This is a genomic window from Paraburkholderia jirisanensis, from assembly GCF_054782355.1.
Genome location: NZ_BAAGSQ010000033.1, coordinates 893,478 through 1,008,182 on the forward strand (window position 1 = coordinate 893,478; position 114,705 = coordinate 1,008,182).

The 114,705-nt window shown below is 64.7% G+C and carries 96 protein-coding genes (2 of these 96 running past the window's edge); 31 read left to right on the top strand and 65 right to left on the bottom strand.

Translation table 11 applies throughout. From position 1 onward, the window contains the following. Positions 1-407 carry the beginning of an MFS transporter gene (locus ACYVNQ_RS36020; protein ID WP_460910250.1) on the bottom strand. 880 nt of this gene lie to the left of the window's left edge, so only the first 407 of its 1,287 coding nucleotides appear in the window; it begins with the start codon at positions 405-407; its stop codon lies off the left edge, out of view. Positions 408-552: 145 nt separating this feature from the next. Here ACYVNQ_RS36020 and ACYVNQ_RS36025 point away from each other — a divergent pair, with 145 nt between their 5' ends. Both ACYVNQ_RS36025 and ACYVNQ_RS36030 read left to right on the top strand, forming a co-directional pair. After that, positions 553-1,425 carry a LysR substrate-binding domain-containing protein gene (locus ACYVNQ_RS36025; protein ID WP_460910252.1) on the top strand — a complete coding sequence of 291 codons (873 nt, stop codon included), beginning with the start codon at positions 553-555 and terminating at the stop codon, positions 1,423-1,425. 227 nt (positions 1,426-1,652) lie between these two features. Next, entirely contained in the window at positions 1,653-2,135 is a 483-nt protein-coding gene (locus ACYVNQ_RS36030; RefSeq protein WP_460910255.1) for a winged helix-turn-helix transcriptional regulator, read from the top strand. 69 nt (positions 2,136-2,204) lie between these two features. On the opposite strand, the gene ACYVNQ_RS36035 is transcribed toward ACYVNQ_RS36030, so the two are convergent. From ACYVNQ_RS36035 to ACYVNQ_RS36065, 7 genes are read right to left on the bottom strand one after another with little or no spacing between them, the layout of a single operon-like run. Further along, positions 2,205-3,311 (bottom strand): diguanylate cyclase, encoded by a 1,107-nt coding sequence (locus ACYVNQ_RS36035; RefSeq protein WP_460910257.1) that lies wholly within the window; start codon positions 3,309-3,311, stop codon positions 2,205-2,207. Between the two features lie 28 nt (positions 3,312-3,339). Next, positions 3,340-4,353: a chemotaxis-specific protein-glutamate methyltransferase CheB gene (gene cheB / locus ACYVNQ_RS36040; RefSeq protein WP_460910259.1), complete on the bottom strand. Its 1,014-nt coding sequence runs from the start codon at positions 4,351-4,353 to the stop codon at positions 3,340-3,342. Continuing rightward, positions 4,350-6,950 (bottom strand): hybrid sensor histidine kinase/response regulator, encoded by a 2,601-nt coding sequence (locus tag ACYVNQ_RS36045; RefSeq protein ID WP_460910261.1) that lies wholly within the window; start codon positions 6,948-6,950, stop codon positions 4,350-4,352. The genes cheB and ACYVNQ_RS36045 overlap by 4 nt, the downstream gene beginning before the upstream one ends. Beyond that, on the bottom strand, positions 6,947-7,684 hold the full coding sequence (locus ACYVNQ_RS36050) for a chemotaxis protein CheW (RefSeq protein ID WP_460910263.1): 738 nt from the start codon (positions 7,682-7,684) through the stop codon (positions 6,947-6,949). Before ACYVNQ_RS36050 ends, ACYVNQ_RS36045 begins: the two co-directional genes overlap by 4 nt. Continuing rightward, positions 7,677-9,362 (bottom strand): CheR family methyltransferase, encoded by a 1,686-nt coding sequence (locus tag ACYVNQ_RS36055; protein WP_460910265.1) that lies wholly within the window; start codon positions 9,360-9,362, stop codon positions 7,677-7,679. The genes ACYVNQ_RS36050 and ACYVNQ_RS36055 overlap by 8 nt, the downstream gene beginning before the upstream one ends. After that, positions 9,359-9,964, bottom strand: a complete 606-nt coding sequence (locus ACYVNQ_RS36060) for a chemotaxis protein CheW (protein WP_460910267.1) — start codon at positions 9,962-9,964, stop codon at positions 9,359-9,361. The genes ACYVNQ_RS36055 and ACYVNQ_RS36060 overlap by 4 nt, the downstream gene beginning before the upstream one ends. Positions 9,965-9,992: 28 nt before the next feature. Continuing rightward, positions 9,993-11,669: a methyl-accepting chemotaxis protein gene (locus tag ACYVNQ_RS36065; protein WP_460910269.1), complete on the bottom strand. Its 1,677-nt coding sequence runs from the start codon at positions 11,667-11,669 to the stop codon at positions 9,993-9,995. A 312-nt stretch (positions 11,670-11,981) separates the two neighbouring features. Between ACYVNQ_RS36065 and ACYVNQ_RS36070 the strand changes: the two genes are divergently transcribed. Beyond that, the gene (locus ACYVNQ_RS36070) at positions 11,982-12,299 is read left to right on the top strand and encodes a hypothetical protein (RefSeq protein WP_460910271.1); all 318 of its coding nucleotides are present in this window, start codon (positions 11,982-11,984) and stop codon (positions 12,297-12,299) included. A gap of 123 nt (positions 12,300-12,422) precedes the next feature. On the opposite strand, the gene ACYVNQ_RS36075 is transcribed toward ACYVNQ_RS36070, so the two are convergent. The 6 genes from ACYVNQ_RS36075 to ACYVNQ_RS36100 all read right to left on the bottom strand — a co-directional run bounded on the left by ACYVNQ_RS36075 (position 12,423) and on the right by ACYVNQ_RS36100 (position 17,716). Further along, positions 12,423-13,490: an LLM class flavin-dependent oxidoreductase gene (locus tag ACYVNQ_RS36075; RefSeq protein ID WP_460910273.1), complete on the bottom strand. Its 1,068-nt coding sequence runs from the start codon at positions 13,488-13,490 to the stop codon at positions 12,423-12,425. Positions 13,491-13,825: 335 nt separating this feature from the next. Continuing rightward, on the bottom strand, positions 13,826-14,416 hold the full coding sequence (locus ACYVNQ_RS36080; RefSeq protein WP_460911241.1) for a superoxide dismutase: 591 nt from the start codon (positions 14,414-14,416) through the stop codon (positions 13,826-13,828). Between the two features lie 607 nt (positions 14,417-15,023). Next, complete coding sequence (locus ACYVNQ_RS36085) at positions 15,024-15,209, bottom strand: hypothetical protein (protein ID WP_460910275.1); 186 nt, start codon at positions 15,207-15,209, stop codon at positions 15,024-15,026. 169 nt (positions 15,210-15,378) lie between these two features. After that, positions 15,379-15,741, bottom strand: coding sequence for a response regulator (locus ACYVNQ_RS36090; protein ID WP_460910277.1), 363 nt, complete (start codon positions 15,739-15,741; stop codon positions 15,379-15,381). Positions 15,742-15,808: 67 nt separating this feature from the next. Beyond that, entirely contained in the window at positions 15,809-16,216 is a 408-nt protein-coding gene (locus ACYVNQ_RS36095; protein WP_460910279.1) for a response regulator, read from the bottom strand. 69 nt (positions 16,217-16,285) lie between these two features. Then, positions 16,286-17,716: an RAD55 family ATPase gene (locus ACYVNQ_RS36100; protein ID WP_460910281.1), complete on the bottom strand. Its 1,431-nt coding sequence runs from the start codon at positions 17,714-17,716 to the stop codon at positions 16,286-16,288. A gap of 515 nt (positions 17,717-18,231) precedes the next feature. Here ACYVNQ_RS36100 and ACYVNQ_RS36105 point away from each other — a divergent pair. Beyond that, a complete protein-coding gene (locus ACYVNQ_RS36105; RefSeq protein ID WP_460910283.1) occupies positions 18,232-19,977 on the top strand; it encodes a phospholipase C in 1,746 nt (581 codons plus the stop codon). 233 nt (positions 19,978-20,210) lie between these two features. Next, on the top strand, positions 20,211-21,650 hold the full coding sequence (locus ACYVNQ_RS36110; RefSeq protein WP_460910285.1) for a cytochrome-c peroxidase: 1,440 nt from the start codon (positions 20,211-20,213) through the stop codon (positions 21,648-21,650). Positions 21,651-21,925: 275 nt separating this feature from the next. On the opposite strand, the gene ACYVNQ_RS36115 is transcribed toward ACYVNQ_RS36110, so the two are convergent. Next, a complete protein-coding gene (locus ACYVNQ_RS36115; protein ID WP_460910287.1) occupies positions 21,926-22,987 on the bottom strand; it encodes an alpha/beta hydrolase in 1,062 nt (353 codons plus the stop codon). 438 nt (positions 22,988-23,425) lie between these two features. On the opposite strand from ACYVNQ_RS36115, the gene ACYVNQ_RS36120 reads away from it, so the two are divergent. Continuing rightward, the gene (locus ACYVNQ_RS36120; protein ID WP_460910289.1) at positions 23,426-24,547 is read left to right on the top strand and encodes a lactonase family protein; all 1,122 of its coding nucleotides are present in this window, start codon (positions 23,426-23,428) and stop codon (positions 24,545-24,547) included. A gap of 61 nt (positions 24,548-24,608) precedes the next feature. Here the strand turns inward: ACYVNQ_RS36120 and ACYVNQ_RS36125 are convergent, their stop codons facing one another. After that, positions 24,609-25,082, bottom strand: coding sequence for a hypothetical protein (locus tag ACYVNQ_RS36125; RefSeq protein WP_460910291.1), 474 nt, complete (start codon positions 25,080-25,082; stop codon positions 24,609-24,611). A gap of 343 nt (positions 25,083-25,425) precedes the next feature. Here ACYVNQ_RS36125 and ACYVNQ_RS36130 point away from each other — a divergent pair, with 343 nt between their 5' ends. After that, positions 25,426-26,025 carry a LysE family translocator gene (locus ACYVNQ_RS36130; RefSeq protein WP_460910293.1) on the top strand — a complete coding sequence of 200 codons (600 nt, stop codon included), beginning with the start codon at positions 25,426-25,428 and terminating at the stop codon, positions 26,023-26,025. A gap of 72 nt (positions 26,026-26,097) precedes the next feature. On the opposite strand, the gene ACYVNQ_RS36135 is transcribed toward ACYVNQ_RS36130, so the two are convergent. Both ACYVNQ_RS36135 and ACYVNQ_RS36140 read right to left on the bottom strand, forming a co-directional pair. Continuing rightward, entirely contained in the window at positions 26,098-27,576 is a 1,479-nt protein-coding gene (locus tag ACYVNQ_RS36135) for a helix-turn-helix transcriptional regulator (protein ID WP_460910295.1), read from the bottom strand. 312 nt (positions 27,577-27,888) lie between these two features. After that, a complete protein-coding gene (locus ACYVNQ_RS36140; protein ID WP_460910297.1) occupies positions 27,889-29,100 on the bottom strand; it encodes a LysR family transcriptional regulator in 1,212 nt (403 codons plus the stop codon). Between the two features lie 167 nt (positions 29,101-29,267). On the opposite strand from ACYVNQ_RS36140, the gene ACYVNQ_RS36145 reads away from it, so the two are divergent. The 4 genes from ACYVNQ_RS36145 (at position 29,268) to ACYVNQ_RS36160 (ending at position 33,903) form a co-directional block, all read left to right on the top strand. Further along, positions 29,268-30,119: an amidohydrolase family protein gene (locus ACYVNQ_RS36145; RefSeq protein WP_460910299.1), complete on the top strand. Its 852-nt coding sequence runs from the start codon at positions 29,268-29,270 to the stop codon at positions 30,117-30,119. 54 nt (positions 30,120-30,173) lie between these two features. Then, positions 30,174-31,091, top strand: coding sequence for a substrate-binding domain-containing protein (locus ACYVNQ_RS36150; RefSeq protein ID WP_460910302.1), 918 nt, complete (start codon positions 30,174-30,176; stop codon positions 31,089-31,091). A 93-nt stretch (positions 31,092-31,184) separates the two neighbouring features. Further along, positions 31,185-32,540, top strand: a complete 1,356-nt coding sequence (dctA, locus tag ACYVNQ_RS36155; protein WP_460910304.1) for a C4-dicarboxylate transporter DctA — start codon at positions 31,185-31,187, stop codon at positions 32,538-32,540. Positions 32,541-32,862: 322 nt separating this feature from the next. Further along, positions 32,863-33,903: a porin gene (locus ACYVNQ_RS36160; RefSeq protein WP_460910306.1), complete on the top strand. Its 1,041-nt coding sequence runs from the start codon at positions 32,863-32,865 to the stop codon at positions 33,901-33,903. Between the two features lie 84 nt (positions 33,904-33,987). Here ACYVNQ_RS36160 and ACYVNQ_RS36165 read toward each other — a convergent pair whose 3' ends face one another. The 7 genes from ACYVNQ_RS36165 to ACYVNQ_RS36195 all read right to left on the bottom strand — a co-directional run bounded on the left by ACYVNQ_RS36165 (position 33,988) and on the right by ACYVNQ_RS36195 (position 40,816). Next, on the bottom strand, positions 33,988-35,394 hold the full coding sequence (locus ACYVNQ_RS36165; protein WP_460910308.1) for an MFS transporter: 1,407 nt from the start codon (positions 35,392-35,394) through the stop codon (positions 33,988-33,990). Then, positions 35,391-36,458 (bottom strand): amidohydrolase family protein, encoded by a 1,068-nt coding sequence (locus ACYVNQ_RS36170; RefSeq protein ID WP_460910310.1) that lies wholly within the window; start codon positions 36,456-36,458, stop codon positions 35,391-35,393. Before ACYVNQ_RS36170 ends, ACYVNQ_RS36165 begins: the two co-directional genes overlap by 4 nt. Before the next feature lie 103 nt (positions 36,459-36,561). After that, positions 36,562-36,927: a non-heme iron oxygenase ferredoxin subunit gene (locus tag ACYVNQ_RS36175; RefSeq protein WP_460910312.1), complete on the bottom strand. Its 366-nt coding sequence runs from the start codon at positions 36,925-36,927 to the stop codon at positions 36,562-36,564. A 121-nt stretch (positions 36,928-37,048) separates the two neighbouring features. Continuing rightward, a complete protein-coding gene (locus ACYVNQ_RS36180) occupies positions 37,049-38,086 on the bottom strand; it encodes a 2Fe-2S iron-sulfur cluster-binding protein (protein ID WP_460910314.1) in 1,038 nt (345 codons plus the stop codon). Positions 38,087-38,260: 174 nt separating this feature from the next. After that, positions 38,261-38,995 carry a class II aldolase/adducin family protein gene (locus ACYVNQ_RS36185; protein WP_460910316.1) on the bottom strand — a complete coding sequence of 245 codons (735 nt, stop codon included), beginning with the start codon at positions 38,993-38,995 and terminating at the stop codon, positions 38,261-38,263. Positions 38,996-39,011: 16 nt separating this feature from the next. Next, positions 39,012-39,527: an aromatic-ring-hydroxylating dioxygenase subunit beta gene (locus tag ACYVNQ_RS36190; RefSeq protein ID WP_460910318.1), complete on the bottom strand. Its 516-nt coding sequence runs from the start codon at positions 39,525-39,527 to the stop codon at positions 39,012-39,014. Further along, on the bottom strand, positions 39,527-40,816 hold the full coding sequence (locus ACYVNQ_RS36195; RefSeq protein WP_460910320.1) for an aromatic ring-hydroxylating oxygenase subunit alpha: 1,290 nt from the start codon (positions 40,814-40,816) through the stop codon (positions 39,527-39,529). Before ACYVNQ_RS36195 ends, ACYVNQ_RS36190 begins: the two co-directional genes overlap by 1 nt. 389 nt (positions 40,817-41,205) lie before the next feature. Between ACYVNQ_RS36195 and ACYVNQ_RS36200 the strand changes: the two genes are divergently transcribed. Beyond that, entirely contained in the window at positions 41,206-41,976 is a 771-nt protein-coding gene (locus tag ACYVNQ_RS36200) for an IclR family transcriptional regulator (protein ID WP_460910322.1), read from the top strand. A gap of 156 nt (positions 41,977-42,132) precedes the next feature. On the opposite strand, the gene ACYVNQ_RS36205 is transcribed toward ACYVNQ_RS36200, so the two are convergent. The 5 genes from ACYVNQ_RS36205 to ACYVNQ_RS36225 form a co-directional block, all read right to left on the bottom strand. Beyond that, positions 42,133-42,399 carry a fucose-binding lectin gene (locus ACYVNQ_RS36205; RefSeq protein WP_460910324.1) on the bottom strand — a complete coding sequence of 89 codons (267 nt, stop codon included), beginning with the start codon at positions 42,397-42,399 and terminating at the stop codon, positions 42,133-42,135. Positions 42,400-42,635: 236 nt separating this feature from the next. Next, positions 42,636-44,039 carry an MFS transporter gene (locus ACYVNQ_RS36210; protein ID WP_460910326.1) on the bottom strand — a complete coding sequence of 468 codons (1,404 nt, stop codon included), beginning with the start codon at positions 44,037-44,039 and terminating at the stop codon, positions 42,636-42,638. After that, positions 44,040-44,807, bottom strand: coding sequence for a class II aldolase/adducin family protein (locus tag ACYVNQ_RS36215; RefSeq protein WP_460910328.1), 768 nt, complete (start codon positions 44,805-44,807; stop codon positions 44,040-44,042). Between the two features lie 183 nt (positions 44,808-44,990). After that, on the bottom strand, positions 44,991-46,157 hold the full coding sequence (locus ACYVNQ_RS36220) for a porin (protein WP_460910330.1): 1,167 nt from the start codon (positions 46,155-46,157) through the stop codon (positions 44,991-44,993). A gap of 168 nt (positions 46,158-46,325) precedes the next feature. Continuing rightward, the gene (locus ACYVNQ_RS36225; protein WP_460910332.1) at positions 46,326-47,759 is read right to left on the bottom strand and encodes an MFS transporter; all 1,434 of its coding nucleotides are present in this window, start codon (positions 47,757-47,759) and stop codon (positions 46,326-46,328) included. 487 nt (positions 47,760-48,246) lie between these two features. Here ACYVNQ_RS36225 and ACYVNQ_RS36230 point away from each other — a divergent pair, with 487 nt between their 5' ends. Next, positions 48,247-49,173, top strand: a complete 927-nt coding sequence (locus ACYVNQ_RS36230) for a LysR family transcriptional regulator (protein WP_460910334.1) — start codon at positions 48,247-48,249, stop codon at positions 49,171-49,173. A gap of 142 nt (positions 49,174-49,315) precedes the next feature. Here the strand turns inward: ACYVNQ_RS36230 and ACYVNQ_RS36235 are convergent, their stop codons facing one another. The 7 genes from ACYVNQ_RS36235 to ACYVNQ_RS36265 form a co-directional block, all read right to left on the bottom strand. Then, positions 49,316-50,707 carry an MFS transporter gene (locus ACYVNQ_RS36235; RefSeq protein WP_460910336.1) on the bottom strand — a complete coding sequence of 464 codons (1,392 nt, stop codon included), beginning with the start codon at positions 50,705-50,707 and terminating at the stop codon, positions 49,316-49,318. A 131-nt stretch (positions 50,708-50,838) separates the two neighbouring features. Then, positions 50,839-52,206 carry an MmgE/PrpD family protein gene (locus tag ACYVNQ_RS36240; protein WP_460910338.1) on the bottom strand — a complete coding sequence of 456 codons (1,368 nt, stop codon included), beginning with the start codon at positions 52,204-52,206 and terminating at the stop codon, positions 50,839-50,841. Continuing rightward, positions 52,203-53,111, bottom strand: coding sequence for an NAD(P)-dependent oxidoreductase (locus tag ACYVNQ_RS36245; RefSeq protein WP_460910340.1), 909 nt, complete (start codon positions 53,109-53,111; stop codon positions 52,203-52,205). The genes ACYVNQ_RS36240 and ACYVNQ_RS36245 overlap by 4 nt, the downstream gene beginning before the upstream one ends. Before the next feature lie 341 nt (positions 53,112-53,452). Next, a complete protein-coding gene (locus ACYVNQ_RS36250) occupies positions 53,453-54,526 on the bottom strand; it encodes an esterase (protein WP_460910342.1) in 1,074 nt (357 codons plus the stop codon). Positions 54,527-54,638: 112 nt separating this feature from the next. Then, a complete protein-coding gene (locus ACYVNQ_RS36255; RefSeq protein WP_460910344.1) occupies positions 54,639-55,373 on the bottom strand; it encodes an SDR family NAD(P)-dependent oxidoreductase in 735 nt (244 codons plus the stop codon). 40 nt (positions 55,374-55,413) lie between these two features. Then, positions 55,414-56,724 carry an MFS transporter gene (locus ACYVNQ_RS36260; protein ID WP_460910347.1) on the bottom strand — a complete coding sequence of 437 codons (1,311 nt, stop codon included), beginning with the start codon at positions 56,722-56,724 and terminating at the stop codon, positions 55,414-55,416. Between the two features lie 96 nt (positions 56,725-56,820). After that, complete coding sequence (locus ACYVNQ_RS36265) at positions 56,821-57,318, bottom strand: 2,4'-dihydroxyacetophenone dioxygenase family protein (protein ID WP_460911243.1); 498 nt, start codon at positions 57,316-57,318, stop codon at positions 56,821-56,823. 544 nt (positions 57,319-57,862) lie between these two features. Between ACYVNQ_RS36265 and ACYVNQ_RS36270 the strand changes: the two genes are divergently transcribed. Continuing rightward, positions 57,863-59,821 carry an NHL repeat-containing protein gene (locus ACYVNQ_RS36270; RefSeq protein WP_460910349.1) on the top strand — a complete coding sequence of 653 codons (1,959 nt, stop codon included), beginning with the start codon at positions 57,863-57,865 and terminating at the stop codon, positions 59,819-59,821. 72 nt (positions 59,822-59,893) lie between these two features. Here ACYVNQ_RS36270 and ACYVNQ_RS36275 read toward each other — a convergent pair whose 3' ends face one another. From ACYVNQ_RS36275 to ACYVNQ_RS36285, 3 genes are all read right to left on the bottom strand, one after another. Next, positions 59,894-61,432 carry a methyl-accepting chemotaxis protein gene (locus ACYVNQ_RS36275; RefSeq protein WP_460911245.1) on the bottom strand — a complete coding sequence of 513 codons (1,539 nt, stop codon included), beginning with the start codon at positions 61,430-61,432 and terminating at the stop codon, positions 59,894-59,896. Positions 61,433-61,735: 303 nt separating this feature from the next. Further along, complete coding sequence (locus tag ACYVNQ_RS36280; RefSeq protein ID WP_460910351.1) at positions 61,736-62,368, bottom strand: response regulator; 633 nt, start codon at positions 62,366-62,368, stop codon at positions 61,736-61,738. Beyond that, positions 62,365-64,257 carry a PAS domain S-box protein gene (locus ACYVNQ_RS36285; RefSeq protein ID WP_460910353.1) on the bottom strand — a complete coding sequence of 631 codons (1,893 nt, stop codon included), beginning with the start codon at positions 64,255-64,257 and terminating at the stop codon, positions 62,365-62,367. The genes ACYVNQ_RS36280 and ACYVNQ_RS36285 overlap by 4 nt, the downstream gene beginning before the upstream one ends. 426 nt (positions 64,258-64,683) lie before the next feature. On the opposite strand from ACYVNQ_RS36285, the gene ACYVNQ_RS36290 reads away from it, so the two are divergent. Continuing rightward, on the top strand, positions 64,684-65,550 hold the full coding sequence (locus ACYVNQ_RS36290; RefSeq protein ID WP_460910356.1) for a GNAT family N-acetyltransferase: 867 nt from the start codon (positions 64,684-64,686) through the stop codon (positions 65,548-65,550). A gap of 120 nt (positions 65,551-65,670) precedes the next feature. Here ACYVNQ_RS36290 and ACYVNQ_RS36295 read toward each other — a convergent pair whose 3' ends face one another. The 5 genes from ACYVNQ_RS36295 to ACYVNQ_RS36315 form a co-directional block, all read right to left on the bottom strand. Next, positions 65,671-66,093, bottom strand: coding sequence for a DUF3224 domain-containing protein (locus ACYVNQ_RS36295; protein WP_460910358.1), 423 nt, complete (start codon positions 66,091-66,093; stop codon positions 65,671-65,673). Between the two features lie 158 nt (positions 66,094-66,251). Then, positions 66,252-67,121, bottom strand: a complete 870-nt coding sequence (locus tag ACYVNQ_RS36300; RefSeq protein ID WP_460910360.1) for a cytochrome c oxidase assembly protein — start codon at positions 67,119-67,121, stop codon at positions 66,252-66,254. A 352-nt stretch (positions 67,122-67,473) separates the two neighbouring features. Then, complete coding sequence (locus tag ACYVNQ_RS36305) at positions 67,474-69,735, bottom strand: sensor domain-containing protein (RefSeq protein WP_460910362.1); 2,262 nt, start codon at positions 69,733-69,735, stop codon at positions 67,474-67,476. Positions 69,736-70,083: 348 nt separating this feature from the next. Further along, the gene (locus ACYVNQ_RS36310; RefSeq protein WP_460910364.1) at positions 70,084-70,761 is read right to left on the bottom strand and encodes a Vgb family protein; all 678 of its coding nucleotides are present in this window, start codon (positions 70,759-70,761) and stop codon (positions 70,084-70,086) included. Positions 70,762-70,841: 80 nt separating this feature from the next. Then, a complete protein-coding gene (locus tag ACYVNQ_RS36315) occupies positions 70,842-72,062 on the bottom strand; it encodes a helix-turn-helix domain-containing protein (protein ID WP_460910366.1) in 1,221 nt (406 codons plus the stop codon). A gap of 350 nt (positions 72,063-72,412) precedes the next feature. Here ACYVNQ_RS36315 and ACYVNQ_RS36320 point away from each other — a divergent pair, with 350 nt between their 5' ends. Beyond that, the gene (locus tag ACYVNQ_RS36320; RefSeq protein WP_460910368.1) at positions 72,413-73,441 is read left to right on the top strand and encodes an aldo/keto reductase; all 1,029 of its coding nucleotides are present in this window, start codon (positions 72,413-72,415) and stop codon (positions 73,439-73,441) included. A gap of 94 nt (positions 73,442-73,535) precedes the next feature. Here ACYVNQ_RS36320 and ACYVNQ_RS36325 read toward each other — a convergent pair whose 3' ends face one another. After that, a complete protein-coding gene (locus ACYVNQ_RS36325; RefSeq protein WP_460910370.1) occupies positions 73,536-75,221 on the bottom strand; it encodes a purple acid phosphatase family protein in 1,686 nt (561 codons plus the stop codon). Between the two features lie 392 nt (positions 75,222-75,613). On the opposite strand from ACYVNQ_RS36325, the gene ACYVNQ_RS36330 reads away from it, so the two are divergent. Further along, positions 75,614-76,966 carry an MFS transporter gene (locus ACYVNQ_RS36330; RefSeq protein ID WP_460910372.1) on the top strand — a complete coding sequence of 451 codons (1,353 nt, stop codon included), beginning with the start codon at positions 75,614-75,616 and terminating at the stop codon, positions 76,964-76,966. Positions 76,967-77,220: 254 nt separating this feature from the next. Continuing rightward, the gene (locus ACYVNQ_RS36335) at positions 77,221-78,162 is read left to right on the top strand and encodes a histone deacetylase family protein (protein WP_460910374.1); all 942 of its coding nucleotides are present in this window, start codon (positions 77,221-77,223) and stop codon (positions 78,160-78,162) included. Positions 78,163-78,308: 146 nt separating this feature from the next. On the opposite strand, the gene ACYVNQ_RS36340 is transcribed toward ACYVNQ_RS36335, so the two are convergent. Together ACYVNQ_RS36340 and ACYVNQ_RS36345 are read right to left on the bottom strand one after the other, a co-directional pair. After that, on the bottom strand, positions 78,309-79,421 hold the full coding sequence (locus ACYVNQ_RS36340) for a malate/lactate/ureidoglycolate dehydrogenase (RefSeq protein WP_460910377.1): 1,113 nt from the start codon (positions 79,419-79,421) through the stop codon (positions 78,309-78,311). Between the two features lie 53 nt (positions 79,422-79,474). Then, complete coding sequence (locus tag ACYVNQ_RS36345) at positions 79,475-80,764, bottom strand: MFS transporter (RefSeq protein ID WP_460910379.1); 1,290 nt, start codon at positions 80,762-80,764, stop codon at positions 79,475-79,477. A gap of 321 nt (positions 80,765-81,085) precedes the next feature. On the opposite strand from ACYVNQ_RS36345, the gene ACYVNQ_RS36350 reads away from it, so the two are divergent. From ACYVNQ_RS36350 to ACYVNQ_RS36380, 7 genes are all read left to right on the top strand, one after another. Beyond that, on the top strand, positions 81,086-82,165 hold the full coding sequence (locus ACYVNQ_RS36350) for an alpha/beta fold hydrolase (RefSeq protein WP_460910381.1): 1,080 nt from the start codon (positions 81,086-81,088) through the stop codon (positions 82,163-82,165). Positions 82,166-82,384: 219 nt separating this feature from the next. After that, a complete protein-coding gene (locus tag ACYVNQ_RS36355; RefSeq protein ID WP_460910383.1) occupies positions 82,385-83,410 on the top strand; it encodes a substrate-binding domain-containing protein in 1,026 nt (341 codons plus the stop codon). 120 nt (positions 83,411-83,530) lie between these two features. Beyond that, entirely contained in the window at positions 83,531-85,075 is a 1,545-nt protein-coding gene (locus ACYVNQ_RS36360; RefSeq protein ID WP_460910385.1) for an ATP-binding cassette domain-containing protein, read from the top strand. Further along, on the top strand, positions 85,072-86,043 hold the full coding sequence (locus ACYVNQ_RS36365) for an ABC transporter permease (RefSeq protein WP_460910387.1): 972 nt from the start codon (positions 85,072-85,074) through the stop codon (positions 86,041-86,043). The genes ACYVNQ_RS36360 and ACYVNQ_RS36365 overlap by 4 nt, the downstream gene beginning before the upstream one ends. Continuing rightward, positions 86,040-87,044, top strand: coding sequence for an ABC transporter permease (locus tag ACYVNQ_RS36370; RefSeq protein WP_460910389.1), 1,005 nt, complete (start codon positions 86,040-86,042; stop codon positions 87,042-87,044). Before ACYVNQ_RS36365 ends, ACYVNQ_RS36370 begins: the two co-directional genes overlap by 4 nt. Positions 87,045-87,187: 143 nt before the next feature. Continuing rightward, positions 87,188-88,417 carry an AAA family ATPase gene (locus ACYVNQ_RS36375; protein WP_460910391.1) on the top strand — a complete coding sequence of 410 codons (1,230 nt, stop codon included), beginning with the start codon at positions 87,188-87,190 and terminating at the stop codon, positions 88,415-88,417. 8 nt (positions 88,418-88,425) lie between these two features. Next, the gene (locus ACYVNQ_RS36380) at positions 88,426-88,992 is read left to right on the top strand and encodes an RloB domain-containing protein (protein WP_460910393.1); all 567 of its coding nucleotides are present in this window, start codon (positions 88,426-88,428) and stop codon (positions 88,990-88,992) included. A 33-nt stretch (positions 88,993-89,025) separates the two neighbouring features. On the opposite strand, the gene ACYVNQ_RS36385 is transcribed toward ACYVNQ_RS36380, so the two are convergent. The 8 genes from ACYVNQ_RS36385 to ACYVNQ_RS36420 all read right to left on the bottom strand — a co-directional run bounded on the left by ACYVNQ_RS36385 (position 89,026) and on the right by ACYVNQ_RS36420 (position 96,072). Next, the gene (locus ACYVNQ_RS36385) at positions 89,026-89,490 is read right to left on the bottom strand and encodes a hypothetical protein (protein ID WP_460910395.1); all 465 of its coding nucleotides are present in this window, start codon (positions 89,488-89,490) and stop codon (positions 89,026-89,028) included. A 230-nt stretch (positions 89,491-89,720) separates the two neighbouring features. Continuing rightward, entirely contained in the window at positions 89,721-91,094 is a 1,374-nt protein-coding gene (locus ACYVNQ_RS36390; protein WP_460910397.1) for a DUF1996 domain-containing protein, read from the bottom strand. A 206-nt stretch (positions 91,095-91,300) separates the two neighbouring features. Then, positions 91,301-91,708, bottom strand: coding sequence for a DUF3331 domain-containing protein (locus ACYVNQ_RS36395; RefSeq protein ID WP_460910399.1), 408 nt, complete (start codon positions 91,706-91,708; stop codon positions 91,301-91,303). Positions 91,709-91,748: 40 nt separating this feature from the next. Continuing rightward, on the bottom strand, positions 91,749-92,264 hold the full coding sequence (locus ACYVNQ_RS36400; protein WP_460910401.1) for an Ohr family peroxiredoxin: 516 nt from the start codon (positions 92,262-92,264) through the stop codon (positions 91,749-91,751). 25 nt (positions 92,265-92,289) lie between these two features. After that, positions 92,290-93,078 carry an SDR family oxidoreductase gene (locus tag ACYVNQ_RS36405; protein ID WP_460910403.1) on the bottom strand — a complete coding sequence of 263 codons (789 nt, stop codon included), beginning with the start codon at positions 93,076-93,078 and terminating at the stop codon, positions 92,290-92,292. Positions 93,079-93,276: 198 nt separating this feature from the next. Further along, on the bottom strand, positions 93,277-94,299 hold the full coding sequence (locus ACYVNQ_RS36410; RefSeq protein ID WP_460910405.1) for a LysR family transcriptional regulator: 1,023 nt from the start codon (positions 94,297-94,299) through the stop codon (positions 93,277-93,279). A 109-nt stretch (positions 94,300-94,408) separates the two neighbouring features. Further along, positions 94,409-94,816 (bottom strand): cupin domain-containing protein, encoded by a 408-nt coding sequence (locus ACYVNQ_RS36415; protein ID WP_460910407.1) that lies wholly within the window; start codon positions 94,814-94,816, stop codon positions 94,409-94,411. 350 nt (positions 94,817-95,166) lie between these two features. Further along, positions 95,167-96,072 (bottom strand): RNA polymerase sigma-70 factor, encoded by a 906-nt coding sequence (locus tag ACYVNQ_RS36420; protein WP_460910410.1) that lies wholly within the window; start codon positions 96,070-96,072, stop codon positions 95,167-95,169. A 272-nt stretch (positions 96,073-96,344) separates the two neighbouring features. Between ACYVNQ_RS36420 and ACYVNQ_RS36425 the strand changes: the two genes are divergently transcribed. Both ACYVNQ_RS36425 and ACYVNQ_RS36430 read left to right on the top strand, forming a co-directional pair. Next, complete coding sequence (locus ACYVNQ_RS36425; protein WP_460910412.1) at positions 96,345-97,211, top strand: MarR family winged helix-turn-helix transcriptional regulator; 867 nt, start codon at positions 96,345-96,347, stop codon at positions 97,209-97,211. A 406-nt stretch (positions 97,212-97,617) separates the two neighbouring features. Continuing rightward, positions 97,618-99,804 (top strand): FUSC family protein, encoded by a 2,187-nt coding sequence (locus ACYVNQ_RS36430; protein ID WP_460910414.1) that lies wholly within the window; start codon positions 97,618-97,620, stop codon positions 99,802-99,804. A gap of 71 nt (positions 99,805-99,875) precedes the next feature. Here ACYVNQ_RS36430 and ACYVNQ_RS36435 read toward each other — a convergent pair whose 3' ends face one another. Beyond that, positions 99,876-101,021, bottom strand: a complete 1,146-nt coding sequence (locus ACYVNQ_RS36435) for a branched-chain amino acid ABC transporter substrate-binding protein (protein ID WP_460911247.1) — start codon at positions 101,019-101,021, stop codon at positions 99,876-99,878. A 107-nt stretch (positions 101,022-101,128) separates the two neighbouring features. After that, on the bottom strand, positions 101,129-102,361 hold the full coding sequence (locus tag ACYVNQ_RS36440) for an NAD(P)/FAD-dependent oxidoreductase (protein ID WP_460910416.1): 1,233 nt from the start codon (positions 102,359-102,361) through the stop codon (positions 101,129-101,131). A gap of 398 nt (positions 102,362-102,759) precedes the next feature. Here ACYVNQ_RS36440 and ACYVNQ_RS36445 point away from each other — a divergent pair, with 398 nt between their 5' ends. Continuing rightward, complete coding sequence (locus ACYVNQ_RS36445; RefSeq protein WP_460911249.1) at positions 102,760-104,175, top strand: aminotransferase-like domain-containing protein; 1,416 nt, start codon at positions 102,760-102,762, stop codon at positions 104,173-104,175. A gap of 43 nt (positions 104,176-104,218) precedes the next feature. On the opposite strand, the gene ACYVNQ_RS36450 is transcribed toward ACYVNQ_RS36445, so the two are convergent. Next, on the bottom strand, positions 104,219-105,703 hold the full coding sequence (locus ACYVNQ_RS36450; protein ID WP_460910418.1) for a M81 family metallopeptidase: 1,485 nt from the start codon (positions 105,701-105,703) through the stop codon (positions 104,219-104,221). Positions 105,704-105,797: 94 nt separating this feature from the next. Here ACYVNQ_RS36450 and ACYVNQ_RS36455 point away from each other — a divergent pair, with 94 nt between their 5' ends. Next, positions 105,798-106,193, top strand: a complete 396-nt coding sequence (locus tag ACYVNQ_RS36455; RefSeq protein WP_460910420.1) for a hypothetical protein — start codon at positions 105,798-105,800, stop codon at positions 106,191-106,193. Positions 106,194-106,330: 137 nt separating this feature from the next. On the opposite strand, the gene ACYVNQ_RS36460 is transcribed toward ACYVNQ_RS36455, so the two are convergent. Next, on the bottom strand, positions 106,331-107,233 hold the full coding sequence (locus ACYVNQ_RS36460; protein WP_460910422.1) for an SDR family NAD(P)-dependent oxidoreductase: 903 nt from the start codon (positions 107,231-107,233) through the stop codon (positions 106,331-106,333). A 119-nt stretch (positions 107,234-107,352) separates the two neighbouring features. After that, positions 107,353-108,090: an SDR family oxidoreductase gene (locus tag ACYVNQ_RS36465; RefSeq protein ID WP_460910424.1), complete on the bottom strand. Its 738-nt coding sequence runs from the start codon at positions 108,088-108,090 to the stop codon at positions 107,353-107,355. 181 nt (positions 108,091-108,271) lie between these two features. Between ACYVNQ_RS36465 and ACYVNQ_RS36470 the strand changes: the two genes are divergently transcribed. Beyond that, positions 108,272-109,240: a LysR family transcriptional regulator gene (locus tag ACYVNQ_RS36470; RefSeq protein ID WP_460910426.1), complete on the top strand. Its 969-nt coding sequence runs from the start codon at positions 108,272-108,274 to the stop codon at positions 109,238-109,240. On the opposite strand, the gene tssF is transcribed toward ACYVNQ_RS36470, so the two are convergent. From tssF to ACYVNQ_RS36490, 4 genes are all read right to left on the bottom strand, one after another. After that, the gene (tssF, locus tag ACYVNQ_RS36475) at positions 109,197-111,023 is read right to left on the bottom strand and encodes a type VI secretion system baseplate subunit TssF (RefSeq protein ID WP_460910428.1); all 1,827 of its coding nucleotides are present in this window, start codon (positions 111,021-111,023) and stop codon (positions 109,197-109,199) included. The genes ACYVNQ_RS36470 and tssF overlap by 44 nt on opposite strands. 143 nt (positions 111,024-111,166) lie before the next feature. Further along, a complete protein-coding gene (locus tag ACYVNQ_RS36480; protein WP_460910430.1) occupies positions 111,167-111,868 on the bottom strand; it encodes a DsbA family oxidoreductase in 702 nt (233 codons plus the stop codon). A 152-nt stretch (positions 111,869-112,020) separates the two neighbouring features. Further along, positions 112,021-112,752 carry a hypothetical protein gene (locus ACYVNQ_RS36485; protein ID WP_460910432.1) on the bottom strand — a complete coding sequence of 244 codons (732 nt, stop codon included), beginning with the start codon at positions 112,750-112,752 and terminating at the stop codon, positions 112,021-112,023. Between the two features lie 190 nt (positions 112,753-112,942). Continuing rightward, positions 112,943-113,560 (bottom strand): DJ-1/PfpI family protein, encoded by a 618-nt coding sequence (locus ACYVNQ_RS36490; RefSeq protein ID WP_460910434.1) that lies wholly within the window; start codon positions 113,558-113,560, stop codon positions 112,943-112,945. An 88-nt stretch (positions 113,561-113,648) separates the two neighbouring features. Here ACYVNQ_RS36490 and ACYVNQ_RS36495 point away from each other — a divergent pair, with 88 nt between their 5' ends. After that, positions 113,649-114,705, top strand: partial view of an aminotransferase-like domain-containing protein gene (locus tag ACYVNQ_RS36495; RefSeq protein ID WP_460910436.1) — the 5' portion only. The gene runs 278 nt beyond the window's last position; only the first 1,057 of its 1,335 coding nucleotides appear in the window; it begins with the start codon at positions 113,649-113,651; the stop codon falls past the right edge of the window.

Genomic DNA, 114,705 nt, shown 5'->3' on the forward strand with positions numbered 1-114,705 from the left:
GCGCGGGCCAGCAGGATGCCGTGCCAGCCCGGCGCGAGCGCGGCGCCGACATTGAACAGCGCGGCAAGCGCCATCGAAGCGAAGATCATTTCGCGCCGCCCAAGCCGCTCCGACAACGCACCGGCGCACAAAATCGAGAACGCGAGCAAACCGGTCGACAACGACAGCGCCAGCGAACTCTGCGCCGCGCCGATGTGGAACTCTTCGGCGAACAACGGCAGCAACGGCTGCACGCAATACAGCAGCGAAAAGGTCGAAAAGCCCGCGAGAAACAGCGCAAAACTGATGCGTAGATACGCAGAGGAGCCGCGCGTCACACCCTGCGCCGCAGGGGGCACTGCAGCAGCCGCATGACCGTTAGCCACCGCTGGGCGGCGCAACGCAGCCGCGGAAGAACTGGAATTCACGATTGACAGCAAAGCCAAAGATGCGGGTTAACCGCGACCGATCCATTGTGCTGCGCCGCAGCTATACTGTCCAATATATGGATCTGCATAGCGCCATACTTTTTAGCACTAGCCAATCAACCCAGCACACCCCACTCCGCTCGCCATGGAACTGCGTCATTTACGCTATTTCGTCGCGGTCGCGCTCGAAGGCAACTTCACGCGCGCGGCCGAAAAGCTCGGCATCGGCCAGCCGCCGCTTAGCCAGCAGATCAAGAGTCTCGAACGCGAACTCGGCGTCGAACTGCTGCACCGCACGTCGCAAGGCGCGGAACTCACCCCTGCCGGCGCCGCGTTCCTGACCGAAGCGCAGCGCGTTCTCGATGCCGCGCAAGGTGCAATACGCGCCGCACAGCGGGCCGCGCGCGGCGAAACCGGGCGTCTGCGAATCGGCTTCACCGGTTCGGCCACCTTCAATCCGTTGGTGCCCTCGTTGATCCGGCGCTTCAAGCTGCGTTATCCATCGGTGGAATTGACGTTGCAGGAGGCGAACTCCACCGTACTGCTCGACGCGCTGCGCGACGAACAGCTCGACGCGGTGTTTTTCCGTCCCGGCCGCATCCCGCTGGCCGGCATCCAGATGCATCGCTTCGCCGACGAGCGCATGAAGATCGTGCTGCCCGCCACCCATCCGCTTGCTTCGAAGAAGCGCCTGCCGCTCGCCGCGCTCGCGGATCAGGCCTTCGTGCTGGTGCCGGGCCCTGCTGGCGTCACGCTGTACGACGAGATCGTGCGCGCCTGCGGCGAAGCGGGCTTCAGCCCGCTGCTCGCTCAGCCTGCGCCGCAACTGGCCTCGGTGGTGAACCTGGTCGCAGCGGGGCTCGGCGTATCGATCGTGCCGGCCGACATCGCCCAGGTGCAGGTAAAAGGCGTGCGCTATCTCGACGTGCAGGGCACCCAGCTCAGCGCGCGGCTCGCGCTCGGCTGGCGCGAAGGCGAACCGGAAGCCGCGCTGGCGAACCTGATCGCAATGCTGTGAGCGTCACGCGATCGACCACACGCCGCTATCGCGTCAAAAGCGCACGTCTGCGCGAACCGCGGACACCGAAGCTTCGCCGCATCCACTTCAGATTCGGCAATAGCGCAGTGCGGTTACGCAAGTAATGAAAAAATCCGCACTCTGAAGCCGCCCACCGCGCACTCCGTGCGCGCCGTCCGTTTTGCAGCTGGCGGGTTCAGTCATGCAACCGTTGTGCCGGAGAGCCTATGCGACGCAAGTCCCTCAGCAACACTAGCTGCCCGATCGGGCGCGCGCTCGATGAGATCGGCGACTGGTGGACGCTGCTGATCGTGCGGGAAGCCTTCCACGGCGCACGACGCTTCAGGGATTTCGAGCAGCGTCTCGCGATTTCGAAGAACATCCTGACGATCCGGCTCAATCTGCTGCTGGAGGCGCGCATCTTCGAGGCGCGGCCCAGTGCGGAGGGCCGCACGCACAAGGAATATCACCTGACCCATAAAGGCACGCGGTTGTGGCTGGTGCTGGTGGCGCTGCGTCAATGGGGCGAAGACCATCTGTTCGAAGATGGCGAAACCTGGGGCGTGCTGCGCGATCACAGCGGCCGACCGGTGCAGCGGCTGCAGGTGCTGTCGGCGGACGGCGCGGCGCTGGCGCAGCCCGATACCGAAGTCAGATTCGAAGTGCGTGGCGACGCGGCGGCGCCGTCTTCTTCAAGCACAGCGGTGTAGCGGCAGCGACGCCGCTGCGTCGCTGCATCGCCAGCGGCCTACAGCGGCACAAAGCGGCCTACCCGCGCATTACCGCCCCGCGCCCGCTTCCGCTTCGGTGCGCACCACCACGCAATTGCGCCCGCGCCGCTTCGCTTCGTAAAGCGCGCCGTCGGCGGCCTCGATCAGCGACGTCATCACCGCACCCGGCGCCGGCACCGCGGCCGCGCCGCCGATACTGACCGTCACGTGTTGCCCGGCCGACGAACTGCGATGCTCGATACGCAGCGCCGCAACCTCGAGGCGAATTTTCTCGGCCAACAGACGCGCGCCACCCACCGCGGTACCCGGCAGCACCACGATGAATTCCTCGCCGCCGTAACGCGCCGCGATATCGCCGGCACGCCCGAGGCAACGCTCGACGGTCACCGCAATCTTCTTCAGCACCTCGTCGCCGGCCACGTGGCCATAGGTGTCGTTGTACTGCTTGAAGTTGTCGACGTCGATCATCAGCATCGACATCACGCTCTGTTCGCGCGCGCTGCGCCGCCATTCGGCGCTCAGGTATTCGTCCAGATAACGCCGGTTCGACAGCCCGGTCAGGCCGTCCGAATGCGTGAGACGCCGCAGTTCCAGATTCGCTTCGAGCAGTTGCTGCTGCGACTGCCGCAGCGCACGGTACGCCTCGTCGCGCTGCAGCAGGTTGATGTACGAACGCGAGTGGTAACGGATCCGCGCCACCAGTTCGATGCTGTCCGGCAGCTTCACGAGGTAGTCGTTGGCGCCGGCCGCGAACGCCGCGCTCTTGATCGCGGGCTCTTCCTTCGTGGACAGCACGATGATCGGCACGTCGCGCGTTTCCGGCGCGTTGCGGTATGCGCGCACCAGCGTCAGACCGTCGACGCCCGGCATCACCAGATCCTGCAGGATCACCGTCGGCCGGGTCTGGATGATCGCGTTGAGCGCCTCTTCAGGCTTCGCGCAGTAGTGGAAGTCGATCCCGTGTTCGCTGGCCAGCGCCTGACGCACCGCATGCGCGACGATCGCCTGATCGTCGACCAGCACGACCATCGCAGGTACGTCGGCGGCGGGTGGCGTGGCGAGCGCGGCGCGCGCCGCTTCGAGCGCAGCATCGGCTTCGGCCGCTGCGTGATCCGCGACGTCCGTTTCAAGTGAGCCGGATTGATTGATTCCCATAGGTGCACCCGTTTTGCTGAATATTCCCTTACTGGCGGCCGACCACTGCGCTCAGGTCGCCGGCGATCCGCTCGAGCGGCAAGATGCGCCGCGCGGCGTTCAATGCGGCCGCCGCCTTCGGCATGCCGTATACGGCGCTCGTTGCCTGATCCTGTGCGATCGTGTCGTACCCTTTGGCGCGCATCGCTTTCAGGCCGATCGCGCCGTCGCGGCCCATACCCGTCAGCAGCACGCCGACGGCGTCGCCGCGCCAATGCTCGACCACGCTATGAAAAAATACGTCGACCGACGGCCGGTATGGCGTCTCGGCCGGCTCGCGCGTATAGCAAAGCGAACCGTTGCGTGCGAGGCGCAGATGATCGTTGGTCGACGCGAGCAGCACCTCGCCCGCTTGCGGACGATCGTCGGCGCACGCCACGCGCACGCACAACGGGGTCTGCCCGTCGAGCCACTCCGCCATGCCTGGCGCAAACGCCTTGTCGACGTGCTGCACGATCACGATCGGTGCGCCGAAATTGAGCGGCAAGCCGCCCAGCACCGCGGCGAGCGCGGTCGGCCCACCTGCCGACGCGCCGATCGCAATCAGCGGCGCACTGCGCTCGGTTACCGCATCGGTCGGCGGCGGCGGCGTTGCTGCGTTGCGGTTCACCAGCAGCTTGCCGATCTGGTCGATCTTCGCGAGCAGCGCTCCGGAGGCGTCCGCGAGGCCGTTGCCGTTCACCAGCGTCGGCGTATCGACCGCATCGAGTGCGCCCGCGCCCATCGCTTCATAAACACGCGATGCGTTGGCGCCGACGCTGCTCGTCACGACCAGAATCGGACACGGCGCGCGCGCCATGATGCGCCGCGTCGCTTCGACACCGTCGAGCTTCGGCATGATCAGGTCCATCAGCACCACGTCGGGCGGCTGCGCGATGCAGAAGTCGACGGCCTGCGCGCCGTCCGTGGCGACCCATAGCACGCGATGCTCGTCGCGCCGCGCGATCGCGCGGCGCAGCGCTTCGACGGCAAGCGGCAAATCGTTGGCAATGCCGATATTCATCTGCGAGCGTCTCCTATCAGGTCGTGCACTGCGTCGAGCAACGTCTCATCGTGGAAACTGCCTTTGGCCAGGTAGTAATCGGCACCGGCATCGAGGCCGCGGCGGCGGTCTTCGTCGCGATCCTTGTACGACACGATCATCACCGGAATCGCCTTCAGCTGCGCGTCGCGCTTGATCATCGTGACGAGCTCGATGCCGTCCATGCGCGGCATGTCGATATCGGTCACCACCAGATCGAATTCGGCGCTGCGCAGCGCGTTCCAGCCTTCCATGCCGTCTACCGCTACCGTGACCGCGTAACCGCGTTTTTCGAGCAGCTTGCGTTCGAGTTCGCGCACCGTCAGCGAATCTTCGACCACCAGCACGTGCTTGCGCTGCGCCGTGCCGCTGCCGGCGGTCGCGCGTACCTTGGCAAGCTGGCCGTCGCGCACCAGCTTGTCGACCGAGCGCAGCAAATCGTCGATATCGACGATCAGCACCGGCGCGCCGTTGTCGAGCAGCGCGCCGGCTGCGATGTCCTTGATCTTGCCCAGGCGCGTATCGAGCGGCTGCACCACCAGCATGCGCTCGCCGAGAAAACGCTCGACCGCGACGCCGTAGGTGCCGCGCTCGTCGCCGATCACGACCACCGCGACGTGCGTCGATGCGTCTTCCGGGGCGCTCGCGCCCAGCAGCTGATGCGCGGACACGAGACCCACGCGCCGCCCGTCGAACGAAAAATGCTGCTGGCCTTCGAGCATGTCGATGTCGGCCCGCGCGAGCGCCAGCGTGCGCTGCACGTGCGCGAGCGGGAATGCATACGCTTCGCCGCCCACCTGCACCAGCAGGCTGCGGATCACCGACAGCGTCAGCGGCAACTGCAGCACGAAGCGCATGCCGCGGCCCGGCTCGTTGACGACCCGCACCATGCCGCGTACCGCCTTGACCATCTCGTGCACCGCGTCGAGCCCGACGCCGCGGCCCGATACGTCGGTGACTTCTGCGCGCATCGAAAAGCCCGGCAACAGCAGGAAGTCGAGCAGTTCGAGCTCGGACAGGCGCGCGACGGTCGCCTCGTCGGCCAGACGCCGGCGCACCACCGCGGCACGCAGGTCGGCGAGTTCGATGCCGCGCCCGTCGTCGCTGACGCTGATCAGCAGCTTGCCGGCGCTGTGGCGCGCTTCGAGCGTCAGCGTCGCTTCGGCCGGCTTGCCGCGCGCGACGCGTTGTTCCGGCGTTTCGATGCCGTGGTCGAGTGCATTGCGCAGCAGGTGGCCGAGCGGCGCGTCGAGCATGTCGAGGATGTCGCGGTCCACCTGGGTCGCTTCGCCGACGATCGAGAAACGCACCTGTTTGCCGAGCGAACGCGCGAGGTCGCGCACGATGCGCGGGTACACGTGGGTCGCGTCGCCGAACGCGCGCATCCGGCACTGCAGCGCCTCGTCGTACAGCTGTTGCGCGAGGTTGGTGCTGCGCCGGTCGAAGCGGTCGAGTTCGTCGATCTGCGTGCTGAGCTGCTGCTGCACGTCGACCAGCGAGCGGCGCACGCTGTCGAGCGCGGCGGCGGCGCGCGGGTCGAGCGCATCGGTTAGCGTGTCGTGCAGCGTGTCGAGCGCGCGCGCGGCGTCGCGCTGCGCGCGTTTGACACGCAGCATCGACGCGGCGAACGGTTTTAGCCAGCGCGATTCGACCAGCGATTCGCCGGACAGACTCAGCAGCCGGTCGAGGTTGTCGGCACGCACGCGCAGGATGCGGTCGGCGTTGCGTTCGCTACGTTCGCTACGTTCGTTGCGTTCGTTGCGTTCGTTGCGTTCGTTGCGTTCGTTGCGGGCGGCTTCGGCGTTGCGCGGCGTGGCCGGGTTCGGGTCGGCGGGACGCGCGCCTGATATGTCCTGCTGCGGCTCGGCGCGATGTGTGTTTGATGCTTCCGGCAGCTCGGCGACCGCTTGCACTGCTGCCGCTGCGGGCGCGATTTGCCGATCCGTTGCGGGCGCAACGTGTGCAGCGAGCGTGCCCTGTGTGGTCGTCGCTCGAGCAGATGCGGATGCAGCTTCTGCATTCAGCAGCGCGATGGCTGCCTGCAGTTCCTCGTCCGGCGTGCGCGGCGCTACGGTCGGCGCAGGCTCTGCCGGCGGCGTTGCGTGCAGTCCGTCCGCTGACTGCGCGGCCGCCGCACCATGCGCGGGCGCCTCGCCGCCAGCCGCCGGTTGGCCGCCTGACGCCACCAGCGCCGTAAGGCGCGCAACGTATGCGTCGATCGGGTCCTTGTTCGCGGCCGCTGTCGCCGCCGGATCGGCATCCGCAATATGCAACAGCATATCGACGCCCTTCAGCAGTTCGTCGATATGCGCGGCCGACAGCCGTACTTCGCCACGCTGCGCGCCGACGAAGCACTCCTCCATCACATGCGCAATCGCGACGCCATCCGGCACCCCGACGATCCGCGCGGCGCCCTTCAGCGAATGCGCGGCGCGCATGCAGGCTTCGAGTGCGGCCGCATCGGTCGCCGAGCGCTCCAGCGTCAGCAGGCCGTCGGACAGCTCGCGCGTCTGCGCCGCCGCTTCTTCGCGGAATAGCTCGAGCAGCGAGAGCCGGCTCAGGTCGTCGTCGGCGCTCATCGCAAGCTCTGGTTCAGTGAAGCGAAGACCCGCTCGATATCGAGCAGGCCGACTGTCGTGTCGCGCCACGCGAAGATGCCCTGCGCGTGCGCCGCGCTCGCGCGCGTCAGCGTATCGGGCACGGGCTTCAACTGCGCGGCCGCGTAACGCAGCACGCCATGTACTTCGTCGACCGGCAAGGCCACCGGTTCGTCGCGATGCGTCAGCACCAGCATGCGGGCATAGGTGCCGTTACGGGCCGGCTGTTGCTGCACGGTGCTGCTGCCCGCTTCGAGGCGCAGCAGCTCGCGCAGCGACACGGCCACCGTCAGCGCGCCACGCACGTTGACGACGCCGAGCACCACGCGGTTGCGCCGGTGCGGTAACGAATGGATCGGGCGCAGGTCTTCGATGTGACGCAGCGCGGCGGTGGGCAGCGCGAGCCATTCGTCGGCCACGCGGAACACCAGCGCGGAATGAGTCAGCGCGGCCACGCCGGAATCGTGCGTGGCGGCTTCGGCCTGGTACGCGGCGGCTTGAACGGCAGACGTGCCGCGCTCCGGCAGCGCAGCTGCCTCGTTCATCGGCGGCCGATCGAGCAATTGCGCGGCGGCCCGCTCGAATACCGGGCAATTCAGGCAGCGAAACCAGCGCTGCAACTCCGGGCACGACTGGTCGCCGCGCGTGCCGATGCGCTTCCAGCAATCGTCCACGCGCGCGGCTGCGTCCGCCTGATCGACCACGCGTTCAGTCATGGAATCCTCGCGTCCGGCCGGTCGGTGTCAGCGTCTCGCGTTGCTGCGCGGCGGCCCGTTGTGCGCGGCGCGTGAATCGCTCGGCACCGGCGCTGTCGCCGTTCATCTCCAGCAGCGCTGCGAGATGCGTCAGCGCTTCGTAGTGGTCGGGCTGCAAATAGAGCGCCTTGCGATAGTAGTCGCCCGCGTCGGCACCGCGGCCGCGTGCGTCCATGATCAGGCCGAGCAGATAGAACACGGCGGCGTCCGGGCCGTGCACGATCACGCAATCGCTGGCGGCGCGAAACGCTTCGTCGAGGCGGCCGGCGTCGGCCAGACGCTGCGCGTGATCGAGCGCGGCAGCACGCTTCGCGCGAGCATCGGCGGGGCGTGCTGAGGCTTGTGCGTCGCTGCGTGTGGGCGATGTGGGCGTCGTGGGCGTCGTGGGCGATGTGCGCGGCGTAAGCGCCGTAAGCGGCGCAGCCAAAGTGCCCGACGACAACGCGCTGCCCGGCGAGCGCGCGCCGCCTGCCGGCCTCGCCGCAAAGGGGGTGGCCTGCGCTGCACGCCGCGCCTGCAGTGGCGACCCGGCCGTCTTTGCAAGTGGTCCGGTTTGCATCGGTGCTGCAGATACGACGCCTGACGCAAGCGTGTGCAGCCCCGCTGCATGCGCTTGAGCACCGACATGCGTCGGTGCCCCGTGCGTCTGCACGACAAACGGCCGCGTCGCATTCGGCTGTGCCGGGTTCGACCTCGACGCGTACGTGTCACCCACTCCGGCACGCGTCGCGGCTTCATCGCGCGGCGTGCGCTGAAACGCGAACGCCAGCGGAATGCGCGCCGAACTGAACGCATGCCGCATCATCAGGCCGGTTTCAGCCGGCCCGACGAACAGCGAGCCGTGCTGCGCGAGCCGTGCATCGAGCAGGCGAATCGCGCGATCCTGTGCGTCGCGGTCGAAATAGATCAGCACGTTGCGGCAGAAAATAAAATCGAAGCGGGCGTCCGGCATCTGTGTCGCGTCGAACAGGTTCGCCTGCGCGAAGCGCACCGCATGCCGCGCGCGCTCGTTCAGGCGATAACCGCCCTCGTCCGCGTAGAAATGCCGGTCGCGAAACTCGAGCGCGCGGCCGCGGAACGAATTGCGTCCGTACAGCGCGCCACGCGCGAATTCGAGCGCGCGCGCGCTGATGTCGACTGCCTCCACTGTGAAGCGGTCGGGCCCAATGCCCGCATCGAGCAGCGCCATCGCCATCGTGTACGGCTCCTCGCCAGTCGAGCATGGCGCGCTCAACAGGCGCAGCACATGCGAAGGCTCGCGCACCAGCCGCTCGTTGGCAAGCCGCGCCAGCGCCGCGAACGCCTCGCGGTCGCGAAAGAACCACGTCTCCGGCACGACGATCAGTTCGACCAGCACCTGGCGTTCTTCAGGCGACGCCGTGAGCAATTGCCAGTACGCGTCCAGCGCGCCCTGCGGCAACGGTGCTTCGCCTTGCGCGTCGCCCGATGCGTCGCCGTGCACGTCGCGGGCCGTGGTTGCGTCCGCCGGATGTGACGCCGCACCGCCCGCCTGCGTCGCGCGCGCGCGTTGCCGCACCGCACGCTCGAACGCATGCACGCCAAGCGTGGACGCACTGATACCGGTCTCGCGCAGGAGCCAGTCTTCGAAACGTGCTTCGATGCTGCCGGGCGCGTTCATGGCGTCGATGTCGGTGTCGGTTCGTGCGTCGGCGCCGCTTGCGGAAACAGCAGCGTTTTGACGTCTTCGTTGAGCATCTGCTGGACCTGCACCCACTGCACCAGCCGGCCGCCATCGTTGGCTACCGGCCCGAGCCAGCGCGCGTGCGGCGTCGCGAGACCGGTGTCGGCGAATTGCGCGCGCTCGATGCGGCGCGTCTGGGTCGCGCTTTCGACGATCAGGCCGAGCAACTGCGCCGGCGCCGGGTTGCCGTGCGGGCCATCGTTCGGTTCTGCGCGCAAGTCTGCGCGTTCGCTCGCCCGCGCGTCTCCTTGCGGTTCGTCATGCAGCTGCACGAGCTCGCGCGCCGTCGCGTCGCTCGCGCCGCTTTCGTAGCGCACGATCACCAGACGCGTCGACAGCAGCTGCCGCGCCGGCCGGCCCAGCGCCAGCCGCGGCACGTCGACCACCGGCAGCGGCGCACCATGCCGCTGCGCGACGCCCGCCACCCACACCGGCGCGCCGGGAACCGGCCGCACCGGCCGCAGCGCCAGCACCTCGACGATCTCGCGCGCATCGAGTGCGTAGCGGTCGCCGTCCAGATCGAACAGAAGGAAGAGCATCAGCGTGTCGGCCTGGCCGCGGCGTCGATCAGGCTTCGATCTTGAAGCGCGACACGCCGGTGCGCAGCTGATTGGCGACCAGCGTCAGATCGTCGATCGCCTGCGACGACTGGCGCAGCGATTCGGCCGTCTGCTGCGCGGCTTCCGACAGCTGCGACAACGCCTGCGTGATCTGCTCGGCGCCGTTCGCCTGCGTATGCATGCCTTCGTTGACCATCTGGACCCGCGGCGCCAGCGCCTGCACTTCCTGGATGATCTGCGACAGCTGCGTGCCGACCTGCTGCACGTCGTGCATGCCGCGCCGCACTTCCTCGGAGAACTTCTCCATGCCCATCACGCCGGCCGACACCGCCGAATGAATCTCCTTGACGGTCTGCTCGATATCGTAGGTTGCCACCGCGGTCTGGTCCGCGAGGCGGCGGATTTCCGTCGCGACGACCCCGAAGCCGCGGCCGTATTCGCCGGCCTTTTCCGCCTCGATGGCCGCGTTCAGCGACAACAGGTTGGTCTGATCCGCGACCTTGGTGATGGTGGCCACCACCTGGTTGATGTTGACTGCCTTCTCGTTGAGAATCGCGAGCTTCGCGTTCACCGAGCCGGCCGCTTCCATCACGCTGCGCATCGTTTCTTCCATCCGCGACAGGCCGCTCTGGCTGGTGCCGGCGAGCAGCGCCGACTGCTCGGCGACGCGCGACACTTCGTTCATCGTCAGCAGCAGATCGCGCGAGGTCGACACGATTTCGCGCGAGGTTGCGCCGATTTCGGTGGTGGTGGCCGCGGTTTCGCTGGCGGTGGCCTGCTGTTCCTTGGAAGTCGCGGCGATCTCCGCGACCGACGTCGTGACCTGCAGCGACGATTTTTGCGCCTGCGCGACGAGGCTCGCCAGTTCTTCGGCCATCCGGTTGAAACCGTTCTCGAGCGTGCCGAATTCGTCCTGGCGCCGCAGGTTCAGCCGTTGCGCCAGGTTGCCGGTGCGCATCACGTCGAGCACGTCGACCACGCTCGCCATCGGCACCGTCACCGCCTTGTACAGCGCGTAACCGGTTGCCAGCGCAACCAGCAGCACGAGGCCGAGCGCCACCGCGAGCGTGATCTGCGCTTCGTGCGCCGACTGGCGGATCAGCAGTGTCCAGTCGTCGGCCTGCGCCTTGTCGACCAGCACCAGCGCGTTCGCGTGGGCGGTCACCTTCTCCCACGCCGGTTCGAGCCGCGCGAAGATCGCCTGCGCGTCGGCCTGCGAACCGGGTGCGACGCGCATCGCTTCCCTGAAGATCGGCAGCGCCTCTGCATAGGCCGATTGATATTCGGCAAAGCGCGCGCGGTCCTCGCTGTTCGAGAAGGTGGCCGGGTAATCGGCGGCGAGCTTGTCGGATCGTTTCAGTGCGTCGTTAGCGCGGTCGAGGTCGCGCTTGATCAGATCGCCGTCGGCGTCGACGTACAGCGAGTGCTGTAGCGCGGTGATGCTTTCGCTCGACGCGGCGCGCAGCGAGGTGGACAGGTAGAGACCCTGCACGGATTCGCTTTCGAGGCGCTCCGTCTCCTCGTTGATCGTACGCAGACGCGAATACGACAGCAGCGCCGTAATCAGCATCAGCAGGAACAGTGCACCGAAACTGAGCAGGATGCGGTTGCCCAGCGAAAACCTGAGCCACGGTGACGTGCCGGGCAGATAGGTGTTGCCGCTGCGTTGAGTCGCAATACTCATGGTTTCGTGTCGGTTCGTGAGTGCGTGGGTTGGAGCGCCGCGATACCAGCCAGATACCAGGCCAGATACCAGGCCAGATACGGGCCACATCCAAAATGCATGCAAGTATGAAGCCAAACCCAAACGGCATCGACAACTTTTTACCGCGAGACGGGCGCTCCACAGCGGATTTTCGAGGTCCTTGCGCGCCCTGCAATCGCACCCGCTGCGAACTGCCGCAACGGGCTCACGCAATTGCAATTACGGCAGCATTTCGCATTAAAGAAATAAGGGTTTTCGATCATGCGAATCGCAATAAGCGCAGCGCAAGGCGTGGCGTTATGCAATAACGATATTTACGGTAAAGAATGCGCGCCGTTCGGCACGCACGCCGGGTTGAATTGCCAGATCGCGGCGAATATTCGTGCTTTTTTTAAAAGCCTGTGCGGGAAGGCAAATGCACATGGCGCGCCGATCCGCCGGCGCTCTGGACCTGCCGGCAAGGTTTGCGAGCGCGCGAGCGACGGCACGCCTGCAAGCCGCCACCGCGACCGCTCGTTAAGCGCTGCAATTCGCGCAACCTCGGTTCACACGATTTTTTTGGCGGGCAGCAATGGCAGCTTATCGCCCGCCATTGCGAATCCCAGCTGATTTTCGCGTGATTTGCGTATCCCCGCCGCGTGGCGCGCGAAATCCGCCTTAGTCCAACCGCCCTGTTTTGTTTTGCTTTTTGCCTTGCTTCGTCAAGCCGCGCGGCGATCTACCCCCGCGCCGTCAAGCTTGCGCGGCAAGCAAGGCTTTCGCACGCGGCATTACCTCGTGCGCAAACACGCGCATCGACGCCTCGAACGGCTGGAACTGCAGCATGAACAACTCGACGCCCGCGCGATGAAATTCGGCGATGCGCCGCGCCACCGTATCGAAGCTGCCGACCAGCCCGGCCGCCGTGCCGCCGTTCGACCCGACGCGTGGCGTGCGCGCGAAGCTCTGGAACATCACCGCCTTCGGATCGATGTTCGCCTTTTGTTGCTGGCGCAACGGTGCGTCCTGCTCCGCCAGCGCGAACAGATGCTCGAGATGGCGTTGCGCGGCGGCGTCGGTATCGGCGGCGATCACGAAGGCGGACAGGCCAAAGCGCAACGGCGCCGCGCCGGCCGCGCGTGGCCGCGTGCGCAGATCGGCAATCAGCCGCGCGACGTCGTCGAGCGGCTGGCCGTTGATGAACCACACGTCGCCGTGATCGGCGACCAGCGCGCGCGCCGGCTCCGATTCGCCACCCACGTAAATGCGCGGCCGTTCGCGAAACGGATCGGCAGGCCGCAGCAGATAGTCGTCGACGTTGAAGTGCTCGCCGCGAAACGTGGTGCGTTCGCCGCGCAACAGCGATGCGACCACGTTGATCCATTCGCGTCCATACGCATAGCGCGCGTCGTGTTCGGCAAAGCCGATGCCGGCGCGATCCAGTTCGGGGCGGTTCCACGCGTTGACCAGGTTCAGCGCGAAACGGCCGCCGCTGATGTGCTCGATCTGCTGCGCCATCTTCGCGAGCACCACCGGGTGGTACAGATACGGCTTGATCGCCGCGATGATCTCGATGCGCCCGGTCAGCGCCGCGAGCGCCGCCGACGCAGTCCATGCTTCGAGCTGATCGAGATTTTCATCGTGCGGATTCATCGTGTGCTGCGCGACCAGCACCGAATCGAAGCCGAGTTGTTCGGCCTCGAGCACCAGCGCCTTGTTGCGCTGCCAGGACGCATCGTAGGGTTCGTCGGGATCCTGCAGCGCGGCGCGGCTGCCGTGAACGAGTGCCCAGATGCCGAAGCGGGCCGGGAAATGAGACATGACGTGCAACCCCCATGACGGAAACGAAGCCGCGCTGCATGCACGCAGCGGCGTTTCGTGTACGGCCATGCGAGCGCTGAAACGGCGATGATGCCGCAATTGCGACACCGGGGGATGCTTCGTCAATCTAATTTGTATCGATATCGATCGATGCAATCCAGATTTGCCGGGGGGGGTGGTGCGCAGCGACAAAGTCACGAACGCGCCGGCATCGAGGCGTGACCCCGCCCTGCCGGCACGTCGTGCATGGTGAGAATCGCAGCGGTGCGGCACGACGTCGCGCCGCTGAGATGTCTCGTTTTCGATCTGGGGGACCGGCACCGCTTAAGCGATGCTTACAGCTTTTCGTAATTGGCCGACGCGAAGTTCCAGTTGATCAGCCGCGCGGTCACTTCCTTCAGATAGTCCGGGCGACGGTTCTGGTAGTCGAGGTAGTACGCGTGCTCCCATACGTCGATCGTCAACAGCGGCGCCTTGCCCGCCGTGAACGGCACGTTCGCGTTGCTGGTCTTCACCACCGACAGCTTGCCGTGCTGGCTGACCAGCCAACCCCAGCCGCTGCCGAACTGCGAGGCCGAAACCTTCGCGAGCTGCTCATGCAGGTTGTCCATCGAACCGAAATCGCGCTCGATTGCAGCACGCAGTTTCGGGCTCGGTTCGGTCGGCGTCGGGCTCAGCGAATTCCAGTAGAAGTTGTGATTCCACGCCTGGCCGGCATTGTTGAAGATGTCTTCGTGCGCTTCGTCGCCGTAGCTCTTCACGATCGCCGCTTCGAGCGACAGGCCCGCGAACGGCGTGCCCGGCACCAGCTTGGCGAGGTTGTCGAAGTACGCGCGATGATGCTTGCCGTAGTGAATGCCGATCGTGCGCGTCGAGATCACCGGGTCCAGTGCGTTTTCTGCGAACGGCAGCGGCGGCTGCGTCATCGGCGAGCTGCCGAGATAAGCCGGCACTGCGGTCACACGGGTCGCCGCCCGGGCCGGTTCGAGTGTCAGCATGCCGGCCGCGCCGGCAAAACTGGCGGCAACCGCGCTAGCGGCACCTTGCGTTGTTCTTGCGAGAAACTTGCGTCGTTGAGTCGAGGCGGCGGTCATCAGTGAGCCTTAAGAGAAAGAAAGAGTCGAACACACCTTGCATGCGGGCCTTACCGGTTCGCGCGGTGAAATTACGGTAAGGTCGCACTTAAAACGCTCGACCGCGCCGCGTTATTCCCACTGCAGTGCGACGACTCTTCGGGCTCATGTGTTGGAATGTTTCGGATTGCCCGTCACAAGTCGTCGATGTGCGATGCGCACGGTGACGCGAAGCGCGGCAGCTGGTTGCGCGAGCAACCAACTGCACGCTATTGGTTCAGGGCTTCGAGTGAGCCGCGAGTGGGCTGCATGCAGCACTGCTCTTTGAGGCACGACAATGAGGCACGATGACGAGGCACGGTGCGCGCGCCGCCTCTGCAGACATACCGGCTGCCTCGGCAGTGCTTCGCATGTCATCGCAATGTCATGCTGATGCAAGCGCGCGGCTATTCTGTCTTGCTCAGTGCTTCGACAGTTCGCCGTCCGTCACACGCCACAACCCGAGCGGATTGCGTTGCGGCAAGGCCGGCGGCAGCCGACCGCGAAACTGCGTGGCAAGCGCGCCCCGTTGCTCCGCGTCGGCGACGCGCACCAGCAGCGCGGCCGGACCGAATACTTGTTCGGATAGCGACGCATCGTCGAGCATCCGTGCACCGTCCACTTCGAACCGCAGCGCCTGAGCATCCCAGTCGCGTTGCGGCGCACCACCCGCGGGCGATCCGCACGGCGAACGCGACCGGGTACGTGAGAAAGAGCGCGCCAACCGGCGCGCGGTGTTGAAGGCAAGCAAGGATCAAGCAGGGAAACCGCGCCGCTCACTCGCAGCTGCACAGCTGCGCGACCGTATCGAGAAACACCTCACGCGTCGCCGGTTTGACCAGCCACTCGTTCCACAGCCGCGCCGCGCGATCGGGCGGCAGTGGCGACATCGCCGTGAAAATCAGCACCGGCACCGTGCCGAACGCCGGATGGCCGCGTAGCCGCCGGCACAACTCTTCGCCGTTCATCACCGGCATCATCCAGTCGCTGACCACCACGTCCGCCACCTTCTCGAGCAGCAGGTCGAATGCGATCCGGCCATTGGCCGCACAACGCACGTCGTAGCCGGCGTTCCTGAGAATGAAACGCCAGACGAACAACATGTCGGGTTCGTCGTCGACCAGCAGCACTGAGGGCATCGTTCGATCCGCGCGGATACTTTGAAGCGGGTGCGCAAGATCCGGACCCGGAAGTTTCAGCTTGCTTTCAGCGCTCGCGGGTGCCGTCCGGCGCGGTATCGTCGACCGCCGTGCCGGGCGCCTGCGTGAGCTCGCGCAACAGCGCGAGCAGCCGGGCCGGCGCATAGGGCTTGTCGAGCACCGCGGCGAACAGCTCGGCGCGCAGCTTCGCGGTCGCGCCCTGCGCCGCGCTCGCCAGCACCACCGGAATATGCGCGAGCTGCGGCGACGCGCGCAGCGCCTGCGCCAGTTCGAAGCCGGACATTGCCGGCATCATGAAATCGGTGACGACGACGTCCGGCCGCACTTCGCCGATCAGCTCGAGCGCGCTGCGGCCATCGCGCGCGACGTGCACGACGTAGCCCTCCGCCTTCAGGAAGAAGGAGAGGAAATCGGTGATCAAGGATTCGTCATCAACTACAACGATCGTCGCCATGCCGCATTGCCCTGTGCTGTCGTCTGCACGCCTCGCTGTTGATCCGCCCGCGGTTCGCCCGCGGCCCGCTCAGGACCGGATCGCATCGCCGGCGGCCGGCGGCCGGCTCAGATCGACCGCACCGCCCGCGGTTGAATTCGGAATGATCAGCTTGGTGACGGCCGGCGTAAATGCGCTGTCCCTGACCTTGATCACCTTCATGCCCTGGTAAATCATGCCTTCCGCTTCGTCGAGCTGCATGCCGATCACGTTGTCGAACAGGCTCAGCGCTTCCGGCGGCGCGGCGTTCAGCGCCGGCGCGGATAGCTCGCGGGTTTCCCATGTGCACACCGTCGTTACATCGATCGCGCGCAGCTGGTTGGTCAGCGCGGCAAGGAATTCGATCACCCGGTGCTCGTCGACCGTGGCGCGCGCGAAGCCGGCCAGCCCGTCGATCACGAGGCGGTCGACGCGGCGCGCCTGCACCGCGTCGAGCAGCTGATACGCGAGCGCATCGACGATATTTTCGGTGAGCGGATTCCAGATCAAGCTTAACGCGCCACTCGCGACCAGCGCATCGAGATCGACGTCGAGCGCGCGCGCCTTGCTGGCCAGACGCGCAGGCGTCTCATAGAAACCGAAGTGCAGGGCAGGTTTTTCCGGTGTCGCGAGGCGCAGGAAATTCAGACCGAAACTGGTCTTGCCGCTGCCGCCCGGACCGACCACCGCGGTCGCCGAACTGGCCGGCAGGCCGCCGCCGATGCGCGCATCGAGATCGGGCACGCCGCTCGATACGCGATTGTCCGGCGCGCGGTCCGCCTTCGACGGCCGCGCAAACAGCGCTTCGAGACGCGGATAGACGACGATGCCGCCGTCATGGATCGCGTAATGATGCAGGCCGCCGAGCGACGCGCTGCCGCGCGATTTCGCGACCCGCATGCGCCGCACGGTGCGCGACCCGAGCAGTTCCTCGTCGAGCTGCAGCACGCCGTCGACCATCGTGTGTTCAGGGCTCGAGTCGTCGATGCGCGCGCTGGTGAGGAACAGCACCGTGCAGCCGCTGAACGCCGCGTGGCCCTGCAGCTCGGCGACGAAATTCTTCACGTCGAGCGTGCTGTGCGTGCTTTCGCGCGCATTCAGCAGACCATCGAGAATCAGCATCGAAGTGCCCTGGCGCGCCAGTTCGGTGCGCAGCACGTCGACCAGCGCGCTCAAGCCATCCATACGCAGCGTGCGAAACAGGCTCAGATAGGTGATGTCTTTGCCGACGCGCTCCGCGTCGTAGAAGTTCAGCGTGGACAGCGATTGAAACAGGCGGTCGTGCGACTCGGCGAGCAATGTGATGTACAGGATCTTCGCGCCTTGCCGCGCCTGCTCGAATGCGATCTGGTTCGCGAGGATCGTCTTGCCGGCGCCGGGCCGGCCCTGAATGATGTACGACGATCCGGCGATCAGGCCGCCGCCCAGAATCGTGTCGAGTCCGGGGACATGACTGGTCAAGCGCGTCAGGGTCTGGTTCATCGCGTGGATTAATTCGACGAAGAATTGGCCGGAAGCCGGCAGGCTGCGTGTATCTGAAAGAATTTGCGGGTGAGCCGCGGCGGGGCCGGTCCGCCGCGCTGAACGCGCATCTGTGGCGCATTCTCGCACGACCGGTGGCACGGGGGAAACGGGCATTGCGCGGGGCGGACGAACGGAGTGCGCCGGCCCGCATGGTAGTTCGGATGACTGATATTTCGCGCGGCACCAACCTGGCCCGATTATTACCGGTCTCTTTTATATGTAAAGCGCAAAGAATCAAAACGGAATCAAACGTTTACCGGCGTAACAATTGGACGCTTTCCGAAAGAAATCAGAATGAATCTGCAGGTAACTCATAAGAAAGCAAACGGTCTCCATACCGCCATAAGAGAGTGATTCAATGCCGTTGCTTTAACTCATGAAGCAAATCAACGGTAACGACATTACCGGACCCGACAGCACCTCCACACGCATGAACTCGGAGCGCTGAACAGCGAATCGGAGAGCCCCCCAACATGTTTCGTAAAGCCTTGCTACCCATCCCGCTAGCAGCGACGCTACTGGCGCTCGCAGCCTGCGGCAGCAGTAACGACAACCCCGCGTCGTCGGCACCGACCGGGCCGGCGGCCGCGGTCTCCGCGCAGGACGCACTGCCGACGGCTACGCCGATCAAGCACCTCGTCGTGATCTTCGGCGAGAACCGTTCGTTCGATCACTACTTCGGCACCTATCCGCGCGCCGTGAACCCGGTCGGCGAGCCGACGTTCACTCCGGCCGCGAATACGCCGACGGTCAACAACCTGCTGACCAACAATCTGATTACAACCAATCCGAACCAGACCAACGCGTCGAACCTCGCGATTACGCCGGCGATTCCGGCGGCCGAACTGGTGCCGTTCCGCTTCGACCGCGCGCAGGCCAACACCGCCGACCAGAGCCACTCGTACGCCCCCGAACAGGAAGCGACCGACAACGGCCTGATGGATGCGTTCCCGGCCTTCACGGGTTCGGGCACGACCGGCGGCGCCGGCGCGTTCGGCACCAAGGCACAGGTGCTCGGCTTCTTCGACGGCAATACCGTCACCGCGATGTGGAACTACGCGCAGAACTTCGCGATGAGCCAGAACGCGTACACCGACACGTACGGCCCGTCGACGCCGGGCGCGATCGCCGTGATCTCCGGCCAGAACAACGGCGTGGTGCCGGTAGTCGGCACCGCGTCGACGGTAGCGGACGGCCAGGGCGGCCTGAGCCTGATCGGCGATACGGACCCGGCTAACGACACGTGCTCGTCGAAAACCAGCACGATGCAGATGACGTCGAAGAACATCGGCGATCTGCTCAATGCGAAGGGCATCACGTGGGGCGGCTTCATGGGCGGCTTCAACCTGCAGACCGTGAACCTGAACGGCACGACCGGCTGCTCGCGCTCGACCTTCTCGTCGGTGCTCGGCGGCAACCAGACGGACTACGTGCCGCATCACATGTGGTTCCAGTACTACGCGACGACCTCGAACCCGACCCACCTGCGCCCGAGCACGACCGCCGCAATCGGTTCGTCGCTCGAAGCGGACGGCGTGACCGCCGACCCGGCGAACCACAACTACGATACCGACGACTTCTTCACCGCGGTATCGGCAGGCAACTTCCCGTCGGTCAGCTACCTGAAAGCGCCGTCGATCGGCGATGCGCACCCGGGCAACTCGGATCCGCTCGACGAGCAGGCGTTCGTGACCAAAGTGGTCAACTTCCTGATGCAGCAGCCGGACTGGAAGAACACTGCGGTGATCCTCACGTACGACGACTCGGACGGCTGGTACGACCATCGCTATCAACCGCCGCTGACCTCGTCGACGTCGGCATCGGACTTCGTCAACGGCGCCAGCACGTGTAACGTCGCCGGCACGTCGAAGCCGGGCGTCGGCGTGTCCGGTCTGACCGTGAACGGCCGTTGCGGCCCGGGCACGCGCATTCCGTTCATCGTGATCTCGCCGTATGCGAAGGCCAACTTCGTCGACGATACGCAGATCAACCAGTCGTCGGTGGTGAAGTTCATCGAAGACAACTGGCTCGGCAGTCAGCGTATCGGTCAGGGCTCGAACGATGCAACGGACGGCAGCATCATGTCGATGTTCGACTTCACGCAAGCCGTGACGACGCCGCGCACGCTGTTCCTCGATGGCACCACCGGCGAGCCGACGGCAGCGCCTACGGCGGCGCCGACGGCCGCATCCGCGGCTGCGACCACCGCATCGATGTAAGCATGCCGTATGCGGCGCAGTTCGCGCCGCGCTTCGCGTGACGCGCTTCACGTCAAGCTTCACGTCACGCTTGCATCACCCCTCGCATCGGCCGCCGCGTACGCAACTGGCGTGACGGCCGATGCATCTGTTGTCTGTCACCTGCGTGCACACGCCGTGCGCGCGTGCCCCGCAAAAAACGGGGCGACGCGCGCGGCGCACGCCGCAGCACCTGCCTGCTTCCCGTTCGCGACATGAATCGACGCACCAACGCCCTGCCCTCCGGCGTTCCGCCTACCCAGTCAACGTCACTCGCTGCCGCACGCGCGCCACTACGCCGCCTGCTGCGCTGGAGTTGCGTGGCCGCCGCGCTCGCGCTGGTCGCGGGCAGCGTCTATGCGCTCGCCTTTCCGCAACGCATGCCCGCCACCATCGGCACGATCGTCGAAGACCTGACCGGCGCGAACCCGCACCCGGTGCAGTTGATGCGCCCGGCACCCGCGCCGCTGAGCGCGCTCGCGCTGCTCGGCAAACAGGTTTTCTACGACGCCTCGCTGTCCGCTTCCGGCAAGCAGTCGTGCGCGTCGTGTCACAGCCCCGAACATGCGTACGGGCCGGCCAATGCGCTGCCCGTGCAATTCGGCGGACCGCAGTTGCAGGACCCGGGCTACCGCCCGCCGCCGTCGCTCGCGTATCTGTATCGTCAGGCGAATTTCAGCATCGGACCCGATGCCAACGAAGTCGAAGTGGCGCCCGATCTCGCCGCACTGGCCACTCAGGCGCAAGGCGTGGCGCGTGCGCAGAAAAGCGCGAACGTCGCGCCCGCTGCGCCGGCCATGGTGCCGCAAGGCGGGCTGTTCTGGGACGGCCGCGCGTCGACGCTGCAGGCGCAGGCGCTTGGACCGCTGCTGAACCCGGTCGAAATGGCCAATGCAAGTGAAGCGGACGTCGCCGCCAAACTGCTGAAAACACCCTACCTGCCGCAATTTCAGGCGCTGTTCGGCAAGAACATTGCGAACAATCCGGGGATGCTGGTGGCCGAAGCGATGTCGGCGGTGGGCCGCTATCAGTTCGAGGATCAATCGTTTCACGCGTTCACCAGCAAGTACGACTACTGGCTCGAAGGCCGCGCGCGCCTGACGCACGCGGAGCTGCACGGCATGCACCTGTTCAACGACCCGGACAAGGCCAACTGCGCGGGCTGTCACCTGAGCCAGCCGAGCCGCGACGGTTTGCCGCCGCTGTTCACCGATACGCAATACGAAGCGCTAGGCGTGCCGCGCAACATGGCGATCGCGCAGAACAAGGATCCGAAGTTCTACGATCTGGGCATATGCGGGCCGTTTCGCCACGATCTCGAGAAGCAGACGCAGTATTGCGGCATGTTCCTGACGCCGACGCTGCGCAACGTCGCGACGCGACACGTGTTCTTTCACAACGGTGTCTACCATGACCTGAAACAGGTGATGGACTTCTACAACCTGCGCAACACCAACCCCGGGCAGATCTACCCGCGCGATGCATCCGGCAAGGTTGCGCAGTTCAACGACATTCCGCCGCAGTACCGCAACAACGTCGACTTCCAGGACGCGCCGTTCGATCGCAAGCCCACCGATCAGCCGGCGATGACCGCACAGGACGTACAGGACATCATCGCGTTCATGCAAACGCTGAACGACGGCTACCGTCCCTGACCGACAGCCGATCGCCGTGCTGCCTGCGGCTGCCCGCAGCGGATGCGGTTGCCCCGCAGAGTGCCCGTAGCGGCCCGTCGCTCACGCGCGGTACCGTTGCCTTCGTCGCCACCCCCATAGGTGAGGTCGCAACGCGACTCGGGCTGCTTGCAGGGATACTCGTCGGGCCGCTCATCGGGCTGCTCATTTGACCGCTCAGGCCGCGCGTGTCGATCGGCTCCGGCTCGCATGCGAGAGCGCCGCATGCGAGCATCACGCGCAGTTACGTCAATGCATCAACGCGGTGCCGGTTCTTCGAGAAAGTTCTGCACCGCGCTAAAGAACTGCAGCCGGTTCTTTTCCATCAGCACCGTATGCGTGCCCTCGCCGATCATCACGTATTGCTTCCACGGCGTGCCGGTCAATAACGGAAACAGCGCCTGCGACATGTAAGGCGGCGTATCCTGGTCCCACTGCGCCTGGATCATCAGCGTCGGCGCCGTGATCTTGCCCGGGTCGTAGGTCGCCTTGCCCGACATGTAATAGCCGCGGATGTCCTGCGTTACGCCGTTAGGTGCGCGCAGTGCCGGCGGATTCGCCGCGGCCGCTTTCGGGTCGGTTGCCCACGTCGCCTGCTGCCACTGGTCGAACCAGCCGGGCGGAATCAGGTCGGCGCGCTTGTCGTCGGGCACGCCCTTGTACCAGCGCTCTTTTGCCATCTCGGCGGTAACGAGCCGATACGCGCCGAGCTTCGCGGCGTCGCCAGTGGGTGGCGTGTCATGCGACAGCCACACCGACGCATACAGCACCAGCCGGTTCACCTGGTCCGGATGCTCGGCCGCGAAGCCGCCGGCAATCGTCGTTCCCCACGACCATCCCATTACATCGAGCTTGCTCAAATGCTTACGCTTCAACACCCAGTCGACCACGGCCGCATAGTCCTCTACCGCTTGTGCGGTGGATTCGACCGGCTGGCCGGCAGCGGCCGGCTGATCCATCGATGCGGGGCGCGTCGAATGCCCATAGCCGGGCAGATCGAGCAGGTACACGTCGAAGCCGTGCCGCGCAATGTAGTCCATCCACGACATGCCGTTCAGTTCGAGATCGAAGGCGGTGCTGGCCGGATAGGTCGCGCCGTGTACGAACACCAGCGTGTGCGCGGCATCGAAATGCGTCTGGTTGGCGGGGTGCTTGTTGCGCACGTAGATCTGGAGACCGGGCTGCGGCGAGTTCACCATCGCTTCTTCGGTAACCAGTTTGACCGGCGGCGCCGCTTGCGCGGCGACCGCTTTGCCCGCACCAATCAGAAATACGCCTGTAAGGATGGCTAAAGGTGTAAAGCGCTGCAACAGCTTCATCGGGGTGTCTCCGTGTACCGCTTTGAATGCGGCTTTGTGGGGGAGCCGTCACTGTATCAAGAGTTGATAAAACGCGTTGCGCGCATCGCAGCTCGCGAATTTCGCCTCGGTATTAAACCGAATAAATTACCTCGCAACGCATAACGCATAGCAATACGCGAACAAATTACTTATTCCATTTTTATAGCCGGGATGCCTGTCGTCTCAAGCACGGCATCCCTCTATGTTCGCATCGTGCGTGCAATCCATCCGCCATATCGTCCCTATCCTTTTGAGTAAACATTGCGTCTCTATGCACAATTTTTTTGTCGGGCGCTTCCATACACAATCGACCTGCCCAAATCGGCGAACGCGATGCCGCACCTCTCGCGTCAAACACGATCCCGCGCTTGCCGGTCACAGCCCCCCGATGCATCACCACTGACAAGGAAGAAAGCAATGCGGAACACTATTCCGTTACGTTCACTGATCGTCGCCACCATCGCCGCCGCATGCAGCGTCGCAGCCGGCACGGCCTACGCACAAGACCCGGCCGGCACGGCCCAGCAGGACGATGCGCCAGGCGCCGTATTCGTGCTGACCAACCAGCCGGCCGGCAATGCCGTACTCGTTTACGCACGCGCCGCAAACGGCGCGCTGACATTCGCCGGTCGTTATCCAACCGGCGGCAAAGGTGCCGGCAGCGGCGCCGATCCGCTCGGTTCGCAAGGCTCGCTGACGCTCGGCCCGGGCTTCCTGTTCGCCGTCAACGCAGGCAGCAACGACGTATCGATGTTTGCCGTGCGCGGCACGAAGCTGGTGCTGGTGGATCGCAAGCCTTCCGGCGGCCAGATGCCGGTTAGCGTCGCGGTCAAAGGCTTCGTCGCGTATGTGGTCAATGCGGGCGGCACGCCGAATGTCAGCGGCTTCTTTATCGACCCCGTCAACCAGCATCTGCTTGCGCTGCCCGATTCGACGCGCGCACTGGCCGGCGGCAGATCCGCGCAACCGGCGATGGTCGGCTTCTCGGCCGACGGCGACGAACTGCTGGTCAGCGAAAAGGGCACGCAGTTGATCGATAGTTACCGCATCGGGCCGCTGGGCATCGCATCCGCGGCGATCCCCAATGCGTCGTTCGGTGTCGCGCCGTTTGGATTCGCGACGCTGGCAAACGGCGATGCGTTATTCGCCGAATCGGCGTCGAACGCGGTGTCGTCGTATGCGATCGACGACATGCACAAGCTCGACACGATTACCGGCTCGATTCGCCTCGCGCAGCTCGCACCGTGCTGGATCGTTGCGACCGGCGACGGCCGCTATGCCTACACGGCCAACGCGGGCAGCGGCACGATCAGCAGCCTGCGCATCTCGATGGACGGCACGATCCGGCTAAAAGACGCGCAGGCTGCGGTGGTGGGCGCCCCCTTCGACCTCGCGCTCAGCAAGAAAAGCCAGTTCCTGTACGTGCGCGAAGGCAATGGCGCGTTGAGCGGCTTTCGCGTCAATACCGATGGCAGCCTGACGCCGGTCACGACGGTATCCGGCCTGCCGGCGGGCGCGCAAGGCATCGCAGCGCGCTGAGCGGGCGCGGCGCCCCGGCGGCGGCTGTACGCACGCCGCGGTGCTGCGCGGCTGCCATGCGTCAGGCACTGTCCGCGAGGCCCGCTCCCCTTACGTAGGTGCCAAGCAGTCGCCGCGTGCCCTCGAGAAAAATACGCGGGTGCCGCTCGAACACCGATACGAATGCATCGCCGAGCAGCTTCAGCTCGGTGGTCAGCCGCGAATCCGCCATCATCAGGATAAAGGCTTCGGCTGCGGCAATCGGTCCGAGCAGTGCCATCGAATCGAGCAACATGCGGCCAGGCAACACGAACAGTCTGCTGCCGCAAATGCGCACGGTAGCGTCGAGAATTTCCGCCGAAGCCGGCACCAGCGGCGGTGCCGCCAGCGTCAGACGCAACTGCGGCGTCAGCGCCCCGGGCCCGTCGAAACGGCCGATGCCGTCGACGTCGCGTGCGAGGCGGCGGATCGGCTTGCCGGTTGCGTAGATAAAGAGTCTCGCGCGTTCGCTCACTATGCGCAGCTGATTGGCGTCAATCGGTTCTCCAAGTGCCACGAGTGCTCCAGATTCGTTGTGCCCGCCTGCGCGGATTGGCATTTACCAGCCGATCAATTCAATTGACGCATTTGCCTGCGGCTGACCTTATTCACGATAACAGCCGCATGCACCCGAAATTCCGGACGCTATTCGACAAACGTGCGCATATGCGCGAACGAACCATCTGTTATTTGACAATGTGTCATGTCAGTGATGAAACAGGGTTTCGTATATGAATGGGCGTGGCGTGCAATCGACTCAAACGGCATCACCTGTCACGCTCGCGACGCACGGGCGCCGTTTTTTTAGCATGTCACGAAAGTATGGTAATAAGCAGGCTGCCTTCTATTGCCGATGACCCATGCTTGCCACTTCGACTATCACGCTGTTTGTGCTTGGCACCGTGCTGGTGCTGATCATGCCCGGTCCGACCAACACGCTGCTCGCCGCCGCCGGGTTGCGCCAGGGCGTCAGACGTTCCGCACGTTTGACGGCTGCCGAACTGGCCGGCTACCTGGTGTCGATTTCTCTATGGGGTTATCTGCTCGCGCATACCGCGCATTTCGTCAGCTGGCTGCCGATGTTCGTGCGCACCGCCAGCATTCTGTACATCGCGTGGCTGGCGGTGCGGATGTGGCGTGAGGCGGTCGCGTTGCCGTCGGCGGCGCGGGTCGCGGTCGGCATGCGCACGCTGTTCGTCGCCACCTTGCTGAACCCGAAGGCCTTGCTGTTCGCCAGCACGATCTTTCCGGCGGCCGCCTTCGCGGCACCCCGTGTGTATCTGCAGATCATCGCGCTGTTCAGCGCGATGCTGGTGCCGATCGGGCTGGTGTGGATCGCCTTTGGCGCCGCACTCGGCAGCGGCCGCGTGCAGTGGTTAAAGCCCGGCCACGTGCAACGCGGCGCGTCGGTCGTGCTGGGCATGTTCTCGTTGTTGCTCGCGTGGAGCACGTTCCACTAGCCGTGCGAAGGTCTGAACGAAGCGCACGGCGCAACGCGTACCCTGCAAACCGCAGCGGCCACCGGTTCACCGCTACCGGTTCAACGTGTCCGACGGCGACTCGTTGAACTGCCGCCGATACCCGTTGACCAGCGTCGAGCGATTGCTGACGCCCCATTTGACAGCCGTGGCAAGCACGCCGTGTTCGCGAGCCGAATCGGTTTCTTCAAGGTCCGCGCGAATCCGCTCCATGCGCAGCCGGCGAATCACTTCGGTCGGCGTCGAGCCGAGGCTCGTCTTGAACGCGCTTTGCAGCGCGCGTTCGGTCACGCCGATCTGCGCGGAAATCTCGCGAATCGACAGGTCCTTGCGCTCCAGATTGTCGAGCAGATAGCGATACGCGCGCCGATAACGTGCCGGCAGCCGCGCACCGACATCGTCGAGCTGTTGCGGCGCGCGCGCGATACGCTGGCCATAGCGCGCGAGTGCGACCGCCTCATCGCGAATGCAGTTGACCGCCGCCTGCGCATAACGCGTGTACACCTCCAGCGATTCGGCCGCGCGGCCCTGCAGATGCCGCAGCCTGGCGACGCAGTACAGATATTCGAGCTGGCGCTGGCTTTGCGGCAAACGCGTCTCCGCGCCCAGCAGCGTCAGCATCGATTCGGCCAGCACGATCGCGCCGCCGGCGAGACTCGCGAGCACCGTCTCGAGCCGCGCTGCGCCCTGGTAGGCGGACATGCCCTGCTTGCCGGCCCATTCGGTATGCGCCATCAGCGCGTGTCCCGCATCGCGCTCGCCGCCTGCAACCCGCTCGAGCCGCGCCAGAAAATCGAGGCGCGCGCGCAGCAGCGGATCGGCGATCGCGCCGGTCGACACGCGCAATGCGGATGGCCTGCGCAGCGTGGCCGCGTCGCCCGCGCCAGTTTGCCAATGAATGTGATCGGCCAGCTCGGCGCGCGAGCGCAGCCGGCCTTGTGCTTCGATATCGAAGCGCAGTGTGCTCAACAGGCGCTGCCAGCCGTCCATATGCGCGAGCCGCGCGCCGCTCGAGGCGCTCTCGTCGAGCAGGTCTTCGAGCGTATCGAGCACCGTGTCGGCATCGCGCAGCCGGCCGACGCCTAGCATCACACCGAACACGCCAAACCATGCATCGAGGCGCTGCGCCAACGGCGCATGCGAATGGTCGACGATCTGCAGGAAGCACGACATCGCCGTGCCATGGCGGCTGCGGAACAGCGCCTGCCAACCGGCGTTGCGGCACGACGCGAAGCGCATCTGGTCGCGATCGTCGCGCGGATCCTTGTTATCGCGCGAATCCTTGCTGTCGCGCATGCGCTTCAGCGCGTCGCGATACGACTCATCCGCGTCGAGTTCCATGCCGAGCGACAATTGCAGGTCGCCGCGCAACTGCAGCAGCGCGGCGCTCGCCTCATCGTCGCCTCCCAGATGACGTTGCATCTGCAGCGCCGCGGTCTGCACGTTGCCGGTGCGAATCGATTCGACCACCGGCGACGGCACCGCGCCGGCACCGAGCATCGAAAGGTAGGGAAAGTAAAAGGTAACGAGCATGGCTGAATCCGTCGTGAGTCTGCACGGCGCAAGCTGCGCCGCAGCGCGATGGCAGGAGGGGGGCGCGCAACGTGAAGCAGGCTGAACCGCGTGCTGCTCACGCAGGCCGATCAGGACCCGGCAAACGATTGCGGAACCGATTGCATCAACTGGGAGAAATCTAGCAAAGCGCTCGCGCGCAGATTTCAATAATCAGACAAAACCGTTGAGGGTTTGAGCAATGTTGAGCAAGCTGACAATCCAATCGTGCGGTGGTCCGCACGCCAGCGGAAAGCCAGCGCATCCGCATGGTTCAGGCTCGCCGCCTGCCTCCTAACGCGGCGCTTCGCATTCGAGCCGCAGCTGTTCGATAAAAGCCTGCTGCATCGCTGTGCCGAGCCAGTCGCTGCGTATCGTGTAGCCGACCGTGCGGGTCGCTTCGGGCGTATCGACGTCCAGCGCGACGATCTCGCTGCCCGGGTACGCGTCGCGGATCTGCGAGCGCGCGAGCAGCGTCACGCAATCGCTTTCCACCAGCATCGCCAGCATCATCGGCATCGAACTGGTCTCGACCACCAGCGGCGGCTTCGCGGTGAGTTGCGCGAGAATCGCGTCGACTGCCGCGCGCCGCGGCACATTGCGCTGCGGCACCACCCAGTCGAACGCCGCGAGGTCGCGCGCCGAAATGTTCTGCTGGCCCACCAGCCGATGGCCCTTGCGCACCGCGACCACATACGGGTCGTTGAACAGTTCCTGCTCGACCACCGATTCGGAGAGGCGCGGCTCGCGCAGCGCGCCGATCATCACGTCGATCGTGCCGAAGCGCAGTTCGCGATAGAGCCGCGCATGCGAGCCCTCGTCGACCGTCACCTTCGCCGCCGGGTAGATGCGCAACAGCTGCTGGATGGCGCGCGCAATCAGCCGCGGCGGCACCATCGGCAGCACACCTACCGCGACCTTGCCGGTGAGTTGGCCGCGCGCATTGGCGAGGTCTTCGCGCGCCTGGCCGATTTCGTACAACGCAAGGCTTAGCCGCCGTGCGAGCTCGATGCCCGCCGGATTCGCCGACACGCTGTGCACGCGCCGCCGGTACAGCGCGACGCCCACCGTCTGTTCGAGCTGGCGTGCGGCGCGATGCACGGCCGGCTGCGAAATACCCAGATGCTGTGCTGCTTCGGCCGCCGAGCCGCGCTGTGCGATCGCGACATGGCAGCGCACCTGCGCGTCGGTCAGATGCCGGCAAATATTGCTGACCGTCGCGGCCGGCGGCGCCGTGCCGCCGATCAGCAAACCCACTGCGCGTTCCATCTGTTCGAGCATGCGCCGCACGCGCCGCTGCAGGATCAGCCCTTCGGGGGTCAGTTCGCTGCCGCCGTAGCCGCGCTCGAACAACGCGCCGCCGAAGCTCGCCTCGAGCTTGGCGATCGCGAGGCTCACCGCCGGCTGCGTACGGTTGGCAAGCCCCGCGGCCATGCCGATGCCGCCGGCTTCGCATACCGCATCGAATAGAAAAAGCCTGCGCAGGCGGGTCAGTTCGTCTTCCATTTTGTCCCCTCTATGGGCCGATCGGTACTCGGCCTGGCACCCTGGAGAAAACCCGTAGATTAACCAGAATTTATGGCCAGCGGCGTACTACATATTGAACGTTTTTGCATAGTCACGCTTAAAGTGACGGCCATTCGATCCAAAAGTCTTCAGTCAGGAGTTTGTTCATGTCCGTTGTCATCGACACCCATACCCACGCAATTTCCCCGGATAAACAGCGCTATCCGCTCGCTCCGGTCGGCGGTCACCAGTCCGAATGGTCGGCGAAGCGCCCGGTCAGCTTCGAGCAGCTGCTGGCTGCCATGGACGAAGCGGGCATCGACCGCGCGGTGGTCGTGCAGGCGTCGACGGTGTACGGCAACGACAATAGTTATGTGGTCGAGGCCGTGCGCACGCACAAGGATCGCTTCGCCGGCGTGTTCTCGATCGACGTGCTGGCCGCCGACGCGGTGTCGCAGCTGCAGCGCTGGCTCGACGCAGGCCTGTCGGGTCTGCGCCTGTTCACCACCGGCAGCACGATGCCCGGCCAGGCCGGCTGGCTCGACGACGAGCGTTCGTTCCCGGTGTGGGAATACGCGCAGAAGCATAACGTGTCGATCTGCCTGCAAATGACCGCGCAAGGCATCCCGGCGCTGCTGAACATGCTGTCGCGCTTCCCGGATATCCGCGTGCTGCTCGATCACCTCGCGCGCCCGGAACTGGCCGGCGGCCCGCCGTACGAAGCCGCTGCGCCGCTGTTCAGCCTGGCATCGCATCAAGGCGTGTATCTGAAGCTGACCAACCGCACGATCGCCGAAGCCGCGCGCGGCGCGTCGACACCCGCAGCGTTCTTCCCGAAGGTGCTCGACGCGTTCGGCGCGCATCGCATCGCATGGGGCTCGAATTTCCCGGCTGCCGAAGGCGCGCTGCCGCAACTACTGACCGATGCGCGCGAAAGTCTCGCGATGCTGCCGGCCGACGCACAGCAGGCGATTTTCGGCGGCACCGCCCGCACGCTGTATCCGATGCTCGCAGCCTGAGCGGCCGGTACTGACGCAACCACAGCGAACGGACATCCAGCAAGGAACGCAATCATGACCGCCGATACGAAGCCCGTGCGTCTCACCGCCGCGTTGAAGAGCTACGCTCACACGCGCGCACTGAAAGCCGGCGAACTGACCGACCCCGCCGTCGAACTGGAATTCGCGGACGTCGAGCCGATTCACCGCGCGTTTGCGCCGATGGCCCGCAAGCAGGCCTACGACGTCAGCGAAATGGCGATCGTCACCTATCTGCAGGCGAAGGCGTACGACAAACCGGTGGTGCTGTTGCCGGCGGTGGTCGCCGCGCGCTTCCAGCAGGGCTGCATTATTTATAATGCGCAACGCGGCAAGCTGACGGTGGACAATCTCGCCGGCAAGAAAGTCGGCGTGCGTGCGTACTCGCAGACCACCGGCATGTGGGTGCGCGCGATTCTCGGGCAAACCTACGGCGTCCCGCTCGAGCAGATCGACTGGGTGACTTTCGAAGGCGCGCACCTCGAGGAATATCAGGAACCGTCGTTCGTGCGCCGCGCGCAAGCCGGCCAGCAGCTGCTGCAGATGCTGCGCGACGGCGAACTCGACGCCGCGATTCTCGGCAACGACCTGCCCGACGAACCCGGGCTCGTCACGCTGATCGACGATCCGGCCGCCGCCGACCGCGCGTGGTTCGGAGTCCATGGCTACGTTCCGATCAATCACGTGGTGGTGGTGAAGAAGGAACTCGCCGAGCGTCATCCGCAAGCCGTGCGCGCCGTGTACGACCTGCTGCGCCGTGGCAAGGAAGCCGCTGCCGGCGCGCCGGAAAACGCCGGCAAGCCGGACCGCCTGCCGTTCGGCATCGACGCGCTGCGCGCGCCGCTCGCCGAGACGCTCGCGTTCTGCGAAGAGCAGAAGCTGCTGCCGCGCAAGCTCAGCGTCGACGAAGTGCTGGCCGATTGCGTCGCGATTCTCGGCGACGCTGCGCACTAACGTCGAACCCGCCGCACCGGGCCCGCCCGCGCGGGCCGTTTTATCCGTTTTGAGCGAAACCCCGGATTCGCCGCAGTTTTCGAAGGAGACACCATGAGCATGCCCGGCAAAGCCACCGCGAAACCGCGCGGGCGTCAGCCGTTCTACCGGGACCTGTCGTTCCAGGTCTTTGCCGGCATGGCGCTGGGCGTCGCGTGCGGCTACTTCTTTCCGAAGTTCGGTATCAACCTGGCCCCGCTTGGCGACGCGTTTATCCGCATCATCCAGATGCTGATCGGCCCGATCATCTTTTGCACGGTGGTGAGCGGCATCGCCGGGGTCGCCGACTTCAAGAAGGTCGGCCGCGTCGCGATCAAGGCGCTGTTTTACTTCGAGGTGGTCACGTCGCTCGCGCTGGTGCTCGGCCTCGTCGTGATCAACGTGCTGAAGCCCGGCGTCGGCATGAACGTCGACATGCACAGCGTGCACTCGGCCGCGGTCGATGCATATGTCGCGAAAGCGCAGCACGCGGTCACCGCCAGCGAGTTTCTGCTGAACGTGATTCCGCACACGGCGATCAGCGCGTTTACCGGCGGCGACGTGCTGCAGGTGCTGTTCTTCTCGGTGCTGTTCGCCTTCGGCCTCGCGGCGATCGGCGAGCGCGCCCAGCCGATGCTGAACGTGATCGACGCGGTGTCGGGGTCGCTGTTCTGGGTGATCGGCTTGACCATGAAGATCGCGCCGATCGCGGCATTCGGCGCGATTGCGTACACGGTCAGCAAGTTCGGCTTCGGCACGCTGCTGTCGCTCGGCAAGCTGATTATCGAGTTCTACCTGACCTGCGCCCTCTTCATCGCGCTGATCCTGTGGCCGATCGCGAAGGCAAGCGGTTTCAGCCTGCTGCGCCTGATGCGTTACATCGGCGCGGAACTGCTGCTGGTGCTCGGCACCAGTTCGTCGGAGACGGTGTTTCCGCAGCTGATCGACAAGCTCGAGCGCCTGGGCTGCGACAAGTCGGTGGTCGGGCTGGTGCTGCCTACTGCGTACACGTTCAACCACGACGGTACGTGCCTCTACTTCGCGGCGGCTGCGGTGTTCCTCGCGCAGGCCACCAATACGCCGATGGGCTGGCATGAACAGGTGGTGCTGCTGCTGGTGCTGCTGCTGACTTCGAAGGGGGCAGCAGGCGTATCCGGCGCGGCCATCGCCGTGCTGGCGGCGACGCTCGCGGCCTCGAACACGATTCCGGTCGAATCGATCGCGCTGATTCTCGGCATTCACCGGGCCCTGTCGAGCGCGTTCGTGTTCACCAATATCGTCGGCAACAGCGTCGCGACGATCGTCGTGGCGAACTGGGAAAAGGCGCTCGACCGCGTAAAGCTGCGCCAGGAGCTGAAAACCGGCTTCAGGCCGCATGACGCACCGATCGGCGTACTCAAGCAGCCGCCCAACGGCGCCACAGGCAGCTGAAAACCGACTCGACCCGATTGACTGAACCGGCCGCTGTAACCGGTTCGACACAGCAAGCGAAGTAAACGTACGGAACGAATCACCGAAGAATCACCGAACCGACATCCGGCGCGCGGCGCCAGCCGCCGCCGGATGCGAATACAAAAGCGAGACACCGACACCGGAACCGCAGTCACGAATCGATTTACAGCGGTTCCAACATAAGACTTATTTAGTCATACCAATCTTCCGGCGGATCGAGACCACCGCATGAAGTCATGCGGACGGGGGCCAATCATCGCCCGCCGAACCGGCACCAATATTAACTAGAGGGGGACGTGTTGTGAAAAGCAGGGCATTAAACCGTGTTGCACTGGGCACCGCCGCAGCGGCAGGCTTTCTGGCCGCACTGCCGGCTTACGCGCAATCGAGCGTGCAGCTGTACGGCACGGTGGACGGCGGGATTCGTCAGCAAACCAATGCCGCAAAGGGCGGCGGTTCGGTCACGACGATGAATTCGAACGGCTTCTACAGTTCGAACAAGCTCGACTTTCGCGCCCGTGAAGACCTGGGCGGCGGCTGGAATGCGCACTTCCTGCTCGAAGGCGGCTTCAACCTGTCGAACGGCCAGTTCGACAACACGACCAACACCGAATTCAACCGGCAGGCGTTCGTCGGCCTCGGCAACAAGAAGTACGGCGAGCTCGATCTGGGCCGCCAGTACACGATCGCGCACGACATCATCAGCTTCTATGATCCGTACGGCTTTCACTTCACGCCGATCATCCCGCTGACGGTCGCCTCCGACGGCACGCGCAACAACAACGATGTGAAGTACAAGGGCAATTTCGGCCCGGTGCTGGTCGAGGCCGACAATTCGTTCGGCGGCGTGGCGGGCGACTTCGCCAGCGGCGCGACCCGCGCGGTAGGCCTGAACTATGCGAGCGGGCCGATCGGCATCGGCGGGCTGTACGGGCATCGCAGCGTGGCGGCAGGCACCGGCTTTGTCGGCGATACCTACTACATGGTCGGCGCAAGCTATGCGATCGGACCGGTGCGTTTCTCGGGCGGCTTCATGTCCGAAGACCAGCAAGGCCCCGGCACGCCGCATACGGTGACCAACAACGGCTTCGGCGGCTTTGCGTGGGACATCACGTCGGTGCTGGTGGCGCGCGGCGGCTACTACCAGACCAACGTGTCGACCGACAAGGCCGCGCGCCGCGGCATGACGGTGATGTCGCTCGCGTATTCGCTGTCCAAGCGCACCACGCTGTATGCGGAAGGCGACTACACGTCGTTCAAGCACCCGGTCGTGACCACGCTGAACCCGACCGGCTCGTCGAGCCAGACCGCGTTCACGGTGGGTATCGACCACCTGTTCTGAGCGTCGTCATCTGACATCGGTGAGATCGGGTCGCGCAGTGCGGCCCCGATCCGCCATCAAGGCGCCGCTGCAGCAGAACCCGCGTCAAACCAGCCGCAGCACGCTCGCCAGCGCGCCGCCGGCCGCGAACACCGCACCCGCCACCAGCGCCAATACGCCGCCGTGTTCCGCGCTGATACCGAACAGCAGCACCGCCACCGCCGCGCCGAGCGTCATGCCGATCAGCCGCGCGATCGTCATCATGCCGCCCGCTGCGCCGCTGCGCTCGCGCGGCCCGGAGGTCAGCAGCAAGCGGTTGTTCGGCGTCTGAAAAAAGCCGAAACCGATACCACACAGCGCCGTGCGCCACGCGATTTCCAGATTGCTGGCCGTGATCGGCAGAGCAGCCGTCAAGCCAAGGCCGAGCGCCATCAGCGCGAGGCCCACCGAGCACAGCACGCCCGCCGGATAGCGGTCCGACAGCCGCCCGGCCAGCGGCGCGATAAACACGATCACGAGCGGCCACGGCGTGATCAGCAAGCCGGCCATCGTCACATTGCGCGCGAATTGATGCTGCAATAAAAACGGCAGCGAAATCAGCGCGAGCGTCTGTGCCGCATATGAGCAGATCGACGTCAGCATCGATAGCGAAAACACCGGCAGACGCAACAGATCGACCGGCACCAGCGGCGCGGCCGCGCGCTTCTGATGCACGAACAGCAGCGCAAACAGCAGCGCTGCCGAGATCATTTCGAGCACGGCCGGCGTGTGGTCCGCGTGCTCGCCAAGCTCGCCGACACCGAGAATCAGCAAGGTCAGCGCCGCGCCGCTGAGCAGCGCGCCCGTCACGTCGAACGGCCGCGCCACGCCTTTGCGCCCCGGCACCGCAAGACCCGCGGCCACGAACACCGCGATGCCTACCGGAATATTCACGCCGAACAGCCAGCGCCAGTCGGCCACGTGCAAGATCGCGGCAGCCGCGCTCGGACCCAGCGATGCGGAAATCGCCACGGTCAGCGCAAGCAGCGCGAGACCGTGGCCGATCATCTTTTGCGGATACGCAGTGCGCAGCAACCCGGGCGTCAACGCGCCGAGGCACGCGCCGCCCACGCCCTGCGCGAGCCGCGCGCCAATCAGCACCGGCAGCGTGGGCGCCGCCGCGCACGCAAGAGAGGCGAGCGTGAACAGCGTCACACCACCGAGATAAACCCGCTTGAAGCCGAACCGTTCGCCACATGCAGCGAGCGGCAACACCGCCACCGCCATCGCAAGCTGATATGCGTTGACGATCCAGATCGCCTGCGATGCACTGCTGCCGAACTCACGCGCGATCACCGGCACCGCGATGTTGGCGATCGCCCCATCCAGATTCGCGAGGAACACGCCGAGCAGCACCGCGAACACCGCCCACTGGCGGCGCGGCGACTCGAGCCCGTCGGGCTGCGAATGGGCTGCGGCCGCCGTAGCGGGCTTGTGTTGCGGCAGCGCCGCGAGTTCGGCAGTACGGGTCATTTCAGGCGGAACGCTGTTTCCGCGTTGGTCTGGAAGAAACGCTTCTTGTCTGCTGCACTGATCGACATACGGTCGAGCATGGTCACCTCTTCGACGGCGTGTTGATACGGATAATCCATCGCATACATCACGCGTTCCATGCCCATCATGTCCTGCGTAAACCTGATGGCCGGTTCCGACGCGAAGCCGCTGGTCGTGATGTAAAAGTTGTCGCGTAGATACTCGCTCGGCTTGCGTTCGATCGGCTGCATGCTCGCGTAGCGCTTCGACACCACCGTCGCGCGATGCATATAGTCGAGCCGATACGCCCAGAACGGCAGCGCCTCGCCCATATGGCCGAGCACGATCTGCAGCTTCGGAAAGCGGTCGAACACGCCGGCCGTGATCAGCCGCAACGCATGCAAACCGGTCTCCACGCCGAAGCCGTAGATCGCGCCGTCGAGACCGCATTCGAGAAACGGCTGGATCATGTTGCGCGGCGGTGTGTTCGGATGCAGGTAAATCGGTGTGTCGTTGGCTTGCGCCGCTTCGAAAATCTCCCAGAACTTCGGGTCCGACAGATATTCGCCGTGCGTATGCGAGTTGACGATCACGCCCGTCAAGCCCAGCTTCTGCACGCCGCGTTCAATTTCCTTCGCCGCCGCGGCCGGGTCTTGCGGCGCGATCGCCACCATCCCCGAGAAGCGCGTCGGATGCTTACGTACTGCATCTGCCAGCTGATCGTTGGCGAGCTGCGCAAACGGTACAGCGGTGTCCTTGTCCATCACCTGCACGCCCGGCGACGTCAACGCGATGATCTGCCGGTCGATGCCCGCTTCGTCCATATGCCGCAGACGCTGCTCGCCGAGATCGGTCAGACACTCGATGATGTGCCGCGCCCGCGCGCTCGGGCTGCTCATATAGAAACCCAGCAGACTGACAAAGCCCGGGTCCGGATCCGGGCCGTCGAGAATCTGACGGTAGATCTTCAGCATCTCGGGCGGCGCGAATGCTTCTTCGGTCGCGATGCGCGCATAGTCGGCCCTGGCCGGTTTCGCGATGACGGTGTCCTCTGATTGTTGCATGTGTCGGTTCCTTTTCGAAAGCTCAACAGTTATTTCGCGGGTAAGTGCCGCGAAGATGAAAACCTTTCATGCTCACGCAAGCCGCTCCGTGCGCACGCGAGGCCTAACGCATCTGCACCGGCACCCATTGCGGGTCGCCGTTTTTCGGCGTACTTGCGCTCCATTCGATGCTGACGTCGTCGCCGCTCACTTCGGTGCGGTACGTCTTCAGCGGAATCGAACAGGGCGCGCCGGCGGGCTTGCCGGTCGGAATGTGAAATGCGCCCAGATGCAGGCTGCATTCGACGATGTCGCCGTCCAGTTCGCCTTCGGACAGGCTCGACATGCCGTGCGTGCAGGCGTCGTCGGTGGCGTAGAAGGTGCCGTCGAGGTTGTAGACGGCGATCGCGTGGCCTTCGACGTCGAAGCGGCGAATCGAGTCGGGCGGCACATCGGCGATGCTGCAGACGCGGGTTAAGGTGGGGCTCATGATTTGACCTCGCGAAGTCGGTGCGTGTCGCGCGCCGCGGGTGTCGGGCGTGTAGCGAGTCTCGCGACCCAGGCTCAGTCGCGAACGCTCACGCGCCTTTCGTCCGGCGCACTGCAGCGGGTTAGAAATAACGGTCGAAATGCAGTTGCTGCTGCGGCACGCCGGCTTCGCGCAGACGTGCCTCGACAGCGGCGACCATCGGCGGCGGGCCGGCGAAATACCATTCATGCTCAGCGGGCGCGGCCTCGATGGTTGCGAGCGCAACGTCATGCACGAAGCCGGTCGCGCCGCTCCACGCGTGGTGGGGTTCGGGCACAGACACGGCCGGATGAAACGTGATCGTGTCGTTAAAGCCGGGCAGCGCGCGCAATTCGCGCTCGCCGCCGATATCGGCCTGGGTGCGGCCGCCCATGAAAAAGCGCACACGCCGGCCGGCCAGCATCGATGACGCAGCTGCACCGCGCGCGATCGACAGCATCGGCGAAAGCCCCGAGCCGCCCGCCACGCAGACGATGTCGCGCGCCGCGTCCTCGCGCAAATACGCGTTGCCGTAAGGACCATCGAGCACGACCTGCATGCCGGGCCCGAAACGATCGAACAGCACCGCGGTGGCGCGGCCTTCCGGCACGCGGCGGATCTGGAAATGCCACTCGTCGCCGCATGCGTCGGGCCGGGTTGCGATGTTGGACATCGCGATGTTCGACATTGAATAAGCTCGCGCGCGGCCCACGCCGGCGATTTCGATCAACGCATACTGGCCCGGTAAAAACCGCAACGGCTCAGCCAGCCTGAAGCGAAACTCGCGGATGTCGTGCGTGATGTCGGCCATCGCCACCAGCGATGCGAGCACGCGGCGCGGCGCCGGCGCGGGTGACGGCTGCGCGTCGAGTTGCACGCGCACCGTCAGATCGGAACGCGGCACCGACTGGCATCCGAGCCGCCGGCCCTTGCGACGATCGCGTTCGGTCAGCGCGGGCGCGGCCGGATATAGATCGTCGACCTCGCCTTCCAGCAGTTCGTAACGGCACGTGCCGCAACCGCCCGCGTTGCATTCGTACGGCATCGCAAGGCCCGCGCGCAGGCCGGCGCGGGTCAACGTGTCGTGTGCGCTGCAGGTGAAGCTGCGGCCGTCTTGCAGGTGTATCTGAAAGTCCGACATGGCTTGGGTATTCGGCTTGATTCTTTTGAACGACAAAGCGATGCCCTCCCCGCGCGCGATGGCGCGGGTCAGCGATCTGGCAACTTTGACAACGGTGACGACGGTGACGACGGTGGCAACCGCCGCGACATCGGCAGCCACCGCGTGGCCGCCGACGCAACGACGCAACGCCGCTCAGGACACCGGCTGGAACTCGATCCCCGCGCGATGACACCAGTATTCCCAGCCACGGTCGTAGCCTTCGCCGGGTTTTGCATCGCGCAGCCGCGACGTGATCTTGTCGACCTCGCCTTGCGTGAGGAAGGTCACGTCTCCGAGCCGCATCGCATTCATCTGCAATTGCGCGTTCACTTCCAGATACACGGCGGTGTACACCACCGCGCGCAGCGATTCGCCGACCACCGTCGAGCCGTGGCCGCGCATCAGTCCACTGGTATTGCCACCCAGCACGCCCGCGAAATCGCGGCCCATCTTCATGTCGCCGATCAGCAGATTGGTGTCGCCGAAGGTGGTTTGCGCATCCCACACCGGCACGTGGCAGCCGATCGTCGCGCAGCTGTGCACGATCGGACGCAGCCGTGCGCTGCTCACCGTAAACGGCACCACGCTGCGGCTATGGCTGTGCACGACCGCATGCACGTCCGGCCTCGCTTCATACAGCGCGCCGTGAATGTGCCGCTCGAGATACGGTTTGCCGATCGATGCATCGACCGGCGCGCCGTCCAGTTCGAAGGTCATGATGTCGCTGCGCTCGATCAGCTCCGGCGGCCGCGCGCGCGACATAATGTAGCGCTGCGGGTTTTCCGGATCGCGCACGCTGACGTGGCCGAATGCGTCGACCACGCCTTCGTTGGCGAGGATGCGGTTGGCCGCGACCAGTTCGTTAAATAGCGAGTCTCTGTTCATCATGTCGATATTCCGTTGATCAAAGAATGAAGCTGACCGAGCCCAGCGAACCCAGTTCGTGCGCGTCGAGCAGCACCCGCCGTTCGCGGATCAAGAGTCCATGCGCGGCATCGGCACGGCGCGCCAGCACATAGCGATACTGGCCGACGTATTCGCGAATCCGCTCATAGCGCCGATAGCGGTAGCAGACGAAATTCGCGGTGGCGGTCAGCGTCTCGTCATTCTGCTCGACGATCCGCACATTGCTCAAAAGCCGGCGCGTGCGCGACTTCGGAAACTCCGCGTGACAGTTCGGATCCTTCACGCGAATCACGCGCTGGCGAATCCGTTCGGCGTCGTCGGCAATCGTGAACAGCGCGCTGCGATGGTGCGCATGCGGCGCGTCGTTCGACGGCACCAGATACTGCGCATCGTCGGTCAGCAGTTGCAGCCATTCGTCGAGCTGCCAGTTGTCGAGCAGATCGGCCTCGGTGAACAGAAAATCTTCGACCTCGGCGCGCGCGAGCGGCGGCCGCGAGAGAACCGCGTTCGTCATCACTTCGCCTCCGTGATCATTTCGTTCCAGCGGCGCCAGAAGGTGCGCAGATGGTGCTCGTCGCTATTGAGCTGTTCGCTGTCGGGCTTGCCCATGCCGCGCGACATTTCCGACCACGGGTCGTTCTGCCAGTTGGCAAGCCCCTGCTGCACCAGTTCGAGCGCTTCGACGTCGTCGGGCGTCGCGAAACCGCCCGGGCCGTAGAAGGTCAGGAATGCATCGAGCCGGCGCGCGCGCGCCGATTCGGTCTCTTCGACCGGCCCCGCGGCCCACGCGGTGACCTGCATGCGCGTCGGCCCTTCCGGAAAGAACGTGCGGATCGTCACCGACGAGCCGTCGTTGATCACCAGATTCGGGAAGATCACCAGATTGCGGTTCGTATCGGCAACCCGCGCGGCACGTTCTTCGCCGAGCCGTTCGACCAGCTCGCGGCGGATCGCCTCGATTTCTTCCTTCGCATCCGCGCCGTACAGCGGGATCCAGCGCGCCACCGGGCGGCCGCGGAAGTTCACGTTGTCGGTCGTGAAATGGCCGTTGCCGAGATCGATCGCATAGCCTTTGGTCGGCAGCACGAGGCCCGCTTCCTTCGGCGGCTCGATGTCGACGCCGGAGTTCTTCATGAAGTTCAGCCACGTCGAATGCGTGGTGGGCAGGTGATAGTCGTCGACGCTGTTTTCGACCATCAGCTTCCAGTTCGCTTCGACCGTGTATTCCTGCGAGCCGGTGAGCACTTCGAGCGTGCCCGACGGCGACTGCTCGAATACCAGATCGATGTAGTCGGTCACCGCGGCGCCGAGATAGTCGACCAGCGACGGCGCATCCGCGTCGAGGCACATGAACCACAGGTCGCGATACGACTCGAGGCGCGCCGGACGCTTGAGCGCGTATTCGGTCTTGTCGAAGCACGCGTCGTACGCGTCGTCGCCCGGAATGCGCGCGAGCGAGCCGTCGTTGCCGTAGCTCCAGCCGTGATACACGCAGAAAAAGCGCCGCGCGTTGCCGGCCCGCTCGGTGCAAACCGTGGCGCCGCGATGGCGGCACGTGTTGAACAGGCACTGCACGTTACCCTTGCCGTCGCGGCAGAAGATCACCGGGCGCCCCGCGACGCGACGCGTGACGAAATCGCCGTTATTGCGGATTTCCGAGCCATGGCCGACATAAATCCAGCATTTTGAAAAAATCTTGTCGATTTCCTGACGGAGCAGATCTTCGGACACGTGAACCTCGCGATTCAGCTTGAAGACCTTACGCTCCTTGTCGTCGATGATGTACTGCACGTCCCTGCCCATTCAAGACTCCTCGCCACCTGTGGGGTTCGATGTTCGATGTTCAATGCTGCTTGGGCCAGTATAAAACACTTTTCGCTTATTATGGGATTTTTGATTGTTAGAGAATTGATGGAATTCTTGCCGCCAGCCGTAACCGGTCAATACAGAATGGCCGCCCGGGCAGCGCCGCGCAGCGCGAAGCCGCAAGCCCGTAACGCAGGCCAGCGGGACGCTGCGGCGCAACAGCGCGCGTCTGCCGCGGAATAGTCGGGGTACAATGGCCGCCAACCGGCTCGTGACGTAATCCAACACTGCGGGATGAGCGTGCCTCTGGTTGGCCGCCCGTTCCGCGCTCGACGCAACAGGCCCGCCGGTCGCCGCGCGCCGCCCTCCCGAATGAACCCACGGGCATGCCAGAAGCAAACTCGCAAAGCAGTCTCGAAAGAATGATCTCCGTGCTGGATCTGATCGAAGCCAGCAGCAGCGGCCTCACCTTCGACCAGATGCTCGACGCACTGAAGCTCACCCGCTCCACGCTGTATCGCTACGTGAAGATCCTGTCCGAAGCGGGCCTGATCACGTCGCTATCCGATCTCGGCTATACGCTCGGGCCGCGCGTCGCCGAGCTCGACTACAAGATGCGCACGCAAGACCCGCTGATCGTCGCGAGCATTCCGATCATGGCCGAGCTCGCGCGCGCGGTGCCCGGCGTGGTGCTGCTGTGCCGCCGCTATCGCGACAAGGTGCTGTGCGTGCATCAGGAAGGGTCGAGCCCGTCGTTCAGCAGCGGCTACGAGCGCGGCCGCGACCGGCCGCTGCTGATGGGCGCGGCCTCGCGCATCATCCTCGCGCATATGCATACGCGGGCGATTTCGCGGCTTTATGCGGAGCGCGGCACGGAGTTCGGCGAAGCCGGGCTCGGCACCTCGCTCGCGCAGGTGCGCGCGGCGCTCGCGCAGATCCGCCAGCGCGGCTGGGATGCGAGCGAAGGCCAGGTGACACCGGGCGTGACCGGCATCGCGGCGCCGGTGTTCGACGGCGAGGGAACGGTAGTGGGCAGCCTGAGCATCACGCTCGGCAAGGCATCGATGAAAACCGACGAGATTGCGCGCATCGCGGAACGCGTGACGTTCTGTGCGGGGATCGTCAATAACGCGATTTCGCGCGGCGCTGGGACTTGAAGCAAACGCGGAAAAATTCGACGCAATACGAATAGCGAATAACAAATAACGAATTCGTATTGCGCCGGATTAGCATACGGAATTTTAATTACCCCGCCTGAATCGCTCTGCCTGAATTGCTCCGCTTGAATTGCTCCGCATTACGCCGGCATGCAGTTATGCGCCGCTGTAGGCGCCCCTGTTCCAGCCTTCGCCATCCCAGCACCACTCGGTGGTCGTCGTACCGGCAGTTGCATAAACGCGGATGTGAATCGTGCTTCCAACCAGCCAGCATGTTGCGGAGACATTGTCGCCGGCCTGGCTGAAAGCGCCCGTGTACCAGCCCTTTCCATCGTAGCAGCGCTCGGTGATCTTGTTGCCATTGGCAGTGTAGACACGGATGTACGGGGAGGTGGTTCCCCATGAAACGGCAGCAGTTTCCATTTTCAACTCCGAATTGAATGAAGTGGCGAAATGAAGCCTGCGACGATCGCAATATATGTGTCATCGCGGTAAAGCCAATTCATATTAGCAATTCGTCTGCGCGAAATACCTACCAGTTCTTGCAGTGAAATATGACAACTGCCGCCGACCATGAGGGCAGCATATTGATTAATTAATGCCCTATAGCTTTGGCATGAAGATTAAATCCGAGACCAGACCAGGGCGCGCACTGCGCCTCAATGCGGAATCGACTCCGCGCCGGCATGCCCATCATCGCCCGCATGACGCTCTTGCGCCCGTCCCTTCGGCGTAAAGCGGTCACGCGCCAGCGGCCGCAAGATCAGCGCAGCGACTGCGCCGACCGCGAGCGGCACCAGCGGCGCGCAAAACAGCACGCGCAACGGCAGCTGCATATGGATCAACTGCCCACCGATCAGCGGCCCGACGATCGCCCCCACCCGCCCGACACCGAGCGCCCAGCCCGTGCCGTTCGCGCGAATCGCGGTTGGATAGCTCAGGCCGACCACCGAGTTCATCCCCAGCTGATTGCCGAGCACCGTGATGCCGACCAGAAACACCGCGAACTTCAGCATCACCGGCGCCGAGCTTTGCACACCGAGCCACGCCACCGCCGGGCACGCCAGCAGCATGAACACCGCAACGATGCCCAGCCCGCCGCGGTCGAGCGCATAGGCCACCGCCAGCCCGCCCACGACCCCACCGAAGTAATACATCGACGCCGTGAGCGCCGCCTGCGACGGCGACAGCCCGGCGCTATGCAGCAGCGTCGGCATCCAGCTGTTCAGGAAGAAGTTGGTCATCAGGTTGGTGATCATCAGCGTCCAGACCAGCGGCGTGATCCAGCGCAGCTTGCCGGCAAACAGCAGCCGCAGCGTAAAGCGCTGTTCGAGCTGATGCGCGATCACGAAGTTCGAGCGCTCGGGAATCGTTAGTTCGGGGCGCATCCGGCGGGCGAGTTCGACCAGTTTCGGACTGGCCGGATCGCGCACCGCCAGAAACTTCATCGACTCCGGCAGCCACAGCAGATTCACCAGCGCAGCGACGATCGGCAGCACCCCGCCGACGATAAACAGCAGATGCCACGACGCCTGCGGCGCGAGCGCCGCGACCACCGCCGGCACCGTGCCGCCCAGCGTGATGCCCATGAACATCAGCGTGATCAGCATCGCGCGGGCGCGCGCCGGCGCGTATTCGGCCATCAGCGCGATCGTGTTGGCCGGCAGGCCGCCGAGACCAATGCCGGTGCAAAAGCGCAGCATCGCGAGCGTGACCAGCGAATGCGCACCGGCAGTAGCCAGCGAGAACACGCCGCACATCGTCGCGCACAGAATGATCGCGATGCGCCGGCCGAAACGGTCGCCGACGAAGCCGAAGATCGGCGCGCCGAACATCATGCCGAACAGACTCGCACTGAACACCGGTGCGAGCATCGAGCGCTCGATATGCCAGTCGCGCGCGATGCCGACCGCGGCATACGCGGCGGCCGCCAGATCGTAACCATCGCCGATCTGGCATAGAAAACCGAGCACCATGATGCCGATCAGAAAGCGCCCGATGCGCTGTTCGTCGACCAGTTGCGCCACGCGGATCATGCGCGGCTCGAGCGTCGTGTCGCGCATTCACAGGCTCCATTGCGGTTGCAACAGGCCCAGCGCGCGAGCCCGGCCGACGTAGTAGATCCACAGCTTGGCGATGTGCTTGTCGCGCTTCAGGTCCTGCTCGAACAGCGCGATCTCTTCGTCGGTGAGCGGCAGCAGCCGGCCGAGGAGCGCGGCGTCGTACATCGCCACCGCGTTCTCGACGAAGTGCACGCAGTCGATCAGCACGCCCGGCACGCTCTCGGCCACCACCACCTGGCCATGCGCGCGAATCAGCGCCGCGTGATGCACGCCGAGCGTCTGCGCAAGCGCGCGGCCGCGCTCCGCGCTGTTCACGTGGCTCGGATTGGCGTGCACCGGAATGCCCGACGCCCAGCGCACCGCGTGGTTCTTGATCGGCATCAGTTGCGGGCCGTCGGCGAGCGTGAATACGGTGGTGCGGTCGTGATGGAAATGCGCGACCGCATTGACATCGGGCCGCGCGCGCAGGATCTCGCCGTGCAGAAACACTTCGGCTGGCGGACGCTGCCCGGCCGGCCCGGACAGCATGCGGCCATCGTAATCGCAGACCAGCAGCACTTCGGGCGTCAGCGCCGCGCGGCTCTGATCGAACGACTGGATCAGAAAGCCGCGCTCGCCCGGCAGACGCGCGCTGACGTGGCCGCTGTAGCCGAGAATGCCGAGTTCGTTGAGCATCAGCGTGCAGGCGGCGACCTGCTCGCGCAGGCGTTGCTCGATTGCCGGGTCGCTATGGGCGGCCGCGGCTTCGGGCCGGGCGATCGTGTTCATCGTCTCTCTCCAGGAATTCGTTTCAGCAGGATTTTATAATAAAATCCGACAATGTGGGAATTTATAAACTTACAGAATGGCGTCATCGCGTGGAACATGCCTTAAACATAGGGTTTTTTCTAATTTCCCTTGCTCATCCATCAATCTCGCAATGTGACAAATAAGATGACCAAAACCCGTTGATCAGAACCGGTGCCGTATGCCGATGTTGACCTCGACCTGGTTCTGCGTCGTCGACGCCGTGAGCCCGGTAATGTCCGCGCGCGCCGCATGACCGGTCGAATCGGTGCCGGCCGCGTGCTGCCATAGCGTGGTCAGATACAGGTCGGTGCGCTTGGACAGGATGTAGTCGGCGCCGAACGAATACTGGTTGTACAGCGAATCGTTGAGCTCGCCGCCCTTCGTATAGTTGTAGCCCGCCTCCAGCACGAAGGCCGGCGTCACGAACCAGAGCGCGTTCAGCTCCACGTCGTGGAAGCTCGCGCTCTGGCCGCGTCGGTAGATGTTCGGGATACCCGGCTGCGCGCCGAGATCGTCGAACTGGATGTTCGAGTAGATCGCCGCGATCTTCACCGGCCCGAACGAATACTGGCCGCCCGCCGCGAAAATCTTCTGGCTCTGCGCGGACGCATAGCCGGAATACGTCAGGTTGGTCATGTTCGACGCGGTGGTGCTGCCGGTCTGCGTATCGCCGAAAAACGAGAAGTTCGGATCGCGAATATTCAGGTAGCCGATGCCGAGCGCGAGCGGCCCCCGGTTGTAGCCCGCGCCCACCGACCAGATCCGGTTGCGCTCGAACTGCCCCGGCACGCCGCCGAAGCTGTACATGCCGCCGAACGAGAAGCCCGCGTATTTGACGCTCTCGTATTTGATCGAGTTGTTGGTGCGGTTGGTGCCGTGCAGGTTGTCGAGGTCGCCGGGGTGGTTGCCGCGATCCCCCGCCCACTGCGACGCGATGCCGAACTTGCCGACGAAGTCGCCGACCGAGTCGTACTGCCGTCCGAGCGTCACGCGGCCGTACGGGCTCGCGATCCCCACGTAAGCCTGGCGGCCGAAGAAGGTATTGCCCTGGGTGACGGTGCCGTTCAGTGCGTTGAAGCCGTCCTCGAGCTGGAACACGGCGCGCATGCCGCCGCCCAGATCTTCGGAACCGAGCAGGCCCCAGCGGCTGCCCTGCACGTTGTTGGTCGTCGCGCTGACCAGCGACTTGCCGCCCGAGTTGTTGATATAGCTGAGGCCGTTGTCGATCGTGCCGTACAGCGTCACGCTGCTTTGCGCGTACAGCGAAGCCGATAGCAGCGGTGACGAAAGCGTGCCGGCGAGCACGGCGAGGCTGAGAGACTTTTTCATTTTTGCTGGCGTGGGTCGAAGTGGACTGGCGGAAAGGTCAAACGGAAAGCGAAGCGCGTGGCGCACACGAAGCTGCGCCCCGTGATGCAGGGAACGGCGTGACAGCAACGGCGCGACGGCGGCGCGTGGTTCAGCCGACGGGCGGCGCGGGGGCGTCGAAAGTTCGGCTCATGGCTGGGTAGCGCTGGCGGCGTCGGATGTGCCGGACGCGCCCGGGCCACTCACGTCGGCGTTCATGGCGGCCGCTTCACTACCGCGCGCGGCCAGCGTCCCGACACCGAGCAGCAGCACGGCTAACGCGGCCAGCGCACCCGCCGTGGCGGCACCGAAGAACACCGGCGGCACGCCCGCCTGCAGCGACAGCAACGCGCTTCCCACCAGCGGCCCCGCCACCGACCCAAAGCGCCCGATGCCGGATGCCCAGCCCATGCCGGTGCTGCGGATCGCGGCCGGATAGCACTGCGCGCCCAGCGCATTCACCCCGGATTGCCCGCCCACCACACAGAATCCCGCGACGAAGATCGCCGCGAACAGCAGCGCCGAACCGGCGTGCACGGCGAGGCCGATGCCCGCCATCGCCAGCGCGCCGACCATGAAGTTGATCAGCAGCACGCGCGCGACCGCGGCGCGCCGCGTCAGCCAGCCGAGCAGCACGGTGGCCGGAATACCGCCCGACTGCAGCACGGCGCTCGCGATCAGCGCGGTCTTGAGCGGTAGACCCGCCTGCTTGAGCAAGGTAGGAAGCCAGTTCGACAGAAAGTACAGGTCGAGCAGATTCGCGAAATTCAGCAGCCACAGCAGCAGCGTGGCCGGCGCGAAGCCGTGGCGAAACAGGATGGTCCAGCGCGGCGCGGACGTGGGTGTCGCATCGCGCCCTGCACGCTCACTGAACCACACCACCGGCGCAAGCTGCGGATTGCGCGACAGCCCACGGGCGATGCGCAGCGTACGCGGATACGGCGCCGCCTCATGCGCCGCGACGAACTGGATCGATTCCGGCAGCCACAGCAGCAGCGCCAGCGCACCGAGCAGCGACGCGCCTCCCGCCAGCGTGAAGACGGTCTGCCAGCCGAACTGCGGCACCACCCACGACGCGATCGTGCCGCCGCCCGCCGCGCCGCACACGAAGCCGAGCGACATCAGCATCACGATGTTCGAGCGCTGCCGCGCGGGACTGAATTCCGTCGTGACTGCGAGCGCAGTAGGCAGCAGCGTGCCGAGCCCAAGACCGGTAACGAAACGCGCGGCGAGCAGCTGGCCAACCGTATGCGCGCCAGCCGTCGCATACATCAGCACCCCGCAGAACGCCAGCGCGCCGACCAGCACCGGCCGCCGGCCGACGCGATCGGCCAGCATGCCGAGCCCGAGCGCGCCGAGCAGCATGCCGAACAGGCTCGCGCTGAACACCGGCCCGAGGCTCGCAGCGGACAGCTGCAGCGAGTCGCGCAAGGCCGGCGCGACGTAGCCCATCGCCTGCGCGTCGAAGCCATCGAACATCAGGCATAGCGCGCACAGCACGAACACGCGGCCGTGGTAGCGGGCAAGCGGCTGGGCGTCCACAAAAGCCTCTACGCCAAGCCTTTCGGGGGAAGTCTGCGGCAAGGTTTGTCTCCGGATCTGGACTGAGGTACGCCGGGCCACTTCACCCGTGATCCTCTTTTTTCTCATTATACGAGACTTATGTTTACTTTCAACGCAAAAAAATTTCTCACGAACTGCGGCGCCAATAGCCGACCCAGCGCCGCGCCAGTACGCGTACACCGCGTCGATATGCCATTGGATACGGCGCCATGCGGGTATTTCCCTACTGGAATGCCGAATCGCAGTAACGCATCAGCACTCGCAGTGCGTAATCAGTCCGCGCCCCACACGAACATCAATCTCGCTTTATAAGACTTACATCACACCGCCGACAGCGATGCAAATTCCGTACACTTCAGCTTCACGCCATCGCCCACCGCACTCCGCACCCGGCGCCGCGGCGGCGAACCACGCCCTGCCGCACCGGCGGCCAGCGATGAAACGCATAATCTCCACCACACGCCCGCGCCAATGCACGCGAGGCCTAAAAAAACATGGAGACAAGGCGATGGAACTGCGGCAGTTGCAGTACTTTCTTGCGGTCGTCGAGGCCGGCACGCTGTCGCGCGCGGCGATTGCGCTGGCGATCAGCCAGCCGGTGTTGAGCCGTCAGATCAAGGCGCTCGAGGATGAGATGGGCAGCCCGCTGCTACACCGCACCGGGCGCGGCGTCGTGCCAAGCGAAGCGGGACGCGTGCTCGAACAGCACGCGCGCAGGGTCATCGAAGAAGTTGGGGAAGCAACCGTCGGCATCCGCGCGCTGGGCGAGGCGCCCAACGAACGCGTCGTGCTCGGCATGCCGCCGTCGCTCGCCGCGGTGCTGACCACGCCGCTCGTCCAGCAGTTCCGCAGCGAATTGCCGGAAGCGTCGCTGGGCATCGTCGAAGCGTTCAGCGGACACATGCTCGAATGGCTGATGGGCGGCATGGTCGACGTCGCGGTGCTGTACAACGCGCCGCGACTGCGCACGCTGAGCACCGATCCGCTCGTCACCGACGAAATCTTTCTGCTCGGTCCCGCGTCGGATCCGGCGCACGTCGGCCGCGGCCCGGTGCCGGCCACCCGGCTCGCCGAGCTGCCGATGATCCTGCCGACCCGCCCGCACGGCCTGCGCGTATTGCTCGACCAGGTACTCGCGAAAGCCGGGCTCGCCGCGCGCGCGCAACTCGAGATCAATGCGATGCCGTCGACGCTCAGCCTCGTCGAGGCCGGCGTCGGCTACACGATCCTGTCGTATTCGTGCGTGCATCAGCAGGTCGCGGCGCGGCGCATCCGTTGCTGGCGTATCGCGCCGCCTACGCTGACGCGTTCGCTGGTGATGGCCACCTCGACGCAGCGGCCGGTCACGCAGGTCGCGCGCCGGCTGATGCGGATGGTGCACCGGCAGATCGACCGGCTGGTCGATAACGGCGAGTGGGCGCCGGCCGGTATTTGATAGAGGCGAAGACACGCTACGCGAGACGCGAGACGCGAAGCATGATGCGCGCGGCGCCGGTGCGAAGCACGACGCGGCGCCGCACACCTGCGCAATGCGAACGCCGCGCGGCAGGCCCGCGCGACGCCAGCACTAACAAGCGCTAGCGCGTCGCCCGTGCCTGCTGCAGCGACTCCACCGGCAGCGCATTGCCTTGCTCGAGCGTCTGCGCATGCACCTCCTCCAGCGAGCGCAAGCGTGTCTCCACGCCGAGCACGATCAGCACCACGGCGAGCAGCAAGAAGAACCCCGCCATCAGCGACACCACCCCAAGCAGCCCGCCGAGCGAAAACACGGATACCACCAGATACGGCACACCGACATTCGCGAGCCGTCCCAGCGCATTGCACAGCCCCATGCCGCGCAACCGCAAACGCGTCGGAAACAGCTCCGGCGTATAAGCCGCGAGCCCCAGCGCCGATATCACATAGATGCACACCGTCACCGCGAAGCCGACGCAGGCAATCGCCAGCATGCCCGTGACGAACGGATACAGCATGCCGACCGCCGCGCCGATCAGCGAGAACACCACCAGCCCCCACTTGCGCCCTACCCGCTCGGCAATTGCAAACGCGATCAGCGAACCGACCGGGCCGCCGGCGAACATCGCGGAAGTCATCAGCAGCGAGTGCGAGATGTCGAAGCCGCGCTTGATGAGAAAAGTCGGCACCCACGAAACGAACGCGTACATCACCGAGAAGCCGACCACCACCGTCACGATGCCGACCACCGTGCGGCCGATCTGCCCGCGCGCAAACAGTTCGGAAAGACGCCCGCGATCCGGTTCGGCCTCGGCGACCAGTGCCGGGTCGAAGCGACGGGTGCTACGCGCTTCGATGGCGCGCATCACCGCATCGGCCTCGTCGTGCCGCCCGACCGACGCGAGCCAGCGCGGCGACTCCGGCATCGACTTGCGCAGATACCAGATCACCAGCGCGCCTACACCGGGAATCACGAACATCCAGCGCCAGCCGAGATACGGAATCACCACATAGCTCGCCATCGACGAAACGAACAGCGACATGTTCGTGATCAGGTTCAGCATCGACGCATAGCGGCCGCGCGCATGCGCCGGCATGAACTCGACCAGCGTGCTGTAGCCGACCACGATTTCCGCGCCGAGCCCGAGCCCCATCACGAAGCGGAAAAAGATCAGCCAGTCCATCGAAGGTGCGAGCGCGGCCGCGATCGAACCGATCCCGAACACCAGCAGGTTGAACTGATACGAAAAGCGCCGCCCGAAGCGATCGCCGAGAATGCCGGCCATCCATGCGCCGATCGTCAGGCCCGCGAAGCCGAACGAGATGAATACCGCGTTGCGATGAATGTCCGACACGCCGTCGTGCACCAGCGCGCCGAGCACACCGCCCGCGAGATAGTTGTCGAATGCATCGAAGAACATGCCGCCGCCGATCAGCGCGAGCAGGTGCCGGTGGAACGGACCGATCGCGAGTGCATCGAGCCGCTGCCCGATGCCGGGTTGCCTCGAGTACATGGTGTCTCCTTGTGATGTCTTTTTTTGTCGATCTTTTCGTGCGTTTCGGCGTTACGCCGCGTGCGCCTCTATCGCACGCGGCGGCCTGCTCGGTGCAGCCTGCTCGGTGCAGCCTGCTCAGTGCAGCCCGCTCAGTGCGGCGGTACGGCGGCGTCGATCAGCGTGCGGGCGTCTTCCAGACGCTCGACGCCCCAGCACAACTCGACCACCCGCTGTGCGGCGGCCGGGCTCAGCACTTCGGTCTGTCCGTACAGCTTCGCTTCGAGCTCGGCATCGCTCATCGGCCGCGCCAGGTTACCGAGCGACTGCTCGAGCAACATGTGCAGCACGCGGCCGTCGGCGAGGCGCACTTCGACATCTACAGCGTCTTCGCTGATACGCGCATCGCCGAGCGCTTCGGTGAGGTTGCGCAGACGCACCAGCGCCGGATCGCGCACCGCTTCGTCGGTGAAGTCGGCCAGGCCCGCGCGGCCACGCGCGAGTCCGATCGCCGCGCCGTGATAGATCGAGAACTTGCCTTCGAGCCCGGTTTCGATGTGCTGCTTGTTGCACAGATCCTTCACGAGCGGCGCGACGGTCAGGCGCACGGCAACGATCTGTTCGGCGCTCAACGCATGTTCGCGTTGCAGCTGGATGCAGGCATCGATGGTCGGATGCGTGACGATGCCGCAAGGAAACGGCTTGTACGTATTGCGCAGCAGCTCGAAGGTCTCGCAAAAGCCGTCGGTGACTTTCGCCAGATCAAACGACGCGCACGTGACCGGTGCGAAACCACGCGGCCCTTCGAGGCCGTGCGTGCCCGCCGTGAAGCCGCGTTCGGCGAGCAGCACGGCCGTGTAGCCGCCTTGCGCGGCACGGCCCGGATGAAACGACTTCGCCATCGAGCCGAACATCTCGCGCAAGCCCGACGACTGCGTAGCCGCGAGCCCGAGCGCATGCGTCATCTGCTCCGCCGACAAGCCGCGCAGCAAACCAGTTGCAGCCGCCGCGCCGAACACGCCGATCGAGCCGGTGCTATGCCAGCCCGCCGCGTAGTGCGCGGGATAAGTGGCCGTGCCGATCCGCGAACTCACTTCGAAGCCGACGATAAACGCATGCAGAAAGTCCGCACCGCTCACCGGATGGCAGCTCGCATACGCGAACAACGCCGACGCGACCGGCGAACTGTTGTGAATGTAGTTGTCGGGCGTCGTATCGTCGTAATCGTGCACGTGCGAACTGATGCCGTTCAGCAGCGCAGCGAACAGCGGATCGAAGCGCTCGGGGCGGCCGATCACTTGCGCTAGCGGCTGGCCCGCATACGGCCCGAGCGCTTCGAGCGCGATCTCGAACGCCGGATGACGGCAGCCGCCCAGCGCACAGCCGACAATGTTCAGCAGCGCGCGTTTGCCTTCGTGCACGACGTTTGGCGGCAGCGCATCGAAGCGGCTGCCGACAATGCGCGCCGCCAGTTCGCGCGTCAGGTTTTCAGGTACCGCAGGTTGATTGCGTGCGTTCATGAGCGGTGAATCTCCACGCCGGCGAGCCGTTCGCTAAGCTGCGCGACCGCGGTATGGTCGGTCTTCGGCCCAAGCATGGCTGCGGCACCGCCCCACAGATCGCGGCACAGCGAAGCGAACGGCGTGCTGACGCCACGCTGGCGCCCGATGTCGAGGGCGATTACGAGGTCCTTCACCATCAGTTCGATCGAGAAGCCGGAGTCGAAGCCGCGCGAGATCACGTACTGCTTGAATTTCTTCTGCGTGCTGTTGTTGACGCCGGTCGATGCGTTCAGGATGTCGACCATGTTGTCCGGATCGATGCCGAAGCGGGTGCCGATCAACAGCGCCTCGATGCCGATCAGAAAGCCGCCGGCCGACACAAGGTTGTTCAGCGATTTCATCGCGTGGCCCGAGCCAATCGGCCCGGTGAACATCACACTGCCCATCGCGTTGAGCACCGGCAGCATGTCGTCGATGGCGGCACGCTCGCCGCCCGCCATGATGGTCAGCTCGCCCGAGGTTGCGCGCGGCACACCACCGGACACCGGCGCATCGAACAGACTCACGCCTTGTGCGGCAAGCCGCTCGGCGAACGCCACCGTCGCATCCGGACGGCCGGAGGTCATGTCGATCACCGTGGTGCCTTTGCGCATCGTCGACGCAAGGCCACCTCTTGCGAACAGCACCTGCTCGACCACGTCGCTATTCGGCAGGATCTGGATGATCACATCGCAGCGCGCGCCGATCGCCGCGAGCGAATCGAGATCGACGCCGCCGATCTCGTTCAGAAAACGCGTGCGCTGTTCGGTTCGCACGTCGTACGGTGCCACGCTATAGCCCGCTTTCGCAAGGCATGCGGCCATCGGCCAGCCCATTGCGCCAAGACCGATAAAGCCGATGGTCGGCGTGCTTCGTGATTCCATCGATGTCACCTCGTTGTCTCTTCAGGATTGCCGTGGAACGGCATTGCGCCGCGCAGCGTGCGCGGCGATCGGAAGCTGAGGTTCATCATAGGCACGCGCCGCTGTGGCGGACTGTTCGGTTTGCGCATACCAGACCCGCTGGTTTGCACATAGCGGCACGTGGGAAGGAAGGTTGCGCCGCAGCGATAGAGGGCGCAGAGAGAGCGTTGAGAAGTGCGACGAACGCGACGAACGGGCGATGCGCAGCGTGTCGCACTGCATCAGGTAATGGATAACAGACTGCTTGCGCGGCTGCCGGAAATTCTGATGCTTAACCTGCTCCGGCCGCCGCGCTGCTTGCTTTATGAACCCGCGGTCATGGTCGGCGTACCGACGTGCGTGCCGATCCAGTTGAGAATCCAGTCCGCCACCTGCAGGCTATTGCGGTCCTGCATCATCATGTGCGTGTTGCCGTGGATGCCGACGTCCGGCAGCAGCACGAGTTGCACATGTCCGCCCGCATGTGTAGCCGCCTCGACAAAAGCCCGGCATGCCTTGAGCCGCGGTGCCCAGCGCGGCGACAGGTCCACGTAGTCGCCGAACAGCACCAGAATCGGCATCTTCGTGTACGGCGTCAGATCCGCAGTAGCAGATGGGCACTCGGCCGGCTCGATCGCGACAATGCCGGCAATCCCCTGCGTGCTAAGCGCTGCCGTCTGGAACGGATAGATGCCCGCTTGCGAATGGCTGATCAGCACCGTGCCGTGCAGCTTCTGCGCCAGTTGCGACAGCGCGGGCACGGTCGGGTTCGGCGTCGGCAGCGAAGCAATCCAGTCGGGCACCATCTGTTGCCACAGGCCGCTTTGCGCGTCGAGCGGAAACTGCTCGCCGGGAAAACGCTGCGGATACTCCGGGCCGAAACGGAAGATCGCCCACGCCGCTTCATGCGATGCCGCAAACAGACCCGGTAATTGCGAAACCGGCGCCTTGCCGAGTTTCACTGCGTTGACCGTCTCGATGTCGGGCGCCGAACGGCCGCGATCCGCCTGGTCGATCACGTAGGTCGGAAAGCCGTGCCGCACGAAGTATTCGTCCCAGCCCATGCGGCCGTCGGGTGTCGTCTCCCATGTCTTGCCGGTCAGACAGCAGCCGTGAATCAGCGTCAGCGACAACGGCTTCGCGTGAGTCGGCACCTGGTAGTGCACGTACATCTGGTCGACCGTCACGGTCCCGGCGTTCGCATAGTTCGGCACGGTGGATAGCGTGTCCGAATGCACGTCGCGGCCGCCAACGAAGAAACTGCCCTGCTGCGCGATCGACAACGGTCCGGACAATGCGTCGGCGGAATCGGTGGACCCCGTCGCACAGCCGCCGATTGCAACCGCCGCCGCGCATAGGCAAAGGCCGCGCAGCGCGGCAGCGAAACTGGCTTTCATTAATCTTCCTCCATTTATTGTCAGTCGAATGATCGACAGTCCCGACGATAGCATCGGGCCTGGACGAAGAAAAATTGAAAGGATCGGATGGCTGCCGACTGTATCTGCGGGTTCAGGCAACCAGATACCCGCCGTCGACCGGCAGCACCACACCCGTGATGAACGCGGCCGCCGGCGAGCATAGAAATGCGACTGCGCCGCCGATATCGCCGGGCGTACCCCAGCGGTTCAGCGGCGTGCGCTCGAGAATCGCGCGCGTGCGTTCCGCGTCGTCCTGCAGCGCCTGCGTGAGCGGCGTTGCGATCCAGCCCGGCGCGACCGCATTGACGCGAATGCGCTCCGCGGCATACGCAGCGGCAAGCGACTTCGTCAGTTGCGCGACGCCGCCTTTGCTCGCGCTGTAACCTGGCACCAGCGCGCCGCCGAAGAAACTGAGCATCGAAGCCGTGTTGACGATCGCGCCGCCGCTCGCGCGCAACAGCGGCCGCGCTGCCGCGCATGTGCGCATCGTGCCGGTCAGGTTCACGTCGAGCACCTGCGCGAACACTTCGGGGTCGTGCTCCGCGCCGGCGCGGCGGATCACGCCCGCGCAATTCACCAGCACGTCGAGCGATGCCAGCGCAGCGAAGCATGCCTCGACCTGCGGCTGCGATGCGACATCGAGCGCGACTGTATCGATACCGTCGGCCGCGAGTTCGCTGCGCTGCGCATCGGTAGGTGCAAGCCCCGCCGCAATCACGCGCGCGCCGAGCGCCGCGAACTGCCGCGCGATGCCCGCGCCGATGCCTTGCGTGCCGCCGGTCACGACAACCGACTTGCCGGCAAACAGATCATGCTGAAACGTCATCACGTAGGTCGCTTTTTATCGCGCGGCTATGCCGCATTCATCAATGGGTAACGCCGGCTTGCGCCACCACACCGGCTTCTTCCCGCTCGGCAATCGGCACCCGCACGACGAACATGTACACCAGCGCCGCCGCAAACGACACCCCCGCGCTGATCAGAAACGCATCGACGAACGAATGCGTGCGATCGACCACCACGCCGGTGATGAACGGCGCGAACGATCCGCCGAAGTAACCGCCAAAGTTCTGGATGCTGCCCAGCGATGCCACCAGATGACGCGGCGCGGCCACCGCGACCAGCGCCCACGCAGCGCCACTCGCGAGATTGACGAAGTACATCGCCGCCGACAGATAGACGATCGCGAGTGTCAGGTTCGGCGTATACGCAGCCGGCACGGTAAACACCGCTGCGCCGATCAGCCCGGTGCAGATCGGCCATTTGCGGCTGCGCATACGCGCCATGCCGCGCGCCATCAGACCATCGGCCACGAAGCCGCTCGACAGCATGCCGAGCGTGCCGAACACATACGGAATCGACACCACCCAGCCGGTCTTTGCGATCGTCAGATGCCGCTCGTGCTCGAGATACGCGGGCAGCCACGTGACATACAGCCACGTCATATAGATCACGCCCATAAAGCCGAAGATCATGCCCCACGTGGTGGGCAATGCGAACAGCCCGCGCCATTCGGCGAAGGTCATCTTGCGTTCGGCGCGCGCAAGCGGCTCTTCTTCGGTCAGATGCTTCACTTCATCCGCATCGAGCACCACGTCGGCGCGATTGCGGTAGATCAGATACCAGCCGATCGCCACCGCAATGCCGAGCACGCCCATCACGACGAACATCCAGCGCCAGCCAAATGCGAGCAGCAGCACGGTCAGGATCGGCGGGGCCAGCGCCGGGCCGATGGTCGACGACATCACGTAAATGCCGATCGGCCGGCCGCGTTCGCGCAGCGCATACCATTCGCTGACGACCTTCGCGCCGGCTGGAAACTGCGGTGCCTCGCCGATGCCAAGCGCAATGCGCGCCGCGAGAAATTGCGGCAGCGTATGCACGAGACCGCCGCACAGTTGCGCGCACGACCACACGAACATGCCGAGCCCGAGCATCACGCGCGCGCCGAAGCGGTCGAGCAGCACGCCCACCGGCAACTGCGAAAACGCATACGCAAACGAAAACGCCGACAGCAGCAGCCCCATCTGCGAAGCGGATAGACCGAGTTCGCCGCTCACCGAGTGATTGGCGATCGACAGCGTGCTGCGGTCCAGATAGTTGACGATGCCCGCGAGCGTCAGGAATGCGACCGCGATCCATTGGATGCGCCGCAGGCGCGGCGATTTCGCTTGCATGTTTGTCTCCTGCGTTGTTGTTCGCTTTTTATGCGCTGCCACTCACGCTCGTGCTCCTGTGCGCGGCCACTGCTCATCTAACGCTTTGTCTGACGCCTATCTGACGAACTGGTCGACGTAGTCCGCGCCGAGCCCAACGCTCGCGTAGTGCGCGCGGCACATGTCGAGCTTGGTGAACACGTCTTCGTAGCCGGTGTAGTTGCCGTGCGGATCGCAGTAGTACATCACGCCGTTCACCTGGAAGTACGTGATCATTTCTTCGACGTCTTCGGGCACATACAGCGTATGCGTTTCGCCGGGCGGCTCGAATACGTAGCTGCCTTCGCGCGCTTCCCAGTCGTGCTCGAGATAGCGCCAGCGGCCCTTGAGCACCATGCCGTGCACCGCCTGCGGATGACGATGCCGGCTCAACACGCCGGAACGCCGCACACGCAGCAGGTTCATCCAGTAACCGGTGGAGACGTTCAGACACAGCGGCCGAAACCACACGTTATCGGCTTGCGGCACCCACAACCGCTCGTCTTCGGGAATCGCGGATGCCACCACGATTTCGCGCTGCGCTTCGCGTGGCTGGGGAAGCTGATAAGGCGTCATCGCATCGGCCGCGTTTTTAGCCGCGCTTTTAGCCGCGCTGGCGGTCGGTTCGGCAGGCGCCGTCATGGTCATCGCATCTCCGGATTGTCCATATTGTGGATCGGTAACGCTTATCGCGGACAGCTTTGCCGGCGCATAGTCGGCTCGATCGGCGCACCTGTCAAGCCGCGCCGCACCGCACCGATGCATGTGTGCGCGAACCTCCACGCGGCACACGGATTGCGACGCCACGTTTAAATCTGCTATTCGAAAATACATAAAAAATAAGTTCCAGTTGCTTCAACTCTTTATGTCGTTCCTTTTCTTTATTCATTTCGCATCGATTGCGCCGACTCATGCCGAACATGCCTTACTCCTGGGCCAGAATAATTTCTCCGCTCATGCATCTTTTTGTGAGGCACCATCTAAATGTCTCGAAAAATGCCGAACATAAGCCATATCGGTATTCAGTTCCAATTCGAGACTTTTTACCACCCCGCCGTTATTCACCTCGCCTTCTTCCGATTCTCTGCAGGCCGCCCGGCCGTTCAGGAGCACCAGGGCTATGAAACGACTCAGCACCGCACTTCTCACCGCCGCGCTATGCGCAGTCATCGCACCGTCCAGCCACGCGCAATACACCACCGACTGGTTAGCCAACACGCATGGCACCGACAGCACGCACATAGGCAACACCGCTCGCTCGATGTGGATCGCATCCGACGGCACGATCTACACCGCATCGTTGTGGGACGAGATCTATGGCGGCGTGACCGTCTACCGCAACAACCAGGTCGCGAGTTCGATCGGCCTTCACAATGACTTCCAGGGCAGCGCGATCACCGGCAACTCGACGTCGATCTTCGCGGCGATGCAGTACAGCCGGGTGTTCGGCAGCGGCGCGGTGGGCCGCTACAACCGCACCACCCAAACCCAGGACGTGCTGATTCCGGTCAGCGCCGCCACCAACGTGCAGCGCGGCGATGTGATCACCGGCCTCGCGGCGACCGACACGCTGCTCTATGCAAGCGACCTGCCCGGCAACCGGGTGCGGCTCTACACCACGGCCGGCGTCTGGCAACGCGATATTCCGGTGCAAGGCCCGGGTGCGCTCGCGCTCGACGCCGCCGGCAACCTGTGGGTCGCGCAAAAGGATCTCGGTACGATCAGCGAGTTCAGCCCGGCCGGCGCGCCGATGAACACGATCCAGATGTCCGCCGGCGCCCATCCGTCCGCGCTGTATTTCGATGCGTCGACCGGGCAACTGATGGCCGGCGACCAGGGCCCGGACATGAACATCAAGATCTACAACATCGCCGGTGCGCCGGTGCAGGTCGGCACCTTCGGGGTGCAAGGCGGCTTTCTCGATACGACCAGCGGCACCAAAGGCCAGGTCGGCGACAAGCGCTTTACGCGAGTGGTGGGTATCGGCAAGGATGCCGCAGGCAATCTGTATGTATTGAACAACCCGTGGGGCGGCAGCTGGGATCTGGGCCGCGACGGCGGCACCGACATTCACGAGTACAACCCGGCCGGCACGCTACTGACGCAGTTGCAGTCGCTGAACTTCGAAGGCAATGCGGCGCCGGACCCGGCTACCGACGGCATGCTGTTTTACGGCGGCAGCAACATTTACAGCGGCACGGCGGGCGGCACCTTTGTGGGGAACACGGTGGACCCGATCACCTATCCGAACGATCCGCGCCTGAACCTGAACAACATCGAGCGCGACACCCACTTCGCGCAACTGGCCGCAGTCGGGCCGACGCGGATTCTCGCTGCGTCCGGACAGAACCCCGCGGCGTTCTACATGTTCCACATGAACCCGGCGACCGGTTATATCGCAGTGCCCGATGCGACGCTGCCGGGGCCCGCATTCGCTACCACGCGGCCGGTAACGGGCGGCTTCTGTCTGGATAGCACCGGCAGTGTCTGGGCCGGCCTCGACCGCACCAATCAGATCTATCACTACCCGCTCGCCGGTGTCGATGCGAACGGCGCACCGACCTGGGCCGCGCCGGTCACCGCGTCGATCCCGATGTCGATCCGGCCGCTGGTACGCATCGTCTACCTGCCGGAAAGCGACACGATGATCCTCGCGCAAGGCATTATCGGCAGCGCCGACTGGACCTCGATGGGCAGTCGCATCGAGGTGTATCACGGCTGGCTGGCCGGCAACCACACGATGCCGAACCCGGTGGTCACGTTCGGCACCAACATTCCGAAGTCGATCGCGGCGGCGGGCAACTACCTGTTCGTCGGTTACGGCACGTCGCCGAATCTCGACGCGTTCAATCTGACCACCGGCGCAGTCGATATGACGCTCGCCAATACCAATCCGGCGCAAATGAACCTTGGCACCAATGTCGATTCGATCTATAGCGTGCGCGCGTTTCTGCGCTCGACCGGCGAGTATGTGGTGACGCGCGACAACTACAACGATTCGAGCGTCGACGTTTATCACTGGACGCCGGGCACCGCGGCCGTGGCGACGACTGCAGCGGCAGCGGCTACGGCACACTGATGGCGAGGCACTGACGGCGGCAGCGCCGTCAGTGCGCTGCGGCTTGTATTGCGCGGGCCGCGCAGCGCGCGGCTACGCCACCGCCACATCGAGCTGGAACGCACGCACCGCGCCATTCAGATGCGCGCCCTGGTCCTCGAGCGAGCGCGCTGCCGCGGCCGCCTGTTCGACCAGCGCCGCATTCTGCTGGGTCACGTCGTCCATCTGCATGATGGCGCGGTTGACCTGCTCGATGCCGCGGCTTTGCTCCGCCGAAGCCAGCGCGATCGCGCCGATCACGTGCGCCACCTCGTCGACCGCTTGCGTGACGCGCGCGATCGTCGCCCCCGCTTCTCCGGCAAGCGCCGACCCAGCGTGAATCCGCTCCACCGACAACACGATCAGTTCACGGATTTCCTTCGCGGCGCTCGACGCTTTCTGCGCGAGACTGCGCACTTCGCCGGCTACCACCGCAAAGCCGCGCCCCTGCTCGCCGGCACGCGCCGCCTCGACCGCGGCGTTCAGCGCGAGAATGTTGGTCTGAAACGCGATCCCTTCGATGATGCCGGTGATCTGCGCGATGCGTTCCGAACTGCTGTCGATCTCACCCATCGTGTCGGCCACCCGGCCCACCACATCGCGCCCCTGTCGCGCGAGCGCGGCCGCATCGCGGGTCAGCGCGCTCGCCTGCTGCGCGCTATGCGCGTTCTGCTGAACCGCGGTGGTCAACTCTTCCATGCTCGATGCCGTTTCTTCCAGCGAAGCCGCCTGCTCTTCGGTGCGCGCGGACAGATCGGCATTGCCGGAGGCGATCTGCGTGGCGGCCATCGCAACCGAATCGCTGGATTGGCGCACCGTGCACAGCACCGCGTTGACGCGCTCGACCAACTGGTTGAACGCCGCAGCGGTCTGCCCGATCTCATCGTTTCGCTCGACCGGCACACGCAGCGACAGATCGAGCGAATCGCTGACCTGTTGCAGCGCATGCTGCAGGCCGCCCAGCCCGCGCCGGATCCGGTTGAACAGCTGCATGGCCAGCACGCCGGTCAGTACGAACACGGCCGCCGCGCTCAGCACGAGCGTCCACAGTGCGGTGCGCGACGAGCGTTCGCCTTGCGCGCCGAGTTCGACCGCCCGGGCGATGTTGTAGTCGGTCTGGTCCTTCAGGCCTTTGACGACCGCCGCCGTGGCCGGCGTCAGCGGCACGAGTGCGGCATCGATTTCGGCCTCGCTCGCGGCGCCCGCGGTCTGCTGCAGGAACTTCGTCTGCGCCGCACGGTATGTGACGAGATTGGCCTGATCCGCGTCCAGCAGCGCGTGGTCCTTGTCGTCGAGCTGGTGATCGGCTGCGTAGCGCTCGAGGATTGCGTCGAGGCGGCGGTGCGAATCGTCGATGCGCTGTTCGCGCAGCTGCCGTTGCTGCGGGTTCGACGTCAGCACGCGCGACAGCGTGGCGGCGCGCAGCTCCGACATTTGTGCGGTCGCTTCGGCAAGATCCACCAGCGCCGGAATCGTATTCGCCTCGACGTACGCATAGCGCGCCTGCGAGCGCAGCAGTTGCCAGATGCCGTAGCTGGTTACCGATACCAGGGCCAGCAGCGCAACCGTCAAGGTCAGCGCCATGTTTCTCACGATCGTCAAGGTATTCCCCGGGCACTTGTTCAGGCGAAGGCCACTGCATTCAGTGCAGCTGGATTCTTCCTGAATTTTCTTTTGAAAGACGCATTACACGCCTATGATCTGTTCTGCGATGTAACAACGCGGCTGAATCGTCGCTTCGCCGCAGCATTGCAAGCCGACAACTATGGTCCGCGTCACGTGCCGCGCAAATCGGGCAAGGCTGATTTTCGTGTAGGGAATTCCTGATAACGCTACCGGCTGCCGTGCATACCGATGCGCATGCCGATGCCGATGCACACGCGGCGCCGCCGTGCGTCAGTCGATCAGCTGGTGCGCCACCGCGTAGCGCACCAGCTGTGCGTTGTTGCAGCAACTCATCTTTTGCATCAGCCGCGCCTTGTGCGTACTGACCGTCTTGTTGCTGATCGACAGCTCCGCCGCGATATCGTTGACGCTGCGCCCGCGCGCGAGCAGGCTGAACACCGCGAATTCGCGCGCCGACAACAACTCGTGCGGCGCGCGCTGCGGCGGCTGGGCGACGTCGAACACCATGCGCTCGGCCAGCACCGGGTCCATGAAACGCCCGCCGGCGGCTACCTTGCGGATTGCCGCGAGCAGCGTTTGCGGATCGCTGTCTTTGGTCAGATAGCCTGCTGCGCCCGCTTTCAGTGCATAGCGCACGACATGGATGTCGCTGTGCATGCTGAGCACGAGGATCGGCGGGCTCGACGGTTGTGCGCGCACGTGCTGGATCAGGTTCGCACCGCTGACGCCCGACATCGACATATCGAGCAGCAGCAGATCGGCCGGCGTGCGGCGCATCTCGGCCACCACCTGCGCGCCGTTGGCCGCTTCGGCCACCACGTTGATGCCCGGCTCCAGCGCGAACAGTTGTTTCAGACCTTCGCGCATCAATGCATGATCGTCGGCGAGCAGGATCCGGATCATGGCTGCTCCGGCCGCGAGCCCGCGGGGATGCTGACCCTGAGCGCGGTGCCCGCGCCAGGCAAACTGGCAAGATCGAAGGTTCCTCCGCACATCAATACGCGTTCCCTGATGCCGACGAGGCCAAACGACATCGGCTTGCGCGTCGACGGATCGAAGCCGATGCCGTCGTCGCGAATTTCGAGCAGATAGCAGCCGCCCGCCTGCTTGAAGTGCACATACACATTACGCGCGCAAGCATGCCTGACGATATTGCGCAGCGCTTCCTGCGCGATGCGAAACAGCGCCATCGTGTGCGCTTCGTCCAGCGCGACCTGTGCCAGCGCCGAGTCGAACTTGCACGTCACGCCCGCTTGCGCGACGCATGCATCGACCAGCCATTCGAGCGCCGGCACGATCCCGAGGTCGAGCACCGGCGGCCGCAGGCTCGCCACGGTATCGCGCACCGCCGCGATCATCTCGTCGACATGGCGCTTCATCGTGTCGACGCGCTGCGTGAGCGCCGGCGCCGTGTCGGCGAACTCGATGCCGAGCACGCCGATCTGCATGCGCAGCGCGAGCAGCGACTGTGCGAGACCATCGTGCAGCTCGCGTGCCTGATGCTTGCGTTCGTCTTCGCGCGCGGCCTCGCTGCGCCCGGCAAGCTGGCGGATCAGGCGGCGCGACTCCTCGATGCGTAGTTGCGCCTCCTTGAGCTCGGTAAGGTTGCGGCTGAGCGCCAGCACGCTGACGATGTCGCCGCCGGCATCGCGCTCCGCCACCAGATGCACCTGGAAATACTCGCGGCCGAATTGCGCGGTGATCCACGTGCCCGCCACACGCTGCGGCACACCGGTTTCCAGCACGCCGCGGATCACTGCCCGGTATTCGTCGACCGGCAGGTCCGATGCCCAGCCGATGTCGACCGGCGCATTCAGCACCTGGTCGGCGCGCATGCCGCGATTGCGCTCGAATGCGGGATTCACATAGATCCGCTCGCAGCGGCGGTTGTAGCGCACGAGCGCATCCGGCGAATTTTCCGCCAGCGTGCGAAACGCCTTCTCGCTTTCGCGCAGCCGATCTTCGGTTCTCCTGCGCGCGGTGACGTCGACCGTCGAGCCGATGTATTCGGTGACACGGCCATGCTCGTACGCAAGCGGACGTCCGGTGCCGCACACGTGGCGCACCGTGCCGTCGGGCAGCACGATCCGGTATTCGCATTGGAACGGGCTGCCGGTTTCGATCGCGTGCTGCACGCTCGCGCCCAGCGCCGCGCGATCGTCCGGATGAATGCGCTGGCTGATCGCGTCGATATCCGGCTGTTTGCCGTCGGGCATGCAGCCGAAAATCCGGTGATGCTCGTCGGACCACATCAGCGTGCGCGACGCGATATGCCAGCGCCAGCTGCCGGTGTGACTGATCTGCTCGCCCTCGGCAAGAAACGCTTCGCTCAGGCGTAATTGCGCAGCGACGCGCAGGTGCTGTGCGTTTTCCCACTGCAGCGCGAGGTTGGTGCCGGTCAGCATCTTGATGGTGTCGCCGAGCGCGTCGTGCATCTGGCGCAGCGAACGCGCGGTGCGGTGCTGCAATGCGCCGAGACTGCCGATGAAGATTGCCGTGCTCGAAAAAATCAGCATGCGCGGCAAATCCTGCGGGGCGACGTGCAGCGAATGCAGCGGAATCACGAAGCCGTAGTCGAAACACAGCAGCGATAACGCGACCGCCCACAAGCCTGGACCGATGCCGCCGAGCCATGCGCTCAGTACGATCGCGCACAGCAACATCGAAGCGGCGGCGGAAATGAAGTGCTGCGCGAGCCAGTTTCCGAGCGAGTAGGCGAGCGCCACGCACAAACTTGCACACAGGTAGCGGATCAGCGCGGTCGTGAACCGCAGGACTGCACGGTTTACCATCTTGTCGTTTTCATAAGAGGAAAAAAGCCAAGATGCCGAAACCTGCCGCAGCCATTCGCGACCGTGGGCGAGGCATCCTGTACGGCGTGCAGATCATCTGTGTGCCCTTGCCCGCACGACGTGCGGGTCGTGCGAGTCGCAGCACCGTCCGACGCAACGAGACCGCGATCATAGCCGGAATCGGCCATGCGGTCAGACACCATGCGACGCATTTGATACGGTGACGAACGCCGTTTCGGGCATCGAAGTGTGTGTGTACGCGCGGATTGCGCGCCTGCTGCGACGCGCGCGTGCATGCGCAAAGCGGGCTGTGCGAGTGCATCGATCGAGGACCTGTGCGCTCGGCGCCGCGGTTCTGCCGTGCGGTGGCGCGGCGGGTGTAGCATCACCCATCATTACGTTGGGCTAACGGCCACGGAGCAGCCAATGAGCGAAGCCTTCGATGCATGCAAGGATTTCATCGTTCGCCCGATGCATGCAGGCGACCTGCAGCTGACCATCGACTGGGCTGCGCAGGAAGGCTGGAATCCCGGCCTGCACGATGCACACTGCTTTCGCGCCGCCGACCCCGGCGGCTTCTTTATCGGCGAGCTACGCGGCGAACCGGTCGGCTCGATCTCCGCGGTTGCCTACGACGCAGCGTTCGGCTTTATCGGCCTGTATATCGTGAAGCCGGCATGGCGCGGCCGGGGCCTGGGTTACCGGATCTGGCAGCACGGCATCGGGTATCTCGGCGCGCGCAACATCGGGCTCGATGGCGTCGTCGCGCAACAGCGCAACTACGCGAAGTCCGGTTTCCGGCTCGCCTGGCGGAATGTGCGGTTTCAGGGTGTCGCAACAGCAAGCACAGCCGATGAACACCGCGCGCTGACGCCGCTTGCCGAAGTACCGCGCAGCGCACTGGAAGAGTACGACCGCACGCTGTTCCCTGCAGCGCGTGCAAGCTTTCTCGATGCATGGCTCGCGCAGCCCGATGCGGTTGCGCTGGCAAGCGTCGGCGCAGGGCAGCTGCGCGGCTATGGCGTTCTACGCACATGCCGCGCCGGCCGCAAGGTCGGGCCGCTATTCGCTGAAGACGCGCATACCGCGCAAATCCTGTTCGACGCGCTGCTCGCGCACTGCCCCGGCGAAACCGTCGCGCTCGACGTGCCGGAACCGAACCCGGCGGCCATCGCGCTGGCCGAACGGCACGGCATGACGAGCGTGTTCGAAACCGCCCGCATGTACACGAAAGAAACGCCCGCCGTCGAGCTGGCCAAAGTATTCGGTGTGACGACGTTCGAGCTCGGCTGAACGCGCCAGCAGGATTCGTGCGACGGGCATCCGGGCGACGGACATCCATGCGGCGGGCATTCGTGCGGCGGTCATCCGTGCGGCGGCCATCCGTGGGGCGGCCATCCCGCCCGGCGGTGGCTAGCCGAGCCGGTAGGCCAACGTGTAGTAGTGTTTGCCGCCGTCGATGCGTATCTGCATATCGCCGAGAATGCCGGCCAGTTCGCCGGTACCCGAACCGGGCACGATCGCCACGCGCAGTTCGTGTGTGCCCGCATGCATCTGCCCGAGATGGGCCAGCGCGAAACCGCCGCTGCGGCCATGCAGCGTGCCGGCAAACGACTCGAGCGCCGTGTACGCCGCCTCGCCGCTCTGCGGCTGACCGGCCGACAGCATCTGGCCGAGCGAGCGGCCCTGCAGGTCGCCGTGAAAATTCTTGTCGATACTGCGACTCGCCATCGCAGGCGCCTGGTCCGGCGCCGGCATGATCTCGGCGGCGCCGAGGCTGACGTCGAAAACGCCGCTGGCGCTCAGGTGATCGGTATTCGAAGCAGATGTATTCACAGATCTCTCGCAGCAAAGGGTCGGCCGCAAGAACGGGAGGCTCGCGGCGTCGCGTGTTCAGGATGTCCACGTCTACTGCACCGCTCGACGTGTCGAGCGGGACTTGCATACCACGCGGGTGCGAGGCTCGATTCACACTGCGCCCGACGCAGCGCACCTCACCCCGCCGACGACGCCCGCGGCACCGCCGCGCGCGCCGGCTTCTTGCGCAACGCCTGTTGCGCGCGACCGCGCGCGGACTCGGAAAGCTTCATCATCCGGCGCAGCGCGATGATCGCGCCGAGCGATTCCAGTACTGCCGCCGGCACCCACATGATCAAGCCGCCGAGACTTTGATCGAGCCCGACCGGAATACTGGTGAACGCGCGGCCACACAGCGTGAACACCGGGTACAGATCCGTCGACGAAAACGTGATGATCGCGCCCGCCAGAATCTGCGGCGTCATCGTGATCGCCGGCGACAGCACGCGCAGACCCGGCCGCGCGCGCGACGGCGGCGCCGGCCGGTGATCGAGCACCATCCACCAGTACGCGAGACCGGTTACCGCCACCGACCAGTTCATGAACGTATAGATACGCGCATCGAGCATCGCGACGAACTGCACCGGCGGCACCAGCCAGAACAACACCGAGAACACGAAGGCAAGCGAGATCACCGCCGGACTCAGCAACACCGTCGACAGCGCGCGCGCCACGCCGGTGCGGCGCGCGCGATGCAGCTTCATGCGCCATGCCAGCGGCAGGCCGGCGCGCAACGTACTGCCTGGATAAGCAGCCATCATGCACAACGGCGCCAGATGGTGCAGCACCAGATGTTGCAGCCGGTGAATGAAAAATTGATGTTCGGCGTAGTAATCGACCTTGGTCTGCAACGCGACGTAGAACAGCGCGAAACCAGACCAGAAAGCCACCTGACGCCATACCCCCGTGCGCCCGCGCAATGAACCGCGCAGATACAGCACACCGCACACCAGCAACACCAGTGGGATAACCAGCGACGGCTCCCACGGATCGAAGAAACTCAACATTCGCAGCGTTCTGAAATAAATATGAAAGGTCGCGCGCCGGCGATCGCCGACCCTTGATCGGCAACCCGCGGCGACAGAGAAGCCGATTATCGGCTATCGACGCGCACCGCCGCAGCGCGGCCGTGCGACACAGTGCCACGTCGGCGCGCGATGACGACGGAGGCGCGAACCCGCGGCAGCGCTCCATGCTACGCGAAACGCGCTGCGGCGCGCGGCGTGCGGCGTGCGGCGTGCGGCGTGCGGCGTGCGGCGCGCCCAAGATCCACGTTCACGTCCAAGGTTCACGTCCAAGGTTCACGCTCAAGGCCCACGCCCACACGCCCACGCCAGGCCCAAGCCCAGCGCCGCCCGCTCAGCCCGGCACCAGCCGCTGCACCAGGCCGCTTTCGCAAAGCGCCTTGAAGGTCGCCGCATCGACCGGCTTACTGAACAGAAAGCCCTGCGCCTCTTCGCAGCCGAGCTGCTTGAGCAACGCGAGTTGCTCTTCATCCTCGACACCTTCGGCGGTCACCGCGAGGTTCAGATTGCGGCCGAGCTGCACGATCGACTTGACGATCGCCAGCGACGCCGTTTCATTGACGATGCCCCGCACGAAGCTCTGATCGACCTTCAGCCGGTCGACCCGCAGCGACTTCAGATACGCGAGGCTCGAGTAACCGGTGCCGAAATCGTCGATCGACAGCTTCACGCCGAGCCGCCGCAGATCGGTCAGCAAGCCGATCACCGTATCGACGTCGTCGAGGAAGATGCTTTCCGTCAGCTCCAGCTCGATATACCCGGCCGGCACCTGCCAGCGCCGCAACGCGGCCGACACGCTCGCCAGCAGATTGCCGCGCCGCACCTGCAGCGCCGACACGTTGATCGAAATCGAGCTCAGCGCGAGCCCATCCGCGAGCCACGCCGCCAGCTGCCGGCACGCTTCGTTGAGCACCCAGTCGCCGATGTCGATGATCAACCCGGTGCGCTCCGCCAGCGGAATGAACGAGCTCGGCCCGAGCAGCCCGCGCTCCGGGTGCTGCCAGCGCACCAGCGCCTCGGCGCTGCACGCGAAACCGGTCTCGAGGCTCACCTTCGGCTGGAAATGCAGCACCAGTTCGTCGTTGCGGATCGCGCTGCGCAGCTGTGTGCGCATGCGCACCAGTTGCAGCTCGTCGGACTGCATGCTTTCGTCGAAAATATGAAAGGTGTTCTTGCCGCTGCGCTTGGATTTTTGCAGCGCGGTGTCGGCAAAGCGCATCAGTTCGTCGAGCTCGTTGCCATGCGCCGGAAACAGGCTCACGCCGGCGCTCAGCGACACGTCGATCGTATAGTCGCCGACCCGCACCGGCATCGTGAACGAATCGATCAGCTTGCGCACGTATCGATTGAGCAGCCCCATCTCGCACACCGGGTACAACAGCACCGCGAATTCGTCGCCGCCGTAGCGGCACACCATGCCGTTGTTGCCGATGCGGCGCTGCAGCCGGCGCGTCACTTCGATCAGCAACCGGTCGCCGTGGTCGTGGCCGAGGCTGTCGTTGACGAATTTGAAGTTGTCGAGGTCGAGCAGCAGCACCGCCACCGACGCACCCGAATGCTTCGCCTGACGCGACGCGAGCGTGAAGTGCTCGCGCAGCGACACACGGTTAGGGGTGCCGGTCAGCGCATCGTGGTGCGCGAGAAATTCGAGCTGGCGCTTGGCCGCATCGTGTTCGACGCGCGCACGCAGCGTCTCGACGCCGAACGCGAGATCGGCGGCCATTTCTTCGAGCAGCGCCTGCTCTTGCGGTGCGAACGCATCGGCATGCGCGGAACCGATCATCAGCGCGCCGAACACGCTGCCGTTTGCGATCAACGGCACCGCAATCGACGAACGCAGGCCGTGTTCGTCAGCCACCTCGCGCCACGGCCGTACCAGCGGATTGTTGCGATAGTCGCGGTTCACCGCGGTCTCGCCGGTGCGGATCGCGATGCCGACCATGCCCGAGCCGAATTCGCTGTCGTCCCAGCGCACGTGAATCTTCCTGACGAACTCGTTGCCGTTGCGCGACCACGCATTGATCGATACGCTCTTTTCCTCGTCGTGCTCCGCGAAGCCGACCAGCGCAACCTGATAGCCGCCGACGTCGACCGCGAGGTCGCAAATCTGCCTGAGCAGCGTGCGCTCGTCCACCGCGTGCATCATCGCGTGGTTGCACTTGCCGATCAGCTTCAGCGCCCGGTTGAGGCTCTCGTACGCCATCTGCGCGCGGTGCTGCTCGGTGACGTCGCGCGCCACGCCGAGAATGCCGACCAGTTGGCCGTTGGCGTCGCGCATCGAGGTTTTCTTGGTTTCGAACAGGCGTGCTTCGCGAGCCTCGGCGAAGGTCAGCCACTCGAGGTTGACCTGCGGCACGTCGGCGGCCATCGCGGCCAGGTCTTTCTCGCGAAAGTGATCTGCAAGCTCGCGCTCGACGAACTGATAGTCGGTCTTGCCGACGATCTGCTCGCGCGGCACGCCGAAAAAGCGCTCCACCGCGGGATTGCATGTCAGGAACACACCGGCGGCGTCTTTCACCCACACCATGTCCGGCATGCTTTCGATAAACGCATCGAAGAAGAGGTCGGCATGCTGGGCGGCGATCTGGCTGTGCATACGGATTGGGGGCCTGTTCGGGCCGGCACGGCCGGCAATCAATCTGATGGCGGAACGCGGACGCTGCTCACCGCGGATAGTACCGGTTAGCCCGCCGTCGTGCTGACAGGCGGCTTCGCCGCAGAGTCGAAGCGGCTTGCCGCGCCACGCGCCACACCAGCCGCGGGCAGACGGCGAGCGCGGCACACAGTGCGGCACTTGATGCAGCAGATAGCAGGAAACGGCCATCACGCGATGCAATGCGTCGTTTTGCGCACTTGCCTGCTGGCTCTGCGCCCCGGTAAACGCTTGGTTGGCCGATTTATTCCATGCGGCGCGAACGCGCCGCCCGAGCCAGGCCCCCCCGGCCTACTCGTCGCCGTCCTCGCCTCCGTCCTCGCCCGGCACTTTGGCGCCGCGCCGCGGCCGGCGTACCGCGCGAATCGTGCCGCTCGCGCCGCCGCCGCAATAAAAGCGTTCGCCGCCATCGCACTCCAGCCCCGAGACGCCGGTGCCGGCCGGCATCTCGAGCCGCTCGAGCACGCGGCCGGTGCGCGCATCGAGATGCCGCAGTTCGCTTGCGTCCCCCTCCCAGGTCGCGTGCCACAGTTCGCCGTCCACCCACGTGACGCCTGTCACGAAGCGGTTCGATTCGATCGTGCGCAAAATCGCGCCGCTTTCCGGGTCGACCTGATGAATCTTGCGTTCGCGGTACTGACCGACCCACAGCGTGCCCTCCGCCCACGCAAGCCCCGAATCGGCGCCGCCGCCGGGCGCGGGGATCGTGCCGAGCACGCGGCCGGTGAGCGGATCGATCTTCTGGATGCGGTCCTCGGCGATCTGGAACAGGTACTGGCCGTCGAACGCGGTGCCCGCGTGCGCGGCGACCTCGAGCGAGCGAACCGTCTTGCCGCTGTGCGGATCGAGCGCGTTCAGCGTGTCGCCGGCCGCGAACCACACCTGCTTGCCGTCGTAGGTGACGCCGTGCACCTTGTCGATGCCGTCGAACGGCCCGTATTCGCGGATGATTTCGGCTGGGGCTTTCATTGTGGTCTCCGTTTGGTCTGCGCGGTGGACTCCGCAGTGGACTCCGTCGTGCCTGGAAATGAGCACGTCATGCAAGCATCCTAATCATTCGGCAGCGGCATCGGGAGTAACAACGCCGTCGCGAAACCCGGCACCGGCGGCGTCATCCAGCGGCGCGCGCGGCCGCGGCCATAGCACTGCACCTTGCGCGCGGCGTCGAGCGTATCGAGCGCGCGCTGTATCGTGCGCTGGCTTGCGCCGAGTGCAAGCGCCAGCGCCGAACTCGACCACGGCTGGCCGTCCGCCAGCAACGCGAGCAATGGCGCGTGCGGGTCTTCGGACGGTGGCGCGAGTATCGCTACGTCGCGTGCCGTGCGTGGGGTGAGCACGAAGCCCTCGGGCGTCGCATGCACACTGGCCAGCACGCGCAGCAGCGTGCGCAGCCGGCCCATCTCGACGCGCAGGCGCGCGCGGTGCGATTCGTCGGCGAGCTTCAGGCGGAACGCTCGTGCCACCAGTACGTCGCGCGGCACGTCGGCGGGCCAGGCCTCGGCCAGCACGCGCGCGAGCGTGAACAGCACCGGGCGGCGCGCCAGCGACACCGTCGCATGCGCATCGCGCACGCTCAGACGGCACGCGTCGATCACCAGTGTCGGCGATGCGTAGAGCGCCTCGACGTCGTCGAGCAGCATCAGCCGTGCTTCGCCACGCAGGGTCAGGCGCGCGGCCGGCATGCCCAGCAGCGCGGCGGCGCTGTCGACTTCGGCGGCGAGCGCCGGAATGCGCGCTGCCCGCGCGGCCTGTGCGGCACGTTGCAATGCGGCGCGCGCCGGCTGGGTCTGCAGACGGCGCAGCGCGATGCCCGCGGCCACCAGTTCGTGCGTGGCGCGCGTCGCAGGCGGCCATGGCGTGGGGTCGAGCGTGGCGAGCATGCGCTGCGCGTCGTCGACGCGACCGATCAGCAACAGACGGCGCAGCTCCAGATAGCGCGCATGGGCGGCGTTCAGCGAATCGCCGTGCGCTTCGAGTGTTGCGCGCGCGGCATCGAGCGTCTTTGCGGGCCAGCCGAGCTCGCGCGACGCAAGCGCGATCTCCGCCTCGGCCACCACACACCGCGCGCGGGCCACCGCCTCTCGTGCGCCAAACGCACGTGCGGCGCGGCGCACCAGCACTCTGGCGCGCGCCAGATCGCCGAGCTGCGCCATCGCGATGCCGCGCAGCGCAAGCGCCGGCGCGTCGTCGCGCAATGCGACGCGGTTCAGCGCGCCGAGCGGATCACCCGCGGCAAGCGCGCGCGCCGCTGCGGTAATCAGCGAATCCATGCGAATCCCGCCACATTTGTCACTCCGTCGATGCGCTGCCCCGCCGCTAATCTAACACCGTGGTCAGGCACCATCGGACGCGTGGACATGCGTCTTTAATGCGCTTTCAGCGCACGCAACTCATGCACAGCGCATCCGCACCTGTTCGGTGAATCACGCCGCCGGCCTTACCTCATCAATGCAAGCCCAGCAAGGCGCCGCACAATGCAGTACCCTTCGTGTGCCATCGTTGCCTGCCGCGCACGGCGGCAAAGCTGACGCAGCTAACCCTGGCTGACGCTCCAGCAGATCAGTTATCCAGTCACAGTCATTCATACACTTACTCAGATCAGAGATCGAAGAGGCGAATCATGGAACATCGGTATCTAGGTGCATCGGGATTCAAGGTTCCGGTACTCAGCTTCGGCACGGGTACCTTCGGCGGCAAGGGAGATTTCTTCAAGGCGTGGGGCGCGACGGACGTCGCGGAAGCGCGCCATCTGCTCGACATCTGCTTCGATGCAGGCGTCACGATGTTTGACAGCGCCGACATCTATTCGAGCGGCGCCGCCGAGTCGGTGCTCGGCGAAGCACTGAAGGGCCGCCGCGACAAGGCGATCATCTCGACCAAGGGTACCTTCCGCTTCGACGAGAACGACCCGAACGCAGTCGGCTCGTCGCGCTTTCATTTGATCAAGACCGTCGACGCTGCTTTAAAGCGCCTGCAAACGGACTACATCGATCTGTTCCAGCTGCACGGTTTCGATGCGAAGACGCCGGTCGAAGAAACGCTGTCGACGCTGAACGACCTCGTGCGCGCCGGCAAGATCCGCTATACGGGCGTGTCCAATTTCTCCGGCTGGCATCTGCAGAAGTCGCTGGACGTATCGGATCGCTACGGCTATCCGCGTTATGTCGCGAACCAGACTTACTACTCGCTGGTCGGCCGCGACTACGAATGGGAACTGATGCAGCTCGGCCTCGATCAGGGCGTGGGCGCGGTGGTGTGGAGCCCGCTCGGCTGGGGACGCCTGACCGGCAAGCTGCGTCGCGGCCAGCCGCTACCCGCCACCAGCCGCCTGCACGTGACGGCCGATCAGGGTCCGCCGGTGCCGGAGGAATACCTGTATCGCGTGGTCGATGCGCTCGATGAAGTGGCCGAAGAAACCGGCAAGACCTTGCCGCAGGTCGCGCTGAACTGGGTGCTGCAACGGCCGACCGTATCGACGGTCATCATCGGCGCGAGAAACGAGGAACAGTTGCGCCAGAACCTCGGCTCGGTGGGCTGGAACCTGACCAAGGAACAGGTCGCAAAGCTCGACGCCGCCAGCAAGCTGCGCCCGGCGTATCCGTACTGGCATCAGGAAGGCTTCGCGGAACGTAATCCGTTCCCGGTGTAAGTGGTGCGCATGTCACTGCTGCACAGCAGGTGATGCGCGAGGTGGCGTGCGCAAACAGCGCGCGCCACCTCTTCTCACAGCGCGCTACGTCCGGTTAACGGCGGCGCTTGGTCAACGTGACCGATTCGAACAGCTCGTAATTGTTGGTCGGCGTTTTATCCGCACCCGGCGCGTGATAGTAGTTCATCGTGATGGTGGTCTTGCCGCCGTGGTCGCCCGGATCGACGTCGAACACCGCGATGCCGTAGCCGGTGCCCGTATCGCGCTGCGCCGACCACACCGCATCTTCCACCGCATCGGCCGTCGGCCGCACGAAGGTGCCCGCGGTCGCGCCCGGCACCGGCCGGTTCGGCTTCGTGAAAATCTGCGCCTGCGGATTGCCGGTGCCGGCATCCACGCCATACACATCGAGCGGTGCACTGGTGCCGCCACCGCCGAGAATCAGGTGGATCGTGCCGTGGCTCGTATCGAAGGTGTTGCCGTTTTGCTGCGCGTGCGGCACCGGCCGCGGCGTCAACGTGTCGACCCGCTCGCCGGTCTGCACATCGCGGCCCAGATGGTGGTGACAGCCGCGCACCGGATAGCTGCGCTCGTAATCGTGGTCGTGCCCGCACAGCACGAGGTCGACGCCGTAGCGCTCGAACAGCGGCAGCCATTCTTCGCGCAGCGCCTTGTCCGAACCGTTGCCGGTCTTCGACGAGCTCAACGCGTCCTGGTGCATCTGCACGACGATCCAGTCGACGTCGCGATCGTCGGCCGCGCGGCGCAAAGTCTTCTCGAGCCAGCGCGTCTGCTCGCCATTGCTGTAGCCGCGCACGTACAGCGACGTGCCGGGCTGAATCGCCGGGTTGCCGGTGCTCGGCACCGGCACCAGCGGCGCCGGGCCCGCGACGAATGCTGCGGCGTCCTGATACACGATGTCGTCGGCATCGAGCGAGACGAACAGCACCGAGCTCACCTGGAACGTGTACCAGCGGCCCGAAAAATGCGTGCCGTTGTCGGGTAGCGTGTAGCGCGTACGGTACGAATCGAGGCCTTGCGCACCGTTGTTGAATTCGAGCTCGTGATTGCCGGGGCACGGCATCCACGGACGGTTCGCCGACGAGCCTTGGGCGTTGTTCGCGAAGTCGCGCCACACATCCGTTTGATGCATCGGGTTCAGGTTCGCGTAGCACAGGTCGCCGTTCAGCAAATGGAACAGCGGCTGGAAGCGCTCGACTGCGTCCACCGCAAAGCGGCTTTGCGGCGACGACAACACCCAGTTCGTATTCGGCGTGGCGAGGTCGCCGTAGCTGGTGAAGCGGAACGGCTTGCGGCCTTTAGGCGCAGTGGCAAAGCTCGCGCTGAACGGGCTGCCCGCGCTGTTGTTGTCCGCCGTCACTTCGTAGCGATAGGTCGTATCCGGCTTCAGGTTCGACAGACGCGCGTGGTACGTGAACACCACCACGCCGTTCAGGCCGTCCGTGTACGTGCGTTGTACCGCGTGCACCGTTTCGCGATGACCGTGATCGGCGCTGACCGTCACGCGCGGATGCGTCGAGGCGGCCTGCGAAGCCCACGACACCACCACTTCGCTGGTGGGATCGTCACCCCATGTCAGGTGGACCTGTTCGGGCGTGCCGTCGGCAACGGCGCTGGCATCGGCCGCGCGCGCCGCGCCGGCCAGCGCACCGGCCGCGCCCGCAAATCCCGACGCGCCCGCCAGCTTCAGGAAGCCGCGGCGCGACACGCTAGCGTTCGTTTCAGTCAAAGATGCATCGGGGGTGCTCTTCTTGGTCATATCGTCTTCGCCTCGCAAGTGACTACGGCCATGCCTCGGCCTGCGCGCGATCCGGTAACGCACTGGAGCGCGTATGCAGGCGTAAGCATGGTGGGGGGGTAGTTGTATGCGAAACGATGGCTGCTGCACATGACTGCGCTATGACATTTATTTTCGCTTACTTTTTCGCCGAATTTTTTCGCTAACAGCCGGCGATGATCCCGCATGAGTCCTGCGGTGGTTCCGATTTAGTTTGCGATGGTGAATGATCGCGCAGCGAACCTTTCAGCTTGCTGTGGTTCGCGCGATCCGCGCGGCATCAAATGCAACTTTGCACTTCTGTCCGCGCGCATTGGAGAGTAGTCTCATCCAACACAACCAGCCAGCCGATTCTAAATTCGGAGGAGACATCGATGGATCTCGAAGCTCGCACCATGAAACGTGTGATGGGCCGCCTCGTGCCGTTCCTGATCGTGTGTTATTTCGTCGCGTATCTGGACCGCGTGAACGTCGGCTTTGCCGCTTTGCAGATGAACCACGCACTCGGGTTTACCGCGTCGCAATTCGGCCTTGGCGCCGGCATCTTTTTTATTGCTTATTTTTTCTTCGAAGTGCCATCCAACCTGCTGCTCGAACGTTTCGGCGCGCGTCGCTGGATCGCGCGCATCATGTTCACGTGGGGCATTCTGGCCGGCGCGATGGCGTTCATTCCGAACATTTCCCAATATACGGGCATAAACAACGTCAGCGTGTTTTACGGGCTGCGAATTTTACTGGGCATTGCTGAAGCGGGTTTCTTTCCCGGCATCATTTTCCTGCTGACCTTGTGGTTTCCCGCTGCGTATCGCGGGCGCGTGGTCGGTTATTTCATGGCGGCGATTCCGCTTTCGACGGTGATCGGCGCGCCGATCTCGGGCGCGCTGCTGTCGCTGGACGGCGCGGGCGGCCTCGCAGGCTGGCAGTGGCTGTATCTACTCGAAGCGCTGCCGGCGCTGCTGCTTGCGTTCGTGGTTTTCTTTTACCTGACGGACAAACCCGCCGACGCGCACTGGCTTGCGGGCGATGAACGCGACTGGCTGGTCGCGCGCCAGGCCGACGAGCGCAAGCATCGCGAAGCGGTGCGCGCGTTTAGCGTCAAGGAGGCGATCTTCAATCCGCGCGTGCTGGCCATCGCGCTGATCTACTTCGGTGCGAACGCAACCAATTATGGCCTGAGCTTTTTCCTGCCGCAGATCGTCAAGTCGTTTGGGCTTACCAATTTGCAGACCGGCTTCGTGACGTCGCTGCCGTATGTGGTCGGCGTGATCAGCATGATCGTGTGGGGACGTCATTCGGACCGCAAGCTCGAACGCAAGCGGCACGTTGCGATCGCGCTGCTGGTGGCGGCGGGCGGGATCGGCGCGGCGGCCGGGCTCGACGATCCGACGCTGAAGATGGTCGCGCTGTCGATTGCGGGCTTCGGCATTTTCGGCTGCCTGCCGGTTATCTGGACCTTGCCGGCGGCGTTTCTGTCCGGCGCCGCGGCGGCCGGCGGTATCGCCGCGATCAATTCGCTGGGCAACCTGTCGGGCTTTTTCGGGCCTTACGTGATGGGCTGGATCAAGGACAGCACCGGCAGCTTCGGCGCCGGCCTGCTGTGTCTGTCCGGCGCGGGGCTGGTGGGGATGGCGGCCGCGTTGCTGCTGCATCACGACCGTGCGCTCGAAGAACGGATGCGCAGCAGCGAGTTGAAAGCGCCGGCAGAGGAAGGGGTGGTCGGGTCGTAAGCGGCTGCAGGTCGCAGGCTGCTGCGCTTCGCGGCGGCATTTCGCAGCAGCACTGCCCGGCTGCACGTCGGTGCGGCACTTCGCCAATGCGGCAGACTAGCGCGAGTCTGCCGCATTGCGCATACCGGCCCGCACTCTGCGGCGGCCCCATGCACCATAAGCAGAACCCTATGACTTGCCATACTTTGTTTAATTGTTCGACGCCGCGCGCAGCGCTCTAAACTAGTCGGATTTCCCTCCGCCGCCCCCTCCCCATGTCCGCTACCCTCGTCTATACGCACGCTGCCTGCCTGAATCATCTGCCGGGCCCAGGTCATCCGGAATCGCCCGAACGCCTGCAGACGGTGCTGCGTACGCTGCGCGAACCCGAATTCGCGGCACTCGAATGGCGCGACGCGCCGCTTGGCACCGTGGAGCAGGTCGAACTCGTGCATCTGCGCGAGTTCGTCGACGAAGTGGCGGAAATTGCGCCGCGCCAGGGCTATGTGCCGCTCGACGGCGGCGATACGGTGATGTCGCCCGGTTCGTGGGAAGCCGTGATGCGCTGCGTCGGCGCAGCGTGCGCGGGCGTCGATGCGGTGCTCAACGGCGACGCGCGCAACGTGTTCTGCGCGACCCGCCCTTGCGGGCATCACGCCGAGCCGGGACGCGCGATGGGTTTTTGCATCTTCAATCAGGCTGCCATCGCTGCGGCCTATGCGTATGAAGTGCACAAACTCGAACGCATCGCGGTAGTCGATTTCGACGTGCATCACGGCAACGGCACGCAGGCCGCTTTCTACGACCGGCCTGCGCTGTTCTACGCGTCGAGCCACCAATCGCCGCTGTATCCCGGCACCGGTGCGGTCAGCGAGACGGGGGTGAGCCACAACATCGTCAACGTGCCGCTGCCGCCGGGCTGCGATTCGACGCTGTTCCGCGCGCGCATCGCAGCGGAAATGCTGCCGGCGATCCGCGATTTCAGCCCCGAGCTGATCGTGATCTCCGCCGGCTTCGATGCGCACGAGCTCGATCCGCTGGCCGGCCTGCGCCTTACCAACGAAGACTTCTTCTGGGTCACCGAGGAGCTGGTGAATATCGCGGACGAGACGTGCCACGGGCGCGTGGTGTCGATTCTCGAAGGCGGCTACAGCATGGATGGCCTCGCCGGCGGCACGCGCGCGCACATGCGGGCGCTGCTGGGAATGGGCAGCTGACGCGCTTTCGCGCGTCGCCCGGTGCGGCCGCTTAGTCCATCCGCTCAGTACATCCGCTTAGTCCATCCGCCTGGTGCGTCCGCTCAGTACGCACCAGGCGGCTCCCGCCAGATATCCCTGCCCGGCGCATCCGCTCAATGTGTCGTTCAGCGCGTCGAATACGCAGCAATCGCTGCGTCCGTCATGCCCGCGAGGCGCGCCGCTTCGACGATCTGCGCCCAGCTCGTCGCATCGACCGGAATCCCCTGCGCGCCGCGCGCGCGACGCGTTGCGTCTTCCCGCTCGCCCGGCAGCAGCACTTCGTCGACACCTTCAACCCGCCGCGTCGCCTTCAGCCATGCAACGAACGCATCGGCCTCGCTATCTTTGTCAGGCGCGTCGAACGCGTCCGGATTGACGATCACCGATAGCATGCAATTGACGATCGCATGACCGGAGACAATCGTCTCAGTACGCGACGTAAACCCGCCGCTCAGTGCGCCGGCGAAAATCTCGCACATCGCGGCAAGCCCCGATCCTTTATGCCCCGCCACCGCACCGCCGAACGCAAGCAGCGCACCGTGCTGGCCTTCGCTGAACAGCGCGCCCGGATCGCGCGTCGGGCGCCCGTCGACGTCGATCAACGCACCTTCGGGCGCCTTCACGCCCTTGTTGAACGCAACCCGCACCTTGCCCGCGGCAATCGCGCTGGTCGCGAAATCCAGCACCAGTGGCGTACGCCCGGCGCGCGGGAACGCCGCGCAAAACGGATTGGTGCCGAAACGCCGGTCGATCCCGCCAAACGGCGCAACCAGCGGATCGCCCGCGACGTTGACGAAATGAAACGACACGAGCCCTTCACGCGCGCACTGCTCGGCCCAATGCCCGATGCGGCCGATGTGATGTGCATTGCGCAGGCCAACTGCACATACGCCAAGCCGCTGCGCGCGTTCGATGCCCTGCTGCATCGCCTCGAACGCCACCACCTGCCCGAAACCCAACGCACCTTCGATCGTCAGCACCGCGCCCGCATCGCGTGCCAGCTGCGCGTGCGCATTCAGTTTCAGCTCGCCGCCGCGGCACGAGCTCATATAGCGCGGAATCATGCCGACGCCGTGCGAATCGTGCCCGGCCAGATTCGCCTCGACCAGATGATCGGCCACCAGTTGCGCCTCGCGCGCTTCGCTGCCCGCGGCCTGCCAGATCGCGACGACGAACGCATGCAGCGTACCGGCGTCGATCGTCACTTCCGAATAGGGTGCAGATTCAACGTTCGACATGAGCGCAAAAGATCATAAGAAAACACCGCCGAAGAAACCGCCTCGACACCGGTCTACGTTTGACGCGCGTACGCTTCTTCGCTGAGCGCATCATCACGGTGCGCACGCAGCGGCTCGACGCGGCCCACCACTAACAGATAGCTTAGCGCACCGAGCACGCAAAAACCCCCTGCCACGACCAGCGGAATCGTGAACGAGCCCTGGGTCATCTGCAGCATCACGCCGGTGAACGTCGTGAGCGCGATGCCCGCCAGGTTCGATGCAAAATTCTGGATGCCCGCAAGCGACGCCACATGCTGCGGCGTTGGTGCGACGTCGGCGGGCAGCGACCAGATGCTGGCCGCCGCGGCCGCGAGACTGCCGTACGCAATCGCGAACAGCGCGAGCATCTCGTAGATGCCCGGCACCACCGCAGTCAACGTGATCACCGACGACAGCAGCATCCCGCCGACGATGCAGGTCTTGCGCGCCGCGGTGACGCTCCAGCCGCGCCGCACCAATGCATCGGAGAGCCAGCCGCCGAACCAGCCGCCTGGAATCGACACGAGCGCAGGCAACACGCCGAGCGTGCCGAGCGATTTCAGCGAGAAGCCGCGCGCCTGAACCAGATAGCTCGGAAACCACGTAATAAAAAAGTAGATGACGAAGTTCAGGCAGAAGAACCCGAGCATCATGCCCCACACGGTGCGATAGCGAAACAGCGCGCTCCAGCGCACGACCGGCGCGGCAACGCGTGCATGCTCTTCGTGCACTGAGCGCGCTTGCGCCACGGCAGCGCTCGCCGCCGGTTCCCGATACACGATGAACCAGCCGAGAATCCACACGAAGCCGAGCACGCCGGTGATCACGAACGAAGCCTTCCAGCCCCACGCCGCGATGATCGCCGCGACCACCGGCAGCGACAGCGCAGAGCCGACCCGCGAGCCGCTATCGAAGATACTGGTGGCAAGCGCGCGCTCATCGCGTGCGAACCACTGGCTGACCAGTTTCGCGCAGGACGGATAGGCTCCCGCCTCGCCCGCGCCGAGCATCAGCCGGCAGCCGAACATGCCGGCAAAGCCGCCCGCCGCCGCAGTCGCCGCGGTGAAGATCGACCACCATCCCACTGCCAGCGGCAACGCAATGCGCGCGCCGATGCGGTCGACAAACCAGCCGAACGGCAATTGCATCACCGCATAGGTCCAGAAGAAACCGCTTAGCAACAGGCCCATGCCCGCGGGCCCGATGCCCAGCTCTTTCATGATGTGCGGCGCGGCGACCGCGAGGTTGGCGCGGTCGATATAGTTGACCGCGATCGCCAGAAAGCAGAAGAAAATCACTAGCCAGCGGGCCTTCTCCTTCATTGCCTTGTCTCCTCGTGTGCGGTCGGTCAGTACCCGACGAATAGTCTGACCTTATGACTCGCTGAAAGTAGAGCAGTGGCGCAATGCGGTCAACCGGGTAATCCCTGGCACGGCTGTCGAACCTGATGCGAGTCGTGAATCGATGCATGCGCAACGGATAGGCCACTGCCTGCGCAAGCGCGGTACTCGCCGCATTGCAGATGCATTGCACTGCCGACCCTCAAGGCAGCCAGGCAGGTTGTTCTCTAGAATGACGCAGCCCATTCGTGCGCAACGCACATTCGAGGGTTCACGGATGCAAGGATTCGAAGGATTCCATCAATGAGATTTTCGACCGCATTTCACAGTGCCTGTGCCTTGGCGTCCGCCTTGGCGTTCACTGCGCTGCTACCGCCTGCCGCGCTTGCACAAGGCGCCCCTGCTGCGCAGGAAGGCGACTGGACCGCTCCCACCTTCACGTTCCACAGTGGCGAGACGCTTCCCAATCTGCGGATGCACTACGTGACGCTCGGCGACCCCACGAAGCCCGCGGTGCTGATGCTGCACGGCACGAACCAGACCGGCGCGGCCATGCTGACGCCGGCCTTCGCCGGCAAGCTGTTCGGCCCCGGCCAGCCGCTCGATGCGACGAAGTATTTCATCGTGCTGCCCGATGGTATCGGTATCGGCAAATCGACCAAGCCGTCCGACGGCCTGCGTGCGCAATTCCCCGCCTACGACTACGACGATCTGGTCGCCGCGCAATACCGGCTGGTGACCGAGGGCCTCGGCATCCATCATCTGCGGCTCGTGATGGGCAACTCGATGGGCGGCATGCAGACGTGGCTATGGGGAGAGAAGTATCCGGACATGATGGACGCGCTGGTGCCGATGGCATCGCAGCCCACCGAAATGTCGGCGCGCAACTGGATGATGCGGCGCATGCTGGTCGAGTCGATCAAACAAGACCCCGCGTGGAACCACGGCAACTACACGGTGCAGCCGCCTTCGTTGCGCGTTGCCAATGCGATGTTCTCGATTGCCACCAGCGGCGGCACGCTCGCGTATCAGGCCGCGGCGCCGACCCATGCGCAAGCGGACCATCTGGTGGATGCGCTGCTGGCCGCGCCGCAAAAGAACGATGCGAACGACTTCATCTATCAATGGGGATCGTCGGCGGACTATAACGCGGCGCCTAACCTGAGCCGCATCAAGGCGCCGCTGTTCGCGATCAATTCCGCCGACGACGAGCGCAACCCGCCCGAGACCGGCACGATGCAAAGCTCGCTAAAGCAATTGAAGCAGGCGAGCCTGCTGCTGATTCCCGCGAGTGCGCAAACGCGCGGCCATGGTACGACCTCCGATGCGAGCTTCTACGCCCAGCAATTGGGCGAGTTCATGCAGCAGACCGCGAGGCCGTAACCTATGCCATGCACCTCATGCGCCCCATCCGCGTGATGCGCCAAAAATAATGCTCACGGCAGCGGCGCCAATAGTATTATTTATTGGCCGCTGACCGCGGTTGCCGAACACCGAACCATCGCGTGCCTGCCCAGAATGCGCCGCTGCGTTGTTGCGTTGTTGAATGCCGCGCCCAGGAAGCTCGCACGCGCTCTAACAATACCGAAAGGAGACAGACAAGTGCGTTCGCTTCTTGCTTCCGCAGTGCTTGGGCTTTGCATCGCCGCATCCTCAAACGCCGCTTTCGCGCAGGCTGCCACCGGCAGTACCGCATCGTTGAAGATCGCGCTGTCCAATAACTACGCGGGCAACAGCTGGCGGCAGACCATGCTGAAGAGCTGGTCCGAAGTCGCCGATCCGGCCGTGAAGTCGGGCGTCGTCGCGGCGGCGCCGACCTTCACCACCGCCGAGAATCAGGCCACCGAACAGGCCCAGCAGATCCAGAATCTGATTCTGCAAGGCTATAAGGCAATCGTCATCGATGCCGCGTCACCCTCTGCGTTGAATGGCGTCATCAAGCAGGCGTGCGGCGCAGGCGTGACGGTCATCACGTTCGACGGCATCGCCACCGAGCCCTGCGCGTACCGCATTGCAGTCGACTTCCACAAGCTCGGCTCGATGCAGGTCGACTATATGGCAAAGCGTCTGAACGGCAACGGTAATCTGCTTGAAATCCGCGGGCTTGCGGGCGTATCGGTCGACGACGAGATTCATCGCGGCATCACCGATGAGATCAAGAAGTACCCGGGCCTGAAGATCGTCGGCTCGGTGCATGGCGACTGGACGCAAACTGTCGCGCAGAAACAGGTGGCCGGCATTTTGCCGACGCTGCCGAAAATCGATGGCGTGCTCGCGCAAGGCGGCGACGGCTTCGGCACGGCCAACGCGATCAAGGCCGCCGGACGTCCGACGCCGATCATCATTCTCGGCAACCGCCAGGAAGAACTCGCGTGGTGGGCCGCGCAACGCAAGAGCGGCGGTTACGAAACGCTTTCCGTGACGATTCCGCCGGGCTGTTCGACCTTCGCGTTCTGGGTCGCGCAACAGTTGCTCGCAGGCAAGAAGCTGCCACACGATATCCAGATGCCGCTGTTGCAGGTCGAGGCGGGCGAGCTCGATACGGTGCTCACGAAAACGCCGCAAGGCGGCCTTGCGAACAAGCTGTATTCGCGCGACGACGTGCTGAAAGTGGTGGACGCGAAGTAAGCCCACGAAGTAACCCGCGAAGTAACCCGATGTGCAGATAAGGCGCTGCGTGCAGCTATCGCGCGCGGCGCCGCGACCGGCAGAGGTTCGGCTTTGAACGATCAGGCTGCAACGCAACGCATGCACCCCGTAGACAGCAGCGCAAACTCACTTGTCGGCACACTCATCCGCCTCGACGGTATCGGCAAGACCTTCGGCCGTGTGAAGGCGTTGATCGACGTCAGCTTCGATTTTCGCGCGGGCGAATGCGTCGGCATTGCCGGCCATAATGGCGCGGGCAAGTCGACCTTGATGGCCGTGCTGACCGGCGTGTTCCAACCCGAGCAAGGCACCCTGTCGATCGATGGCCAGCCGGTGCGCAACTACGATCCGAACGCAGCGCGCGCGGCCGGCGTGCGCTGCGTGTTTCAGGAACTGTCGCTGTGCGCGAATCTGAGCATCGCGGAGAACATGGCGATCGTGCATCCCGCGCTAAGCGGCCGCGACTGGCGACGCCGTGCCACGCAGATGATGCGTGCGCAGCTCGATGCGATCTTTCCCGGCCACGGTTTGAAGGGCCATGAACTGATCGCCGACCTGACGCTGACGCAACGGCAGATGGTGGAAATCGCGCGCGCGTTCACGGTCACCGGCGATCCGGTCCGGCTCGTGATCCTCGACGAGCCGACGTCGAGCCTCGATGCGCATACGGCTGCGCAGCTGCTTGCCTATATCGCGGATGCCGGCACACGCGGCATCGCGACGATTCTGATCAGCCACATGCTCGGCGAAATCGCGCAGGCCGCGCAGCGCGTGCTGGTAATGCGCGACGGCCGCGTCGCCGCGGTGCTGCCGCGCGAAGCGGTCACGCAGGACGCGCTGATCCGCGCGATGGGACAGCATGTCGACGTGCAAGGCCAACCATCCGGCGAAGGTGCCGCGCGAGATACGACGACGCACGAACAGACTGCTTATCGCTGGACGCTCGGCACCGGCAAGCGTTTGCAGATCGATGCGCCACACGGTACGGTGGTCGGCTTTGCGGGGCTCGCCGGCCAGGGGCAAAGCGAAGCGTTGCTGGCGGTTTATCGGGCTGCGACGCGGCGTGGTGAACGCATCGCCTTCGTGGCCGGCGACCGCGCTCGCGATGGTGTGTTTCCGCTGTGGTCGATCGCGCAGAATCTGGACATTCGCTGGTTGCTTGGACGGCCGGCGGTGTCCGATTCGTCCGGCACGCGCGACGCGTCGTTCACTGCGCGCACTGCGCGGCCGGCGCCGCTTGCGCGCCTGTTCGACCGGCGCGCGGCACGCGCGATAGCCGACGCCTGGCGCGAGCGCATCGGCATTCGCGGCGCACCGCTCGCTGCGAACATTCTGTCGCTATCGGGCGGCAATCAGCAGAAGGTTTTGTTCGCGCGCGCACTGGCATCCGATGCGCAACTGATCCTGATGGACGACCCAACGCGCGGCGTCGACATCGGCACCAAGCGCGACATCTATCAGCTGGTGCGCAACGAAGCGGCGCGCGGCCGCACCTTCATCTGGTACACCACGGAAAACGACGAGTTCGCGTTCTGCGACCGCACCTACGTGTTTCGCGCGGGCCGCGTCACGCGCATGCTGCTCGCGCACGAATGCAACGAGCAGTCGCTGCTGGCCGCGAGCTTCGAGGAGGCGCACGCATGACGCCGGATAGCGCTTCCTCTTTCGCGCGCACAGGCTTCCGGCTCGACCGCGGCCGCGTGCGCGCGCTGTTGCCTGCGTTGTCGCTCGCCGCGGTGCTTGCGCCGATCTTCGTGCTGCAGCCCGCGGCGTTCAGTTATTTCGGCATCGGCCTGCTGCTCAATCTGGCGGTGCCGCTGGTGCTCGCCACGCTCGCGCAACTCGCGATCATCACCGCCAACGACCTCGATCTGTCGATCGGGCCGTTCGTCAGCCTGGTCGCGTGCATCGGTGCGACGCTGCTCGTCAAACAACCGTTGCTCGGCATCGCTGCGCTGGCCGGTTGCGTGCTGCTGTATGCGGCAATCGGCGCACTGGTCGAGATCCGGCAGATTCCGTCGATCGTCGTGACGCTCGGCCTGTCGTTTGTCTGGAACGGCCTTGCGGTCCTGCTGCTGCCGTCGCCTGGCGGCACGAGTCCGACGTGGCTCACCAGCACGATGGGTTATCAGACACCGCTCGTCGCCGCGCCGATTGTCTGGTCGACTGCGATCGCGGTGCTCGGCCATCTGCTGCTGATGCGTTCGTCCGCCGGTGTGCGGCTGCGCGGCGCGGGCGGCAATCCACGCGCGATGCGGCGCTTCGGCTGGTCGCTGGTACGCAGCAAGGCAATCTTGTATGGGCTCGCCGCGCTGTTCGGCGTGCTGTCGGGCTTGAGTCTGCTTGGCCTCACCACGTCCGCCGACGCGAACCTCGCGCTGCGCTACACGTTGATGTCGATTGCGGCGGTGATTCTCGGCGGCGGCGAATTCGTCGGCGGCCGCGTGTCGGTGATCGGCGCCGTGCTCGGCGCGATCACGCTGACGCTGGCCGCATCGTTTCTCGCCTTCTTGAATGTGTCGCCGGACTGGCAAGTCGGCGCGCAAGGCGCAATCCTGATCATCGTGTTGTCGTTGCGCGTGCTGCTGCAACAACGGGGAGGCTCGCAATGAGCGGCACGCATCGCGATGTAGAAGCCGGCGCGCCGGCACAAGCTGAAAACGCGCCGCGCTTTTCATGGCGCGACATCTTGCGCGACACGCCGTGGATCTGGTCGGCGGCGGGCGCAGTACTGGTGTGGCTCGTCACGGCCGGCGTGTTCGGCTTTTCGATCGCCGGCAATGTGGTGGCCACCGCGCTGGTGTTTGCGATTTTCATGGTGTTCGTCGGGCTCGGGCAAATGCTCGTCATCACCGCGGGACCCGGCAATATCGATCTGTCGACGCCGTCGGCAATCGCGTTGAGCGGCGTGCTCGGCGTGCAATTGATGAAAGGCGACGACGCGCTGATTGCCGCCGGCATTGCAGTAGCGCTTGCGGTGGGCGTCGCAATCGGCTTCGCCAACTATCTGCTGATCCGGCTGCTGCGCATTCCGCCGATCATCGCGACGCTGTCGTCGAGCTTTATCGTGCAGTCGATCGCGATCACGCAAAGCCGCGACATGCCGCCTCCGCCGCCTGCGTTGCAGGCCTTCGCGAATGGCCGGCTGCTCGGGGTGCCGCATATTGCATGGCTTGCGCTGGCGCTATCGGTTGCGCTTGCGGTGCTGCTGCATCGGACGGTGTTCGGTCGCGCGCTGTCGGCGCTCGGGCAGAACGGGCGCGCGGCGTGGCTCGCCGGCGTGAAGGTCGAGCGCGTACGTTGCGCGACCTATCTGCTGTCGGCCGTGATCGCCGCGTTTACCGGCCTGCTGCTTGCGGCGGTATCGGGCGGCGCGGCGCTCGATATGGGTGTCGAGTACATGCTGATCTCGGTGGCCGTGGTCGTGATCGGCGGCACGCTGGTGACGGGCGGCAAGGCGAGCGTGGCCGGCGTGTGGGGCGCGTCGATGTTTCTGTTTCTGACCAACGCGATTCTGAATGCGGTGGGCGCGGATGCGGGGGTGCGGTCGGTGGCTTATGGGTTGCTGATTATTGCGGTTGTGGTGGTGGCGGGGGGACGGGCGGCGCGGTAGCGTGCTTCCCAGTATTGCTCGTTGAATCGATTTTCAGCAAATTCCTGTCAAATATCGTCTTTTTTCCCCACCATCTCTGACCAGTAGAATAATAAACAACATTTTTTTGTTGTATCCTGTCGCAAATGCTACAGGAGAGCCTCGTGATACACGCGCTCACGCTAGAAAACTTCATGTCGGTCCGCGACCGGCAAGTCATCGATCTCACCGTCGGGTCTGCCGTCGCCGATAGTCCGGAACGGTATGCCGATGCATGGACGGGCTCCGGCCAACGCGTGCCCAAGGTGGTCGCATTCTTCGGCGCGAATGCGGCCGGCAAATCGACGGTGTTGCGCGCCATTCAGCATCTTGCCGTGTTCGTTCGCGACAGCTTCCAGTTCGCTGCCGGAAGCTCGTTGCCTATCGAGCCGTTCTGGGACGCCGAACACGAATCGGCGCCGACCACACTGGCACTCGAATTCGCGAGCGCCGAACACATTTTCTCCGGCTCGGGCAAAGCGACCACTGACAGCAACGCGAAGTGCCGCTACCAATACGAACTGCGCGTGCAATCGGTGGACGGCCGTCGTACCGTGCTGAGCGAGTCGCTGTTCTTTTGGCCCAGTCATGCAAAGCGCCGGGTCCGATTGTTTGAGCGCGACGCTGCCGGCAAAGTCTCCGCAGGATCCGAATTCGGGCTACTGGCTGCGCAAAACTCCGTGCTGAGAAAAATCTTGCGCGATAACGCAAGCGTCATTGCCACGTTGGCGCAACTGGATCACGGCCCGTCGAAAGCGCTGCAAGAATCGACCAGAAGAATCTGGTCGAACATCCTCATTGAAAAGGTCAACGTCAACGAAAATGCGATGCTGCACTTTTATCAGGCCAACCCCGCGGTTCTGGAGGCAGTGAACCGCGACATTCCTCGCATCGATCTCGGCATTCGTTCAATGTCGATCGAGCGTGGCAATGCGGGCCCTGTTGCGTCGTTTAAGCATGAGGGATTGTCCAGAGACGTGCCGCTGGTGCTGGAGAGTCATGGAACCCGGCAATTCCTGCTGGCCTATCCGTTTCTGGCAAGCGTGCTGGCCAACGGCGGAATCGCCGTGATCGACGAACTGGATCTGGCGATTCATCCGCTGGTCTTGCCGGAAATACTGCGTTGGTTCTATTCGGCTGAGCGCAACCCTCACCGCGCGCAGTTGTGGATGACGTGCCAAAACGCGTCGCTTCTTGAAGATCTCACGAAAGAGGAAATCTACTTTTGCGAAAAGGACTCCTCCGGCGGTACATCGGTCTATGGCTTGAAGGATATTCAGGGAGTGCGGCGCGTCGATAACTACTATCGCAAGTACATGGGCGGCACGTACGGCGCGATTCCGACCATCGGATAAGTCACGCGATGGCGCGCACTGTCAAACCAAGAAAGCGCATCTTCGTGGGCTGTGAAGGCGAGAGCGAACGCAGTTACGTCGCTCTGCTTCAACAGTTCATGGGGATACGGGCGGAGTTTCACCTCGTCAACGACGTGCTCAATGGAGGCGACCCATTGGCGATCGTCGATTCGGCGATCAAGGCATTGCGGCGCGACGCGACAAAAAACCGTGGCGCGTTCGTCGCGAAGTTCGTGTTGCTGGATTCGGATCTGCTCGGTCGAGACGCTGCGCGTGATGCACGCTGTGTCCAGCTTGCCGCACAACACGAGTTGCAACTGATATGGCAAGAGCCCTGTCATGAAGCGCTGATTCTGCGACATCTGGACAACTGTCACGACAAGCGACCGCCCACGACCCAAGCCAGCGCGCAACAGCTTGGAAAAGAGTGGCCGGAGTATTCGAAGAACTGCGGCAGGGAGAAGCTGAGCCAACGCATCACGCCAGCATCGCTGGAAAGCGCAGCACGATGCGAGCCGCAACTGGCAGCGCTGCTAGTTCGCATTGGCCTCGTCAAACCCGACCCGCAGGGTTGAAGCGCAATGGGCCTGGTTTCAAACCAGCTACCGTTACTTCCCCGACCCATTCGACCTGAGAAACGGCACATAACCGTTCTGGGCTTTCAGAATCTTTTCCGCGCATTCGTCATAATCGGAGCCCTGTGCATTGTCGCGACCGTACATGTTGCGGCACTGTGCGAAGAGCGTCAGCGTGGCGCCCGAGCCTTTCGCCACGCGCGTCGCCGACAGCGCGACGTCGCCTGAACTGGACGGCACATCGGTATCGATTGCAACCGCATCCGAGCGCACCACGTGCGTATTGGAATGCTGCTCGATATAGCGTTTTGTAAGCGCCCACGCGGCATCGCAACTGGCGGCCGCGCAATCGACTGCAGCATTACGCTGCGCGACGGCGAGGCCCGCTTCGTCGTGAGCGAAGCGCTGCGCTTCGCGTTCTTCCTTTTCGGCTGACGAGCAGCCCACGAGTACAAACGCAACGAGCGCAACGAGCGCAAAGGCGGTGAGTCGTTTCACAATCGGGCTTCCCTGACGATGTTTGTGCGGGATTATAGCGGTGCGTCAAGGGTCCCTACAGATCTGGATGGGCTGTGCGCTGCGGCGCCGCGTTGCGCGTTGGCAGGGCTCGCCGTCTTTCCCTGGCGTTCGCACGAAATTGCATTGCCATTTCCAGATGCCTGGGCGTTGATACCGGAGCCAACCGGGTAGCAGCAGTTACCCTCCGAGCCGATTCGAAGCTACTGCATCTAGCGGAAAAATAACGCGGGCACGAACGCACCTTCTTTCGACGAGAAGGTCACCGTCGTGCCGGTGTTATTGCGTATGCAGATCCCGACGATCGGCACGCCGGCCACGATTTCACTCTTCACGTAGCCGGTGATGTCGCTCAACCGGGTCTGATTCACGTTGTTCAAATAGATGTTGCCGATTGCCTGCGTCGTACAACTCGACGGCGTCGGAGGGGTATCGCTCTCATTCCAGTTCGTCGACGCGCCGTACAGGTTCAGCATGACCGCGTCCGGATTGCTGACGTTTTGGCCAAGCGTCTGCAGGTTTGCCGTCGTCCACGGGTAGTCGCCCGTGTTACGAGGCGTCGGAAACTGCATGACGATCACGTCCCCTTGACCGACCTGCAGCGTCGGGCCGCCTGTCGTGACCGCGCCTGCTGCACTGATCCACGCATCGGCCGTGGCCGGCGAGTAGTAGAGTGGAATCGCATTCCCGCACGCGACGTTCGCGTTCGAACATTGGTCGATCGCGTAGCGCATGCTGTCGACCTTCCATGCGTCGATGAAGTCCGCATGCGCGGTATAGAGCGAACCCCATTGCGGCACCCATGCGCCATCGACGAGAACCGGATCCATCGATAGCTGCGCCGTCGACAAGTCAGGATCCTGCCCAAGCGGATACTGAACGTTCACCTGCAGTTCCGGAATCTTGACCGGGAAGCCCGTTGGGCAGGTGCCGTCGGCATTGCGATATGCCATGTAGCTCGTCTTCGCGGAATACATCATGTGGCCTGCGTGCTCCGAATCAGCTGAGCGGTCGGGCTTGATCTGCTTGCCGCTCCAGCAATCCGGAAAGTGCACCGAGATATCGAGCTGCGCGTATGTTCCATTCGCGTCGGTGACAACCGGACACTGGGTCGGCGCGGTCGTCGAATACCCGCCGCCGCGGCACAAATAGTTGATCTGCGGCTTCGGCCCCGTTCCCTGATGATCGCCCGCCAGCATCTGCAGGCCGGCCGGAATCGGACTCAACGGTACAACCGGCTGATCGTTCTTGTAATAGACCTTCGCGAAATCCGGCGCGACGATACCGGAAGCGCGCTTCAGTTGCGGCACCCAGTAGGTGGACAGGTCTGCATTCGTACTGCAGGTGGTAGCCTTGTTCGCGCTCAGGCTCTGGTAATCGCTGAACGCATCGGTGCCGGTGTTGCCGAAGAAATCATGCACCATCGCGCGTCCGGGTTGGCCCGGCCACACAATCGAGTCGTCAGGTTTCGTATGCGAGTATGCGCACTCAACCGAGAACTGGCCACCTGCTACAGCAGATGAAATATAACCAGGCAATCCGAAACAACACGCGCAAATCAACCAATGCGATTTCTGGCTTTTCACGATGAACCTCTTTTGCAAGACGTCAATTGGAGTGGTTCACCTATATGAGTAGTCCAATTGGGCCGTCTTTGCAATGTGATCGGATCACCGGAGAAAACGCCATGTCGTTGGAAGCTTGACGCTTCCAATCGTGTCGACGCCACGCACGATTGGGATGCAACAGCTATCTTGCGGAGACTGTGAACCAGTTGTGGCCGACCAACCCGTCACGGCAGTTCCGCGCTATAAACCTTGGGCACGTGATCCGCCAGAATCATATCGAACGCATTGACCGGCGCCACACCGCCGCGCAGCAACGGCCGGAACACCACATCACCCCGCCGCACCGGCACCCCCGTCAAGCCGCAAAAGCCCGCTGCGCGCGCATAGCCGGCTCGCCACACCTGGTCCAGATAGCGGCCGCGCGTCGCGTCGCTCCACGACACGACGATGGTCGACGTGCTGCGCCGCTCGACACTGCTGATAAACGGCCGATACGGTGCCGTGTCGCACGCCCCTGTGTCGCGCTCGTGCGCGTCGTACGCCAGCGATCGGCGGCGACGCACACCCAATCCGTTCGGAACTACTTTGCGCAACCCGCCGACGATCTGCGACCAGCGGTCGATCCTGTTCATGTTGTAAAGCCTCCTTCTGCGAAGATTGCAGCGCACCGCGTTACATCTGTCCGGCATCTCCGGACGTTGCGAGCGCAACGATGTTCGCGATCCCCTGTCGCGCCATCTTGGTGTAAGGACAAAAACGTTCGGTATCGCGCACCAGTTCTTCTGCGAGCGCCCGCTCGACGCCGGGCAGACTGATGCGCGTGTCGGCCATCAGCACATAGAGCCCGTCGACCGGGTCGCGGCTGAAGCGCACCGTGACCGCCACCGTCGCGTTGGCGATGCGGATGCCCGCGCGCGCCGCGAGCATGCTTAGTGCGCCGTGAAAACAGGCTGCATAGCTAGCCGCAAAAAGCTGTTCAGGATTCGGCCCACCGCCGGTTCCACCGAACACTTTCGGCAGACGCAACTCGAGCACCAGTTGACCGTCGTCCGAGCGCGCGATACCGGACTCGCGTCCGTTGCCGGATTCGCCGCCCGTAACAGTGACGGTGGTCGTATAGAGCGTTTGGGCATCGTCGCCGCGATCGCGGCCGAGCAGTGTTAGAAATGGCGGACGCAACCTCGTCATGGCGAGCGGGTCTCCGGCAAATAACCTAGTGCCCGCTCGCCTGAGCGTTTGCTTTGGCCTGCGCCTGGGCCTGGGCTTGCGCAAACCACGCATCGAAGTTCAACGCACCGAGCCGGGCATGCGCACCCGGCACCAGCGTATCGTCCTGCAGTTGCGCGCCGAAATAGCGCGCCTGCGGGTCTTCAACGACCTTGCGCGTATCGTGCGACGCCAGCAGAAAGCGCTGCACCAGCGCGGCCATCCCCACCTTGTCCGGCCCGGCAATCTCGACTACGCCGTTGCGCGGTGCGCCGAGCACAAAATCCGCTACCGCGAGCGCCACGTCGTCCGATGCGATCGGCTGAAACAAGGCCGGCGACAAGCGCACCGTCTGTCCGTCGCTGCCAGCCTGCGCGATGCCGCCGAGAAACTCGAAGAACTGCGTCGAATGCACGATCGTGTACGGCACGCCCGCTTCGCGAATCAGCTTTTCCTGCGCGATCTTGGCGCGGAAATAGCCGCTTTGCGCGAGCCGGTCGGTGCCGACCACCGACAACGCGACGTGATGCTGCACACCTGCGGCACGTTCCGCGGCGGCGAGATGATGGCCGGCTTTCTGGAAGAATTCGAGCACCGCGGCATCTTCGAACGATGGCGAATTGGCCAGATCGACCACCACGGTCGCACCGGCCAGTGCATCGGCGAGCCCTTCGCCGGTCACCGCGTTGACACCCGACGCGGGCGACGCGGCCACGACGTCATGGCCGCGTGCGCGCAAATGCCCGACAACCTTGCTGCCGATCAATCCGGTACCACCGATGACGACGATCTTCATGATGCTTCTCCGTGAACACTGAACAGGTACGCGGCCTGGGCCACGCTGCGTGTGCCGGGTAGCCCGTTATGGCGGGCTCGGTACATCACGCATCGTAGGCGCACGCGTCGCACTGCAGTAGAGCCGGACAAGGACGCACGGTGTTGCGCGGCAAACACCAATCGATGCGCGTGTGTTTTGGCGCGCTTTGTCCTGCTCTCAGGCCTGCGCAGCCTGCACGATGCGCACGGCCGGCGCAGTGTTGATGGTCAGCGGATAAGGCAGATCGAGCGCGCGCGTCTGTTCGGTCATGTAATCGACGAATACGCGAATTCGCGCGGGCAGATGCTTGCGGCTCAGATAGCACAGATAGTGGCCGCCGTCGTCCGGCGCGTACTGCACGAGGCAGCAGAGCAGCCGCCCGTCGCGCAACAGATCGAAGATCTGATAGGCCGGCAGCTGTGCGAGGCCTTCGCCGTCGAGCACCGCCTGCAAGATCAGTTCCGTGTCGTTGAAGGTGTGCTGTGCGGCGGGCCGGTAACGTTGCGCAATGCCATTAACCTTGAATTCCCAGTCGCGCACGCGCCCCGCTTCGCTACGAAAGTTGATGCAGCGGTGACTGCATAGTTCATCCACCTGGCGCGGCAATCCATGCGCCTGCGCATAGGCGGGCGATGCGCATACCATCATCTGCATCGGGATCAGCTGGCGCGCGACGATCTCGCAGTCTTCGATGCGGCCGTCGCGAAACGACACGTCGATGCGTTCCGCCGTGAAGTCGGCGGGACGCTCGTTCAGCAGCAGTTCCAGCGTGATGTCCGGATAGCGCGCGTGAAAACCGCGCAGTAGCGGCGCGACGATGCGCCGCCCGAAGCCCGGCGTCGAGCAGATGCGCAACTGACCGCGCGGTGGGCCGTTGCGCAGTTCGCGCATGTCTTCGAGCGCCTGCATGATGCGTTGCACACCCGGCTGGCAGTTTTCGTAGAACAATTCGCCCTCGCGCGTCAGCGACGTGCTGCGCGTGGTGCGCAGAAACAGCCGCGCATCGAGCTGCGCTTCGAGCTTCTGCACATTGCGGCTGACCGCCGAGCGGCCGATGCCGAGCCGGTCGCCGGCGCGCGCAAAGCTGCCTTCGTCGGCTACGGCGAGAAAAGAGACGACGCCGGCGTAACTCGTCGCGAAACTGTTCGCGAACGGGTCGTCGGCGCCCGTGGCGGTGCGGCGTACCTGATCGTCTGACATGGCGGCGCAAAGTCGTGGAGTGGTTACCCGACTAGACGGATCAGCGCGGCCGTTTGTGACAGCGCCTCCGTGATTATTTTCCCGGGCGCCCGCCATGCGGCCCGCATCGTTACTTCTCCGGCACCAGAACCGGCGCGCCCTGATCCTTCAACAGCAGCACGATGAACTTCGCCGGCTTCGTCTGGCTCGCATTGCGGCCGACCGTATGCAGATCGTCCGGTGCTTCGTAGAAGGTCTGCCCGGGCGTCAGCGTGACTTCCTTGCCACCCTTCACGCCCATCACGATCGTGCCTTCCAGCACGTACAGGAACGCGTGCGCATGATGCCGATGCACGGGGTCGACCGCGCCGGGCGGATATTCGACGAGGATCATCAGCCCTTCCTTGCCGGGATAGTCGGCGAGCGGCTTCGTCATCAAAGGTGTGACGATGGCCAGCGGCGCCTCGGCGCGGACTTCGCCGAGCAGCACGCTGGTCACGACGAACGCTGCGGTCGCAGCGGTTTTCAAGCGGATCATGATGATCTCCTCACAGCAGCGGCCCACGCGCGCGGACCATAGACGAGAAATCGGCAAGGCCAGCCGCCTCCCCTCACGCGAGGTTTGCGTTGTCGAGGCCGAACATCTTGTCGCACGAACCTGGCACCGTCTGACACGCGAGGTTCACGATTTCTCCAGGCTTCGATAAAGGACAGGCGTCCCGCGTTACACGCGTGCAACCAGGGGCCGCACACCGTGATCGTAGGATTGCGCGGCGCGCAGCGGTAGCCCCGTATGCGGGCTCACCGTGTTGCCCGCCCGGAATCAATCTGCGCGAACGCGCCGGCGTCAGCGCGCCAACGCGAACCCGCCGGCGGTTGCTGGCGGATTCAGCAGTTGCCTGAATCCGTGCCGTGCGCAGCGGCGATGCGCGCCAGCTTGGCCGGATTGCGCTGCACGTGCATCCGCACAATGTGCGCGCCGTCAGTCTCGATGCACAGCGCCGACTCGACCTGGCCGTCGATGACGCGCAGCAGCGCCGGCAGACCGTTGAGTTCGGCGAACACGACTCGATGCCGGCTGCCGAAGCGGCGCGTGCCAGCAAAGAACAGCTGCGCGATGCGCCGGCCGCCGACCATCGGCTGCGGGAAACTCGGCACGCGGCCGCCGCCGTCGCCAATCAGCATGGCGTCTTCGGCGAGCAGTGCGTGGATCGAATGAAAATCGCCGCGTTCGAGCGCGTGCGCAAAGCTTTGCAGCAACCGGCGATGTATTTCGCGCGACACGCTGTAGCGCGGGCGCTCGTCGCGCAGTTGCAGTTTCGCGCGGCTCACGAGCTGCCGGCAGGCGGCCTCGGTCTTGCCCATCGCGGCGGCCACTTCGTCGTAGTCGGCATCGAACACCTCGCGCAGCAGGAAGGCCGCACGCGCTTCCGGCGAAAGTCGTTCGAGAAGCATCAGGAATGCCACCGATACATCGTCGGCGCGCTCCTTGAGCTGTTCCGGCGTAACCGGCGCCTCGCTGAGTTCCGGCTCCGGCAGCCAGATGCCCGTGTAGTGCTCGCGCTGCGCTTTGGCGGCCCGCAGCCGGTCGATCGACAGCCGCGTCACGACCGCGACGAGCCAGGCTTCCGCGTTGTCGATCTTTTCGCGCGCAGCCGCATGCCAGCGCAGCCATACGTCCTGCACGATGTCCTCGGCTTCGGCCACCGAGCCCATCATCCGATAGGCAATTTTCTGCAGACGCGGGCGCAGCTGGTTGAACAGATGGGTATGGTCGTGGGCGGCGTCGTCCATGAGCGGGTCCCTTTTGCGCTGAATGGTGCGACGATGGCACGAACAGCGTTAACTGTCGAATATTGCCATATGCCGCGACGCGTACGATGGCGCTACCGCGCATACGGTGCGAAGTCGCCGGATGGTCCGCGTGAGCCGATCCGGGACGCTGCCGCGCGCGTGGCGCGCGTATTCTGCGTTTGCACACCCCCTCCTGCCCGCCACGGTGAAGCGCTTTTCGGTGTTGGGTAGAATGGCCGGATTCTCTCGATTCGGCTGATCAGGTCATACGCATGGTGAGCAGCAAACGCTTCGCCCCGAAAATCGTCGCGACAGAGCCTGTCGAAGACGCGTGGCTCGCCACCTCCGCTGCGCGCGATGCGCTGCTGCCCCGGCGCAAACCTTATTGGCATCCGATCGACAAGGGCCTGCACATCGGCTATTACAAAGGCGCACGCTCGAGCACGTGGCACGCACGCTTCTTCGTCGGCGCCGGACGTTACGAGGAAACCCGCCTCGGCACCGCCGACGATACCCACCACGCCGACGGCCGCACGGTGCTCGACTACACCCAGGCCGTCGCCCGCTCGCTGGACTGGCGCAAGCGCCACGACGCGACGCGCGTGCCGGCAAACGGCAGCTTGCTCACCGCTGGAAAACGCCGGGTGCGCACCGACAAGCTCGATGAAATCAGCGTCGCATGGCAGCGCGAACGTCCGGATCTCGATCTGCGGCTGGTCGGTTTTTTCATGCGCATCAAGCAGGCGTCGTTCATGCACGAGCAACGCGTGGCGGCCATCGCAGACGCGGTAGGCGTCAATGTCGGCGAACTGCATGTGCTGCTTGCGCTGCGTCGCGCCGGCGCGCCTTATGCGATGCGTCCGACCGATCTGTTTCGCGCGCTGCTTGTCACGTCCGGCGCGATGAGCAAGCGCATCGACGGGCTCGAAAGCATGCGGCTCGTCTCGCGCGTGGCGGACGCGGACGATCAGCGCGGGCTGAACATCGTACTGACCCGCGAAGGCATCAAGATCGCCGACGCGGCCATTGTGCGAATCGCCGAAGGACTGGCCGGGTTGCGCAAGGCGATGGGCATGAGCCAGGCGGAGATTCGCGAGATGGATGGTTATCTGCGACGTCTGTCGTTCGAGGCGGACTGAGCGCGGGTCGAATCGTCGAGCCCCGACTGGCCGCGGCACACCAACTACACGTACCCTGTCAATCCACCCAACCTCGAATCGTGGCATTGTTAGGTGCATCTGCCGGTACGGCGCGATGCATCGGCTGACACGCCTGCGCCTGGTGTTCGGCGCGGATCGCATTTCGCCCCGAGACGTTCCCTGACGCGACCAGGTCTCTTACGCAAGCCCGACGCCGCGGCAGACACGTGAGTCGCCCCTACCTTCACTGCACGATACCTTCTCGCGCAGATATCATTGCGGCCACAGCTAACACCGTTCACCTCAGATCGGTTCAGTTCGTTAATAGACCGCAAGGTACCGAACCCATGACGACCACGCATCACCTGCGCTACCTGCGAGCCCACTCACCCATCATTCGCTGCCAATGACCACGCCAGGCCCCGCCGCAGCGCATGGCGCGCGCGCGGCCGCCGCGTGGCGCGCCGCGTGCCTCGACTGGCTGCGCAGCGACGCGCCGGCGTGGATCCATGTCGCGAAGACGGTAGCCGCGGCGCTGCTCGCAATGGGCATCGCGATGCGCGTCGAATTGCCGCAACCGCGCACGGCGATGGCCACCGTATTTATCGTGATGCAACCGCAAAGCGGCCTGGTGCTCGCCAAAAGCTTCTATCGCTTCGTTGGCACGCTGGTCGGATCGGTCGTCACGATTGCGATTACGGCCGCGTTCGGCCAGCAACCCGAGTTGTTTCTGTTGTCGGTCGCACTATGGATCGGCGTCTGCACGTTCGGCGCCGCGCGCAACCGCAACTTCCGTTCGTATGCGTTCGTGCTGTCCGGCTACACCGCGGCGCTGATCGGCCTGCCGGCATCGAGCCACCCCGAAGCGGTGTTCCTCACCGCGATGACGCGCGTCTCGGAAGTGTGGCTCGGTATCGCGTGTGCCGGCGCGATCAGCGCGCTGGTGCTGCCGCAGCGCACTGCGGATGCGTTGCGCGACGGCGTGCGCGAACGCTATCGCAAGTTTTCGCGCTTCGTGGTTGGCGCGCTGGCCGGCAGCATCGATCGTGCCGGCATCGAAAGCGCGAACGTGCGCATCATCGCGGACGTGATCGGTCTCGAAGCAATGCGCAGCGCCGCCGTCTTCGAAGACTGGGGCGTGCGGCTGCGCGCCGGCCGCATCACGCGGCTGAACAACGAATTCATGCAGGTATCGACGCGTTTTCACGCACTGTGCCAGTTGCTGAACCGCACCCGGCTGCACGGCGACAGCACGGTATGTACCGCGCTCGAAGCGCTGTTTCGCGAGCTCGCGCCATTACTGACGCGCGCCGACGGCGAACCGGTGCACACCGCCGCCGACGCTGGACAGGCCACGGCAAAGCTCGCGGTACTGAAGCACGAACTGCCCGCGCGCCTGCGTGCGCTGCGCGCGATGCCAGGCGGTCGCACGGAACGCGGCCTGCTCGACTTCGATACTGCCGGCGAACTGTTTCTGCGCTTCGTCGACGAAATGCACGCATATACGCAGACTTATGCTTCGCTCGCAGTCGACCGGCATGCGCTCGAGCAGCCGGAGCCGGGCTACGTGTCGCACACCAACCTGACCGCGGCGGGCGTCGCCGGCTTGCGCGCGGCTATCGCGATGCTGCTGATGTCGGCATTCTGGATCGCCACTGCGTGGCCAAGCGGCGGCATCGCCGTGTTGAACACTGCGGTGAACTGCGCGCTGGTCGCCTCGATGCCGCAACCCGCGAAGGCGGCATCGCAGATGACGCTCGGCACGCTGCTCGCGGCCATCGTCGGCTTGCCGCTGATGTTCGGCGTGTACCCGCACATCGACGGCTACCCGTTGCTATGCGCGATCCTCGCGCCGGTCCTGATGCTCGCGACGCTGATCACTCTGCGCCGTTCATGGGGCGGTGTCGGGCTCGGCTTCTGCATTTCGCTGTGCATTCTTGCCGGGCCGGACAACGTGGTGCACTTCGACGCGACGCAGTTCATCGGCGATGCGCTCGCGCTGGTCGTGTCGATGGTGCTGGTGACGCTCGCGAGCGCGGTGATCCTGCCGCCCGAGCTGCCGTGGCTGCGCAAACGGCTGCTGCGCGAATTGCAGCAGCTGGTGGTGGTCGCCTGCACGGGGCGCGGCGCGCGGGTGCGCCTGCGCCTCGAGAGCGCCGCGCGCGATCTGGTGAATCAGGCCAACGGCGTTGCCGCACAGCGGCCCGACCTGCAGGCGGCGATGCTCGCGTGGATGTTCGTGGTGCTCGAAGTGGGCCACGCGGTACTCGAATTGCGCTCGGAGCTGGCGGTGCTGCAAAACGGCGCGTGGCGCGCGGCGACGCAGCGCATGCTGGAAAAGATCACGCTGCTGTTCGACAACCCGGCGCCGCGGCGTCTTGAAGACGCGAAACAGGCGAACGCCGCCGCGATTGAAACCCTATGTGCGGCGTTGCGAAGCGACGCTGCAACACAGCAGACAAAGCAGGAAACGCCGGAAGGACAAGCGACGCGACACAGCATGCAACGCATGCTCAGCTATCTGCACTTCATCCGCAGCACGCTGCTCGATCCGCAATCGCCGCTGAACGGCGATGCGGGTCCGCGCGCCTGATACAGGCGCGCCTCGCCGAAGCCGCGCAAGGCTGAGCGCGTGAGCGGCCGCCCATCACGCGCGCACGCATGTCACACGCCGCCGATCGTCTTGATGCTCTTCCACTGCCCCTGCTGCACTTCGAACAGCGTGTACGGCGGCTTGATCAGATCGCCATACGGATCGAAGGTGATCTTGCCGGTTACGCCATTGAGCGACACTTTCGCAAGACTCTCGACAATCTTGTGCCGATCCAGCGAATTGGCATCATGGATCGCCTTGATCATCGCCAGCGCCGCATCGTACGAAAACGGCGCATACAGCTCGACGTCCTGGTTAAAACGCGCCTTGTAGCGCTTGCCGAAGTCCTGCGCGGCCGGCAGTTTGTCGAGTGCCGGGCCCGGCTCGAGATCCTGGGTGCGCTCGCCGGAGGTGCCGGCAATCGACAGAAACGCATTGCTCTTTAACGCACCTGCGCCGAACAGCTGCGTATTCATGCCGAGCGAGCGCATCTGCTTGACGAGCATCGCGCCCTGCTCGTCGAGGCCGCCGAAGAAAATCACGTCGACGTTGCGGCCTTTGAGCGCGGTCAGAATGCCGCGAAAGTCGACCGCCTTGTCGTTGGTGAACTGCCGGTCGACGATCGTGCCGCCCGCCTCCTTCACGCCCTTCTCGAACGAATCGGCCAGCCCCTGGCCGAACGCGGTGCGATCGTCGATGATGCCGATACGCTTCGCCTTCATCTGCTCGACCACGAAATGCCCCGCCACCACACCGCCCACGCCGTCGTGCCCCATCGTGCGGAACACGTTTTTGAAGCCCTGTTTGGTCAGCTGCGGGTTGGTCGAACCGGGCGTGATCATTGCGACGCCCGCCTGATGGTAGACCGACGAAGCCGGGATGCTGCAGCCCGAGTTGTAGTGGCCGATCACACCGACCACGCCGTCGTCGACCAGCCGTTGCGCCACCTGGATCGCGACGCGCGGGTCGGCCTGATCGTCCTGCACGTCGAGTACGAACTTGACCGGCTTGCCGCCGACCGTCGGGTTGCGCGCGTTCTCTTCGTCGATGGCGAGTTGCGCGCCGTACTGCAGGTCTTTGCCGACCCGTGCGACGGGTCCGGTCAGCGGCCCGACGTAGCCGATCTTGACGATCTGCGGATCCGCCGCCCACGCGAACGTGCCGTGCGCGGCCAGCGCGCCAGCCGCGATACCGATGAGCCATGTACGCCGATTCATGATGTGCTCCTGTCCAAAGATGTCGCGCGATGCCTTGTCGACTGACCCGATGCGCGACGCGTCGATGTCGTCTGGTTGCAGGAAGCTCGCCGTGTATGTGCGAGCCATCAGAAACGGCTTGCCGCGTAGCGCGCGAGGTCGAGCGGCGGCGCGCGCTCGCCGACCAGATCGGCGACGATGCGGCCGGTCACGCCGGCGAGCGTGACGCCCAGATGCTGATGGCCGAACGCGTAGATCACGCGCCGGCTGGCCTTGGCGCGGCCGAGCACCGGCAAGCCATCGGGCAGCGTCGGCCGGAATCCGAGCCATGTGCTGTCGGGCTGCTGCAGCGCCGGCAACGCGCGCTTCGACGAAAAGGTCAGCAGTTCGAGCAGCGAGCGGTTGCGCACCTCGCTGAAGCCACCCAGTTCGACCGTGCCCGCGACGCGAATGCCGTCTGCCATCGGCGTCATGTAAAAGCCGCGTTCGGCCCAGCCGACCGGCCGTGAAATCAGTTGCGCCGCATCGCGATAGCGCACGTGATAGCCGCGCTCGGTGTCGAGCGGCACGCGGTCGCCGCACTGTGCGGCAAACTTCGCGGAGCGCGCGCCGGCCGCGACCACGACGTGGTCGAAGCGCGGCGCTGTGCCGTCTTCGATGTCGAGCGTGACGCCGTCGGCGTGAGGCATGAGCGCGTTGACGCCGTTGCGCTCGAGCGTCAGGCCGCGTGCGGCCAGCACCTCGTAGAGCGCGAGCAAAAAGCCCTGCGGATCGGAGAAATGCCAGCTGTCGCTGAACAGCACACCATGCGCGAAGATCGGCGCAAGCGACGGCTCCAGTTCGTGCACCTGCGCGCCGGACAGGATCTGGAACGACACGCCGAGCGCTTCGCGCAACTGCAGCGAAGCGCGCGACGCGGCGAACGATGCGCCGCTCGAATACAGGTACAGGCATTCGCGCGGCCGCACGAATTGCGCCAGCGACGCTTCATCGAACAGCGGCGTGTAGCCGGCCTGTGCGTGCGACAGCAGCGCGGCCAGCGCGCCGGCGCTCGCCTCATAGCGGCGGCGCGTCGAACTCGCGAGGAAACGGGCAAGCCACGGCAGTACGTGCGGCAGATAGCTCCAGCGCAACCGGAACGGGCTGTCGCCCGACAGCAGAAAGCGCGGCAGATCGCGAAACACCGACGGGTTGTTCACCGGAATGCAGCCATACGGCGCAAACGTGCCGGCGTTGCCGAACGACGCCCCCTGCGCGACGCCGGACGGATCGAACAGCGTCACGCGGTGGCCGTCGCGCATCAGCCACGCGGCACTGGCAAGACCGACGAAGCCCGCGCCGACAATCGCGACCTGCGCCATTACCGTTCTCCCTGCAGCGCGTGCCGGGTTGAGGTGCTGTCCACCATGCATTCCTCCATCTGCTCCGACCTTCACACAAACCACACAAAACATGCCCAAAGGATCACACAACGATTTTTTGTGTGCAATTAAAATGGGCATTGTGTGGTCCAGGACTTTCCCTGGATCGGGCGGGCGTAGTCTTTGCCGGGCTAACATGGGTGTCACGATGGTGGCATTGGTGCCGGTCTGGTATAAAATTCGGCGGATCGACGCAAACAGGCAGACAAAACCTGCTTTGTATGGAGACTTCCGATCCAATGGCTTCCCTCAAACCGAAGGTCAAATCCGCGCGCAGCGCGAGCAGCGCGACCGCGAGCGCGCCTGTGAGCGAGACCACGAACGGCACCACGCGCACCATGCGCACCACGCGAGCCCGCGCTGACCAGACAAACGGCGGCAACGGCCGGACAAAACGCGCGACGTATATCGAAGTGTCCGCGTCCATCGAGGACGAGATCCGCGGCGGTGTGTATCCGCCGGGTAGCCGCCTGCCGCCGCAGCGTCAACTGGCGACGGATCTGGGGATCAACGTATCGACGGTGTCGCGCGCGTATCGGGAGCTACAGCTACGCGGGCTGGTGATCGGCAGCAAGCGGCGCGGCTCGCTGGTGACCGGCGGTGCAATGCCGCGCGTCGAGACGACTGGCGCCGCGAGTGCCAGCGCCGAAAGCGGCGCGATCGATCTGACCGTGAACCGGCCAGCGACTGGCGAATTCCTGTCCTGTCTCGCGACGACGCTCGCCGAGCTGCCGCGCGATCCGCGCTATGCGTCGCTGCAGGAATACCAGCCGCCGCAAGGGCCGGCCTGGGCGCGCGCGGCCGGCGCGAAATGGATGGCCGCGCCCGGCTTCACGCCTGCGCCGGAGCAGGTGGTCGTCACGAGCGGTGCGCAGCACGGCCTGTATGCGGTGCTCAACAGCCTGATCGGCACCGACGGCGTGATCATCGCCGACCGTCTGACTTACTACGGGCTGAAAGCGCTTGCGCCGGTGTTCCAGTTCGAGATCGTCAGTGTGCCGAGCGACCGGGAAGGACTCGACACCGGCGAGGTCGAGCGGATTTGCAGTCGCCAGCCTGTAAAGGCCATCTTTACAGTGCCGAACCTGCAGAACCCGACCGTGACGACGATGAGCCTCGCGCGCCGCGTCGCGCTGGTGGACATTGCGCGTCGCTACGGCGTCGCAATCATCGAAGACGACGTGTACGGGCCGCTCGTGTCGCAGCGCCTGCCGACCTTGGCGAGCTTGTGCCCGGAACTGACGTTTCACATTGCCGCGACCTCGAAGATTCTCGCGCCGGGGCTGCGTCTGGGCTATCTGCTGAGCCCACCGGATTGCGCCGCGCTTGCCGCGGAAGCAGTACGCACTACGGCGTGGATGCCTGCGCCGCTATCGATGCTGATCGCCACCATCTGGATCGAGGACGGCACAGCGCGCCGCATCATGGATGCACAGCTTGCCGAGATTCGCGCGCGCCACGATCTGGCGCGCCAGGTGTTGCCGCAGGAACTGCTGGAGTCGGATCCCGCCTGCATGTTCGTGTGGCTCAAGCTGCCCGCGCCTTGGCGCGCCGACGATTTTGCGGCCAATGCAAAGGCGCGCGGCGTGATCGTGATGCCGTCTTCGGCGTTTGCGGTGGATCGCGCGGAGGTTGAACATGGCGTGCGCATCAACCTCGCGTGTGCGTCATCGCGTGAGCAACTGGTGCGCGCGCTGCAGACGGTGGCGCAAACGCTGCGCGATCGCGCGCGGGCGTTGTTCGGGACGATTTGAGGCCTGGGCGTGAATCGTCGTCACCTGGCATGCGCGCCCCGCATCATTCATCCCACACGGTATCCGCATCGAGCGGATACACCGGCCGCACGACCCGTTCGTATCTGAACAGCGCGTAATCCGACCCGGTCACACCGCGGCTATCGCACTCCACCAGGCCGCCGGCAATCGGCACGAACACCGGCCGGCAATACATGCGCGACTTCAACAACAGAAAGCGCGCGCGGCGCGGATCGACGCCGACGCTTTCGAATACGCCAAGGTCCCACGGTTCATGCGTGCGCCCGGTGACGACCAGCGTCGCCGCACCAATCTCGAGCACCGCGCTGAGCCCCATGCTCGCACGCTGCCCGGTATAAGTTGGCCCGGTGATCGTGTATTCGCCGTCGGTTAGCGCGCGCACCACGCCGCTCGCATCGAACGGCTTGCGCATCACGCCATCGTGCGACGGCAGCTTGTTGCCGAGCGGTATCGTCACACGCGCGCCGACGCCGGCTGCATGCAACGCCGCAACCGCCTGCGGGTCGCACAACGGCCCGCTGACGATGCCCTCCAGCCCCTGCGCCAGCGCGGCTTCGAGCAGGTCCATCGTGTCGCAGGTGCCGCCGGACATGCAGTTGTCGCCGTGATCGAGCATCAGGATCGGCTTGTCCGTTTGTTGCGCAGCAGCGGCGGCGGCGGCCACCGATTGTTCGAGCGGCGCGCTGCGGTACACGAAGGCATCGCGCTCATCCCAGATCTGCCGGGCAATACGCTCGGCCGCTGCCTGAGCAGCCGCCGCGTCGCCGTTGCCCACCACCACCACGCTGATGCACGGACGCGGGATATCGGCCAACGAAAATCCGGCGAGGATCGATACCGCCAGCATGCCATGCGCTTCTTCGATCCTGGCCGCCTGCACCGCGCGCTGCATCGCACCGTCGGCGGTAGCGCTACGCAGCGTCGAGGTCATCAACGGCGGCTGGCGCCATGCGATCACCGGACGCGCGCGCCCTTGCATGAAGTCGAACAGGATCCGCGCCGCATGCGCGCCGGTTTCGTACATATCGACATGCGGATAGGTCTTGAAACTGACGATCACGTTCGCGTGGTCGATCATCTTCTGCGTAACGTTGCCGTGCAGATCGAGCGCGACGGCAATCGGCGCATCCGGCAACAGCGCACGCACGCGCTCGAGCAGATCGCCTTCGCCATCCGGCGACGATTGCGCCACCATCGCGCCGTGCAGGTCGAGCAGCACCGCGTCGCAACCCGGCGCGGCGGCCAGGATCGCATCGCAGATCGCGCGGTAGGCGTCTGCCGCGACCGGGCCGCTCGGATTGGCCATCGCCGATACCGGTGTGACGAGCTGCGCGCCGTGCTGTTCGGCGGCATCGATGAAAGCGGACATGGCGGTGCGCATGCCCTTGTTCTCTGCATAGGCAGCCGCGCCGAACGCCGGACCGTCGCGGCCGAATGCCGCCAGCGGCGTCGGCACCGGCGAGAACGTGTTGGTTTCGTGGTTCATGCGGGCGATCAGTATCTTCATTCACCGCTCTCCGGGTGGACTGCAGCATCTTGATGAAAGGCTTGCTCTCGACGGGCACTTTTCACATAATGCCTGCGCGCGCTCCCGGAGAAAAATGATGAGGGCAATCAAGCTAGGGCTGCTCGTGCTGGCTATCGCGTCCCCCGCGTTTGGCCGCGAGCACTACATCGAGGTGTGGAACCCGCCCGAAGCACGCGGCGGCGTGGCGCCGTCGCAAGCGGCCTTGCTTGCGGCACGCAAGGCGGACAGGCAAGCGGCCCGGCATCGGCGCGCCAGCCTGCATATCGCGCATGATGCGGCGCATGACGTGTCGCATAGCGCAGCGCATCGGCGCACCGTCGCGGCTGCGCCAGCACCGCAGGCGCCAGTAGTAACCGTCGAACGCCGCACCGGCGAGCCGCGTTACGAAGATATCCCTCGTCAGATCACGCCGGAAGGCAATGTGTTGCGCATCGATGGACGGCATGCGCAGGTCGACGTCGAACGCTAAAGGCTTCGGCAAGACGAAGCCGCCTCGCCTCGCCGCAAAGAGATAAAGCAGCAACGCGGCACCATCCAGAACGCTACCCGATCCGCATGCGTCATCCGTGATGGAACCGCGTCCGCAGTTCCATCACGCGCCGCGCACTACTTCAACACGCGCGGCTTCGTCAGGTCGCCGAGACCGACGCGATACAGCATGTCGGTGCGCATCCGGTCGAGCACCGTGAAGCCGACATCGGCACCGTCCTGGCTCGGGTCGACGTGCACACGGAACGGCCGTTGCCCGAACGGCGTATCGACCACCTTGACGATCGCCTCGCCGACCGTAGCCGGATCGGCATCGGGCGGCACGATTGCCGCGAACGCCTGCTGCACCTGTTCGGCAAAGCCGTGGTACGGACCGGCTTCATATTCGGCTACCCGTGCGGTATCGTCCGGCGCACCCGCATTCGCGAAATGGTTGGTGCCGCTGGTGAACGCGCCGGGCACGATGATGCTGGTCTCGATACCCCAGCGCGATACCTCGCGTGCATACTGCACCGCCAGCGCATCCATGGCCGCCTTCGCTGCGAAATACGGCGCGAGGTACGGCGGCGTGCCGCCCGCCGAGCTGCTGCTCGACACCCACAACAACAAACCCTGCCCCTGACGCCGCAGGTACGGCAACACTGAGCGGTTCACGCGCTGCGTGCTGAGCACGTTCACGTCGTAAAGATGCGCGTACTGTTCCGGCGTGAATGCTTCGGCCGGTCCGAACGCCATGTGGCCGGCATTGTGGATCAGCACGTCGATGCGGCCCGCTTCGGCGATCACCTGCGCGGCTGCGGCATCGGCCGATTCCTGCGACTGCACGTCGAGTTCGACGGTGCGCAGATCGACGTGATGGGTCTTGGCGTATTGCGCCATCTGCGCGACGGTCGCCGCATTGCGGCCGGTGGTATTGCGCATCGACGCGTAGACCGTGTGGCCTGCCTGTGCGAGCGCTTCTGCGCTCATGCGGCCGAAACCGCTCGATGCACCCGTGACAAGAATGACTTTGCTGTTCATCAGATTCTCCTGCGCGCCGTAGCGCATTGAATAAAGTCCTGCAACAGTTCGGTTTTTGTTTCAGTCTGCGTAGCTTTCGTTCCGGTCACTCGCCTACTGCCCAGTTGCCCAGTTGCCGCTCAGATCGCGCCGCCGTTCGCGCGCAGCGTCTGCCCGTTGATCCAGCCGCCTTCCGGCCCGGCGAGAAAGGCGACGGTATTGGCGATGTCCTCCGGAGTACCGAGGCGCTCGAGCGGCGTCAGCTTGGTCAGGAAGTCGACCACTTGCTGCGGCTTGCCTTCGAAGAACAGTTCGGTTGCCACCGGCCCCGGTGCGACCGTATTCACCGTGATGTTGCGGCCGCGCAGTTCCTTGGTGAGGATGTGCGTCATCGCTTCGACGCCGGCCTTGGTCGCCGCGTACACCGCGTAGGTCGGTTGATACAGGCCGACCACGCTCGACGACGTATTGATAATCCGGCCGCCGTCGCGCAGGCGGCGCGCCGCTTCGCGCAACGTGTTGAAGGTGCCCTTCAGGTTCACGGCGACCTGGCTGTCGAACAGCGCATCGTCGCTGTCGGCCAGTTTCGCGAGGCGCATGATGCCCGCATTGTTGACCAGCACGTCCACACCGCCGAACGCTGCTTCGGCCGCATCGAACATGCGTGCGACGGCTGCGGCGTCGGTCACGTCGGCCTGCGTCGGGAACGCGCGGCCGCCTTCCTGCTCGATCTGGGCGGCCAGCGCTTCGGCTTCGGCGGCGCGGCCGGCGTAGTTGATGATCACCGTAAAGCCCTGCCGGGCAAGGCGGCGCGAGATTGCAGCGCCGATGCCGCGGGAACCGCCGGTGACGATAGCGACTTTGTTTTCGATGCTCATGACGTATTCTCCTGGTGGGTTCGCCGCAGATCGGTCGCGGCATGGGTTGAACTATGCGCCGACTCGCGCCCCACATAATCGGAGTAGAATTGCCATCACTGTTTCCGTCATGGAAACAATAATCGCGGCACCGCACACCGCGTACGCGCCATTCACCAACCGCCTGCACAGGAAACCCAACGTGGACCGACTGGACGCGATGCGCCTCTATACGCGCATCGTCGAACGCCGCAGCTTCACCGCGGCCGCGCACGACATGGACGTGCCGCGCTCGACGGTGACCAAAGTGATCCGCCAGATGGAAACGCGCCTGAACGTGCGCCTGCTGCAGCGGACCACCCGCGTGGTGCGTCCGACGCTCGACGGCGAGGCGTACTACCGCCGCTGCGTCGCGATCCTCGACGACATCGAGGATGCCGAAGGCGCATTTGCCGACGCGCAGCCGCGCGGCGCGCTGCGCATCGAGGTGCAGGGCACGCTGGCGCGGCATTTCCTGATGCCCGGCTTGCCGGACTTTCTGGCCCGCCATCCGCAGATCGACATCGCGATGAGCGAGAGCGAGCGCTGGGTCGACCTGGTCCAGGAAGGGGTGGATTGCGTGCTGCGTTACGGCAAGCTGCGCGACAGCGAACTGGTCGCGCGCCAGGTGGCGACGCTCGAACGCGTGATCTGCGCGGCGCCCGCCTATCTGCAGCGCTACGGCACGCCGGCCGACGTCGCGGCGCTCGACGCGCACCGCATGGTGGGCTTGCGGATGGGCACGACCGGCAACCTGATGCCGATGGAGTTCGGCGCTGGAGGAGACGCGCAAAGCGTCACACTGCCCTGCGCGATTTCGGTAACGGGTACGGAAAGCTATCTATGCGCGATCCGTCTGGGGCTGGGGCTGGCGCAGGTGCCGCGCTTTCACGTCGAAGCGGATCTGCAAAGCGGCGCGCTGGTGCGATTGCTCGAGCACGTGCCGCAGCCGTCGATGCCGGTTTCGCTGGTGTATCAGCGCTCGCGGCAGTTGTCGCCGCGCGTGCGGGTGTTTATCGACTGGGCGGTGCGCGAGTTTGCGAAACACGAATTTGCAAACCCCCGGGCCAGTGCGGTAAAAACCCCGCTTAAAGAAGCGGCAACAGGCCTACGTTCGGCTGACAGCGCTTGATCTCCGCACCACTGTTGCCTGACAGCACAACCAGTTCGACAAAGCTGTTGGCATGCGCATAGCACGCGAACATGTTGTCCATCAGGCCAATGAAAGTCGCGAGACTGTTGCCGGCGAATTGCGACTCGTCGACGCTCAACTGGATTTCGATGCCGCGCACGAAAGCGGGAAACGGCTTGACCGGCATCCGGCGCATCACCGCGCGATGCGCGAGGTCGACGATGCCTTCGATATGGCGCGCCGCCATCGGCGTTGCCGCGGCGTGCTGCCGTAGCATCTGCTTGAGTTCGTCGGCGCCGGAGGCGCCCAACGCCATCGGATGCGACGTCGCACGCGATATCAGGCTCCACAGTTCGCCGTGGCCGCGCGGCATGCGTGCAATCGCGGTGGGACGGCGCAGCATCGTGATCGGACAGGACACGGCCGCATGCTCGTTGAGCAGATCCCCCTCGGCGAGGCCCTGCGGCAACGCAGGCGCGTTGCGGTTCATACAGGTGAGATCGGCGCCGACCTGATTGATGCCCCACGGTGCCTGCTTCGCATCGGCATGCACCAGCGACAGCAAGGTTTCATAGCCGGGCTGCTGCTGCGCGATCTGCGGGTCGCGCTTCGCCACCCAGAACACGCCTGTCGCGTCGCGCGTCTCGCCATGGCTCAACGCGTGGTAAGCGGGTATCGGCGTGCGCGTTTCCGAATCGGAAGCCTGCGTGATCGAATAGACCGCGTCGATCGAATACACCTCGATGGTCGATGCCTGCAGCGCGCGCGGCACCGCGGAATGCGCTTCGCCGGGGTCCTTCCATTGCACCGGCTCCGCCTCGCGCTCGAACAGATTGACGATCGGCGTGCAGAACAACTTGAAGTTGTCGGCCGTCACGGTTTCGAGAATCCGTGCCATCTGCGAATCGGCCGGGATACCGCCTAGCGCGAGATGCAGCACGAGGCGTCGCGATGGTCCCGCGACGCGCGCGAGCGCGGCCAGATCGACGTCGACGAAATCGAACTTCTCCGGGAACGCAAAGTATTCGAGCAGCAGGCCGAACGGCACGCCGGCCGTCGGGCGGCTTCCGGTGGCGGACTCTTCTTCGCCAAATCCGACTGCGCGCACCGGCAGTTCCGGCACGCGGGTCCACACTCCCGCGGTGTCTGCCTCGACGAAGGCCGCCGACGCGCGCAACAGCATCGCATCGGTCAATGCCGCCACCAGCAGACGCTGGCCGTGCAAGTGCACCCGCGCCACGCCCGCATTGCGCGCGTTGAACACGGTTTCCTTGATGCCTCGTGCGAATTCGATCGAAACGATACTGGTGGTGCCGGCCGGCAATTGCGCCATCGCCGGCGCCGCGGCCGACGACGCATAACGCGCCGAACCAATCTTCAACGGCGCGAGGCGCACGTCGTACAGTGTGCGAAAACGATATGCGCCGGCTTTGCTCTCCAGTTCGGTCAGGCGCTTGACCGTTACTGCCTCGGTCAATTGCTCGAACAACCCGAAGATATCGAACTGCACCAGCGAACACGATGGAAACGGCCGCAGATACTCCGGATACAGGATCTCCAGCAGCGCCTCGGTGAACTCCGGATAATCGTCTTCGAGCCGCGCGTCGATGCGCGCGCTCAAAAACGCGAACGACTGCAGCATCCGCTCGACATGCGGATCTTCCGAGTGCTCGCCCGAAATACCGAAGCGGGTCGCAATCTTTGGATAGCGCGCTGCAAAATCGCTGGCATAGCGACGCAGCAACGCAAGTTCACGTTCGTAATCCCGAAGCAGGCTTTCCATCGGCAATCGGTCCGGTGATGAACAGGGCAACCGGATTCTATCTCACCGCAGTGGCCGGAACCGCGCTCTGGCTTCCGACGCAAACAGCATCGGTTCTTCCCAGCCCGCGAAGTGGCCGCCTTTATCGACCTCGTTGAAGTAGATCAGCTTGTGGCCTGGTTACCCTGCGTTTGCGCATCGGCGCTTGCCTCGGCCTCGGTCCCGGTCCCGGTCTCCGCGAGAATTTGCCGGATCGCCTGCTCGAAGGCCTCCACCGGCTGCCCACCGGTGACCAGATAGCGTTGGTTGAAGATGATCGACGGCACCGACTGGATGCCCATCGACTGATATTCGGCTTCCTGGGCGCGAACCTGGTCGGCGTAGTCGTTGCCTTGCAAAATGCGGCGCGCCTGTTCGACATCGAGACCGACCGACAGCACGGCCTGCAGCAGCACCTCGTGATTGCCCGGGTCTTTGCCTTCACCGTGATAGGCACGCATCAACGCCATTTCGAGCGGCAGTTGCTTGCCCTCGCCACCTGCCCACATCAGCAGCCGGTGCGCATCGAAGGTGTTGTAGACAAACTTGCGCTCGCCGAATGTGAAGCCGACGCTGGCGCCGCGCTCCCGGATCGTGGCCTGGGCCTGCTCGATCTGCGCGGGCGTGCGGCCATATTTCTTGCCGAGATAATCGGCGATGGCCTCGCCTTCCGGGCCCATGTGCGGATTCAGTTCGAACGGGTGCATTACCCATTCGGCCTTGACCTCGTCGCCGACGCGCTCCAATGCGCGTTGCAACGACGATAAACCTACCGCGCACCATGGGCATGCGATATCGGAGATGAAATCGATTCTGAGCGAAGTCATGGCGTTCCTGACAAAAGCGTGTTTGACCTACATGCGCCCGACGAGCGGCGCACACCATAGCGAACTGAAAAGGATAGCGCGAATTGCGCAAGCGGTTGCGACGCCAGTTGAGGCGCCGGGCGCGACTCACGTCGTGATGGGTATCGCGTTGCCTAGCGCGTGCCCGTCTGATTCGGCGCGGGCGCCGATGCATTGATCTTGCTGGATTGCCTGACCAGTTCGGCAGTCATTGCCGCCGCGACAGAATTCGCGCCGCCGCGTGTCGGACTGCCTTGCTCCGAAAAACTGCTGTGTGCGGGCATGTTGGTCGGCGGTGGCAAGGATGGATCGAGTTGCGCGGACTGTTTGACCAGGGCCTCGGTCATCGCGGATGCGACTGCGTTGTCGCCGCGATAGCGCGCATCTTCGGAGGCCTGATTGCGAGTCGATTGCGCACTGGCCGAAGGGGCGGGATTTGCTTTTGCGAGCATCGGCTTGCGCACGGTGGTGCTTTCTTTTGCCTGCGTCTGTGGCTGCGGTTGCGGTTGTAGTTGCGTCTGTGCCTGCGCAGCAGGTTGCGGGCGCGGCGCGGCAGTAATGGTGGGTTGCGCGGCACGCGGGCTCGCCGCCGCTGGCTTCGATTCATCTGCCATCACGTTCGGCACTGCAACGATGCGACCCGTGCTGGTGGAATTCGCCGTAGTCGTCGTACTACCTGCAATCGCGCCTGCTGCGACCTGCGCTGCATCGGGCAGCGGATCTGCGGCGGCTGCTTTTACCGAGGTATCTGTCCCTGCGGGTGATTTTCCCGACGATCGATCGCTCAACGGTGACACGATGTAAAGAACGAACCCTAACTCCGCCGCGATAAACACGGCGATCAGCGTTTTACCGATTTTCCTCATATCTAACCTGCGCACTTCCAAACCGGGTGAGGCTTTCATGATAGCCCACCTGTCCGGTCAAAAAAGTCGCTACGGGCTCGAAAGAAAATCGACATATGTGGGGCCGCGGCGCAAATTACGCCACCGCACAGAGCCCGCACGAAAAGTTTTCCGCAGACATCACCGCGCAAAAAATCGGTACGCCAAAAAGTTATCTGCTCGCTGCCGCACTGTGCATGTACGGCTCGATATTGCGCATCGCGCGACCGACATATTCTTCCTTCTCACCGACCGGCGCGACGTAATGCATCGCACTGCGTGCCGTCTCGCCGCCCGCGAGCCGCGCGATCACCCATGCGGCCAGATACTGCGACGCGAGACATCCGCCCGCAGTCGCGACATTGCCATCGGCGACGAATGGCTGATTGAGGATTTCAACGCCGGCCGCTTCAACCCATGGTTTGGTGATCAGATCGGTACAGGCCGGAACACCCCGCAGCAGACCCAGTTTTGCCAGCACCAAAGTGCCGGAGCACTGTGCGCCGAGCAGCTGTCGAGCCGGATCGAGCTTCAGGCGTGCCATCAGCGCCGCATCGGCGACGACCTCGCGGGTGCGTGCGCCGCTGCCGACAATCACCGCATCGGCCGCGCTGGCCTCCTCGAGCGAAGCCTGTGCCTTTACCACCACTCCGTTCATCGAGCGCACTTCCGCTTCCGGACAGGCAAGCGACACGCGCCAGCCCGGCAGCCTGACGCGATTCAGAATGCCAAGCGCGATCAGCGAATCCAGCTCATTGAAGCCTTCGAAGGTAAGTATCGCGATATGCATGGTGTCCTTCTCCAGGAGCGATGGTGACGTGATTGCATGCTACCGCCCGGAATGAATACAATCAAAAAATTGTCATGGATACATGCGCATGCCTACACCCCGCTATAAACAGCTGGTCGACCGCTTTGCGGCCGAGATTCGCAGCGGCCATCTGCCGCCCGGCACGCGCTTGCCGACGCATCGGCAACTCGCCGCCGCCGAAGGGCTGGGTCTGGTCACGGCCACGCGCGTCTATGCGGAACTGGCGGCGATGGGGCTCGTCAGCGGCGAGACGGGCCGTGGGACCTTCGTCAAGGAATTGCTGTTGCCGCGTGACCAAGGCATCGATCAACACACGCTCGCCACAGATTTCGTGGATCTGAACTTCAACTATCCGGCCTTGCCCGGGCAAGCGGAACTGTTGCGCAACGCGTTGCGGCAGCTTTCGATGGCGGGCGATCTGGAAGCGCTGCTGCGCTATCAGCCGCACGGCGGCCGCCCGCATGAGCGCGCAACGGTCGCGCGGCATCTGCAAAGCCGCGGGCTGTCGGTCGCGGCCGGGCATGTGATGCTGGTGGACGGCGCGCAGCATGGTCTGGCGACCACCGTGATGGCGCTGCTGAAGCCGGGCGACGTGGTTGCGGTAGACGCCCTCACCTACCCCGGTTTCAAGCTGCTCGCGCACACGCAGCGCCTCGAGCTCGTGGCGCTGCCTGCTGCGGGTGCGGGTCCCGACCTCGATGCGCTCGACACGCTCTGCAAGCGTCGTCGGGTACGCGCGATCTATACGATGCCGACGCTGCACAATCCGCTCGGCTGGGTGATGAAGGCGAACCGACGCAAACAGCTGGCTGCAATCGCGCAACGCCATGGCTTGCTGATCATCGAAGACGGCGCATACGCGTTTCTCGCCGACGATGCACCGCCGCCACTTGCCACGCTCGCGCCGGAAAATACGGTGTACGTATCCGGCTTTTCGAAGAACGTCGCCACCGGTTTGCGCGTCGGCTATGTCGCAGCGCCGCCCGACGCCGTGCCGAAGATCGAACGCGCGATTCGCGCGACCACATGGAATACGCCCGGCGTGATGATCGCACTCGCCTGCGGCTGGCTCGACGACGGCACCGTCGCGCGCCTCGAGGCCGACAAGCGCGCGGACGCCGCGG

Excerpts from the sequence above, each read along its gene's own strand:
- ACYVNQ_RS36025 (WP_460910252.1), top strand. The coding sequence starts at position 553 with ATGGAACTGCGTCATTTACGCTATTTCGTCGCGGTCGCGCTCGAAGGC.
- ACYVNQ_RS36030 (WP_460910255.1), top strand. The coding sequence starts at position 1,653 with ATGCGACGCAAGTCCCTCAGCAACACTAGCTGCCCGATCGGGCGCGCG.
- ACYVNQ_RS36035 (WP_460910257.1), bottom strand. The coding sequence starts at position 3,311 with ATGGGAATCAATCAATCCGGCTCACTTGAAACGGACGTCGCGGATCAC.
- cheB (WP_460910259.1), bottom strand. The coding sequence starts at position 4,353 with ATGAATATCGGCATTGCCAACGATTTGCCGCTTGCCGTCGAAGCGCTG.
- ACYVNQ_RS36045 (WP_460910261.1), bottom strand. The coding sequence starts at position 6,950 with ATGAGCGCCGACGACGACCTGAGCCGGCTCTCGCTGCTCGAGCTATTC.
- ACYVNQ_RS36050 (WP_460910263.1), bottom strand. The coding sequence starts at position 7,684 with ATGACTGAACGCGTGGTCGATCAGGCGGACGCAGCCGCGCGCGTGGAC.
- ACYVNQ_RS36055 (WP_460910265.1), bottom strand. The coding sequence starts at position 9,362 with ATGAACGCGCCCGGCAGCATCGAAGCACGTTTCGAAGACTGGCTCCTG.
- ACYVNQ_RS36060 (WP_460910267.1), bottom strand. The coding sequence starts at position 9,964 with ATGCTCTTCCTTCTGTTCGATCTGGACGGCGACCGCTACGCACTCGAT.
- ACYVNQ_RS36065 (WP_460910269.1), bottom strand. The coding sequence starts at position 11,669 with ATGAGTATTGCGACTCAACGCAGCGGCAACACCTATCTGCCCGGCACG.
- ACYVNQ_RS36075 (WP_460910273.1), bottom strand. The coding sequence starts at position 13,490 with ATGTCTCATTTCCCGGCCCGCTTCGGCATCTGGGCACTCGTTCACGGC.
- ACYVNQ_RS36080 (WP_460911241.1), bottom strand. The coding sequence starts at position 14,416 with ATGACGCAGCCGCCGCTGCCGTTCGCAGAAAACGCACTGGACCCGGTG.
- ACYVNQ_RS36085 (WP_460910275.1), bottom strand. The coding sequence starts at position 15,209 with ATGCTCGACGATGCGTCGCTATCCGAACAAGTATTCGGTCCGGCCGCG.
- ACYVNQ_RS36090 (WP_460910277.1), bottom strand. The coding sequence starts at position 15,741 with ATGCCCTCAGTGCTGCTGGTCGACGACGAACCCGACATGTTGTTCGTC.
- ACYVNQ_RS36095 (WP_460910279.1), bottom strand. The coding sequence starts at position 16,216 with ATGGCGACGATCGTTGTAGTTGATGACGAATCCTTGATCACCGATTTC.
- ACYVNQ_RS36100 (WP_460910281.1), bottom strand. The coding sequence starts at position 17,716 with ATGAACCAGACCCTGACGCGCTTGACCAGTCATGTCCCCGGACTCGAC.
- ACYVNQ_RS36105 (WP_460910283.1), top strand. The coding sequence starts at position 18,232 with ATGTTTCGTAAAGCCTTGCTACCCATCCCGCTAGCAGCGACGCTACTG.
- ACYVNQ_RS36110 (WP_460910285.1), top strand. The coding sequence starts at position 20,211 with ATGAATCGACGCACCAACGCCCTGCCCTCCGGCGTTCCGCCTACCCAG.
- ACYVNQ_RS36115 (WP_460910287.1), bottom strand. The coding sequence starts at position 22,987 with ATGAAGCTGTTGCAGCGCTTTACACCTTTAGCCATCCTTACAGGCGTA.
- ACYVNQ_RS36120 (WP_460910289.1), top strand. The coding sequence starts at position 23,426 with ATGCGGAACACTATTCCGTTACGTTCACTGATCGTCGCCACCATCGCC.
- ACYVNQ_RS36130 (WP_460910293.1), top strand. The coding sequence starts at position 25,426 with ATGCTTGCCACTTCGACTATCACGCTGTTTGTGCTTGGCACCGTGCTG.
- ACYVNQ_RS36135 (WP_460910295.1), bottom strand. The coding sequence starts at position 27,576 with ATGCTCGTTACCTTTTACTTTCCCTACCTTTCGATGCTCGGTGCCGGC.
- ACYVNQ_RS36140 (WP_460910297.1), bottom strand. The coding sequence starts at position 29,100 with ATGGAAGACGAACTGACCCGCCTGCGCAGGCTTTTTCTATTCGATGCG.
- ACYVNQ_RS36145 (WP_460910299.1), top strand. The coding sequence starts at position 29,268 with ATGTCCGTTGTCATCGACACCCATACCCACGCAATTTCCCCGGATAAA.
- ACYVNQ_RS36150 (WP_460910302.1), top strand. The coding sequence starts at position 30,174 with ATGACCGCCGATACGAAGCCCGTGCGTCTCACCGCCGCGTTGAAGAGC.
- dctA (WP_460910304.1), top strand. The coding sequence starts at position 31,185 with ATGAGCATGCCCGGCAAAGCCACCGCGAAACCGCGCGGGCGTCAGCCG.
- ACYVNQ_RS36165 (WP_460910308.1), bottom strand. The coding sequence starts at position 35,394 with ATGACCCGTACTGCCGAACTCGCGGCGCTGCCGCAACACAAGCCCGCT.
- ACYVNQ_RS36170 (WP_460910310.1), bottom strand. The coding sequence starts at position 36,458 with ATGCAACAATCAGAGGACACCGTCATCGCGAAACCGGCCAGGGCCGAC.
- ACYVNQ_RS36175 (WP_460910312.1), bottom strand. The coding sequence starts at position 36,927 with ATGAGCCCCACCTTAACCCGCGTCTGCAGCATCGCCGATGTGCCGCCC.
- ACYVNQ_RS36180 (WP_460910314.1), bottom strand. The coding sequence starts at position 38,086 with ATGTCGGACTTTCAGATACACCTGCAAGACGGCCGCAGCTTCACCTGC.
- ACYVNQ_RS36185 (WP_460910316.1), bottom strand. The coding sequence starts at position 38,995 with ATGATGAACAGAGACTCGCTATTTAACGAACTGGTCGCGGCCAACCGC.
- ACYVNQ_RS36190 (WP_460910318.1), bottom strand. The coding sequence starts at position 39,527 with ATGACGAACGCGGTTCTCTCGCGGCCGCCGCTCGCGCGCGCCGAGGTC.
- ACYVNQ_RS36195 (WP_460910320.1), bottom strand. The coding sequence starts at position 40,816 with ATGGGCAGGGACGTGCAGTACATCATCGACGACAAGGAGCGTAAGGTC.
- ACYVNQ_RS36200 (WP_460910322.1), top strand. The coding sequence starts at position 41,206 with ATGCCAGAAGCAAACTCGCAAAGCAGTCTCGAAAGAATGATCTCCGTG.
- ACYVNQ_RS36205 (WP_460910324.1), bottom strand. The coding sequence starts at position 42,399 with ATGGAAACTGCTGCCGTTTCATGGGGAACCACCTCCCCGTACATCCGT.
- ACYVNQ_RS36210 (WP_460910326.1), bottom strand. The coding sequence starts at position 44,039 with ATGCGCGACACGACGCTCGAGCCGCGCATGATCCGCGTGGCGCAACTG.
- ACYVNQ_RS36215 (WP_460910328.1), bottom strand. The coding sequence starts at position 44,807 with ATGAACACGATCGCCCGGCCCGAAGCCGCGGCCGCCCATAGCGACCCG.
- ACYVNQ_RS36220 (WP_460910330.1), bottom strand. The coding sequence starts at position 46,157 with ATGAAAAAGTCTCTCAGCCTCGCCGTGCTCGCCGGCACGCTTTCGTCA.
- ACYVNQ_RS36230 (WP_460910334.1), top strand. The coding sequence starts at position 48,247 with ATGGAACTGCGGCAGTTGCAGTACTTTCTTGCGGTCGTCGAGGCCGGC.
- ACYVNQ_RS36235 (WP_460910336.1), bottom strand. The coding sequence starts at position 50,707 with ATGTACTCGAGGCAACCCGGCATCGGGCAGCGGCTCGATGCACTCGCG.
- ACYVNQ_RS36240 (WP_460910338.1), bottom strand. The coding sequence starts at position 52,206 with ATGAACGCACGCAATCAACCTGCGGTACCTGAAAACCTGACGCGCGAA.
- ACYVNQ_RS36245 (WP_460910340.1), bottom strand. The coding sequence starts at position 53,111 with ATGGAATCACGAAGCACGCCGACCATCGGCTTTATCGGTCTTGGCGCA.
- ACYVNQ_RS36250 (WP_460910342.1), bottom strand. The coding sequence starts at position 54,526 with ATGAAAGCCAGTTTCGCTGCCGCGCTGCGCGGCCTTTGCCTATGCGCG.
- ACYVNQ_RS36255 (WP_460910344.1), bottom strand. The coding sequence starts at position 55,373 with ATGACGTTTCAGCATGATCTGTTTGCCGGCAAGTCGGTTGTCGTGACC.
- ACYVNQ_RS36260 (WP_460910347.1), bottom strand. The coding sequence starts at position 56,724 with ATGCAAGCGAAATCGCCGCGCCTGCGGCGCATCCAATGGATCGCGGTC.
- ACYVNQ_RS36265 (WP_460911243.1), bottom strand. The coding sequence starts at position 57,318 with ATGACGCCTTATCAGCTTCCCCAGCCACGCGAAGCGCAGCGCGAAATC.
- ACYVNQ_RS36270 (WP_460910349.1), top strand. The coding sequence starts at position 57,863 with ATGAAACGACTCAGCACCGCACTTCTCACCGCCGCGCTATGCGCAGTC.
- ACYVNQ_RS36280 (WP_460910351.1), bottom strand. The coding sequence starts at position 62,368 with ATGATCCGGATCCTGCTCGCCGACGATCATGCATTGATGCGCGAAGGT.
- ACYVNQ_RS36285 (WP_460910353.1), bottom strand. The coding sequence starts at position 64,257 with ATGGTAAACCGTGCAGTCCTGCGGTTCACGACCGCGCTGATCCGCTAC.
- ACYVNQ_RS36290 (WP_460910356.1), top strand. The coding sequence starts at position 64,684 with ATGAGCGAAGCCTTCGATGCATGCAAGGATTTCATCGTTCGCCCGATG.
- ACYVNQ_RS36300 (WP_460910360.1), bottom strand. The coding sequence starts at position 67,121 with ATGTTGAGTTTCTTCGATCCGTGGGAGCCGTCGCTGGTTATCCCACTG.
- ACYVNQ_RS36305 (WP_460910362.1), bottom strand. The coding sequence starts at position 69,735 with ATGCACAGCCAGATCGCCGCCCAGCATGCCGACCTCTTCTTCGATGCG.
- ACYVNQ_RS36310 (WP_460910364.1), bottom strand. The coding sequence starts at position 70,761 with ATGAAAGCCCCAGCCGAAATCATCCGCGAATACGGGCCGTTCGACGGC.
- ACYVNQ_RS36315 (WP_460910366.1), bottom strand. The coding sequence starts at position 72,062 with ATGGATTCGCTGATTACCGCAGCGGCGCGCGCGCTTGCCGCGGGTGAT.
- ACYVNQ_RS36320 (WP_460910368.1), top strand. The coding sequence starts at position 72,413 with ATGGAACATCGGTATCTAGGTGCATCGGGATTCAAGGTTCCGGTACTC.
- ACYVNQ_RS36325 (WP_460910370.1), bottom strand. The coding sequence starts at position 75,221 with ATGACCAAGAAGAGCACCCCCGATGCATCTTTGACTGAAACGAACGCT.
- ACYVNQ_RS36330 (WP_460910372.1), top strand. The coding sequence starts at position 75,614 with ATGGATCTCGAAGCTCGCACCATGAAACGTGTGATGGGCCGCCTCGTG.
- ACYVNQ_RS36335 (WP_460910374.1), top strand. The coding sequence starts at position 77,221 with ATGTCCGCTACCCTCGTCTATACGCACGCTGCCTGCCTGAATCATCTG.
- ACYVNQ_RS36340 (WP_460910377.1), bottom strand. The coding sequence starts at position 79,421 with ATGTCGAACGTTGAATCTGCACCCTATTCGGAAGTGACGATCGACGCC.
- ACYVNQ_RS36345 (WP_460910379.1), bottom strand. The coding sequence starts at position 80,764 with ATGAAGGAGAAGGCCCGCTGGCTAGTGATTTTCTTCTGCTTTCTGGCG.
- ACYVNQ_RS36350 (WP_460910381.1), top strand. The coding sequence starts at position 81,086 with ATGAGATTTTCGACCGCATTTCACAGTGCCTGTGCCTTGGCGTCCGCC.
- ACYVNQ_RS36360 (WP_460910385.1), top strand. The coding sequence starts at position 83,531 with ATGCACCCCGTAGACAGCAGCGCAAACTCACTTGTCGGCACACTCATC.
- ACYVNQ_RS36365 (WP_460910387.1), top strand. The coding sequence starts at position 85,072 with ATGACGCCGGATAGCGCTTCCTCTTTCGCGCGCACAGGCTTCCGGCTC.
- ACYVNQ_RS36370 (WP_460910389.1), top strand. The coding sequence starts at position 86,040 with ATGAGCGGCACGCATCGCGATGTAGAAGCCGGCGCGCCGGCACAAGCT.
- ACYVNQ_RS36380 (WP_460910393.1), top strand. The coding sequence starts at position 88,426 with ATGGCGCGCACTGTCAAACCAAGAAAGCGCATCTTCGTGGGCTGTGAA.
- ACYVNQ_RS36395 (WP_460910399.1), bottom strand. The coding sequence starts at position 91,708 with ATGAACAGGATCGACCGCTGGTCGCAGATCGTCGGCGGGTTGCGCAAA.
- ACYVNQ_RS36400 (WP_460910401.1), bottom strand. The coding sequence starts at position 92,264 with ATGACGAGGTTGCGTCCGCCATTTCTAACACTGCTCGGCCGCGATCGC.
- ACYVNQ_RS36405 (WP_460910403.1), bottom strand. The coding sequence starts at position 93,078 with ATGAAGATCGTCGTCATCGGTGGTACCGGATTGATCGGCAGCAAGGTT.
- ACYVNQ_RS36410 (WP_460910405.1), bottom strand. The coding sequence starts at position 94,299 with ATGTCAGACGATCAGGTACGCCGCACCGCCACGGGCGCCGACGACCCG.
- ACYVNQ_RS36415 (WP_460910407.1), bottom strand. The coding sequence starts at position 94,816 with ATGATCCGCTTGAAAACCGCTGCGACCGCAGCGTTCGTCGTGACCAGC.
- ACYVNQ_RS36420 (WP_460910410.1), bottom strand. The coding sequence starts at position 96,072 with ATGGACGACGCCGCCCACGACCATACCCATCTGTTCAACCAGCTGCGC.
- ACYVNQ_RS36425 (WP_460910412.1), top strand. The coding sequence starts at position 96,345 with ATGGTGAGCAGCAAACGCTTCGCCCCGAAAATCGTCGCGACAGAGCCT.
- ACYVNQ_RS36430 (WP_460910414.1), top strand. The coding sequence starts at position 97,618 with ATGACCACGCCAGGCCCCGCCGCAGCGCATGGCGCGCGCGCGGCCGCC.
- ACYVNQ_RS36435 (WP_460911247.1), bottom strand. The coding sequence starts at position 101,021 with ATGAATCGGCGTACATGGCTCATCGGTATCGCGGCTGGCGCGCTGGCC.
- ACYVNQ_RS36440 (WP_460910416.1), bottom strand. The coding sequence starts at position 102,361 with ATGGCGCAGGTCGCGATTGTCGGCGCGGGCTTCGTCGGTCTTGCCAGT.
- ACYVNQ_RS36445 (WP_460911249.1), top strand. The coding sequence starts at position 102,760 with ATGCGCACCACGCGAGCCCGCGCTGACCAGACAAACGGCGGCAACGGC.
- ACYVNQ_RS36450 (WP_460910418.1), bottom strand. The coding sequence starts at position 105,703 with ATGAAGATACTGATCGCCCGCATGAACCACGAAACCAACACGTTCTCG.
- ACYVNQ_RS36455 (WP_460910420.1), top strand. The coding sequence starts at position 105,798 with ATGATGAGGGCAATCAAGCTAGGGCTGCTCGTGCTGGCTATCGCGTCC.
- ACYVNQ_RS36460 (WP_460910422.1), bottom strand. The coding sequence starts at position 107,233 with ATGAACAGCAAAGTCATTCTTGTCACGGGTGCATCGAGCGGTTTCGGC.
- ACYVNQ_RS36465 (WP_460910424.1), bottom strand. The coding sequence starts at position 108,090 with ATGAGCATCGAAAACAAAGTCGCTATCGTCACCGGCGGTTCCCGCGGC.
- tssF (WP_460910428.1), bottom strand. The coding sequence starts at position 111,023 with ATGGAAAGCCTGCTTCGGGATTACGAACGTGAACTTGCGTTGCTGCGT.
- ACYVNQ_RS36480 (WP_460910430.1), bottom strand. The coding sequence starts at position 111,868 with ATGACTTCGCTCAGAATCGATTTCATCTCCGATATCGCATGCCCATGG.
- ACYVNQ_RS36485 (WP_460910432.1), bottom strand. The coding sequence starts at position 112,752 with ATGAGGAAAATCGGTAAAACGCTGATCGCCGTGTTTATCGCGGCGGAG.
- ACYVNQ_RS36490 (WP_460910434.1), bottom strand. The coding sequence starts at position 113,560 with ATGCATATCGCGATACTTACCTTCGAAGGCTTCAATGAGCTGGATTCG.